Here is a 115,343-nt window from a genome sequence, read left to right as displayed (position 1 = left end):
ATATGGATCGGCCTTAAGAAGCTTTAACTCAAAAATAATTTTTTTAAGAATGCCCATAAATATTAAAGATTTTCAATAAAATTTCCTATCTCGGCAGCTACAGAAGCATAGTGAAACTTCTTTTGCCCTATATCGTACCCATTTTTACCTATAGTAGATAGATCGCGATTAGCCAAAGTCGATTTCATTTTTTGCTTGTAGCTTTCCACGGTGTATTCATCGGCCAAAATAGCGGAGTTATCATCAAAATAATGATCTAACTCGCCAAGTTTGGTACTAAGAATAGGCCTGCCTGAAGCAGTGTATTCACCAATTTTGTGAGGGAAACGTGCTATATCTTGTATAGTGCGGCGCAATGGAATAACCAACACGTCCGATTTTATGTAACGATCAACCAGTTCCGAATATTTAATATTGCTTAAAACCTCTATTGAAGAAGCATAAGGGTTTTGAGCGATACGTGCGCGAAACTGATCCCATACAGGCTTATTATCACCAGAGATAACCATCAAAAAATTGCCGTTGTATATCCCCTCATTTTTGAGCTCGATAAAAAGATCAAGCAAAAATTCAATTACTTCCAAATAATTGATGGTACCGCAATACATCAGATAAGGTTGATTTGAAACCGGAGTTCCACTGTACGAAAACTCATTAAAATCGCATATCACGGGCGCCTTTAATACTTTGGTTTTACTGCCTTTACTTTCAATGTGATCTTTCAAAAATTCGCTTATTGCTAAAACTCCATCACAAAATTTATGACAATATCCATCAAACAAACGATCATTCAGTATCTTAAAAAACGTTTGCCTGTTATCTATAGCAGACCGGTATTCAACGTATTGAATCACGAGCTTAAATCCCCATATTTTTGATAAAATACGATAGTAAAAAAGTTCAGAAAAAAGGGGAGTATAGAGGATTGCCGCTTTGATCTGTTTCCTTCTTTTAAACAAGAAAAAAAACTCATTAACATAGCCGGTAATTTTATTTAATGCCCTTATTGCAAAATTATTAGGCCTGGTAGCTATATACGAAAGTTCAACATAGGGTATGCCATCGTACTTTTGTAGCCTTACACCTTTTTTCACCGCGTTTAAGCTATGCTTATTAACTATCAACGGAAAAAAACCGGCTAACCACAAAGCTTTAAAGGTTAACCTGATCCTTTGCATAGGAGCGTTACCCTTTGGAAAACCAGAAATACCTAAATGAACTATATACATACAAACTAACTCAATTAACCCAGCTAATTATTTATTCGATAACTAATCTCAAAACTTTTAAGAAACAAAATTGATATATCCTTCGCACGCGTTTTCCCTGTGAGTTATTGTGCACGGATTGCCAATTACCATCGAATGATCAGGAACATCTACTGTAACAAATGAATTTGGTGCAATAAAAACATCCGATCCTATGTTTACGTTACCCACAATTACCGCATTGGTACCTATCCACACATTGTTACCTATAGTAGGATATCCTTTACGTTTGCCACGATTAGCTGCACCGATAGTTACACCGTGAGCAACATTGCAATTTTTTCCAATACGAGCCTTAGGATTGATTACCACAGCTCCATAATGCCCAATATAGAAACCCGGCCCAATCTCCGTTTTACTATCTATTTGAAAGCTATACTTAAAATCGTATTTGTGTTTGAGGATTGAAAAGAAAAGCCACTTTATCGAAAAACGCTTGCTACTTGCTACCTGTCTTAAAAGATACATGTATCTGCAGCCAGGGATACGGAGTCCTTTTATTAAACCCTTGGTTCCTGATAATCCGCCGTAACGGTATAAATCTGCTTTAATAATTTCGTTCATTGTGATAACGTTTAAACTCTTTGGCTTAAATCCCCAAGTGCCTTATTATTGAAACCACATGTTATCAATTGTACAGTTTATGACAAATACTATAGATAAAACAACGTGGCAGAAAATGCGCAGACTAAGGAAAATATATTTACAACAATTCCGGGTTTAACTCCTTGATAAACTTCGCGGGGTTTCCTCCATAAATCGTATTCTCCGGCACATCTTTAGTAACCAAAGAATTTGCTCCAATCACCGAATTTTTTCCTATTGTTACGCCTTTCCATATTATTGAATTTACGCCAATAAATACATTATCGCCTATAACTACAGGCTTTGAACCTCCGCTATCGTTTCTACGCTTTTGCGGATGAACGTTGTGCCAATCAAAATCAGTAATGATTACGTTAGCTCCTAAAAGTACGTTATCACCTATAGTTATTGAATTAAGACAACCAATGCTTACCCCGCTAAAACCACATGAATTACCTATTTTAACAATAGCATTGGCCGAATGGGTAGATATAATGCAACTTCTGTTAACGCCGATTAGGTTTGAAAATTTATCCGATCTGAAAGCACATTTTTCACCCACAGTTACAATCGAGCCCGGAAAACGGTAAAGCTTTGCAAATCCATAAAATTTTGCAGGACCGGCAAAATTAACTTTCTTTAATTTCCAGGTAATGTTGTTAAAAAAAGATTGAAAAACAGAATTGATATCTATTTTGAGATAGTGCAACTTCGAGAATATTTTTCCCGATAAATCAGGCTTTCCAATCGACTGCTGGCTCTCGTTTATATTCATAATTTTTGTAATAATAAATCAGAAAAATTAAAAAGTAAGCACCGGAGCCAATAGCATTTGCTATCATCGCACCAACAGCAGAGTACAACGGGATAAAAATAAATGCCGCGATTAACTGGATAACCCCCGTTATAATAGCTGCATTTTTTATAATCTTTCCTTTCCCTTTTGCTATTAAGAATTTATTTATAAAATCACCAAAACCATGTAGTACCGCGGTTATAGCACCAATTTTTACCAGTAATCCTACTATCACAAAGCTTTTATTCAGGAATAAACCAATCCAAAAGTCGATGGTAAAAACTAAAAACAATAATAATATCAATGATGACCCTATTGCCTGAGCTAAAACTTTACGTGGGAGCCTATCGGCGTTAATAAAATATTTAAAGTTGGCTGTTCCGAATATGGTTGGTAAAAATGTTAACAACGTTACAAATGTATAAGCCAGGCTATATCGTCCAACATCAACATTATTTACATTGAAGTAACCGATAAGTATGGTGAGCATGTAACCTGTACCAACTCCCCACAATGAGCCATAATACATTTGCAAACCAAACTCCTTATTGAGTTCTAATAATTCAGTTAAAACTGGGGTACGGCCCTTGTATTCGATTTTATCAGTAACAATAAAAACAATAAAGGTTAGCAAGAAACAAGAATAATAAGTGATAATGTTGTAAGATATCACCCCACTAAAAAAATTCCGCCCAGCCAGCAAACAAAGAATATATGCTATTGGAGGAATCATTTTATACATTGAATAGCTTACTAATTTCCTCTCTGCCTGAAATACCGACTCAAAATAATTCATTAAGGGGTGGGCAAGAAAAAGTGGAAAAAACAGCAGCATATAATGAAATATTCTGTCTGATAGCACCCTGGTGCCAAACAAGCGTGTAATAAGCGTGATTACAAACATGATAACCAAGCCCATCAAACATAAATATATTAAATATCCCTTTATTGTACGATTCTTCTTATCATCATCTGAAGCAGCGATCATACGGCTACCTGACTGAAAAAAACCGAAATTGATGATTGAATTTACTAATAATAGATAGCTCTGAATATATTTAAAATCTCCAAAAGACTCTTTAGACAGCATTTTTGAATTGATGATACTACCCAAAAAGCTAAATCCCAAACCTACAATAGTTGAAACGTACAATAGCAAAACACCCAAGTTATCCTTCTTCTTCATTGTGAAATCACCTTCTTAGGTTTTATATGACTTAAAGCTAGCATACCCATGATTAACGAAATAAAATAATAATATAACTCACTGCTCACAGTTACATAAATGGCCAGGCCCGCACAAGCTAACACCCACATGGTTATAATAATTTTTCCACCAACATGCACTTTAGTGTATGATTTTTTAAATAAGCTACAAGCCAGCAAGTACAAATAGATTAAGCAAGTTGGTAATCCAGCCCACCAGGTAATCAATATGTACTGATTATCAAGATAGCCGTATGGGCCTCTGGCACCTGACCAATTCCAGGTTTTGGTGGGGCCAACGCCTGTTAAAATACTTCCAACGTCGTACTGATTAAAAAATTCAATCAATTGTCCGGATCGGCTATCGTCACTAACCCGATCTGTGAAGATGTTTACAGCACTATCAATAGTTTGATAAAAATCAGAAGTAACTACAAAAATATAAACACCCACAATCAAGGCTATAATCCCGATAAACATCATTATGCCCGAACTTTTTGAAAACTTATTTTGCCTGTATATCTTGATTATAAATAGCAGAAAGTAAATTATAAGATACCCGCGTGAACCTGTAGATATGACCAAAAGCAGAAGAAGAAAGAACGCGATGTAGTTGACTGTATTAAGATAGCGTTTAGCAAAATTTTGGTAAAAGAAAAAAGGGAATACCCAAATTATGTAAATTGTAAATTCACGTATCGCATATAACAACTGCTCGCGGTTTGAGGCTACTCCAACGGCCGAAATATTAACAAAGGCAAGCAAGAGGAATATAAAGCATAAACTGTAAAACCACGTCAATATTTTTTTCAGATAAAACGAATCAGCTGTAAAAAACATTATGCCAATGTTTAAGTATGTACCTATACCCTTTGCTGAATATATGATACTTGGAAATCTTATCATTTTATCAAGATCTCCAAGAGAAGCAATTGTAACCAGTATTAATAGCGCCCAATATGAAAACCTGATATACTGGGGAAAATTTTTGCTATAGGTTGCTACCGATAAAACTGCAGCAACCGACATCAAAAGGTCGCCGTACAAGCCCAAAGATAAATACCATGCTGCGTTGGTATCTTCAGTCATGATCGACTCAAGATTTTGCTGATAAAAATAAGTACTTACAGCATTGAGTATAATGCCCAATACCATAAAAACATATATCACCCTACCTGTACCGCGCATTATAATAAATTAATTATTTGCAGTATCAACACCAATTTGATAATGCTCTTTATACCACTCAATAAAGCGTAATATTCCCTCATCAAGCTTTGTATGTGGTGTATACCCAACCGCATTCATTAAATCATCCACATCAGCCCATGTTGATAATACATCGCCGGGCTGCATATCCATAAATTCAATATTTGCTTTTCTTTCAAGCGCTTTCTCAAGGTTATTGATAAACGTCATCAATTCAACCGGCGCATTATTGCCAATGTTATACACATGGTAAGGTGCCGAAGAAGATGAAGGGTCGGGAGTTTCATTTTTCCAATCAGGATCAGGCATTGCCTTGTGATCAATTAAATTTACTATCCCCGATATCACATCATCTATATAAGTAAAATCACGCTTCATATTACCGTGATTAAACACCTTTATAGTTTTGTTATTCACAATATCATCTGCAAAGCTAAAATAGGCCATATCTGGTCTGCCCCAAGGTCCGTAAACCGTAAAAAACCTTAAACCGGTTGTAGGAATTTTGTATAAGTGACTATAAGAATGAGCCATTAGCTCATTAGCTTTTTTTGTTGCCGCGTATAAAGATACCGGATGGTTAACAGCATGCGACGCGGAAAATGGCTGCGCTGTATTAAGCCCATAAACACTTGACGAACTGGCGTAAATTAAATGCTGCACACCAAAGTTTCTGCATGCCTCCAAAACATTCAGAAACCCGGAAACATTAGACTGTATATATGCATACGGATTTACTATAGAATACCTAACTCCCGCCTGCGCTGCAAGATTTATAATTGTATTAAACTGATTGGTTTCGCATAAACTCATCAGTTCTGCATTATCATTCAAATCCATTCGGATAAATTGATAATTGTCAAATTTCACACTTCTTACAGGCTTCTGCCAATCTATTACTTCTTTAATTATTCCATTTTCGGCTAAGCGGGCGTATTTAAGGTTTACATCGTAATAATCATTGATATTGTCGATCCCCCATACCAAATGTCCCTCACCTATCAGTTTAGAAACCAGGTGATGTCCGATAAAACCAGCAGCGCCGGTTACTAAAATTTTTTGCATAGCTGTAGTGTAAAGTATTAAAAGGTGCAGAGCATAAAGCGAAGCAAAATAGGCCCGATCTATTTCTTAAATAGTCTGCTAAAAAAATTCCCGGTTTTTTCCGGCTCCTGACCGTACCCATAACCATAACCATAACCGTAGCCATAACCGTAGCCGTAACCGTAACCATATAAACCACCTTTACGCGATTTAATATCGTTAATAATAAGATAAGCTCGTTTAAACTTACCTTCCTGAACCAAATCGTTAATAATATTTAACTGCGATTTGTACGTATAATCCTGGCGCGTAACGTATAAACTAACGTCTGCAAGTCTATCCAAAACCTGCGCATCAGAAACAAGACCTACCGGAGCAGAGTCGATTAAAATATAATCAAACCTTTTCTTTAACTCTGATATTAACAACTCTAATCGATCGCTAAGCAATAACTCGGCAGGATTAGGAGGTATAGAACCTGACGAAACAATAAATAGATTTTCAGAAAATACGGTTGGCTTAATGATCGAATCCACATCGATAGAACGAGAAACGATGTAGTTAGAAAAACCATTGTTGTGATCGATACCTAAGTTTAACGATAGTTTAGGTTTACGTAAATCTAATTCTATCAAAACAACCTTTTTACCGCTTAAGGCAAAAACGTTACCTAAGTTAGCAGTAATGAATGATTTACCTTCACCACTCATACTGGAGGTTACCAATATAACATTGGGCTTTCCCCCATCAATAACAAATTGCAGGTTGGATCGTAATGATCTGAATTGTTCAGAAAGCAGAGATCTTGAGCTATTTTCAAATACCAATGATTTTCCATCTGCGTTGTTGCCAATTTCGCCTAAAACAGGGATCCTGGTATTTTCAACAACATCATTTTTGGTTACAATCCTGATATTTAAAAGGTCTTTAACATATACAAAACCCATCGGTATTAACAACCCCATTAAAATTCCGACGCCAAACGCCAAAACCTTATTCGGTTTGTAGGGTAATAACTCGCTTTTAGCCGTATCAATGATACGGGCGGCTGATATTGTTGACGTTCTGGAAATAGCTGTTTCTTCTCTTTTTTGTAAAAGGTAGAGATACAATTGTTGCTTCAAATCTTGCTGACGAGCGTAATCTAAAAAGATCCTTTCTTTTTTAGGAACACTTTTTACCTGACCTGTTATAGTGGAGTTTCTTGCTTTTAAGGCATCTATAGTAAGCGTCAGCATTTTCTTGTAAGCATTAAAGCTACCTACCAACCCTGTTCTCGCTTTATCCAGTTCCTCGTCAACATTTTTCATTACCGGATTATCATCCTTATACGACAGTGATAACTGATCGCGGTTGGCAACTAAAACATTATATTTACCTATTGCCTCAAGAAAAACCGGATCCTGCACAGACAATGAACTTGGGATAATCCTCTTTTTTGTAGGATCATCAAAATACTTTTCAATACTATTAGCAATATTAAGTTGTACTTCCTGCTCGTTTAGTTTATTGTAATAGTCAGAAGCGTTACCAACCAATGCTTTAGATTGCTCATCAACGTTGGCTAAGTTATTATCCTGCTTAAATTGAGCAAATTGAGTTTCAACTCCAGTAAGTTCTTTACTCACTATTCCAAGCCTTGCATCTATGAATCTTAAAGTACTATCTGCAATCTGAATTTTGTTTTGAAGATTCGAATTCATGTAGAGATCCATCAACTTCTCCAAAATAGCCTCACCTTTTTTAGGGTTAGGGTATTCAAACGAAAGCTCCATAGTTGTACTCAACTTATTGGTAAGCTGTACATCATATTTTTTTGCCAGCGATTCTACTTTACCATCTTCCGGCTCAATGCTTAATTTATATCCTCTTACCTCAATTGGCTTATCAGCCCTTCTTACAAAAACAACCTTATATTGAGGTAACGAAACCACCTGGTCAAATTTTGCATTAATGTTGATATCTTCGTAGCTATTGGTAATATTAATAACACCGTTATTAATAGATATATCGTAATCCCTTTGACGAATAGTATCTAACGAGTTTAACACTTTCACATCAAACGGAGCTTCGTCAAACAACTCAAGCGAACGAATCCGGCCTTTTTTGTAGATGACGATATTCAATTTCATTTCCTGCACAACTTTTAATAAAAGACTGCGGGATTTTAACATATCAATTTCGTTGTAGGCATTACTTGGAATATCTAACAAACTTGAAAAGTCCATCATTGCGCCACTTCCTCCTTTACCACCCAACAGCCCGTTTTGCTGATCGTCAATAGTAATCTCGCTGCTTATTTTATAGCTGGGAGTAGCGTAGCGGGTGTAAAAAAATGCAAGTCCGGCAAAAATTACTATGCCAAATACAAATAGGTACCAAAAGCTTATTAGCTTGCCTATAAATTTCTTGATATCAAAACCTTGTATCGAACCGGAATTAATCTCGTTGTTATCAAATTGCATACTTCGAATTGTATTATTTTCTGGTGAAAAGTATAATTAGAACAGATAATAGAGATCCCCCCAAAGCGTAGTAACGAGCCTGTGACGCATCCGTAGCAGCAGCTTTACCAGCGCCAGGTTCAACATAAATTATATCGTTTTGACGTAAATAATAGTACTGTGACGATAAAATATCACTTTTCTTTAAATTAATACGATAAGGCGTTTTTGTACCATCTGGATTTTCTCTTAGCAAAAGCACATTTTCACGCTTTGCGAAAACAGTCAGGTCACCAGCCATCGCTATAGCATCCAACACACTAACCCGCTCGTTAGGAACGATATATTGACCAGGTTTTGCAACTTCGCCTGTAACCGTAACTTTAAAATTAGCAAAACGTACTATCACCGTAGGGTCTTTATAATACTTACCTGCTAAAGTTGTAAGCGAATCTCTTAATTCGGTAGTTGTTTTGCCAGCTGCCTTATACTTACCCAAAACAGGAATAGTTATGTTTCCATCATGATCAACCAAAAAACCAGAGATAGCACCTTGCTGCCCGGGAATTGAGGGCATAGAAGCTTGGCTAAGAGATGCCAAGCCCGATGATCCTGTAGTAGTTGTTGGAATGTTTATCGAATTAATTAACTGTGTAGCCGTAGGATCTAAAGTTTGGATAAAAACTGACAAGATATCATCGTTCTTAATCAGTGGATCAGAATACTCTGCTTTTGCAATATTAACTAGTTTACCAGAATCTGGTATATCCTGAAAATATTTTACTTTTTTTGTTGTATTACAGGAAAACAAACTGAAAGAAACAAGAAATATTAAAAGGGAGTTTAGGAAGATTTTTCTCATAAATTATGATTTCATAGGAGATAGCACTATGTAACAAAAAACGATGCAATATATGCACACTATTTCACATTAACAATAAAAAATTATTACTTTTTTCAAAAAACGACTGATAAGATAACTTTTTTTTAATCAAAACACATTTTTAATATAATATTCAAAATTATGCTTGCCCCATAGTTCCCCCGAAATTCATCGGAAAGCCGGGATGGTCTGGCTGAACTTTAATGCGCCCGTTGCTTGCTTCGTACTTTTCTATGTTATCTTCCAAAGCCGAAAGAAGGCGCTTGGCGTGTTCAGGAGTTAGTATGATTCTTGACTTAACCCTGGCTTTTGGAGCACCTGGCATTACACGGATAAAATCCAACACAAACTCCGAACTTGAGTGGGTAATAATAGCCAGATTTGAATAAGTGCCTTCTGCAATTTCTTCTGAAAGCTCGATGCTGAGCTGATTTTCGTTTTGTTCTTCCATGCCACTAAAATAACAAAAAGACGCTCTTGATTAAGTAGCCTTTTTGAGAGGATATCATTTCGGATTGCACAACTTTTAAGAATAGCAGATCATTCTGCATTCAATCGCGCAAAGTTCTCGGTTAAAACAAAAGTACAACTATAATGTTTTAAGTTTTTTTAAAAAAATGGAACAAAAAAAGCCCCCCGATTTATCGAGGGGCTTTAAAAATATTAGGTAAGGCAAATTATGCTTCCTGCTCTTCTGCTTTTGAAGCCATTAAGCGGTCGAATTCTTCCTGTGAACCTACACGGATATTTTCGTATTCGCGTAAACCGGTACCTGAAGGAATCAGGTGACCTACGATCACGTTCTCTTTCAAACCAAGCATTAAATCTTTTTTACCTGCTATAGCTGCTTCGTTCAGTACTTTGGTAGTTTCCTGGAACGATGCTGCAGAGATAAATGATTTAGTACCTAACGAAGCCCTGGTGATACCTTGCAGTATCGGGCTTGATGTAGCCGGGATAGCGTCACGCACTTCAATCAATTTAAGATCTCGGCGTTTCAATATCGAGTTTTCATCGCGTAAACGACGTAATGAAACTATCTGACCAGATTTCAACGTAGTTGAATCACCTGGATCAGTTACAACTTTCTTGTCGTAAATTTCATCGTTCTCGGTCATGAAATCCCATCCGTCAACAGCCTCACGCTCTAAGAAACGGGTATCGCCCGCATCTTCGATAGCTACTTTCTGCATCATCTGGTGAACGATAACCTCAAAGTGTTTATCGTTAATTTTCACACCTTGTAAACGGTAAACTTCCTGGATACCATTAACCAAATATTCTTGTACCGCGGCAGGGCCTTTGATAGCAAGGATATCCGATGGAGAGATAGAACCGTCAGACAGTGGCATACCTGCTTTAACAAAGTCATTATCCTGTACAAGGATGTGTTTTGAAAGTGGTACCAGGTATTTTTTAACCTGTCCGTCTTTTGATTCGATGGTGATCTCGCGGTTACCACGTTTCACACCACCTAAAGTTACCACACCATCAATTTCAGTTACTACCGCAGGGTTTGATGGGTTACGTGCTTCAAATAACTCGGTTACACGTGGTAAACCACCTGTAATATCTCGCGTTTTACCGGTTGAACGAGGGATTTTAGCAATAACCTGTCCTGTTTGTAGTTTATCACCTTCATCAACAGCGATGTGGGCACCTACCGGAATGTTATAGCCTTTAATAATGTTACCTTTATTATCAGTGATCTGGATGGCAGGGTTTTTAGTTTTATCCCTGGTATCGATGATCACTTTTTCGCGGTGACCGGTTTGCTCGTCAGATTCCTCACGGAAAGTTACACCTTCCAATACAGCATCAAACTGGGTAATACCTGCAAACTCAGATATAATTACCGCGTTGTACGGATCCCATGAACAGATACGGTCGCCTTTAGTGATCTTAGCACCATCAGCAACATACAGGTATGAACCGTATGGAATGTTGTTGGTAACGATCACTTTATTGCTTCCCGGCTCAATGATACGGAACTCGCCCGAACGGCCTAATACCACATCAACAGCACCATCTTCAGGAGTTTCGTAAGTTACAGTACGTACGTTTTCAAATTCGATGATACCATCAAATTTAGCGTTGATCTGTGACTCGGCCGCGATGTTTGACGCGGTACCACCCACGTGGAATGTACGAAGTGTTAACTGTGTACCCGGCTCACCGATTGACTGTGCTGCAATTACACCCACAGCCTCGCCTTTTTGCACGCGTTTACCGCTTGCAAGGTTACGGCCGTAGCACAACGCACACACACCACGTTTGCTTTCGCATGTTAGTACCGAACGGATCTCGATACCTTCCAGTGGAGAGTTCTCGATCCTTTTACCTACTTCTTCAGTAATATCCTGACCGGCTGTTGCTAACAATTCGTTAGTTATAGGGTCATGAACATCATGTAAAGTGGTACGGCCTAAAATACGATCATATAATGGCTCAACAATATCTTCATTGTCTTTAAGCGCAGTTGTGTAGATACCACGTAAGGTACCGCAATCAACTTCACCAACAATCATATCCTGGGCAACGTCATGCAACCTACGTGTTAAGTAACCAGCATCCGCTGTTTTTAACGCCGTATCCGCCAAACCTTTACGGGCACCGTGGGTTGAGATAAAGTACTCCAATACAGACAAACCTTCTTTAAAGTTTGAAAGGATCGGGTTTTCGATGATCTCACCACCTGAACCTGATTTTTGAGGTTTCGCCATCAAACCACGCATACCTGCAAGCTGACGGATCTGCTCTTTAGAACCACGGGCACCTGAATCAAGCATCATGTAAACAGAGTTAAAGCCCTGGTTATCGTTGCTCAAAATGTCCATTACGTTCGCGGTTAAGCGGTTGTTGATACGTGTCCAGATATCGATGATCTGGTTGTAACGCTCGTTGTTGGTAATGAAACCCATGTTATAGTTGTTCATTACCTCATCAACCTGTTTAGAAGCAGTTTCTATCAAAGTAACTTTTTCTGCAGGGATATTGATATCCTTCAAGTTAAATGATAAACCACCCTGGAACGCCATCTTAAATCCTAATTCCTTAATATCATCAAGGAACTGGGCAGCGCGTGCCATACCGGTGATTTTTACTACTTCACCAATAATATCACGAAGTGATTTTTTGGTTAACAGCTCATTGATATAACCTACTTCAACCGGTACATGTTGGTTAAACAACACGCGGCCTACAGTAGTATCAATAATTTTGCTTACAATTTGGCCATCGCGCTCTTTAGCTAAAGCTTTCACTTTAATAAAGGCGTGCAGGTCGAGTTTTTTCTCGTTATAAGCGATAATTACTTCTTCGGCAGAATAGAACGTTAAGCCCTGGCCTTTAACAACACGTGTTTCATCAGTTTTACGGCCTTTGGTTATGTAGTACAAACCAAGTACCATGTCCTGAGATGGTACAGTGATAGGCGTACCGTTGGCAGGGTTAAGAATGTTATGCGAAGCAAGCATCAAAATTTGGGCTTCCAAAATTGCCGCGTTACCAAGTGGTACGTGAACGGCCATCTGGTCACCGTCAAAATCCGCGTTGAATGCCGTACAGGTTAATGGGTGCAATTGGATCGCTTTACCTTCAACCAGTTTTGGCTGGAACGACTGGATACCTAACCTGTGCAACGTAGGCGCACGGTTTAGTAATACAGGGTGTCCTTTCAATACGTTTTCCAAAATATCCCAAACTAATGGGTCTTTACGGTCAACAATTTTTTTGGCAGATTTTACTGTTTTAACCACACCACGCTCAATCATTTTGCGGATGATAAATGGTTTAAACAACTCGGCAGCCATATCTTTTGGTAAACCGCACTCGTGTAATTTAAGGTTAGGACCTACAACAATTACCGAACGGGCAGAGTAATCCACACGTTTACCTAATAAGTTTTGACGGAAACGGCCTTGTTTACCTTTCAGGATATCCGAAAGTGATTTCAAAGCACGGTTACCTTCAGTTTTTACCGCGTTAACTTTACGTGAGTTATCAAACAACGAATCCACAGCTTCCTGTAACATACGTTTTTCGTTACGTAAAATCACCTCTGGTGCTTTAATCTCGATCAAACGTTTTAAACGGTTGTTACGGATAATTACACGACGGTAAAGATCGTTCAAATCTGAAGTAGCGAAACGGCCACCTTCCAGTGGTACTAACGGACGCAGTTCAGGCGGGATAACCGGAACGATCTTAACGATCATCCACTCAGGGTTATTTTCGATCCTGGTTTTAGCATCGCGGAAAGCTTCAACAACCTGTAAGCGTTTTAAGGCTTCGTTTTTACGTTGCTGAGAAGTTTCGTTAGCGGCCTGGTGACGCAAGCTGAATGATAATTCATCAAGGTCAAGGCGTTTCAATAATTCTTCCAGAGCCTCGGCACCCATTTTGGCAACAAATTTCTGAGGATCTTTGTCGTCAAGGTACTGGTTCTCTTTTGGAAGGGTATCTAATACGTCAAGGTATTCTTCTTCAGTCAGGAAATCCATTTTGTTGATTCCGTCTGCTTCTTTAATACCTGGTTGTATAACTACGTAACGCTCGTAGTATATAATAAGGTCAAGCCTTTTTGTAGGCAGGCCTAATAAATAACCAATTTTGTTTGGTAATGAGCGGAAGTACCAGATGTGCGCAACAGGCACCACCAGGTTGATGTGACCCATACGCTCACGACGTACTTTCTTTTCGGTTACTTCAACACCGCAACGGTCGCAAACGATACCCTTGTAACGGATACGTTTGTATTTACCGCAATGGCACTCATAATCCTTTACCGGACCAAAAATACGCTCGCAAAACAAACCATCACGCTCAGGTTTGTAAGTACGGTAGTTAATGGTTTCCGGCTTTAAAACTTCACCACTTGAACGCTCCAGAATAGACTCCGGAGAGGCCAAACTGATGGTAATGGTGGTAAAGTTACTTTTGATTTTATTATCCTTTTTGTAAGACATAGTCTCCTCTGTTTTTAATTGTTGAATTAGCGATTTAGTGAATTAGTGATTTGAATAAATAGCCAAATCACATCTCGTAACCTATTGAATTAGTGAGTTAGTAAATTATATGACTAATTTTTCAATCAATCACTAATTCACTCACTCACTAAATCACTAATTATTCTAAAGTGATATCCAAACCTAAGCCGCGTAACTCATGAACCAATACGTTGAATGATTCTGGTACTGATGGCGTTGGCAGGTTTTCACCTTTAACAATAGCCTCATATGTTTTGGCACGGCCGATAACATCATCCGATTTAACGGTCAATATCTCCTGCAGAATGTTTGATGCACCAAATGCTTCCAGTGCCCAAACCTCCATCTCACCAAAACGCTGACCACCAAACTGTGCTTTACCACCCAATGGTTGTTGTGTGATAAGCGAGTACGGTCCGATTGAACGGGCGTGCATCTTATCATCAACCATGTGACCTAATTTCAGCATGTAGATAATACCTACAGTAGTTTGCTGATCAAAACGATCACCTGTTAAACCATTGTACAGGTAAGTACGGCCTGATTCTGGTAAGTTAGCTTTTTTAACCCACTCTTCTACTTCTTCGTGGCTTGCACCGTCAAAAATAGGAGTAGCGAATTTTATACCAAGCTCTTTACCGGCCCAGCCTAATACAGTTTCGTAGATCTGGCCTAAGTTCATACGTGAAGGTACACCCAGTGGGTTCAACACGATATCAACCGGTGTTCCGTCTTCAAGGAAAGGCATGTCTTCATCACGTACAATACGTGCAACAATACCTTTGTTACCGTGACGGCCTGCCATTTTATCACCCACTTTAAGCTTACGCTTTTTAGCGATGTAAACTTTAGCCATCTGTACGATACCTGATGGAAGCTCATCACCCACACTGATAGCGAACTTGTCACGACGGTAAGCACCTAACTCCTCGTTGTACTTGATGTTGTAATTGTGAAGAAGGATCTTAATTTGATCATTCTTATCATCATCAGTAGTCCATTTAGTTGGGTTGATGTTATCGTAGTTTAGTTCAACCAGTATTTTCTGGGTGAATTTAACACCTTTAGGAACATGTAACTCTTTATAAACGTTATAAACGCCTTGCGAAGTTTTACCGTTAACGATCTCAAATAACTTCTCAATCAAAGTATTTTTCAGATCTTTTACAGCTTTATCATGCTTGTTATCCAATTTCTCTAACTGTGCTTTTTCTTCAGCTTTTGAAGTTTTCTTAGCACGAGAGAACAATTTGGTATCGATAACAACACCGGCAATTGACGGTGGAGTTTTCAATGAAGCATCTTTTACGTCGCCGGCTTTATCACCGAAAATAGCACGTAACAGTTTTTCTTCCGGTGATGGGTCTGATTCACCTTTCGGGGTGATCTTACCGATCAGGATGTCGCCTTCTTTAACCTCGGCACCTACACGGATAATACCGTCTTCGTCAAGGTCTTTGGTAGCTTCTTCTGATACGTTAGGAATATCTGGTGTTAACTCTTCCTCACCACGTTTAGTGTCACGAACTTCAAGTTCAAACTCTTCAACGTGAAGTGAAGTAAAGATATCCTGTGAAACAACACGCTCAGAAATTACAATCGCATCCTCAAAGTTATATCCCTGCCAAGGCATGAACGCTACTTTAAGGTTACGGCCTAATGCAAGTTCACCTGCCTGTGTGGCATAACCTTCGCAAAGTACCTCACCTTTTTCAACCCTCTGGCCTTTTTTAACAATAGGCTTAAGGTTCATGGTAGTGCTTTGGTTGGTTTTCTTAAACTTGGTTAAGCGGTAGCTTTTGGTATCACCTTCAAACGAGATCAAACGATCAAGCTCGGTACGGTCATATTTAATTTTTATTTCGGTTGCATCAACATACTCAACCACACCATCGCCTTCGGCGTTGATTAGGGTACGAGAGTCTTTTGCTACACGGCCTTCCAAACCTGTACCTACAATTGGCGCTTCAGGGCGCAACAATGGTACGGCCTGGCGTTGCATGTTCGAACCCATCAAGGCACGGTTAGCATCATCATGCTCTAAGAACGGAATCAGCGAAGCCGCAATCGAAGTGATCTGGTTTGGCGCAATATCCATCAAATCCAAACGATCTGGCTCGATAACCGGGAAGTCACCCTCGAAACGTGCTTTTACACGTGGCAATTCAAACTCACCTTTGTCATCATATACCGCGTTGGCCTGACCGATAGTTTTACCATCCTCATCTTCGGCAGATAAGTAGATAACCGGCTCCTCAACCATTACTTTACCATCAACCACACGTTTGTATGGTGTTTCGATAAAGCCTAAGTTGTTGATTTTGGCGTGTACGCAAAGTGATGAGATCAAACCAATGTTCGGACCTTCGGGAGTTTCGATAGTACACAACCTACCGTAGTGGGTGTAGTGAACGTCACGAACCTCGAAACCTGCACGCTCACGCGACAGACCGCCGGGGCCTAAGGCTGACAGACGACGCTTGTGCGTGATCTCTGCCAGTGGATTGGTTTGGTCCATGAACTGTGATAACTGATTTGTTCCGAAGAACGAGTTTATCACAGATGATAATGTACGCGCGTTGATCAGATCGGTTGGTGTGAACACCTCGTTGTCACGAATGTTCATACGCTCGCGAATGGTACGTGCCATACGCGCTAAACCTACACCGAACTGAGCATATAATTGCTCGCCCACGGTACGTACACGACGGTTTGACAAGTGATCGATATCATCCACCTCAGCTTTTGAGTTGATGAGTTTGATCAAATATTTAACGATCGCGATAATATCCTGCTTGGTTAAAACCTTAGTTTCTTCCGAAGTGTTCAGTTTTAATTTACGGTTGATGCGGTAGCGGCCCACATCGCCCAAGTCATATCTTTTATCCGAGAAGAATAAACGATCGATGATACCACGTGCTGTTTCTTCATCAGGTGGTTCAGCGTTACGTAATTGACGGTAGATGTGCTCAACCGCTTCCTTCTCAGAGTTGGAAGTATCTTTTTGTAAAGTATTATATATAATGGTATAATCACCGCTGGTTGAAGCATCTTCCTTGTTCAGGATAATGGTTTTCACACCTGCATCAATGATCATGTCAATATGGTCGTCTTCCAGTATGGTTTCACGCTCAAGGATGATCTCGTTACGTGGGATAGAAACCACCTCACCGGTGTCTTCATCCACAAAGTCCTCGATCCAGGTTTTAAGAACCCTTGCTGCAAGCTTACGGCCGATATATTTTTTCAAGCCCGATTTGCTCACTTTAACCTCGTCGGCCAATTCGAACAACTCAAGGATGTCTTTATCCGAGTCGTAACCAATGGCACGAAGTAACGTAGTAACCGGGAATTTCTTCTTACGGTCAATGTAAGCATACATTACGTTGTTAACGTCTGTAGCGAACTCAATCCATGAACCTTTAAAAGGGATAACACGGGCCGAGTACAATTTAGTACCGTTGGTATGGCGGCTCTGGCCAAAGAACACACCTGGCGAACGGTGTAACTGTGATACAATTACACGCTCAGCACCATTAATAACAAATGTACCTTTAGGGGTCATGTACGGGATAGTACCCAAATACACGTCCTGTACAATTGTTTCAAAATCCTCGTGCTCCTCATCATTACATGACAGGCGCAGTTTGGCTTTCAATGGTACGCTGTAAGTTAATCCGCGTTCGATACACTCTTGTATATCATAACGTGGCGGATCAATAAAGTAATCAAGAAACTCCAGGACAAAGATGTTTCTTGAATCTGAGATAGGAAAGTTTTCGGCAAACACTTTGAACAGCCCTTCTTTATAACGGTTGTCAGAAGTAGTTTCCAATTGAAAAAATTCCTGGAAAGATTGTAACTGAACATCCAGGAAGTCAGGGTAATCAATTACCTTTCTGCTGGTTGCAAAGTTTACTCTTTGATTATTATTGTTTGCCAAGGTATTTAAATTTTAGTTTATTAATTTTTTAGACGTGAGAGCAGTGATGTGAGATTTGAGACTTATGATTTGAGACATGAGATTTAAAACGTGGATCTGAAAAATCTCATATCCCATATCTAATATCTAACACCTGTTTACAACCTCACATTTAATTCAAAACCTTATAAACAGCAATAGACCCCGACCGTTTAAGGTCGGAGTCTTTAGCTATATTTCCGTGGGTTAAATTATTTAACCTCAACTACTGCGCCAGCTTCTTCTAATTGTTTTTTCAAAGATTCAGCTTCTTCTTTAGTTACACCAGTTTTAAGTTCTTTTGGTGCACCGTCAACAAGATCTTTAGCTTCTTTCAAGCCAAGGCCAGTTAAGTCTTTTACTAATTTAACAACTGCTAATTTAGCGCCACCAGCTTCTTTCAGGATAACGTCAAATGCAGTTTGCTCAGCAGCAGCAGGAGCAGCATCGCCACCGTCACCAGCAGGAGCAGCAATAGCTACAGCTGCAGCAGCAGGCTCAATACCATACTCATCTTTCAAGATTTGAGCTAATTCGTTTACTTCTTTTACTGTTAAGTTTACCAACTGTTCAGCAAACGCTTTTAAATCCGCCATTTTATTTAAATTTTTACTTTTAATGCTTTTTGTTTGTTTTATCGAACTTTAATGAGGTGTTCGTTAACCTCTTTCCTGTAATGTTTTTACGAGGCCTGCAATAGTAGTTCCGCCTGATTGTAGAGCAGAAAGTACATTTTTTGCAGGAGATTGAAGTAAGCCAACTATCTCGCCGATCAGTTGTTCTTTTGATTTCAGTTTGGTTAAAGTATCTAACTGGTTATCACCAATAAATACTGCCGAATCAATATAAGCTGCTTTTAAGATTGGTTTATCACCACCTTTTCTTAATTGTTTAATCAACTTTGCCGGAGCAGTTGCTGATTTTGAGAAAAGGATTGATGACGAGCCTTTCAATACATCATATATCGGGCTGAAATCACCGCCTGCAGCTTCCATAGCTTTTTTGATCAAGCTATTTTTGGTTACCTGCATAATAATGTCACTCTCGAAACATTTGCGGCGAATATTGTTGATCTTGGCTACAGTCAGATCTGAAGTATCAGTGATATAAAAATTAACATACTCTTTGATCTGCTCAGTAAGGGCTACAACAAGGTCGTATTTTTCTTCTTTATTCATGATTAGATCCCCGCTACTGATTTAGTTTCAACTGTAATACCAGGCGACATAGTTGAAGAGATATGAATGCTCTTGAAATATGTTCCTTTTGCTGCAGAAGGTTTTAATTTAGAGATTGTTTGCAATACTTCTAATGCATTCTCATAAATTTTATCTGCAGAGAAAGATGCTTTTCCTATCGAAGTGTGGATGATACCGGTTTTGTCAACCTTGAAGTCAATTTTACCACCTTTTACCTCAGTTACAGCTTTACCAACCTCTGGGGTTACTGTACCTGATTTAGGGTTTGGCATTAGGTTACGTGGGCCTAAAATACGACCTAAACGACCAACCTTAGCCATAACACTTGGCATAGTGATGATAATATCAACATCAGTCCATCCGCCTTCAATCTTGGCGATATAATCATCCAAACCTACAAAATCTGCACCTGCGTCTTTAGCTTCTTGCTCCTTATCTGGAGTACAAAGTACTAATACACGTACAGTTTTACCGGTTCCATGAGGTAATGTTGCAATACCACGTACCATTTGATTGGCTTTACGCGGGTCAACACCTAAACGAACGTCTATATCAACTGATGAATCAAATTTAGTTAAGGTTAATTCCTTTACCAAAGCTGATGCAGCTTCTAATGTGTACGATTTGTTTGCCTCAATTTTGGAGAGTGCCACTTTTTGATTTTTTGTTAATCTTGCCACTGTCTTTAAACTGATTTGTATAAATTAATTAATTCCAGGGAGCTGTACCAGATACAGTAATTCCCATGCTGCGGGCAGTGCCTGCTACCATTTTCATGGCCGATTCAACTGTGAACGCGTTCAAGTCAACCATTTTATCTTTGGCGATAGTCTCAACCTGTTCCCAGTTTACGCTGGCAACTTTTTTACGGTTAGGCTCGGCCGAACCACTCTTTAAACCGGTAGCTTCCAACAACTGGATAGCAACGGGAGGGGTTTTGATGATAAATTCGAATGATTTGTCTACATAAACAGTAATCAAAACAGGCAATATTTTCCCAGGTTTGTCTTGGGTACGTGCATTAAATTGCTTGCAAAACTCCATGATGTTCACACCTTTTGCACCCAATGCAGGGCCAATTGGTGGTGATGGGTTTGCAGCGCCGCCTTTAACTTGCAGCTTAACCATTGCACCGATCTCTTTTGCCATTTTAATTTACTTTAATTATAAACTCAATGTTAGTACGTGGAAGCTTAGTAACATTTAAGATCTTTAATTTGGCAGCTGTTGTAAAGGCTAAGCCTTAAATTTTAACGCTTTCTTAATACTCAGCGCTGCCGTTTTTAATATTTTGTGTGTAAGTTTATCATGTGATAGTGCCCGCCTTCCATTTGGGTACTGATGATAAAAAAACTATTCTTTCTCTACTTGCATGTAATTCAATTCGAGCGGCGTACGACGACCGAATATCTTTACCATTACTTTCAACTTTTTCTTCTCTTCGTTTACCTCTTCGATAACACCGCTGAAGCCGTTGAAAGGACCATCCATAACTTTAACGTTTTCACCTACATAGTAAGGAACGTTCATAGTTTCGGCCTGGCTTGTCATCTCATCAACCTTACCTAAAATACGGTTAACTTCTGATTGACGCAGTGGGATAGCATTTCCGGCTTTATCACCAAGGAAACCTATAACGCTGTTAATGTTTTTGATGATGTGCTCAGTTTCGCCATCTAATACAGCTTCCATCAACACATAGCCCGGAAAGTAGTTACGCTCTTTAGCTATCTTCTTTCCATCGCGCATTTGGTAGTATTTTTCGGTAGGTATTAATACCTGTGGTACCAAATGACTGATGCCCAAACGGCTAATTTCGGCATCAATATACTGTTTAACTTTTTTTTCTTTACCGCTAATGGCCCTAACTACATACCATTTCAATTGATCACTCATTCTATTTTCCCTGATATTAAGTTAGCGATGTGTAAAACAGTTTAAGCAAATAATTAATGATCTGGTCCATACCTAAAATAACCAAAGCAATAATTATAGCGGCAACCAACACCAAAACAGCGCTGCTTTGAAGCTCGCGCCATGTAGGCCAGGTAACCTTCTCGGTTAACTCGATGTATGACTCTTTAATATATTCAGCTACGCCTGCCATCTTTATATTGTGCTTAAGCACGGGAACAAGGATTCGAACCCTGATCAAAGGTTTTGGAGACCTCTATTCTACCGTTGAACTATTCCCGTGTATTATGTTTATAATAAGAAAACATAAGTTTGCCGTTGAAGGCTAAACTTATGTTTTCAAATTAACCTTTATTGAAATGTTATTACTTAACGATTTCAGTTACCTGACCAGCACCTACAGTCCTGCCACCTTCACGGATAGCGAAACGTAAGCCTTTTTCCATTGCGATTGCGTTGATCAATTTTACGTTGATTGTAACGTTATCACCTGGCATAACCATTTCTACACCTGGTTCTAATGAAATCTCACCAGTAACGTCTGTAGTACGGAAATAGAATTGTGGACGGTATTTGTTGAAGAATGGAGTGTGACGGCCACCTTCTGCTTTTGATAATACGTAAACTTCTGCTTTGAAATCAGTGTGTGGAGTTACTGAACCTGGTTTACAGATAACCATACCCCTGCGGATATCAGTTTTCTCAATACCACGTAACAATAAACCTACGTTGTCACCAGCTTCACCGCGATCAAGGATCTTACGGAACATCTCAACACCAGTTACAGTTGATTTCAAGTTTTCAGCACCCATACCAAGGATGTCAACTTGCTCACCTGAGTTGATTACACCACGCTCAATACGACCGGTAGCAACAGTACCACGACCAGTGATTGAGAATACGTCTTCAACAGGCATTAAGAAAGGAAGATCTGTCAAACGTGGAGGGATAGGGATGTAGCTATCTACAGCATCCATCAACTCCATGATTTTACCAACCCAGGTAGGATCGCCGTTAAGACCACCTAATGCAGAACCCTGGATAACTGGGATATCATCACCTGGGAATTCGTAGAATGATAATAATTCACGAACTTCCATTTCTACCAACTCCAATAATTCCGGATCATCAACCATGTCAACTTTGTTCATGAAAACAACAAGTGCAGGTACACCTACCTGACGAGCTAACAGGATGTGCTCACGAGTTTGTGGCATCGGACCGTCAGTTGCAGCAACTACGATGATCGCGCCGTCCATTTGAGCAGCACCAGTAACCATGTTTTTCACGTAATCCGCGTGACCTGGACAGTCAACGTGAGCGTAGTGACGGTTAGCTGTTGAATATTCAACGTGGGCAGTGTTGATGGTAATACCACGTTCTTTTTCTTCAGGAGCCGAGTCAATTGAATCAAATGAACGAGCTTCTGATAAACCTGCATCAGCCAAAACCTTAGTGATAGCTGCGGTAAGGGTTGTTTTACCGTGGTCAACGTGACCGATTGTACCGATGTTTAAGTGCGGTTTACTGCGGTCAAACTTTTCTTTTGCCATGATCTATAAATTATTTTTGTAGGTTAATTTTAACTTTAATGTATGTTTTATAACACTGAGCCAACAATGGGATTTGAACCCATGACCTCTTCCTTACCAAGGAAGTGCTCTACCCCTGAGCTACGTCGGCTTATTTTTTGATTTCGGATTTCGGAAGTTCGATTTCGGATTTTCTTTCCTTTCTCTACTTATACCTTATCCGGCATCTGGTTTTGCTTGGTTCAAATCCGAAATCGAAAGTTCGAAATCCGATATCACCGAGCGGAAGACGAGGTTCGAACTCGCGACCTATAGCTTGGAAGGCTATCGCTCTACCAACTGAGCTACTTCCGCTTGTTCAGTTTGCAGTGTGTAGTTTTCAGTTTGCAGTTATCCTGCTTGCCGATTTTCATTACTGAAACCTCTTTAATCAAGTCAGCAGTTTATAATTCGGCTAACATTACTGCTAACTGCGAACTACAAACTGCCTACTCGATAAGTGGGGGGAGAAGGATTCGAACCTTCGTAGCCGAAGCAACGGATTTACAGTCCGTCCCATTTGACCGCTCTGGTATCCCCCCGGTAGTTATTTCCGGTTTGTGATGTCCAAAATTGAAGCTAAACACCTCAATCCGAAAAAAACTGAGCCTCCTATCGGGATCGAACCAATGACCTACTGATTACAAGTCAGTTGCTCTACCAGCTGAGCTAAGGAGGCTTATTTTTTTACTTTGCCTTTCCGTTACTTTCGAGGCTGTGTGCCTTTCGCTAACGGAGCGCAAAACTAATAAGCTTTTTGATATTTTAAAGAACTATTTTAACTTTTTTTTTCGGTGTTAAAATTTGCCAAATTGCGGCGTTGTACCTCCCCCGAAACGGGACTGCAAATCTACAAAAAATAGTATCACGTCAAAATTTTTTATCAAAAAAAATCGACAGGCGTTAAACCTGTCGATTTCTGAGCTAAAAAAGCCCTTTTTATGATTAAAAACCGTCTTCGGCCCCTGTTAGTATGGCTTTCTTGGCCGAGGCATCGGCTATTGCTTTCTTCTGTTTGTGCTTTTCTATCTGTTTACGAAGGCTTTCAACCGCCAAATCGGTAGCCTCTTCAAAAGTTTTGCATTTCTCTTTGGCAAATAGTTGGTTGCCCGGTAGCTGCAGTTTTATTTCGGATATTTTATTAGCCTCATCTTCCACATTTTCAAGCTTTAAGTAAACTTCGCCGCTAACAATATGGTCATAAAACGTATCAAGCTTATCAGCCTTTTTCTGAATAAAATCTAATAATTTTTTGTCTGCGGTGAAATGGATTGACTGCACTGTAATTTTCATGGTTCCTCCTTTTTAAGCCTTTGGATGGGCGAGTTTATAAATAGATTTTAGTCTTTCAACTGAATTGTGTGTATAGATCTGGGTTGCGCTGAGGTTGGCATGACCCAAAAGTTCTTTGATCGAATTTAAATCGGCTCCCTTATTTAGCAACGTTGTTGCAAACGTATGCCGCAGCACGTGCGGGCTGCGTTTGCTCTGAGTGGATATGTTGGATAGGTATTTCTGCACTATTAAATATATCATGGCCGGGTAAGCCTTGGTTCCTTTATTTGTAACGATTAATGTGAAGGAATTGTTATCATAATTTTGATTTTTCTTTAAGTCGATATATTCCTTAAGCAGGTTTTTCAACTCGGTATTGATAGGGATAATGCGTTCTTTATTGCGCTTGCCCAATACCTTCACCACTCCTTCGGGTAGGTTAACATCCTGTTCTTTAACACCTAACAGTTCGGCCAGGCGCATGCCGGTACCAAACAACATTTCGATGATCAGCTTATCGCGCCGGCCCTCAAAATCTGTCGAAAAAATTTCATCATTATCCAGCATTTGGGTAAGGCGGTCGCCTTCTACCACCACCGGCAGGCTTTTGGGTATCTTTTGCGATTGAATGCGCGAGGCCGGATTGGTTTCTATAACACCTTCCTGCAATAAAAATTTAAAGTATTTGCGCAGCGTGGCCATTTTGCGGTTAACCGATCGGGCCAGCATTTTTTGATCAATGAGCCGAACCATCCAGTTACGGATATGGCTGTAGCTTATTTGCGATGGATGGGTAATTTCCGGAACAGGCGCGGGATCTTCGCCTTCGGGATTGTTCAGAAAGAGCATGAACTGATCCAGATCAGCCTGATAAGCGGTTACAGTGTGTGCCGAGTACCGCTTTTCATACTTGATGTATTGGATAAAACGCTCTAAAAACATAAAAAACTATTTATACATCCGGGATGATGAATGTACAAATAGTTTTAATATAGTGTCAAGAAATTAATAAATTCTTTTCAACAAAAAAAAGAACTTAAACAGTTTCCTGGTTTAAACCTTGTTTATAGATTGCATGTTTAACAACATGACGACGGGTTACAGATTTCTTTTCGAAAGCCTGACGACTACGTAGTTCTCTTAAAACACCAGTTTTTTCGAATTTCTTTTTGAAGCGTTTCAATGCTTTGTCTAATGATTCGCCGTCTTTTACGTTAATAATGATCATAATTCCTAAAATACCTCCTTTCAAGGGAGGGCAAAGATAATCACAATGTTTTGAATATCAAATAGGCAGAGCGGAATTTATTTATTTTTCAGGATTACATCGATTAATGGGTTGATTACACCGATTGATAGGCGCATTGAATTATTTCATTGTGATCTCCGCTTTATTCCGGGGCGATGGTTGTTTTGTAATCGAGCATTAACCTTTCTCCACTCTTTTTATATACCTCCAACAGGAAAGATCCTTTTATTTTATGCAGCGAGTTGCCTGCTTCAATTTTGCTTTCCCATGTAGGTTCAATTCGATATATCGTTCTATCTTTTAAAATGGCTGTTCGCATATTATGATTAGGTTTATCATTATATACAGTATCCACAACGCCATTAACTGTTTCTAATGAATCCCGCTGAATAATGCTTTCTCTCACGGAAAGCCCAAAAACAGCATTGTAGCTAACAATCAATACAAGGCAAAGTGGTATAGAGCCGAAAATGCAATAGATAATTATTTTGTCAATCTTTCGCATGCTGTCTAATAGTTCTTGTTGTGCCTTGTTATTTTCCATCAATTTCAACTACTTTCTCGCATGTTAAAAAAATCACCTTATTACAACTTCATTGCTCCAGATAATATTAGCCGTTTTTGCTTTATGTGTTAAGGTGTAAATATCAACCGGTAATTGTTTTCTCTCTTGGTATTTATACAAACTCATGCCTATTTTAAAACTTTTGGTTGCAAATGGCTTGCTATCAACTCCATCTGTTAAATAGTAAACCGGTATATTAAATATCACCTGCTGATGAGGAGGAACCTGAAAAACCATCGGATTATTTTTATAGCATTCCAACATTAAGGCCGTAGGTAAAAAACTTATATTTTCTTTGTCTGTCCTGAATGCGTCGAGCCATGAACACGACATATTAACGTACTTAAGCGTATCGGCAGATAAATTGTTTAGCTGCATTGGTACAAGTGTGTAAATACACCGGTGCAGTTTCTTGTCGTGATAACAAACTGTATCTTTTGCCTGCTTAATGGCCTCTTGGTTTACGCTTATTATAAAATTCTGACGGTCGGTAACAGAAAGCTCTTCAAACCCTGCCGGGATAGCGCTGGCCAGGTCATGCCTGTAAAAATTGGGCGAGGTATTAAATATTCCATCACTCCAACCGGTACGGATCAGTTTGGCATTTGTAAAACTTGAATCAGGCCGGACATCTGCTAATGAAGTTGAGTTTATCTTTAGAGGATTATTATTCTTTGCAGATGCCAAAACGCTTTTTCCAGTATCCAATTTTATTGACAAGAATCTGCCGTAGCTTTTACTTACAATCGCAAGCAGAAATATGATGATAAGGTAAGGCTTTTTCATTTACAATAATTAAGGGATTGACACTTCATTACTCCAGAGCAAATTATGCTGATCGGCTAATTTGTTAAATAATAAATCATCCCAAACCTGCTCCGGCGATTTATACTTCACCATATTCATCCCAACCTTAAATTTCTTACCGCTAACATCCGTTGTTTTTCCAACATCTAATACAAACGTCATGTCCCGTGTTTGATGGGGAGGAATTTCGACGCCTTGAGGCACGTTCTTATCGCAACCAAGTGTAAGAAACCCTAAACTACTATCGCTGATATGATATATATCCCACCACGAGCATGACATACTTATGTACTTTAAAGTGTCGTTTGTGTTATTAGTAAGGCTTACACCAGATATGATAAAGCGCGTCTCATATTTGTATATCGATGTATCTTTAGGCTTTGTTATTGTAGACTGGTCAATATATAAAACGTATTTACCATCGCCATGCTTCGGTATTGACACATTTTTAACAGGAGAGCGGGGCCGAGCTAAAAAATAATAGCCCGAAATCCCCAATATTACAAGGAGTAAAATGCCCAACAGATAAGGTTTAGTCATATCTAAATATACCTGTATTTAAAGGTATAAACACATAGCAAAAGTTAAAGTTTGTTAAGTCAGCCTCCTTAACCACCCACCTAATAAACTTAATAAACCATTTACTATCCCCTCAACACCTCGCGGCTAATCACAATCTTCTGGATTTCGCTTGTCCCCTCGCCTATGGTACATAGTTTGGCATCGCGGTAAAACTTTTCTACCGGGAAATCTTTAGTATAGCCATACCCGCCGAAGATCTGCACAGCCTCAGTAGCCGTACGCACTGCTGTTTCAGAAGCATAATATTTAGCCATGGCCGATTGTTTGCTAACCGGCAGATGGCGGTTCTTCAAATCTGCAGCCTGCATGATCAGCAGTTCAGAAGCTTCGATCTCCGTAGCCATATCGGCCAGTTTAAATGCTATCCCCTGGAAGTTGCTGATAGGCTGGCCAAACTGATGTCGCTCTTTAGCATAAGCAACCGCGGCATCAAAAGCTCCTTTGGCAATACCTAATGATAGTGCTGCTATCGAGATCCGCCCACCGTCCAACACCGCCATGGCCTGCTTAAAACCTTCGCCTTCTACACCCAATAAGTTTTCTTTGGGTACGCGGCAATTATCAAAAATAAGTTCGGTAGTTTCAGATGCCCGCATGCCCAGCTTATTTTCCTTTTTACCATGCGTAAAGCCGGGCGTGCCTTTCTCTATCACCAAAGCCGAGATCCCATGCGAATCGCCTTTATTCCCCGTACGCACCATCACGACAGCCACATTGCCAGATTTACCGTGAGTGATCCAGTTTTTTGAACCGTTAACTATATAATGATCACCATCTAAAACAGCAGTTGTATTCATATGCAATGCGTCCGATCCGGTGTTAGCTTCTGTCAATCCCCAGGCGCCAAGCCACTCGGCAGTGGCCAGTTTGGGTAGCCATTTATGTTTTTGTTCATCGTTACCAAATTTGAGGATGTGCCCGGTGCAAAGCGAGTTATGTGCTGCTACCGATAAGCCTATCGCACCGCAAACTTTAGCTATCTCGCTAATCACGGCTACATATTCAAAATAACCGAAGCCCGAGCCACCGTATTGTTCGGGCACAAAAACGCCCATCATGCCAAGCTCGCCGAGTTGTTTAAATAAGTCGATAGGGAAATGTTGAGCCTCGTCCCATTCCATTACATGAGGCTTAATATAGCGTTCGGCAAAATCGCGGGCCATCTGGCCAACCATCTGCTGATTTTCGTTCATGGCAAAATCATACCCGCCGTAGTTTGGGGTATCGGTTAACGTAGCATCCATAATTTTATAACTGGTTATTGTTGGTTACTAACAAAATAACGTATAAAATATGGTAATGGTTTGTTACACTAAGCCTCCAAATAATGAACAGATTGGTATCTGGTATAGATTATAGGTTTAGTTTGAATAGGGTGGTTTTGGGGAAGGGAAAATTGGGCGAAAATATTTTTGTCTGAACTCGAATTTGAGGGAATTAAGTGAATTGACAGAATGCCGGGCAAGTTGTCTGAACCGGGATTTGGGGAGATTTTCAGGATTTATAGGATTTACTTAGCTCATGGTAATCTCTCAATCCCAGAAATAGAATCAACTGCTAACCTCCAACTGAACAAGGGCATTGCCGTTAGCCAACGGCCTGGCTATCCGTTCCAAGTCCTCGCCTTGCCAGCGCTTACTACTACCCACGCTGTGGGCTTTGCACTATTATCCCTAACGCAACCTACGCACAGACCTTTAGCGGCAATAAATTATATATAATAATCTACTACATCTACTCTCCCATCTTTGCGCCTTAGCAACCTTCGCGTACTTAAAACTCTACAAAAGCCCCGTCCAGCTTTGCGTCTCCGCGCCTTTGCGTGCTTAAAGCTCTGCAAGCGCCCCTCTAATCTTAGCGCACCTAAAAAAGTAGAAGCCTAATAATCAGCCAGCACAACTAACTTATCGCAAATAGGCGCTATCCGCTCCTTACCATTCAAAAACCCCAGCCCCACCACAAACGAAAAGCCCGATACCACGCCGCCCATTTCTTTTATCAACTCGCTGGCAGCGGCAACTGTACCACCGGTAGCCAACAGATCATCATGCAATAAAATATGCTGACCAGGTTCAAAAGCGTCGGTATGCATTTCTATAGTGGCAGTGCCATACTCCAATTTATAAGCTTTTTGTTTAATGGTAAAAGGAAGCTTACCTGCTTTACGTACAGGAACAAATGGCACACCCAACTTAGTAGCCAGGCTAAGCCCAAATAAAAACCCACGACTTTCCACACCAGCCACCGCATCAATGCGGATATCTTTCAATTGCTCAACAAAGGCATCCACAATTTTTTCGCACAGGGCGGGGTCTTTCAGTATCGGGGTAATATCTTTAAATACAATTCCGGGTTTCGGAAAATCAGGAATATCGCGTATAGAGGCTTTAATTTGCTCGGCTATCATTTGAAAACTAAATAAGGCTCAATTTTACGCAAAATTTGGGCATTTAAGATGGCTATATTTTCCAGATCTTTTATCGACCTATAACTACCATGCTCATCGCGATAAGCAATAATGGCATCCATCTGTTTAAAACTTAAATAAGGGAAACGCTTCAGATCATTAAACACGGCTGTATTGATATTTACCTTTATTATATGCCTGCCATCAACAGAAACTCCATTCTTTATCTGGTTATATTTTTCGGCATCAATGCCATAAACCTCTTTCAACTGTTCTTTATTGTAAAACCCTCCTACCCGCTCCCGGTAATGAACAATCCGGTGTGCAAAAGCTGGCCCTATCCCCCTGATCATGGTTAACCTTGCCGAATCGGCACTGTTAATTTCAATTACCTCGCCAGGTTTGGCCTTATTAATATGGTATGCGGGGCCATCGGGCAAATCAATGTATGGTTCAAGCCTTTTATAGGTTTCGGCGTTAATGCTGTACATTTTCTGCACATCGCCTTTGGTATAAAATTGGCCACCTTTGTCTTCATAATGTTTAATTATTTCGGCCTGGTGTTCGGTAAGGCCAAGTTTTACCCAATTAGCAACTGGAAGCTTATTAGGGTTGAAATGGAAAAGAGAGGCTTTTGCAGAGATAACTCTACTGCTAACTGCATCATTGGCTACATCAATACCGGCATTTTCGGTAGTTGTATTCGCCGCTTTATCAAAAGCCTTAAAGTTTATTGTATTATCTTTGTGGTTTGCCTGATAAATGTAGGGTGCCGCTAAAACCAATGCGATCAAAATAATCATTACCACCATCCCGTTCCATTCTTTTTTGCTGATGGACAGATAGTGTTTGATTCGCGGTATCATTATATAGGTTATCAGCTGTTAAATTAAATAAAAATTTAAGATATTTATTTGTTAAAACATACTGCCTATAAACAATATGAAAGTTATAACCACCGAAGAGTTTGCCAAAGCCACCAAACTGGATAAGTTGAAGATGCCCGGCCTGGCCGCTTTATTGATGGAGCTGATGAAGATAAACCAGGTTAACGACCTGTTTGCCCAGGCCCAACCCAAACAAGGTCCCGAATTTGTGGACGCCATTTTAGAAGGCTGCGGTATCGACATAGAATTTGACGAACGCGAACTGCGCAACATCCCTAAAGATGGTGCATTTATAGCCATTGCCAATCACCCTTACGGCGGTATTGAAGGCATGGTACTATTAAAAATATTATGCATGGCCCGCCCGGATTCAAAGCTGATGGCCAACTTCCTGCTTAAAAAGATCCCTAACCTGGCCGACTATTTTATAGCCGTAAACCCGTTCGAAAATGTTGAGCATTCATCAAGCATCAGCGGATTAAAAAATACTTTGGAGCTTTTGAACAATGGTACCCCAATCGGCATTTTCCCGGCCGGCGAGGTATCAACCTTTAAAGTAGAGCAAAAACAGGTTACCGACCGCATGTGGCACCCGGTTGTAGGTAAAATCATTGCCAAAGCTAAAGTGCCGGTTGTACCTATTTATTTCCATGGTAATAACGGGCTGCTATTTAATTTCCTGAGCTTGTTGCACCCGGCCTTACGTACAGCCAAGCTACCATCAGAACTGTTCAATAAACATGGTCACACTATTAAGTTGCGTATCGGTAAACCGATCAATGTAACCGAAATACCTGATTACACCAATAGCACCAAGTTGCTTAATTTTTTACGTGCCCGCACTTATGCGCTGGGTACCGGTTTGGAAGAAGAGAAAAAGATCTTCAGTCCGCGCAACCTGTTTAAAATTAAACGTGACGCAGAAGAGGTAGCACCGGAGATTGACAGCGCCGTTTTGGAAAAAGAGATCGAACCGCTGCGCGAAAACTATAAGGTGTGGACTGAGAAAAACTACGAGGTATTCATCGTACCAACCTCAACTATACCTAATGTGATCCGAGAGATAGGCAGGCTACGAGAGATCACCTTCCGCGAGGTTGGCGAGGGTACTAATAAAGCCATCGATCTGGATGAGTACGATATCTATTATAATCACCTGTTTATTTGGGATTTTGAAGCCAAACGCATTGTAGGTGCTTACCGCATTGGCCTGGGCGACGAGATATTTTATAGTGTAGGCAAAAAAGGTTTCTACATTAACGAGTTGTTTAAACTTAAAACTCAGTTTACCCCGGTACTGCGCCGCAGCCTTGAGTTGGGCCGCTCGTGGATCCGTAAGGAATATCAAACTAAACCGCTTCCACTATTTTTATTGTGGAAAGGTATTCTGAAATTCCTGATAGATAACCCAAGATACCGTTACCTTATAGGCCCGGTGAGTATCAGCAACTCGTTCTCTAAATTCTCCAAGTCGCTTATTGTTGATTATATCAACCGCAACCATTTTGATCACGAAATGGCGCAGTATGTTAAACCGCGTAAAAAGTTCAAGGTTGATTTTGCCAAAATTGATACCGATCTGCTGATGGCGGGCGAAGATACTTTTAAAGGCCTCGATAACCTGATATCCGAAGTGGAAACCCGTAATATGAAAGTGCCTGTGTTGCTCCGTCAGTACATTGCCCTCAACGCCAAGATCATCAGCTTTAACATCGACCCTAAATTTGCCGATTGCTTGGATGGTTTCCTGGTGCTTGATCTGGAAAATGTACCACAGGACACATTGGAAAAACTGGGAAGGAATTTGTAATCCGATCAATAAACAAAAAAGGCAAACCTGCAGGTTTGCCTTTTTTGTTTTATTTCCAGTCGAGGTAGTGAACACCATCAAATCCTGCGAGTAATTTGTTATTATCCGGCACATCATCTTTTAAATAAGTGGCGAATAGCACGTGTTTATCGTCCCTGTCAACTCCCCACAGCAGGTATTGAACTTTACTGTTATACACCGGAGTACTGTACCGGGAGCTGGAAGCATTTAATTTTAAGGCTGGGTAATCATTAAGATCTTCAAACAAATAAACTTTATCAAGGTCATCAGTTCCGGAATGAAGTTCCCTGAAGCCGAGCATCATATTGTTGGTATTGGCCGCGAAATTGATATAGGCCATCGGAAAATCATTATTATCATCCTTAAATATTTTCATTGTGCCACCGTTGGCCGGCTTGATCACCACCTCGTACTGGTCGAGCGCCGAGAAATTGTACTTTTTTAATATGTAGGCAAAATCCCCCTTATCAGATATAGCTGCCGATATAAATTCATAATATCCACCTTCGTAAGTTATTGAAGGCACTTTCAAAGCCGGGCCGTAAAAAGCGATACTTTCGCCGTTTACTATGTATAATGTTTTATCGTCGGCACTCCAATCAAAGTTTCGCACGTCATTATAATTGGTTAGCGTGGTTATCAACTTTCCGGTTTTATCAACTATCTCTATTATGTTACCGCTGCTTAAATAAGCGAATTTGGTGTGATCGTGCGAGCCTTTAACAAACTTTTTAGGAACGCCCGAATTGGTTATGCGCAGGGGCTTGGCAGCAAAATCGGCCATCAAATAAAGTTCACTATTGTACACAAACACCACATTCTCAATTGCGGGATGCCTTACGCTATCAATTTGTTTAACCTGATCTAAAGTGATGTAGGGATACGGATCTTTCTGGCAGCCACTGCTCATCCAAACTGCAAAAAATATAATGGTATAGTAAATCCTTTTCATAGTTAAAATTTAAAAACAATGCCCGAACCAATGTTGAATGACGAATAAATTGTACCAACCCTGTGGTTCCATTCCCGCTTTCCGGTGGGCGCGAAAATACTGTACGCTCCTTCAAAATTCAGCTGCAGGTTATCTCCGATATCAATTGAGGCACCCAGCTTGGGGGCAAAGTAAGCCTCCTGTTCACCATCTATCTGCTCATCGCTATTTACAAAAGCATCTGCCGAATGAAACCTGAATTTTGTGATATAACAGCCCAGGTTAAAACCGCCAAAGGCCTTAACTCCATCCGTTATATCAATATTATAAGCCGCACCCAGATAAGCGATGTAGCTTCTGAAATCAGAATAGCTGATAGTTCCATAATCATTATCTCCTACCGCGTAATAAAAAACATCTTGTTTGGGCTTATAGGTGCGATAACCAATACCAACGGTAGCGGTGGCATGATCAAAAAACCTGTAATAACTGAGGTTGTAATTAATTGCAGGTTTATAGGTGTATTGCAAATTGCCAACAGGCGCATCAAAAGCAAGGTTTAAACCTATTCCATCGGTAGGCGCTTCATCATAATCCCTAAAAAAGCGCTGCGCATTTGCGTAGGAACAATTAAACAACAAAAAGATAAGAGAGATAAATACACCACGGCATACCGCCCCGGTGATAGCATGCAGGAGATACCTGCCAGGATTAGCGTGCATTATATTGTGATAAAGTTTGGCGCAAAGAAACAATTTTTAGCTGTAATTGCATAACCATAAACAACTAAAAATCATTTCAAAACAAAAACGCCCCCGATATAAATCGGAGGCGTTTTGCGTTTAATCTTAAGTATATTTTGCTTACAATTACCAGCTGTAACGTAAACCAAACTGCATTTGCCAGCGTGAAGCAAACAAATCAACAGAGTATGGTAAACCTGGGTTGCTAAAGTTGTAAGTTGGATTAGTTGTAACATTACCATCTTTAACAAAAGTAGGGCCGCCGGCTGCACCAGGCAATTTGCTCACAGATGTTAAACCAAGACTCGCTGAAGAGTTGAAAGTATTTGGCGAGAAGTAATACTGACCCCAGCTTTTCTTTAACAGGTTGGTAAGGTTGATGATATCATAAGTAAATGTGATCATCTGTTTGTGTTTACCGTTACCAAATTTAAAGTCCTGAGTAAAGCGGAAATCTAATTGGTTGTTCCACGGAGTGAAAGCAGCGTTACGCTCGGTGAACTTACCACGACGTGAGCTCAAGTATTTGTCAGCATCAATGTAAGCATCAAATGCAGCTACTTGTTGCGCGGCAGTTTGTACTACTACGCCATTTTTTACCTGATCAACTATAAAGTTAGCTGTTTCGCCTCTTTTAGGAATATAAGCTAAACTCAATTGCTGACCTGTTCCATCAATCGCTTTTGGATAAGTATCCCAGGTATATGGGTTGCCGCTTTGCGCGCTAAAGAAGAATGAGAAGTTAGCTGTATAGTTGTGACCAGCATCCCAATCGTGTTTAAAGTTTACATTTGATACGATACGGTGACGGATATCAAAGTTTGAGTTTGCTAAACCTGGGTTGTTAGGGTTTAAAGCCTGGTTTAACTGCCAGTTAGACTCCATTGAGTTACGGATACCGTTGGTAACATCTTTAGAATGACCATACGTGTAAGCAACCGATGCATTTAAAGCACTTTGCGGATTGAACTGAGTAAATTTAGATACCTGTACAGTAGCGCTGTAACGATAACCTTCGCTTGTGTTTGATAACAGGTAAGCGTTGGTATATTTCGAATTTATTTTTTGATTAATAAAGATTGGCTGCTGGTGCTGAGTGTCATAAGGATAATAAGTTACGCTATCTTTGGTATTAACCTGTTGGAATTTCAAATCATGAATAACTTTGGTGTAAATACCTTCGGCAGTGAATTTCCACTGATCATCAGTTGTATAATCAACAGCTAAACTGCTCCTCCAAACCTGTGGCATTTTGAAGTTGTTGTCAATCATATCCACTTGGGTAGCACCGCTGGCAGAAGTGTTGAAGTTTTGTTGCTGATTAACATAATTTAATCCGCCGTTTGGTGCTGCTTGTACTGGATTAGTTCCAGCTTTTTGAACCGGAGGGTTTGCGTCGTAAGCACCGTAAGTAGCGCCATTGTTATAAAACGCGTAACCAAACCATGCAAAAGGAACACGACCGGTAAAGAAACCGCTACCACCGCGTAAAATAACGCTTTGATCGCCGTTAGCATCATAGTTAAATGACACACGTGGATTCCACTCTATGTTACTTAGGTAATTTTGTTTGATATCCCTTGGTTTGGTGTAAGTGTAGGTAGTACCGTAGTTTGGATCAACCGGAGCGTTAGTTGTTTTATCGCTCAATGGTTGTTTGTTTGGTACACCAGCATAATCAGCACGTAAGGCTACAGTCAATTTAAAGTTATCAGTTAACTGAATTTCGTCCTGGCCATATAAGCTCAACAGGTTAACTTTAAACTGAGCAGATGGATGAGCTAAGATATAATCACGTGTATTATCAGTATAGTTAAAGTTAGTACGTACACGTGCAGGGTTATTGTTAACGAAATCCTCAATGCTGTTATAAGCAATACGACCGTTCCATGCGTTAACGAAGTTATAAGTAATATTATAAAACTCGTTGTGCGTACCGAAAGTGAAAGTATGTTTGCCTTTAACCAAAGTTAAGTTATCGGTAAATTCGGTAGTTTTCTGGTGCATATCAAAAATAGCAGCCTCACGATCTGTACCCATAAAAATGGTAGTACCAGGAGCGCGACCGTTAATCTCGATTTGTGGTAAAGCTGGGTTTGAGTTAGGATCACGATAATCGTGAACTGATGAATAACCAAGAACAAGGCTATTGCTCAGACTATTGTTAAACCTTGATTTTAACTCGGCAACTGTTGAAGTTGAATTATTATGCGAAGTGTAGTCAATACCGCTGAAACGGAAGTTTTGCTGATCGCGCTCTAAGTTAGTTGCTTTTGAGCTGATGGTATTGTTACGGATGGTTAACTGGTTGTGATCATCAATATTCCAATCCAAACGGTTAAAGAATTTGTTTGAGTTAGAGAAGATGGTAGTGTTATTATAAGTGCCTGGATCAATACCGCCGGTAAATGCTTTGAAAGCGTTAACCAATTTATCACCATCGGCCTGGCTCAGAATATTGGCTGAACCATTGTGATCTAAACCACGAACAACCGGATCTTGCCTGCGGGCAATCTCTTCGTTAGTAAAGAAGAATAATTTGTTTTTGATGATAGGGAAACCTAAACGGATACCGGTTTGGTAATCATGAAAATCGTTAAGTTTTGAACCGTCGCCACCTAAAGCAGCTTTAGCGTTGTTAGCACCTACCATGAATGAACCACGACCGTAACCATAAACAGCACCGCTAAAATCATTTGTACCGCTACGGGTTACAGCGTTGATACTACCACCTAATACGTTACCAATTTTGATATCGTAAGGGGCAACATAAACCTGGATATCCTGGATAGCATCCAAAGAGATAGGGCTTGTACGGGTACTGCTACCTACCTGGCCTGAAGCGTTGTTCTGACCACCTAATGATGGGCTGAAACCGATAGCGTCGTTATTGATAGCACCGTCTAACGTTACGTTATTGTAACGGTAGTTAGTACCTTGAAACGAGTTGTTATTGCTTTGAGGAGTGTTACGGGTTAAATCCTGTAAGCTGCGGTTGATTGATGGCGCAGTACGGATCTGGTTTTGACCAATACGGGTGCTTGCACCTGTTTTAGTAGGACCTGCAGATGCCCTTACTTTTACTTCCTGCAGGGAAGTAGTTTCGTCCTGCAATACAAAGTTGAAAGTAGCGTTACCTAATTGTAAGGTGATATCGCTGCGTTCGTCTTTTTTGTAACCAACAAAAGATGCGCTGATGGTGTAAGGGCCACCGGCGTTGATGTTGTTAACCGAATAACGACCTTCGGCATTGGTTTGAGCACCATACCTGGTGCCAGTGCTGGTATTAACCACAGAAATGGTTACACCCGGAAGTGAAGCACCTTTCTGATCGGTTACTTTACCGGTAAGTACCGAGGTAGTTATCTGGGCATTTGCCACTCCGGCAACCCCGATAATCATCAGTGTTAAAATAATAAAGTAGAGCTTTCTCATTTGTGATTTTTTAATGCACAAAGTTGCCCAGACAATGTTAAGTTTATATTAACACCAGATTATTATATTAACAACTACTTAATGATTTCTTTTTTACTTAACATTAGCGCGCTTAATTAGTAATTAAATATACTGATTATCAATCAATTAAAAACACACATCAAACAACTGTGTTAATTTTTCATTTATTATCTCTTGCTCTTATCCCGCACAAAAATGACTCTCCGCTTAATAAATAGCATTATTTATTGCCGGTTTAAAACCCACTACAAATCCGGGTTTTAATAGATATTTAATATAAAAATGCTAATGTCAATTTTTGATTCTCAGTTTATTAAGTAATTGATTTAGAAGGTATGCCGGCGCTATGACCAACGATTTGATATTAAGCCCGTTTTGAGCATAAGTACTCTCGCGCGAGTTCCCTATCAACAAGGCCGATACTGAAGGGATAAATATCGATAAACATAACATCCACATAGCCGGCCCACTGGTTTGTTGCCAATTTACCAGTTCCATAATTCCGTAGCTAAAGCCTAATAATATAAATAGGATAAAGTACGATATGATGGGCGAAAGCTTCAGATAAAAATAAATGACGATGGCAATTACAAACGATGCCCAGTTAAAGTAACCGTTATATACACCTAAAAACGGAAGGTGCGGGAAAGGGATAGCCCAGATCAACCCAAATAAGCTGAATGCTAATAAGGGTATGCAAAAATAATGGATGCCGGTATTTACCGGATCCTGATGACTGGCTGCGTATTCACGGAAATGACGATCAACCGGGCGTTCATCGACATTAGCTGTTGCTTTAGCTACCGGTTTAGTTTTGGTATTGGATGTTTTTGTTGCCACGGTACAAAAGTAAAAACCCTTTCAACTTTTTAGGCTGAAAGGGTTTTATTTAATTTTTATGTTTGATTACTTGGCAAACGCTACCGAGCGGGTTTCCCTGATCACGGTAACTTTAATTTGGCCAGGATAAGTCATCTCAGTTTGGATGCGGTTTGAAATATCAGCAGCCAATACTTCTGATTGCGCGTCGCTGATCTTTTCGCTTTCAACTACCACGCGCAGCTCACGGCCGGCCTGAATAGCGAAGGTTTTTTCAACGCCCGGATATGACAATGCCAGTTCTTCCAATTCTTTCAAACGTTTAATGTAGCTTTCAACCACCTCACGACGTGCACCTGGGCGGGCACCTGAAATAGCATCACAAGCCTGGATTATCGGCGATAACATCGAGGTCATTTCGATCTCATCGTGGTGAGCGCCTATGGCGTTGCAAACTTCAGGATGCTCTTTATATTTTTCGGCCAGTTGCATACCTAAGATAGCGTGAGGTAACTCTGGGTTATCATCAGGCACTTTACCAATATCGTGTAGCAAACCGGCACGTTTAGCAAGCTTTACGTTAAGGCCCAACTCGGCAGCCATGGTGGCGCAAAAGTTGGCAACCTCGCGCGAGTGCTGTAACAGGTTTTGCCCGTATGATGAACGGTAACGCATACGGCCAACCATACGGATCAGCTCAGGGTGTAAACCATGAATACCGAGGTCGATCACGGTACGCTCACCTATTTCTACAATTTCTTCTTCAATTTGCTTTTTGGTTTTGGCAACCACCTCCTCAATACGGGCCGGGTGAATACGTCCGTCCGTAACCAGGCGGTGCATAGCCAAACGGGCAATTTCACGCCTTACAGGGTCGAAGCCTGAAAGAATGATAGCCTCTGGGGTATCATCAACAATGATCTCAATACCGGTAGCAGCCTCCAAAGCACGGATATTACGACCTTCACGACCAATGATCCTACCTTTGATCTCATCATTCTCTATATTAAATATAGAAACTGTGTTTTCGATAGCACTTTCAGTAGCGGTACGTTGAATGGTTTGGATAACTATTTTCTTAGCCTCCTTAGTAGCGGTAAGCTTAGCCTCATCCACAATATCCTTTATCTGGATCATGGCTTTAGTACGTGCTTCTTCACGCAAAGTATCAACCAACTGGGTTTTAGCTTCCTCGGCAGATAAACCTGCGATGGTTTCCAGTTGTTGTACGTGTTGGTTTTTCAGATGCTCAACCTCATCCTGTTTTTTAACAACAATTTCGGTTTGCTTCTCTAAATTTTTACGAGTGTTATCAAGCTCGTTCTCCTTACGGTTAACGTTTTCCATACGCTGGTTAAGCGATTGTTCTTTTTGCTTGATGGTGTTTTCGCGCTGATTGATGCCGTTGTTTTTGTTGTTTACTTCCTGCTCGTGCTCAGCCTTCATTTGTAAAAACTTCTCTTTTGCTTCGAGGAGTTTATTCTTTTTCAGGATCTCGGCATTATTTTCAGCGTCTTTAAGGATCTTTTTAACTTTATTTTGGGCAGAGGCCTCCTGGTCTTTGAAAAGCTTTCGCAGCAGGAAGCGGCCTATGAGCACGCCGACAATGGCGCCTACAAGCAGGCCGATGATAACGTATAGTAATATGTCCATTTTAGGTTTGAGTGGTGTTGTATATATGTATGTAGTTGTATGTAAGCAAATAAAAAAACCGCAACTAATTTCTAAGTGTTCATGTATTTAAAACCTCATTTCGGATATTGGGGACCATGGGTTGGTTAACGTTAATCGCAACTAACGCATGCCTCTTGATCCGCTTAATATTGAAGCGTTAAGTTTTTAATAGTGAAACCTAAAATTTAACTGCGGTTAAATCTTAAATGTGCTCTTGTATATTATATTAAAGAACGTTTATTACTTCGAAAAAAATTCGTTCAGCAAATGATCCAGTTGATAAACCTTTTCGGTTACCTCGGTATCTTCAACAGTAACTTTTTTTTCTGCCTTTAATGTTGATGTAGCATAATGCAATACACACATTGAAAGCAGATCCTGCTTATCCCTAACCGCGTAATTCTCCTGATATTCCTTTATCCGGTCGTTGATTAGTTTTGCCGCCCTGCGTATTATTTCTTCTTCCTCCATGTTCACCTTTAAGGGGTAAACGCGGTCAGCAATATTTATTTTTATTGAGATTTCTCCCATTTGAGCTTTTCACTTTTTGCGTTATTTTTTCAATAACACAATACACTTATCTATTTCCTGCACAAAGTCGTTAATTTTTTGCTTAATGTCAACAGTTTTTTCATTTGTTTCTGAAAAAGACTTAGCAACTTTAACAACTTTTAATTTTTCTTCCAGTTCTTTGGTCTTGCCTTTACTGGCATTCAGCGCCACTGTAAGGGCCTCGCTTTCCAGTTTTAAAAGGTCATTTTCCTCCTGCAAAGCAGCGCACAATTCAATCAGGCGCTCGGTTTTATCTACAATTTTATTTAACTGCTCTGCTAATGAGGCCATGTTTGGTTATTGGTTGATTAAGTTGATTGAGTGAATGGTTAAATTACCAGATCAACCACTCACCCAACCAACCATTCACTATTTTCTAATTTCCGCTCCCGCTTCTTTTCCTAAATTATAAATTAATTTCTGCATAATAGAATCGATAGCCTTGTCTGTTAAGGTTTTCTCGATGTCTTGAATGATGAAGCTTAATGCGTATGATTTTTTACCGGCAGGCAATTTATCACCCTGGTAAACGTCAAATACATCAACCTCTTTCAGCAACTTGCGCTCGGTACGTAGGGCAATTTGTTTCAACTGACCGAATGATACGCTTTGATCTATCAGCATAGAAAGGTCGCGCCTTACAGCAGGGAACTTTGATACGTCCTGGAACACGATCTTATTTTTACGGATGGCGTTCAACACCAGGTCGAAATTGAAATCGGCATAAAATACCTCTTTATCTACATCGGCCTTTTTCAATGAAGTAGCAGCTACCGCGCCAAATTTCACCAATTGCTTACCATTAAGCATGTACTGAATGCCAAACGACATTTTTTTGCAGGTAGCATCTTCAACTGTAAAGTTGCTGATGTTTAAACGTTGCAAAATACCATCAACTACCGCTTTAATATTGTAGAATGATACGGGTTTAGCTTTCTGGTTCCATTGCTCGGCAGTGTTGGCACCCGTAATGAAAATACTGAAACGTTGGGTTTCTACATATTTCTCATTTTCCAGTTTGTACACTTTACCGAATTCATAAAATTTCAAATCGGCAGCACGGCGGTTCTGGTTGTAGGCAATGGCTTCCAAGCCTGAATACAACAGGGTTTGGCGCATCACGTCCAGATCGCTGCTTAATGGGTTCAGGATCTTAACAGCAGTATCCAAATTATCTGAATAAGCCGATTTGGTAAGCGAGTTCGCCAAAACCTCATTAAAACCATTAGCGCTTAACAGATCAGAAAGCTGATTTTGAACAGTATCTTTTTCCGGGCGGATAGAGTTATTTAACGAGGCCCTGATCTGGGTAGGGATCTCAATATTGTTGTAACCGTAAATCCGCAGGATCTCTTCAACCACATCCACATCGCGGGTTACATCCACGCGGTATGGTGGCACTTGCAATGACAGTGAATCCGCAGTTTCATTCACTATCTTAATATCAAGCGCGGTGATGATACTTTTGATGGTATCATTGCCGATAGCTTTACCTATCAGTTTATCAATGGTGTTGTAAGTTATCTCCACATCAAACGGAGCAACAGGTGCAGGGTAATGATCAGAAATTTCTGACGAGATCACGCCACCAGCAACTTCCTGAATTAACAAAGCAGCACGCTTAAGCGCAAACACAGTCATATCCGGATCGGTACCACGCTCAAACCTGAACGAAGCATCAGTTTTTAAACCAAACCTTTTCGATGTCTTACGAACCGATACAGCGTTGAAATAAGCGCTCTCCAGGAAAATATTTTTGGTTGAATCTTTTACGCCCGATTTTGCGCCGCCAAATACACCGGCAATACACATCGGTTCTTCCGCGTTACCGATCATTAGGTCATCGGCAGAAAGTTTACGATCTACCTCATCCAAAGTTTTGAATACAGTACCTTCGGCATAGTTTTTTACGATCACTTTGCCACCGGTTATTTCATCGGCATCAAAAGCGTGTAATGGCTGGCCAAGCTCGTGCAATACGTAGTTGGTAACATCCACAATATTATTGATAGAACGGATGCCGATAACAGCTAAACGCTCCTTTAACCAGTTTGGCGATTCTTTAACTTCAACACCGCTGATGGTTACACCAGAGTAACGTGGCGAAGCCTGCTCGTTCTCAACAACAACCGGTATAGTTAAGCTGGTGTTATCAACTTTAAACGCGCTTACATCTGGTTTATTAATGCCGATTTTCAGGAACGCCGCAACATCCCTTGCTGTACCTAAATGCGAAGCCGCATCGGCACGGTTAGGGGTTAAGCCTATCTCGTACATGTAATCGTCGTTCAGCTTAAAGTATTCTTTGGCTGGAGTACCAACAGGAGCATCGGCCGGCAATACCATAATACCTTCGTGACTGGTACCTAAACCTATCTCATCCTCGGCACAGATCATACCGTGCGATTCCTCGCCCCTGATCTTTGATTTTTTTATAGCGAATGGCTCACCGGCAGTTGGGTAAACAGTTGAACCAACAACAGCTACAACTACTTTTTGTCCGGCCGCTACATTGGCAGCGCCGCAAACAATCTGCAGGTCTTCCGGGCCACCTACATCTACCTTAGTAACATGCAGGTGATCAGAATTGGCGTGGTCAACACATTCTTTTACATAACCAATCACCAGGCCTTCCAATCCGCCGGGGATGGGTTGTACCTTTTCCAGGCTTTCAACTTCCAAACCTGTACCGGTAAGGATAACCGAAATTTCCTGGGGTGTTTTATCAGTATCAATAAATTCTTTAAGCCAGTTATACGATATCTTCATTATTCTGAAATGATAATCGGCAAAGATATAAAGATTTCGGATGTCGGATTTGGGATTTCGGATTTATTTGGATTTAGAAATTAACAAACATGCGAAGAATGTAATCCTCAAAAATTGTCCGAACTCGAATTTGGGGGAATTATTAGAATTTTTCGAATTTGCTTTTGCATTCTATTAATTCAATAAATTCCATAAAATTCGAGTTCAGACGAAAAAATCAGCGTAATCAACGAAATCAAAAAAATCAACGGTTCAAAATCGGTGTAATCAAAAATCAATCGGTGTAATCCCCAAAAACAAATCCGAAATCGAACATCCGAAATCCCAAATCACATCAACCCTTCATCACCTAAACTGGTATAAGCAGTATCAGTAATAATTAAATGATCCAACACGCCTATCTCCAGCATCCGCCCGGCTGCTGCCATTTTTTTTGTAAGCTGGATATCTTCATGGCTTGGCTTGAGGTTGCCAGAAGGATGATTATGCACTAAGATGATTCCGCTGGCCTGGTATTGCAAAGCGGCATAAAAAATAATCTTAGGGTCGCATACAGTTGCCGAAAGGCCTCCTTTGCTAATGAGTTCTTTGCCCAGTACCTTGTTCGATCTTCCCAATAATATTATCCAGAACTCTTCGTGGTTCAGGTCCATCAAATGGCGGCGCATGATATTGTAACCGTCTTTACTTGCGGTTATAAATTCAACTACCGATGCTTCCGAATCGTTTCGCCTCCGGCCTATTTCTAATGCGGCTATGATAGATATGGCTTTAGCCTCCCCTATTCCTTTAAATTTAGATAGCTCGGTGATGGATGCTTTGCCTAATTTATTCAGGTCGTTATCGTAGTGGTGCAGGATGCGCTTGCTTAACTCAACAGCGGTTTCGGTGCGGCTGCCCGAGCCTATTAGTATGGCTATCAGTTCGGCATCGGTTAATGCCCTCCTGCCCTGACCGCTTAGCTTTTCGCGGGGACGGTCTTCTTCGGCCCAGGCTTTTATGCTGATCTTGTTTTCGTAGTTTTCCACGGCATTAAAGTATAAAAAAGCGTGAAACAAAAAAAGGGACAGTACTGATGTACTATCCCTTTAGTATATTTTTAAAGCTAAGATTAGCTTAAGCCATTAACAAATTTAGTAAGCTTTGATTTATTGTTCGAAGCTTTGTTTTTGTGAATAACGTTCTTTTTAGCTAAACGATCAAGCATAGAGATCACTTTGCTCAACAATGCTGAAGCATCAGCTTTAGTTGTAGTGTTTCTTAATTTTTTAATAGCGTTCCTGGTTGTTTTAGCCTGGTACCTGTTACGCAGACGCTTCGCAGCATTTGCCCTAATTCTTTTTAATGATGATTTATGATTTGCCATCTCGTATAGCTTGTTATTCTTTTTCTAACTTATTTTAAGGACTGCAAATATAGGGCGATTAAAACTAATATGCAAGTGCTTTTTTAATTTAGTTTTTAATCGCATAATGCTGATTTTCTGATTGGCAGCTTCGTTGCATAATATTCCGCTAAGTGGTTTATTTAATTTTCCTTTAACCAAAATTTCACAGGGTGTTCATATAACACAATCATTTTTGTAACGTTAAATTAAACTAACGCGATTATAACTATGGTAAACAACAGCACCACAAGGTTCAGCAACCGGGTTGAGGATTATGTAAAATATCGTCCCGATTATCCAACAGAGATCGTTAAGTTTTTACACGACACTTACAACCTCACCCAGGATAAACTGATAGCCGATATTGGCGCTGGCACAGGCATATCCACAGCCTTATTTTTAAACAAAGGTTACCGCGTAATTGCCGTTGAACCTAACTACGAAATGCGTGCAAAATCTGAGGAGTTATTAGGTACATTCCATGGCTTTATGGCCCATAACGGCACTGCCGAAAATACCGGCCTTACCGATGCAAGCATTGACGCCATTATTGCAGGGCAGGCTTTTCATTGGTTTGATGCTGTGCTTACCCGCGCCGAGTTTAAACGCATATTGAAACCCGGCGGCATAGTTGCTCTGATCTGGAATGAGCGTAAAACCAGCTCTGTATTTGAGCAGGAATATGATGAACTGATAGTTAAACATGCCCGCGATTATGTTAAGGTTGATCACCGCAACATCGATACAGAACGTATAGCAGCTTTCTTTAACCCTTCGCCTATGCACCTCGAAATTTTCGAAAACAAACAAATATTCGATTTCGAAGGATTGAAAGGCAGGTTAATGTCATCATCGTACATGCCAACTAAAGATGATGAAGGCTTTGATGATATGATAGCTGATCTGCAGGTGCTTTTTGATAAGTTTCAGCAAGGTGGGGTAATTACCATTAACTACGATACCAAAGTTTATTCAGGCAAGTTATAAAACTGATCTTCGGTCTATTTTAATACAGGTGAAACAATTGCATGCGGGTATTATCTAATAAGCAAATACATTAGCTTATTAATACTACTTTTAACCATGTTATACTGGATCATAGCTATACTCCTATTGCCTTTTGTTGTTATTTTAATAAGCCATTTAAAAAGCAAAGCCAAACAAAAAACAAAGCTGGCAGAAATAAAAGAGCGTTGGGGACAACCCATCATAGCAGGCAGAAACTTTAAGCTGATCAGTAACTATTTAACCGCTTATGGCGGTACCAGCCAAATTGCCACAAATACGGCTACCGATCTGAACCTCGACAATGTATTCGAATTTATCGACCGCACCAACTCCAAACCTGGTCAGCAGTATTTATATAAGCAACTGCATTCGCCCCAAATTTCGGAGGGGTATTTTGCCGCGCTTGAACAGCGAATAGATCATCTTGCCGCTAATACCGAACTAAGGGAAACTACCGAACTCAAACTCTCCCAATTAGGTAATAACGATGCCTATTATTTACCCGAACTATTTAAAAAGCCCCACCAATCTATTTTCCCTGCAATCGGGAATATGTATATCAGTATCGCGCCTTTTCTGATCATTGGGGTAGCGTTCAGCCTTTTTATTGTTCCCAATCAGTTTATGCTGATGTTATTGTTGGTTTTGATGATAGCCAATGTGGTTATCCATTACAGCAACAAAACGCAAATGATGAACTACACGCACTCGCTACCGCAACTGCTGGCTCTGCATAAGGTTGCCGCCTGGCTTAATGATCATAATTTATTAGATCAGGAGGAAAACACCCGTACCAGCCTAACCAACTTAGGCAGGCTTAAAAAATCGCTTAACTTCATCACCCTGCAAAACAAGGCTTCGGTTGATCCTACCGACATTGCCTATTTGGTGAGCGAGTGGCTTAAAATGTTTTTGCTTATTGAACCAATGGTGTTCATCAAATCTATCAGCAAAGTGAATAAATACCTTGCCGATATTAAGGTTATTTATGAAGCCGTTGCCCAGGTAGATGTTGCCATCTCCATACAATCAGTACGGGATGGGGCCAGACACTACTGCATACCGCAGCTTAACAGCGGCAACGCCAATATAGTTATTAAAGATCTTTACCATCCGCTTATCGAAAACTGCATACCTAACTCTATTTCGATTGATAACAGGCAAGGTATTTTGGTTACCGGCTCAAACATGTCGGGTAAAACAACTTTTATCAGGGCTATAGCTATTAATGCCTTACTTTCACAAACCATCAACACCAGTTTCGCTACAGCATACAAAGCACCTCCGCTTAAAATATTTACCAGTATTGACATGGCCGACGACCTTGGCGATAACAAAAGCTATTTCCAGGCCGAGGCATTGGCAGTTAAAAACATTGTTGATCAAACCATCGCCAGTAAACCGGTAAACAGCCTGGTAATTATTGATGAGATCTTCCGCGGCACCAACACCATCGAACGGATAGCCGCAGCCAAAGCAGTACTAAGCTATTTTATCCAAAACCAAAGCTTTGTGTTTGTTTCCACCCACGATCTGGAGTTAGCCGAGTTACTGGGCAGCGATTACAAAGTGTTCTCGTTTGAAGAGGTTATTGGCGATGACCGCCTGGTTTTTGATTATAAAATAAAAGAAGGCCTGCTTAAAAACCGGAATGGCATAGCGGTTTTGCAGGGCGTAGGCTTTCCGCAGGGAATTATTGACGAAGCTAATGAGGTTAGCGGGCAATTGAGGGAGAAGTATAATTTGTAGCGATTATTTGCAATCTCATTCCACGGGAACCGCTTTTAAACTAATTAACTATTAGGAGGCACCTACGGAGCCAAAAAACTTCTATTTTTCTACAAACATGGTACTCCTACGGAGTTTTTAGATATTCGCAATATAACTCCGTAGGAGTACCGTGTTTGTAGCTAAGATTGTTTTAGGATTTTTGGCTCCGTAGGTGCCCCCTTTTTTAAAGGCCATTTCCTTAAATCTCATTCACTACTCGAAAGCATATCGAATTGTATTCCCTTGATGCAACTGATCAATTGATTCTGCAAGCCACTTCCTATTTATCTCATTGGATAACAAATGTTCCGTTTCAATTAATGAATTATATTCTTTGATCGAAATAATTACAACTCCGGCATCTTCCTCACCTTCCCCCGGCACAACAATAATATCATTGCTATTACTAACCTGATTAAAATAATGTTCCATTTTATTTCGCAAACGGGCAATTGTTAGTGCTATCATCTTACAATCATCAAATAATAACCAATATACAAAATATAAAACTTATCGCTCCAATCTTCAAAACTTAAACCCATCTTTGCCCTAATGAAACGCCGGATAACCTTGATCACAACAGGCATATGTTTACTGATGCTCTGCTCGTCATGGGGTTTCTTTGCGCATTACCGCATCAACAGGTTGGCTGTTTTTACGCTACCTAAGCCCATGGCGGGATTTTACAGATCCAATATCGATTATATTACAGAACACGCCGTAAGCCCCGATAAACGCCGCTATGTAGATTCGACAGAGGCACCCCGACATTTCTTTGATGCTGATCATTATAGCAAAAAGCCTTTTGAGGTAATGCCTAAAAAATGGAAGGATGCCGTTGCCAAATACTCAAAAGATACCATCATTAAATACGGCACCGTGCCGTGGAGCATCCAATATCAATATTACCGACTGGTACGGGCCTTTAAAGCCCATGATACAACCGGTATTTTAAATGCATCTGTTTATTTAGGGCATTACGTTGCCGATGCGCATGTTCCGCTCCACCTTACCCAAAACTATGATGGGCAGCTAACAGGTCAAAAAGGGATTCATGCTTTATGGGAAAGCCGCTTGCCAGAGTTATTCAGCAATAAGTACAATTATTATGTTGGCAAGGCCCGGTATATTGATAATCCGCTTAAGGAGGCTTTCCGCATTTGCCAGTCATCATACAAAAGCGTTGACAGTGTTTTGCGCTTTGAGCGGATGCTGAACAAAACCTATCCGCAGGATAAAAAATACGAGTTGGTACAGCATGGCAAAAGACAAGTGCAGGATTACTCGGCAGCTTATTCGCAGGCTTACCATCAAATGCTGAAAGGGATGATCGCCAGAAAGATGCGTTCGTCCGTCCGTTCCGTGGGAAGCTACTGGTATTCGGCATGGGTGGACGCAGGTCAGCCTGATCTGGATAAACTCATTGCCCGGCCCTTAAGCGATAAACAAAAAGCTGATCTGCAAAAAGAAGAAGCTTTGTATCGTGCTGGCAAAGTACTTATACCTAAGCAGTAACAAGTAAAACCCGAACTCCAAACGGGTAGTAGCAACATTGTTAAAAGCTATTTTTCACCTCACTTTTATGGCGTTTCAATTCCACATCAATTTAAAACGCTATGAAAAAACTTATCATCATTTTATTGGCCTTATGGTGCAACAACAGTATTGCCCAAAATTGCAGCCAGTTCATTAACAATACCAACGGCAAAACGCTCACTTATATTAACCTGGATGCTAAAGGCAAACAACAGATCACTGCCATATACACTACCACTAAAAAAGATGCATCAACAGTTACGGTACATGCGCAGATAAATGATAAAAATGGTAAAGCAATAGGCAACGGCGATTCGGAAATGATCTGTACCGGTAATACTATTAAGGTTGATATGAAATCGTTTGTGCCGGCTGCCAACGTAAAAGGGAATATGCAGGTAAGCGGCGAAGCCAAATATCTCACCTACCCTACCGATATGAAAGCCGGGCAAACTCTTGATGATGGCTCGGTAACCATAGATATGAGCAGCAGCGGGGCAACAATGGCCAACCTGCAAATGGATATCAAAAACCGTAAAGTTGAACAGCCTGAATCGATAACCACCAATGCAGGAAGCTTTGATTGCTTTAAGTTAACCTACGATGCCACCACCAAAGTAAAAATGATGGGCATTGGCATTCCTTTCAACTTCCATGTTACCGAATGGTACTCACCCAAATTAGGGAGGTTTGTAAAATCGGAAACCTACAAAGGCGATAAACTAATGGGAACGATGTCGCTCGATTCGATTAAATAAAGCTTATTGCTCTACCGGGGCTTTCTTGCTAGTACGGCTTTTAATAGCTGCAATAATAGGAGGCAGTATCGATACCAAAATAATGATCACACCCACCAACGAGAAATTTTTGGCAATGATCTCTACCTGGCCCAATTTATATCCTGCAAAAAGGAATACGATGATCCACGATGCACCGCCGATGATATTGTAAAGGCTATACCTTAAAAAAGGCATCTTGCCCACACCGGCAACAAATGGGGCTATGGTACGGATGATAGGCATAAACCTGCTGAAGATAACAGCCTTGCCACCATGCTTATCAAAAAAAGCCTGGGTTTTGAGGTAGTATTCAAGCTTGAGGATCTTGTTTTCTTCTTTAAATACCTTTACGCCGAGGTAATTACCCACAAAGTAGTTTACGGTATTACCTATAAAGGCAGCGGCAATTAGTATGAGGCCTAATACCCAGATATCCAAACCCGAGTTACCGCCTGCAATGAGGGCACCGGCAGCAAACAGCAACGAATCGCCGGGTAAAATGGGGAAGATAACTAAACCTGTTTCGGCAAAAATGATCAGGAACAGGATCAGGTATGTCCATCCCTGGTAGGTGCTGGTTATCTGCACCAGGTGCTTATCAATATGCAGTACAAAGTCGATAATGCTTTTTATTACTTCCACAGGCTTTAATTTTGCCCAAAAATATAAATATTAAGCAAATAGCCTACTATTGAAGTGTTTTAGAAAGCAGATTATTAGTGAGCACCCCTGCACCAAAAGCCAATGAATCTGCCCTGCCTACAACCCCTTGTGTGTAAATGGTATAAGCCCTGCCATCCAATATGGTAATATTGGTAAGCGTTTTTTCAATTACTTTTGGCGTAGTTGTTTTGGTAATGGTAAAGTTATAGTTCCCGGCAGGCAGCTCCACATAGTCAGAAACTTTATTAAAGGTAAGCCCCTTTATCGCCAATGTATCATTAGCCCTTAAATCTAACGCTGGCGATGAAACCGAGGCGTGTACAAACCTCAATTTACCTTTGCCAATAGTGGGCAAGCTTGTATTATCAGAAACGATGAACGAGTTGGCTATGCTGCTATCCTTCCTTAAGCCGGTTACAAACAAGGTGTACTTGCTGTTAGCTTTAAGCGTACTATCAAACTGTAATAATATTACCGGCGATAATGTTGCTGTACGCAATTGCAGTGGTGGCGTTAAAGTTGATAAATAAAAATACCCGGAACTGTTTGGGTAGGTATAAGTAGTTGCGCTATACCTTATAAAATTCTGGTACAGGTAAAGCCCCTGAATATCCGAACTGAGATTAACAATCTGGATCCCGGTATTTAACCCAACCGAAGATGCATTGCCCCCCTTACCACATGATGATATGCCACAGGCAAACATGGCAAAAACTATCGCTATAAAAAACGAAACCAGTACACGGCTTTTATGCTTATCAGTCATCAAAATATTTTATTTATTAGTGAACACACCGGTTCCCAGCCGGGTAGTTTTATTGCCAAAACCATAATAGGTATAAACCCTGCCGCTGGCCAGCTCTACCGTATCACGGACTACATCTGTAAGGTCGCCATTGGCATATATAGCCATATTGTGCACACCGGGTTTTACCAATATAAAATCAGTTGATGCCTTAAACGCTACACTTGCAAATTTAGTAGTATCAGCAGTACCATAAAAATGCATGCTGAAATTCCCACCATCCGGCGATGCGTTTACCACCCTGATCTTGGCCATAGGGCTTGATCCCGTATCAGACACCAGCACATCGGTAGTTTTAAATACCTGGTTGGCAGCGGTACCGGCTACATAAAAGGAGTAAACCGAATCTTTACTCAGCGTCATCGGGATACTGAACAACTCGTTACTGGTTCCGTTTATTTTGGCCGAATAGTTTTGGATACCCGATTTTACCGAAAGATAACCCAGCGTACCACCGGGATAAAAAGTTGATGTTTGGTTAATGCGGTTACCGTTTACATAAACATTAACATCATTAAACGTAGCATTGATAACGTTTAAGCTCGATACATCAGATGCAGCATCGGGCTTATCGTTAGTATTTTTTTTGCAGGCTGCAAGGCAGCATGCAACAGAGGCGATCATCAATAAAGCTTTAACCTTTATATTCATATACAATTATAAGCTATAACTGCTTACTGTAATTTTTGGTATGGAGTGCTAAATAAAAAAAAGTCCGGTTTACGAGCCGGACTTAGTTTTTGGATTTATAATTTAAGTTTACACTTAAGCATAGCTATTAAGCATCACCGGCATAACCAGCATCAGCACGTCTTCGTTCTCATCTCCGCCTTGTGGCAGCAATAAGCCGGCACGGTTTGGAGTTGACATCTCCAAAGATACTTCTTCGCAGCTTAAGTTTTTCAACATTTCTATTAAAAATCTTGCATTGAAGCCAATTTCCATGTCGTCACCTTCGTATTGGCAGGTTAAACGCTCATGGGCCTCGTTAGCAAAGTCAATATCTTCTGATGAGATATTCAATTCGCTGCCGTTTATTTTAAGCCTTACCTGGTGGGTGGTTTTGTTGGCGTAGATAGCCACGCGGTTTAACGAACCCAGGAAGGTAAGCCTTTCGATACTTAATTTATTAGGATTATTTTGAGGAATAACCGCCTCATAATCAGGGTAACGCTCGTCAATTAAACGACAAACCAAGTTAATGTTGCCGAATTTGAAGAAGGCGCTGGTGTTATTATATTCAACCGATACGTTCACGTCATCACTTGGTAATGATGATTTCAACAACGTTAAAGCTTTTTTAGGTAATATGAATGATGCTGTGCTTGCGGCCTTCGCATCTTTACGGCGGTAGCGTACCAGTTTGTGCGCATCGGTAGCAACAAAAGTTAATGATGATGTGCTTAACTGGCAGTAAACACCTGTCATGGCTGGGCGCAGTTCGTCATTACTTACCGCGAAAATGGTTTTGTTTATCGCCTCGGCTAAAACTGAAGCTGGCAGGTTTACTGATGAAGCGTTTTCAACAACCGGGATCTTCGGGAAATCCTCGCCGTTTTCACCGCTCAGTTTATATTTACCGTCGCCGGCGTTGATCTCGATAGCGAAGGTTTGATCATCAACCGCGAAGGCAACAGGCTGCTCTGGTAATGATTTAAGGGTTTCCAGTAATATACGCGATGGGATAGCGATACGGCCATTCTCTTTAGCCTCAACAGGCAGGGAGGTGGTCATGCTGGTTTGCAGATCGGTTGCAGAAATGGTCAAGTTTCCATCCTTTATCTCGAACAAAAAGTTTTCCAAAATAGGCAATACAGTGCTGCTGCTTAACGCGCCGCTTACTGCCTGCAGTTGTTTGAGTAATGTTGATGTAGAAACAATAAATCTCATATGGTTATTATTAAGCAATCAAAAATATAAAATTTACCGGGCATACTTTTGCCTGCGCAAATAATGTTGAAAAATAGCACATATTAACACAATTGCCAACGGCACTATAGTATTAATTAATTGCCAGTACATTTTTTCGCCGCGGATCTGCGCGCGGTTCAGCAACCTCACCTTGATCTCTTTGGTACGCAGGGCTATCAGGCCCGAATCATCCGTCATGTAGTCGGCTATGTTTAGCAGCAGATTTTTGTTGCCGTAGGTTTGGTGGGTGTAATGATCGTATCCCAATGGGTATGGCGAACCATCGCTGCCTACCTGGTTTTTAAAAATATCACCATCACTAATCACAATCATTTTGGTGGGTACGCTTTGCTGCTGTATGGTAACCTGTTCTTTCAAACCTTCGGGCAGCGGGCGGTTTTGCCAATCGCTTACAAATTGACCTTCCAGCAATACACCGGTAACTTTGGGCTGACTTTGAAACTCTTTTGGGTTTGGCTCCTGCTCTAAGGCTTGTAGCGACAACAGGTGCGGGGCACTTATTTTTTTATTATAGGGCGATGAGTTAAGCAGCACCGTTTTGGTTACGTTTTTGGTATCGAGAATGTCGATAGTACTCACAAACTCACTGCTGATGCCATCCAAATTTTTAACTATAGGGTGTTTGCTTAGGGGGATAAACACCGGGTAAAACAACCATGGCAACATCTGTATCTGTGCCTGGCCTCCAACATTGCCGGTACTGATAGGGATTTGCGAACTGTTGATATCGGCAATCAGATCATAGTTGATACGAATTCCATAGCGGAAAAGCTGATCATCCAAATTAAGCTGTTTGGGAAATGCCAGTTGCTCGCCGCCATGCCCGCGCAGGCTATCCAGTTCGGCACTTACCTGGTCGATGGTCCACAATACGCGACCGCCGTGCATAATGTACTGGTCGAGTTTAAATTTCTCTACCTCGCTGAATTTTTGATCGGGTTTGGCTATTACCAGTAGTTTGATCTTTTGCAGATCGGCTGTAGAGATAGCATTCAAATCAACCCTGCCCACCTGAAAACCTTCGGCAAGCGATTTCATGGCATCATTCAGTTGCAGATCGCTTAGTTCGTGGTGACCTTCGGTAAAGCCTATCTGCGGTCTGCCGCCGTTAACTGCTTTTTTAATAGCTGACGAGAAAGCGTATTCGAGGTTTTGGATAGAGTTGTTCAGCACTTCATCGGGGCCGAGGCCTATCCTGCTTAATAATAGCTTTACAGGGATATCCTTACCATCTGCCGATACCAGCGCCGATGGGAAGATGAGTTTCTGGCTCACCCCATTATCCGTTTTAACGCTGAGGTTGGTTGGCTCAACACCCTCGGCAGCCATATTTTGGATCACCTCGTTTTGCTGATCGTTGTTAAGCCCCTTCAGCGGATCAACAAACTGAAACTGGATTTTTCCGTGACTGTAAGCTTGCAGATCGCTCAGCATATCTTTAGTGGCACTTTGCAGGCGTTTAAACCCGCCGGGCAGGTTATCGCCTTGCAGGTAAACAACTACTTTCACCTTTTTAGGCAGCTTATCCATTATCTCGCGGCTAATGGGCGATATGGTGAAACGCTTCTCGGCAGTAAAATCAAAACGGGTAAAGGTTAATGAGGATAATATCCCCAGAAAAAATAAAACACCCAATGTGCTTATCATTACCGTACCGGCTAAGCTTTTTTGGCGTTGCCTTGCCAGTACGAACAAAGTAAGCCAGATGAATACGCCTGCCGTGATGATGAAATAAGCCAGATCGCGGGTATCTAACACACCACGGCTTACTGAATCGTAATGTTGGGTAATACCCAGGTTTTGCAAACCCAGATCCTGCAAGGAAAGCAACTGACTGATAGAGTCAAATCCACTATAAAAAAAGAAACACAGGAAAACGGAAACCGTAAAGGCAATGATTTGATTTTTGGTGATAGATGAGGTGAACAGACCTATCGCCACAAAAACACCTCCCAATAAAAACAAGCCGATGTATGAGCCTATAACCGCGCCTGTATCGATATTACCTTGCGGCATGCCCAGCTTGCTTACCGAATAATAGTAAACCAGTGTAGGCAGCAAGGCGAAAAGTACGATCAATAAACAGGCAAGGTATTTACCTATCACAATCTCCCAATCTTTTAAAGGGCGGGTAAACAGGAGTTCAAAAGTTCCTTCTTTACGCTCCTCAGCCAATGATCGCATGGTGATAGCCGGGATCAGGAACATGAACAGGTATGGCGCAGTGCTAAAAAGGCTTTCTAACCCGGCGTAACCATACTCCAATATGCTCGACTCGGGGAATACCCACAAAAATAAACCCAGCACCAGTAAAAACACACCAATGGTTACATAAGCCACCAGCGAACTGAGGTATGATATTATTTCTTTTTTAAGGATGCTCAGCACGTTATAATATATTGTGTTAAGCGCCGAAATTACAACAATATTGCGCCAAAGCAAAGTGCAAACGGTGAGTTCCGTCCGTCCGTTGGGGGGAGTAAGGGTGATAGTGGGCAGGTGGCGGACAGGAAACGGTTAAACTAAAGGATGTCATTTCGACTGAGCCAGGGAGAGGCTGAGCAGCGGGGCGAAAGAGAAATCTTATACACCCAGCAAAACCGCTAAGCATGGCGTATAAGATTTCTCACCCTTGCCTCGCTATCCCCAACCCTCCAAGGGATTCGAAATGACAGTTATCATGTTGTTTTATTCGGCTCTCAAAACCTATACTTATAAGCCACATTCACCCCAACACTTTCTAACACATGATCGTAATCAACATTTTTATAACCACGTTCAAAGCGTAAATTAAAATCCAAACCGTGGTGAGGCCCTATCGGCACAACGGCACCTCCCCCGCCCGAGTAGATGAATGAAGTGCTGGTACGGCTGCTAATTTCAAAGGCGCTACCAACCTCTCCGCTTACATAAAAATATTTCGACACGTAATATTTAAGCCCGGCGGTTAATGGCAGGTAGGCATAAAGCGTATGATAATCATCTGTATAATAAAAACCCGTTGAGCTATCCGGGTTAACGCTTCTGAACAGATCATTAGGATTGGTTTGAAAAACCACAACGCCCAAACCGGCAGTAAAATGGAGCGATGTGCTTATCGGCTTTTCTACTTTAGCGTTAATGCCGTACCCTCCCCAGTAATGCACATCCACCCCTACCTGCGGGTATTTGTTCATATTAACAGGCAAATTGAGTTCGGTGCCAATAATTATAGCGGTTTGGTTTCCTTTTTGGGCATAGGCAGTAAAGGTAAAAGCAAGGCATAAAGCGGTCAGGATAATGTGAAAAGGTTTATTCATAATATTAAAATTGCAGGATTTTACAATAATACAATACGCAGCCGAAATCTTTATCGCTACAAGCAAAAAACTACCGCCCAAAGCGGTAAGCAAACCTGATAGCTGTTTGCTGCAAGGTATGGGCCGACCAGCTTTCGTACCGCAACCCCAACTCAAAATTGCGGTTATCGGCACCGGATGGGATCATGATAGCAGGCCCTACCGAAAAGGCGAACAACCTCCGTTTATCATAATTTAGTTCGATAGCGCTACCTGCCTCTGCCTCCAGAAACACGCCAGAGCCTACGTTGTACCTTACCCCACCTTTTAGCGGCACAAACAGGTTACCGCCGTTATTGCCATTATTAAAAGGTGAGTTTTTACGAAAAAAACTGCTGAAACCGGCAGTAAGTGTGAGGCTTACCGGGCTGACTATAGGCTGCTCTAACTTTGCAGATGCACCTACACCAATATTATATAAACCACGCGATGGGATGGCCAGCTCGCCACCGGCACTGAAAGCGGTTGATGGGTGAGGCAGATCCTGGGCGTAGGTTTTTAAAGCGGCAAAGAGAATAACAATAAGTAACAGTTTTTTCATAGCGGGGCAAAATACAATATTAACCAGGTAATAATTATGAAGAAAAACATAAAAAAGGCCCGGGATACATACCCCAGGCCTTTATTGTAATTAATTGATGTGTTGTTTAATTAAAACCTGAAGGCAACACGTAAAGCTACCTGGCTTGTAGTGCCATCTTTAGACCAACCTTCGTAGCGCACACCGGCTTCCAAACCGCCTGCAAAGCTATAGCCAATACCAGGAGCATAAGCAAAACCTGTACCGCCACCGCTTTCGGTGCTGAATACTGCACCTAACTGACCTTCGGCAAAAAAGGCATCGTCAAAGTAATATTTTAAGCCCGCTTTAACCGGGATAAAACCAGCACCCGATTTGCCGATAAAATCTTTGATCTCGCTTTTGTACAGAAAACGGGTATAACCTGCCGAACCCGTTAAAAACAACTGATCGGCAATTGGATGGTCATACTTCAATGAGCCACCAATGGCAAAGTTTGAAACCTTGTGCGAATCGCCAACAGGTAAGCCGGCATCAACACCGATACTAAATTTTCCACCATCTGATTTTGCTGATTGAGCGTTGGCCGCGATTGCGGTAAAGCCTAAAAAGGCTAAGCATAATAATAGTTTTTTCATAACAATAATGTAATAAAGTTGGCTTGGCGGGGTACCTCCGCTTTGCCGGGTTTGCTTATATAGATGCTACAAACCTGCACTTCGTTACAAAAAATGTTAAAAAAATATTAAATGGGTAATAGTTAGGGGCGTATTTAGCCTGTGGTTGGTATTTTCACGTACCACATGATCTGAAGAAGTTGCATTAATTGAAACGAAATAATCTGGCCCTGAAAGTGGTGCGATGAAAACACCGACCACAGGCTGAAGGGTGCATGAAAATCAAGGCCTATGAAGGAGAATACGACGTTAGGCGGGATGGGCTGTCACCCTTAGCTCGTCGAAGGGTCGCGCGCAAAGGCCTTGCCCACCATGCTTCGACAAGCTCAGCATGACACCCTTTTTTAAACATTTCTTGGGTTAATTATTTGTAAGGCTGATAAACACTTCCTCGAGCGATTTATCGCCGTTGTTTTTGCGGAGTTGCTGCAAGGTATCGTTGGCTACGATATTGCCTTTATTAATGATGATAACCTGGCTGCAAACGGCTTCAACCTCCTGCATAATATGGGTTGATAGCACAATGGTTTTGGTTTTACCCAAATCAAGGATCAACTGACGGATACCTATCAACTGGTTGGGATCAAGGCCTGAGGTTGGCTCATCCAGTATCAGCACTTCGGGATTGTGGAGCATGGCTTGTGCCAAACCTACCCTTTGACGGTAACCTTTTGATAGCTGACCAATTTTTTTATGCTGCTCAGGTCCGAGACCTGTTTGCTCAATAATATCGGCTATGCGTTTAGCAGGCTCGTGAATTTTATGGATGCCAGCAACAAAACCCAGCGATTCTTTCACGTACATGTCTGTATAAAGCGGGTTGCTTTCGGGCAGATAACCAATGCGGCGTTTAACCTCCAAAGGCTGCTTAACCACATCAAACCCGCAAACCGATGCAGTACCCGATGTTTGGGGAATAAAGCCGGTAAGTATTTTCATGGTAGTTGATTTACCCGCGCCATTAGGCCCTAAAAAACCCAATACGCCCGGCTCGGCAGTAAAACTGATGCCATCAACGGCTTTCTGTGTGCCGTAAACTTTTGTTAATGCCTCAACCCTGATACTCATGGCTGTAAAAATATGTTTTAGATTTGAGATGTGAGGTGTGGGATGTGAGATTTTGGGGTTGTACGTCCGTCCGTAACGGGGAGTTGGTTGTTTGGCGGAAGGGTATGGACGGGGAGTGATTTTTAAGTTTCTACGAACAAACACCTCCACCACGTCATTGCAAGGTACAGCCGGTCCCGCACTTGCTTCGGGAAAGCAATCGCGAACTGCACAGGGCACATTTGCATATCCGCTCTGCTTCTGTGCGATTGCTTCGTACCTCGCAATGACGTGATGGTAAGGAAAGGGTAAAATCAAACCGTCCATATCCATTTTTAAAGATTGGACTCCCCCCGACGGACGGACGGAACATTACCCCCTACTGCTCAAACACAACCGATTCCGTATCAGCTCCCAATTCTGCCAGTAACCCGCTTATTTCCTCAACCATAGCATCAGGCCCGCAAACGTAAAAGTGTTTGGAAAAATCTTTCACTTCTGCCTTCAGGAAATCAGCATCAATACGGCGCTGATCGTACTGGCTATCTTTTTGCCCTGTAACCGTAAACACGGCATTCTCGCCCAGGATGCTTTTCAGTTCATCGCTTAAAATAATATCCTTATCGGTTTTATTGCTGAAGAAAAGCTTGTTATTCCCTATCGCACCATCATTATTAAGCTGCCTTAGTATTGCGATAAATGGGGTTATACCAGCACCTCCTGCAATAAAATAACCTTCGCCTTTATACTCAATTGCACCCCATACATCGCGGATAATTACCTCATCGCCCACACTGAGCTTGCTTAACTGGTTGGTTACGCCATCATGATCGGTATAGGTTTTTATGGTGAACTCAAGGTAATCGTCGCTGTTAAGGCAAGTGAACGTGAATGGTCGTTTTTCATCTTTCCATTGCTCAAGGTTAATGGATAGTTCGGTTGCCTGCCCTGGTACAAAGCTGTAGCCTTGCGGTTTCTCTAACCTGAACTGCCTTACATTGTGGGTAACATATTTTGCGGAAATTATTTTTACTGCCTGTTCCATTGTTGTTTGGGTTTGATACAATAGTAAGCTCAAAAGCAGGGAGATGGTTTTGATTATTTAACATCACGTCATTGCGAGGTACGAAGCAATCGCGAACTTTACAGGGCGAATTTGCATAGCCGCTCTGCTTCCGTGCGATTGCTTCGTACCTCGCAATGACGTGGTGGAGGAAGGATTACTTGAAAGATTATTTATTGGAGATTACTTAGTTGCGAAATCACTCCTCTACCTAAAAAATAAAATGAGTTTTTTAGAAAATACCCCTCCAATAGCTAATTTATATATTAACCTTGAAGGGAAGCGGATGCAACCGATCTGTAAAAGATATGGAGATAAGCTATTGAGCTTGTTTTGTACTTCCGTCCGTAACGGGGAATCACTATTGAAGTGGAACGGAGATGGACAGGTGGTAAACTGATACCAAAGTTCATCAATACAAATATAAAGAAATTTCTTTACAAATAAAGAAGATATTTACAAACGGCTGTCGTCCGTCCGTCACCCCGTGCCCAACCCTAAAAAAGCAATTTGGACGGGTGTTAGTTTAAAGTGTCACAAAGCTTATATTAAATAACGGGGTCCTCCCGACGGACGGACGTACAACATCGCTCTGCAAATGCTTGCCAAACGGGTGGCGTAACTGTATTTCAAGGCTTTTTGCCTTTTGCTTTTTGCTTTGTGCCTAAATTGTATCTTTGCAGCTATTATGAGCAAATCAACCGACGAACTTTTTAAAAATGTTATTTCACATGCCAAAGAATATGGCTTTGTGTTTCCTTCCAGCGAGATATATGATGGTTTAAGTGCAGTGTATGATTACGGTCAGAATGGTGCCGAACTTAAAAACAACATCAAAGCCTACTGGTGGAAAGCCATGGTGCAAATGAACGATAACATTGTAGGTATCGATTCGGCCATATTTATGCACCCGAAGATCTGGAAAGCGAGCGGTCACGTTGATGGCTTCAGCGATCCGATGATCGATAATAAAGATTCAAAAAAACGTTACCGTGCCGATCAGTTATTGGAAGATAAGATAGATCGTTACAGTAAAGATGGTAAAACAGATAAAGCAGAAAAACTGCAAGCCGATATGGATGCGGCCCTTAACGCCGAAGATTTGCCACGCCTGCGCGAGCTGATCATTGAGCATGAAATTGCCTGCCCCGTTAGCGGTACCCGCAACTGGACCGAAGTGCGCCAGTTTAACCTGATGTTCAGCACCCAGATGGGCGCTGTTGCTGATGATGCCGATACAATCTATCTGCGCCCTGAAACTGCTCAAGGTATCTTTGTAAACTACCTTAACGTGCAAAAATCGGGCAGGATGAAAATCCCTTTCGGTATTGCGCAAATTGGTAAAGCTTTCCGTAACGAGGTTATAGCCCGCCAGTTCATTATCCGCATGCGCGAGTTTGAACAGATGGAGATGCAATTCTTTGTTCGCCCTGGCACACAGAAAGAATGGTTTGACCAGTGGAAAGCCGCCCGTTTAAAATGGCATCTTGCCTTGGGTACCGACGAGGCTAAATACCGCTACCACGAGCATACCAAACTGGCCCACTATGCCGATGCCGCTTATGATATCGAGTTTGAGTTTCCGTTTGGCTTTAAAGAGGTTGAAGGTATCCACAGCCGTACCAATTTCGATTTAAGCCAGCACGAAAAGTTCTCGGGCAAAAAAATGCAGTATTTTGATCCGGAGGTTGATCCTGAAACAGGTAAACCTTACGGCAACTACGTACCATACGTAATTGAAACTTCGATTGGTTTGGATAGGATGTTCCTCCTTACCATGATCAACGCTTACGAAGAGGAAGACCTGAGCACCGAAGAAAAGCAAGACAGCCGCACCGTATTACGCCTGCACCCCTGCCTTGCCCCGGTTAAAGCCGCTATTTTCCCGCTTACAAAGAAAGACGGTCTGCCAGAAAAAGCCCGCGAGATCATGGATAAACTGAAGCTTGATTTCAACATCCAGTACGAAGAGAAGGATGCTATCGGTAAACGCTACCGTCGTCAGGATGCTATCGGTACACCGTTCTGCATCACTGTAGATCACCAAACGTTAGAAGATAACACCGTAACCATCCGCCACCGCGACAGCATGGCACAAGAGCGCGTAGCTGCCGATCAACTGGATAAGATCATCGGTGATCTGGTTAGCTGGAGGAATGTGTTGAGTTAATCGAACTCGTTATAATAATTACAAAGCCTGCATTTAAAAGTGCGGGCTTTTTTTTGTTTTAAAAAGTGGGGGATTGTGCGATTCCCTCCCCTGGGAGGGTGTAGGGAGGGGTTTCGTCGCCATACATATCCGTTAGCATAGCGAATAAACCCCTCCCTGCCACCGCGCTATCCAGCCGCACCCCTCCCGAGGGAGGGAATTAAAAAAACACATGTCCTCCCCGTCCCCTAACCACTCCGGTTCCCCTAAACGGACGGACATACACCAATCCTTACACAAAATCCATCCAAATAAAACAATTACTTATCTTGTTCCTTTCGGTATAAAATCCTGTATCCATGCCTGCTGTTAAAGAGTACCCCTTTTATCTGAAAAGTACCGTTGTGCTTTTTGGGTTGATTTTGCTTATTTATGTTTTTGCCCAACTGGCAGATGTAATGATCCCGCTGGCTTTTGCCGCTTTTATTGCCATATTGCTTAACCCGGTGAGTAACTGGCTGCAACAGCATAAAGTACCCAAAATACTGGCGATAGGTTTAGCCATGGCGGCAGGTATAATTTTGGTTGCGGGTTTGTTTTATTTCCTCGCTACGCAGATGATCCAGTTTGGCGATTCGTTGCCTGCACTTAAAGTAAAGTTTGCGCAGATCTTTTCCAGCTTTAAAGAGTGGGTGGCTGCTACCTTCAACTACCCTATCCAAAAACAGGATAAACTGATAAGCGACGGTATGAACAACAGTCAGGCTTTGGTAGGTAGAACCCTGGGTAACGTATTAAGCACATTCGGATTAGTATTTGTACTGCCGGTGTATATATTTCTGATATTGTTTTATAAAACCCTCATCCTCAATTTCTTTTTCGAGGTATTCTCCGAAGAAAACTCCAAACAGGTAGCCGAGGTATTAAAAGAAACTAAAACTGCCATACAAAGCTATATACAGGGCTTATTGATTGAGATGCTGATAGTAGCCGTTATGAACTCGGCAGCGTTAGTATTACTGGGCGTTAAGTACGGCATACTGATAGGTGTAATAGGCGCTATCCTTAACCTGTTGCCTTACATTGGCGGCATCATAGCCATTGCTTTACCTGTGCTGATGGCAACTGTTACTAAAGATGGCTACAGCACACAGCTGGGCGTTATCATTGCCTATATTGTTATCCAGTTTATTGATAACAATATCCTGGTGCCGCGCATTGTATCATCAAAGGTGCAGATCAACGCGCTGATCTCGATAGTGGTGGTGCTGCTGGGTAATATGCTTTGGGGATTATCGGGTATGTTCCTTTCTATCCCATTCATTGCAGTGTTGAAGATCATATTCGACAGGATAGAAGACCTCAAACCATGGGGAAAACTATTAGGCGATACCGTACCCACCCGCCCCAAAGGCGCCGGCTGGAGTAGAACAAGAAAAAAGGCGGTTCTTCCGGAGGGATAGTCATTTGCATCATCCCAAAACGTCATTGCGAGGTACGAAGCAATCGCGAACCATACGGGGCGGATTTGCCTGTGTGCGATTGCTTCGTACCTCGCAATGACGTGGTTTATAAGCTTCGGCGGTTTAACCTAATGCTTAATGATTCACCGGGCTACCGCCTTGGTTAAGCGTACCGTTTATATAAAGGATCTGGTTTACTTTAGCCGGATCGCCCTGGTAAACCCATACTATGTTGTTGATGTACTTGCGGAAGGCGTTGCTTACGTCATCAACAGTAAGTTTCTTTACATCATCAACCATAGTTATGGAACGTTTCCAGTTATCGTGCAGTACCTCGTTTGATGCTATGGCCGATGCCTGGGCGCTGTTGGTTTCGTTTTTATAGTAGAAGCCGGTTAGATAAGTGATCTTCATATCGGCTACATCTTCTGGTTTAAAACCATCGCGTTTTATGCGGTCAACCAGCTTATCAAATACGGCAATGTATTTATTAGGTTCGGTTGTTGAAACTGCGAAACGGGCTGTTGAGGTTTGGCCTGCGCTAAACCAGGCTTGCGGGGCGTATGATAAACCGTTGTTGGTACGAACCTCTAAAAAGTGCATGTTGCTAAAAATGCGCATGGCTACGTTAAAGGCGTTAAAATCGGGTGTACCGGCAGCTGGTCCGCTGGCAATACCTTCAACATAGTTGGTAGCGAGGTCGCGTTTTTCAACATTGATACTGTTTTTCGGGGTGCTGAAGGTTGATTTTTTAAAGGCGAACGCCGAGCCTTGTTTAACTCCGGCAAGCATGGCTTTAACTTTAGCTTCGATAGTAGCCTGATCCAGATCGGCCACAACAACAATAACCAAACGCGATTTGGTTAGGATAGATTGATAGTAAGCCTTGGTTTCGGCAGGTGTTAAAGCGCTGATAATGGCTACCGTGCCGCTTGGATCTTTAGCATAGTTGGTACCGGCAAAAGCAATTTTATCGGCATATTTATCAATGGCGTTATCGGGCTGTGAATCTTCCTGTTTAAGGTTGCTGATGGCAACATCTTTAATCCGGCCAAACTCTTTCTCGTCAAATTTGGGCTGGGTTATAGCCTCCACATACAAAGGCCACACTATATCAAAATCGCCTTTAATACAGTTCATGCGCACTACCGAGTAGTTTTTATTGCTGCTACCATAAACAGTAGCGCTCACCTTATCCAGCTCATCCTTAAAACTATTTTTATCGTGTTTAATGGTACCGCACTCGGTGAGGGCACTCATCGCTAATGATTCGATACCCGCCTTGGTTGCCGGGTAGTTTTGTACGCCGCCTTTAATAATGGTTTGTACCTCAACAATATCGTTTCCGCTGGGCTGTACAATTACCTTTACGCCATCAACGGTGGTTTCGTAGGCTTTATTCTGGGCTCTGGCGGTATTTCCGATAGCCGCTGCAACCAGCAGGGCAATTATATATTTTTTCATGATGCTTACTGGTTTAAGTTATTTGGCAACAAAAAATGAAGCCGCGTTCACTGTTTTATTTAACTCGGGCGCTATGATCAGGCCTGCAACGTATGGTTTACCAATTACATAGTTAGCCAGGTATTTTTTGATATCGGCACGGGTAACCTTCTGGTAATTGCTGTCCAAATCGGTATAGTAATTAAGCGATGTGCTGCACCACTGGTAGCTAACCTGGCTTGGTAAAGATGATGGTTTTTCTTTAGCGTGAATATCGTTACGGTGCAGTATAGCTTTAGCGGTAGCCATTTGCTCGTCGGTAAAGTAATCATCCTTACCCCATTGGCTTACCTGGTTCATCAGTTCGGTGTAGCATTCTTTAAGCTTATCGGCAGTAGGTACCACAAAAATATCTACCGGGCCAACATACCTGCTGGTATTGTAGCTTACGTAAACGCCGCTGGCAAGGCCTTTATCAACCAAAGCCTGCTGTAATTTTGATGAGTTTAAGCCCACAATGGTCGAAAACACATCGGCAGCAACTGTAGCAGCCGAATCTGTTGGGTACGAAGGGCCTTGCCATGTAAAATCCATATAAGGGGTTTGGGCAATGGTAGCTTCTTTAACAAAGTATTCAGTTTTGGCTAAAGGCTTAAATGGCGGGATAGGGAATTTAGCTTGCGGATCGAAACCACTGTTGGCCCAATCGCCAAAAATGCTTTCGGCAAGGGCAAAGGCGTTATCATGCTTCACATCGCCGCAAATGGTAAGCAAGCTGTTATTAGGGAAATAGTATTTATCCTTAATGATCATCATTTTTTCGGGCGTAGCCGAGTTGATCACTTCGTGGATGCCGATAGGGTTTTTACGGGTGATAAGATCGCCCCAAAGCTTTTGCTGCATATTGTACCACAGCTGGAAGCTCGGGTCGCTCTCGGCACGCTGAAACTCGCCATCAACTACCGGGCGCTCCTTTTTCATATCCTCCTCGCGGTAAATAGGGAAACGGATGGCGGCATTCATAAAGTTGAGGCCTGCTTTAAGGCTGTCCCTATCAAAAGTGAAGAAGTAATTTACACGCTCGTTACCGGTGGTACCATTCCAGATGGCACCAAGCTCTTGCGTACGTTTCAGAAATTTTTCCTGATCGGGATATACCTTGTTGGCCTTGAAAAACATGTGCTCAAAAAGGTGCGAGAGGCCGCTGTATTCAGGGCCCTCGGTATAGGCACCGTTTTTAACAGCAATTTCGATGGTGGTTAAAGGCACTTTGGCGTTCTCAATAACCAGTACCTGCAACCCGTTGGGAAGCGTTTTAAGGAAGTAGCCCTCGGGCAACCTTACCTGTGCCGAAGCCACAAAGGCACTAAATGCCGCTATTACACACAGGGCAAAAGTTTTGATAAAATTTCGGTTCATATTCATAAATGTTTTAAACATTATAAATATATCGGTATAATATCAAACAAATGAATGATTTAACCCCGAAACCTCAATTTTTCAACCTAAAATTAAACCAATGGTGATTTCTGCATATCACCAGGCAGACAATTAAATACCTGCTTTAGTGCTATTGTAAGGTAAGCCCAGATCATCTATCGAGTACTGGGTAAGCACGCTATCTTTTATAGTGATGTAATCGCCACGCTCGGTAACATGCAGTTTCTCTACGCCATCGCTGCTATCAACCTTCGGGATGGTGCGCGATACTACATTGCCAAGGGTATCCAGTTCAATAATGTAAGTTTCCTTTTTGCCATCGGCAATATCGGTAAAGGGCACAATAAGGGTATGGTTATTATCGTCAATAAACCTGCCTATTATGTTTTTACCTTTCAAATCTTCGGGGTTGAGGCTTAACAAGTGTTTTACTTTTTCTGAGGATAAGCCAATGATATTCAGGCGTACGGTAGTGCCGTCTGCATCTTTAGTGGTATCCTGCATAGTTACCTGATCTGTTTTAGGGTAACGGGCAATGGCGTAAAAGTTATTGGCACCGGTGCTTTTATCGTTATGGCCAGGCAGCATAAAATCTAATTGCAGGTTGGGCAAATTGGCACTATCGGCTTTTATTTTTGAGGTGATGCTGAGCAGTTCGGCCCATTTTAACCTGCCGGTTATGTTAACCGTTAGTTTGGTAGCGGTATCTGTTTTGGTTACGCGCGATATGGTGTATGGAGGTACTTTTTTTGTACAGCCGAGGGCAAGCAGTACTATGATGAGGCAGGGAATGTAGTTCTTGATCATGCTGCAAAGGTAAACTTTTGGGGTGATTGGGAGAATGGTTGATTAAGTGAGTGGTTTATTTTTCTGAACCGTGATTTTTAGGATTAAGGGATTGATAGGATTTTTTTAACAAGTTAATGAATAGAATACCGGCCGGATTGTACCAGGAAAGATTGGGTTCAGGGTGACGGACGGACGGAATACCTTGAGCTACTAAAAAAAACACGTCATTGCGAGGTACGAAGCAATCGCGAACTGTACAGGGCGGATTTGCGCAGCCGCTATGCTTCCGTGCGATTGCTTCGTACCTCGCAATGACGTGGTGGTTTTCTTCGCTCTTTCCTTTCGCCTTTTACCTTTATCCTTTCGCCTCAAAAACACCTTAAAGAGATATCCCCAACCTAAACGCCGATTTTGCCTGTGTACCGCCGTTGTATGATATGCCGTACATAGCCCTTATATTGAGGTATTGCAAGCCGAAGCCCAGTTCGGTATAGTTTTTAAGCTGCGGGGTGTACAGGTAGTTTACATCCACTATCTCCTGCAATTTAAACTTGCGGATTAATGGGATTTTGTTGGTGATGAAGCCCGAGAAGTTATGTTCAAAATGTCCCTCAATATATTTATCTGGTGTGCTGAAATCGTAGTAATCCAACAGCAGGAAACGGTTTATCCTTGGTTTGTAGGATAGCACTTCGTTACCTGCAAAGTGGAAGTAATCGGGGTAGAAAACGCTTTTAGCGTTCAGAAACTTGCCTGCGCCTATAAAGAACGAGCTGCTGCCGTAAAAGCCCATGCTGATATCGGTTTTAGAAATATCGGCGCTGATTTTATCATAATCCACATCAGATCCTAAAGCGTTGCTGATGCCTTTGGTGTAGTTTACGCTGATGGTTGGATATTTTGATGGCAAATACCTGCGACCGGATGGATAGGTTTCGTACTTATTACTAAAATCATAGCTGGCCCGCAGGTTCAGGGTTAACGATTTATTTTCGGGGAACAGGGGCACATCCTGATCGGGCTGTAACGGGTTGTTGGAAGTGAACTGATGGGCATGCGGATCAAAAATACTGAAGGCCGTGGTATTTGGCAACCACTTACGGTTAGCCCATTCAACCAAGGCACTGCCCTTTAATCCGCCTGTAATCCTACCTGATAACGATGCCGAGGCAAATTGCTTTTGATACAGCTTTTTAAAGTTTTGCTGCGCTAAAAGGCTATGCAAAGTATTTACAAAGGTAGACATTGGGGCCAGGCTGTTCAGATCAACCACATCCGATCCGCCGTTTAATCCCAACGTAAAACGCTGCAACGGAATAGCCACCCCTGCCGAGCCGTTGAACAAATGATTAGAGAAACCATAACGCACCTTACCATTCACCACAAAATAGCGGTTATTGAGCGTATCAACCAGTTTACTATAGCTCGCGCCATAATCAATCGCGAAACCTTCAACGGTGTTGTAGAGCATGGAACCTATTAAAGGGTCGTAATGAAAATATTCTTTTTTGTAACGGTTGCGGGTATTGATGCCGGTAAACAACAGATTAACGGGCTTAAACTTGTTGTTGGCTTTATCCAGCGAATCAAGGTATTCTTTCGATTCGCGCTTTTTTGCCAGCTTATCTTTGGCTTTGTAATCAACAATTTCTTCGCCGGTTAAAGGGATAGGCCGGGCCTGCTCCCAGTAGGCCGAATCTTTAGCGGTGCCTTTGGTTATGCGCAGCTGTTCGTTAAAGTTGGCCTGGCTTAGGTCGGGGTTAAGGTCGTAGTTTTTGTATATCGATATAAAATAGCCGCCTATTTTAAAGCCAAACAAGCCGCCTGTAAACTCGAACTTGATAGATGAGGTCATCCAGTTTTTTTCGTTAACCGGGAAAAACTGCTGGTTAACTTTAAGGGTATCAACAAAATTGATATTGGCTTTTTTAGTGATGTAAAGCTGCAACCCGTAAATGCGCCAGCTATCATCCAAAATATAAATAACACCTTCAAAGCACGGATCATGCGCCCGTTTGGGTATCACCTCAATTTTGTTGATGGTTTCGCCGTTCTCTACCGAGGTACCTATGTATTTATAGTTGTAGTAAAACATGGCATTATCTGCCACGGGCGATACCAGTGGGCGGTTGCTCATCCCCTCCCACTTCTCATAATTTTCATAAAAATTAACCGCCATATCCGATGCCCGGTTAAAACTGAAAGCCCGGTTACGCCCCGATACTTTAGCGGACACCTGCTCCTCGTGTACCCTATCCGGACGGACAAAACTATACTTCGATTCCGACTCGGAAAGGTAAACTATACCACGGCGATTGGAATCAAGCCCGGCTTCGTTAGTTGCCTTCTGCACATCAAAACCCATAAAACTTTTAGGGGCGGCAAGCAGTTTTTGCAGGCCTTTTATGTAGATATCGCAGGTGTAGGCCTTTACCTCGTTTAAATAAGTTTTACGTTTTTTGATAGCCTTGCGCATAATGGCATAGGCAGGGTCTTCGCCACCGGCATGTACCGTAACATCTTTAAGCTGATAGGTTTCGATTTGCAGGCTGATGTTGATCGTTTGATCGGCATTGACAACAACGCTTTTGCTTTGCTGGGTATAGCCTACTGCTTTGTACTGGATATTATACGTCCCGGCATTAACACGTAACTGGTAGCTACCCTCGCTATTTGCCGAAACACCTTTGGTTGTATTTTTTACGTAGATGGATGCAAATGGGATGAGTTTACCGCCTTCATCAGTTATTTTACCACTGATATTAAATTGTTGAGCAAATACGGAAGTACTGAAGAGAGAAAGCAGGATAAGCAGGACTGGCTTCATTTAGCAGATGTTTTAAGCTAAGATGAAGTTTATTAGTTGATTGTTACAGCGCTAAATTGTTAAATAATGTAAAAAAGGCACCTTGATTAGGATGCCTGCTTATTTGAAGATGCTTTATTACCCAATGATGGGTGTGCTTTATTTTTTGTATTCCAGTCGTTAATATCAATTAAGCCTGGTTTAGTTTGATAATGCGATTTATCTTTAGGGCACCGCACTTTAAACTGGCCTTTTATCTGCTCAATAACAGGTCTGGCACCGCATTCTTTACAAGGCTCACAATGAATGTTTGCCTGAACTTGTATAAATTTTTCCATAGATATATTAGTTAAACATCGCGTTTAATTAATTAAGGGCAGTACAAATTAACACAAAATCCGATACACTAAGTAGAAAAAAAAGCCCAATGAATAAAATAAACAAACCAGGAATGCTTATTTTATCATGGCCAGTAATTCCTCATCGCTAATGATAGGAATATTGAGTTTATTGGCTTTTTCCAGCTTGCTTGGCCCCATATTATCGCCCGCTACCAGATAATTTAACTTAGCCGAAATGCTGCTTAATATTTTGCCGCCATTTTGCTCAATGATATCTTTCAACTCATCGCGAGAGGATTTCTCGAACGTACCCGAAATGATAAAAGTTTTACCAACCAGTGTATCACTTGCCAACACAACCTCTTTTTCTTCAGCAACAAATTGCAGGCCATGGGCGCGCAGTTTTTCTATTTCCTGGCGATGCACATCAGCCGCAAAATATTCTGTAATACTTTGGGCTATACGTTCGCCTATTTCTTCGGCAGCGGTCAATTCTTCGACGGTGGCAGCCATCAGCTTATCGATATTTTTAAAGTGGAAAGCCAGTTTACGGGCAACGGCTTCGCCAACATAGCGGATCCCTAAACCAAACAGCACTTTTTCGAAAGGCATTTTTTTAGATGCCTCAATACCATCAAGCATGTTGCTGATGGATTTTTCGCCAAAACGGCCCATCTGTTTCAACTCAGCGGCATGGGTGTGCAATTCATAAATATCACTGATGTGGCTAATGAAACCTTTACTGTACAAAGTATCGATAGTTTCATCGCCCAAACCGTCAATATCCATCGCTTTCCTACCAATGTAATGCTGCATTTTACCAACTATTTGTGGCGGGCAACCCTCATCATTAGGGCAGTAAAAGGCTGCTTCACCTTCTTTACGCTCCAAAGGGGTATCACAGGCCGGGCAGGTAGTACGGTAAATAACAGGCACGGCATCAGCTTTACGTTTCTCGGGGTTTACACTGATGATCTTCGGGATGATCTCGCCGCCTTTCTCAACGAAAACGGTATCGCCCTCATGCAGATCCAAACGGATAATTTCGTTAGCGTTATGCAGCGTAGCACGCTTCACGGTGGTACCGGCAAGTAAAACCGGCTTCAGGTTGGCAACCGGGGTAACGGCACCTGTACGGCCTACCTGGTAGCTAACTTCCAGTAGTTCGGTTTCAACACGCTCGGCTTTAAATTTATAGGAGATAGCCCAACGTGGAGATTTGGCAGTGAAGCCCAACTCCTGCTGCTGCGAATAGTTATTTACTTTAATAACAATACCATCAATATCATAGCTCAGGTTAAAGCGCTCGGTATCCCATTTATTAATAAAATCGAGTACGCATTTAATATCAGGGCAAAGTTCGCTATGATCGTTAGTGTGGAAGCCCCATTTTTTCACCTCCTGCAGGCTTTCCCAATGGGTTTTAAACAGCGGTTTTTCGGTATATAAAAAGTACAGGAAACAATCCAGCGGGCGCTTAGCAACCTCGGCCGAATCCTGCATTTTAACCGTACCCGATGCAAAGTTACGGGGGTTGGCATAAGCTACTTCGCCGGCTTCAATCCGTTCGTTATTCAACCTGTCGAAAGCTTTGCGGTGCATAAACACTTCTCCACGGATATCGAAATATGCAGGGTAGCCTTCGCCATGCAAACGTTTGGGTATGGTATGGATGGTTTTAATATTGGTGGTAACGTCATCGCCCTGTACACCATCGCCACGGGTTACGCCGCGTACCAGCTTACCATCCTGGTAGGTAAGGCTCATGCTCAAACCATCAAATTTAAGCTCGCATACGTACTCAAAGTTATCGCCAATGGCCTTGCGGATACGCTGATCAAAATCAAGCAGCTCCTGCTCGTTATAGGTATTACCTAACGAGAGCATTGGCCAGCGGTGGCGCACGGTCTCAAACTCTTTGGTAATATCGCCGCCTACCCTTTGCGTCGGCGAATCCGGGTCGGCAAATTCAGGGTATTCCTTTTCCAGCTTGTTAAGCTGCTCCAGTTTTTTATCAAAATCAAAGTCGGATATGGTAGGCATGGCCAGCACATAGTAGTTGTAATTGTGCTGTTTAAGTTCGGCGGTAATTGCCTCTATCTGTTTTTTTGCTTCAGCTGATGACATGGGTACGAAGGTAATAATTTAGTTTATTGGTTTGTTTTTTTGGGATTACACCGATTGATTTTTGATTACACCGAATAAGAAATAAAAAAAGCGGGGGGAAAGTGCGATTCCCTCACCTGGGAGGGTGTAGGGAGGGGTTTCTTCAACATACTTATCCGTTAACAAGGCGTAAAAACCCCTCCCTGCCAAACACAATCCACCACACCCCTCCCCAAGGAGGGAATGAAAAAATCCTCCGAACACTTATGGTGAAAACATCGACCACGGGCCTAATGCTGTCCCATCTTGTCATCAACTACCCTTACCCGGAAACGGACGGACAAACCGCCACTCAACCAGCAATATTTATTATAATATGAATAAAATAAATACTATAAAACCCTTTCATATTAACCCTACTCCTATTAGCTTTATCACACCAAAACTACATCAAAATGAAAACACTTAAATTGCTGCTATTAGCAGTGCTGTTGCCCTTTATAGCAACGGCTCAAACCAAATCTGTAAAAGCCGGTCCACACGCAGCAAAAAAACACCATCTTATTATCAGAGGCATTACCTATGCCGATTTTAAAGCCTCGGTAAGCGATTTTGCCGACACTGCCGCTAAAAAGGAATACGCGGATTCGGCATGGCGCTTATGGAAAACCGAGAAATGGACACAACTTGAACAGTTATTTAATGAGAAACAGCTTAACGGCGGCTGGCCACCAAACCGGGGCGCGGTTAACCTGATCATTGTAACACTTAGAAAAGGTTTCCTGATTGATCGTTATGGCGGCTATACCGATGCCAGCGGTGCTTTTCAAGATAAAGGCACCTTTGTTTCGGCAAAAGGCGTACCCTTCCCTCAGCGTGCCCTGCCCGATAATACTTTAACTAAACCTTATAAAATATATAAGATCTTAAAACCAATACCTAATACCCGCGAAGGCAAGATCATCCCTTGGTTTGGCAAACCCGGTTTAGGCATCCAGTACGAAGTGCCATACCCTATCAATGATCTTAAACAACAAGGTTATATAGAAGAAGAAAAAGAAGAAAAACAATAAAATAAATAATCGATTATAGCAATGTCGGTTTGATGGTATAGCTTTAGGCTGCCATTAAACCGGCATTTGTTTTTAATACATTTTCTATGATCAAAAAATACGAGATAGCAAAAGCACTGCTATTTGATAATACGGATGATACCCTGTACAACTCGACTTTTAATATTAAGCTTCCTCATGGCTCAATAAATTTTGATGATTTTGCCAATAACAACTTTGAAAAACTGGCTGATATTATCCGCATCGATGATTTTAAAAGTATTGTTGAAACCGCGGGCTTTAAAACTGATGGCGGCTTTTTGAACCTATACCAGGGCAGCGACAGGCTCAGGCTTTATTATGCTAAAAAGGATAATGATATTTTTGTTTTTGCCTTCGGCGAGTTTCAGCCACAACGGTATAAGGTTTACCTTGAAGGGGTTTGGGAGGTGAAGTAGCGTTTTAAACCCTAATTAAAATAAAAACGTCATTGCGAGGTACGAAGCAATCGCGAACTATACAGGGCGGATTAGCATAGCTGCTCTGCTTCCGTGCGATTGCTTCGTACCTCGCAATGACGTGATTTATTATTTTATCAGAATACTTGTCCCTTAATGATCACTGCTGGTAGTCTCGCTGGTTACCGTCATCGGGAAGGTAAGGCCACCTGGTATTTGTGGATTGTCTTTGATCTCTACAGTACCATCAATGGTTTGCTTAATTTTGGAGCTGCTTACCCATCCGGTAGTTTTATCAACCACAAAATCAGATAACATGGTGCCTTTCATGTTATATTTCATCGGCATATTGCTGATGGTTTTATAACCACCGGTATTATCTGTAACCAGCGTTGCCGAACCATGTATAGCGTAGCCTTGCGGCGTAATATCCATCAATTGGTAAACAGAAGTTATATTCGCTTTCATCGCGCCTTCCATAATTGTATTAACAGTCCATTTATCATTTTTGGCGATAGCCTTTTCGGGCAATACAGCCATAGACATTTGCAGGTTACTTTTCAAGGCAGCTGAACCGAATGATTCTGTTAGCTGGCTTTTAAGCTGATCTTTCTGAGCATCTGGCACACCCTTAACACCATCAATCATAGCCGAGATCATGTTTTCGGCATTCTCAACCGAGCGGATCCTGCCGCTTTTGGTAATAGAGGCGGTAAACGGCCTGTTGGTAATGCCTGACATGATACGCGCCATAATGTTTGTGGTATCCTTATTATCCGAATCGAAAGCTACGGTACCTGTAGGCAGTGTCATTTTCATGCCTACTTTGGTATAATTAACCTCCATATAGTAAAGGGAATCATCGGTATTTAATACCTTGAACGACATCTTGCCATCAATGGTCATATCGATATTATTGAGTTGCCCGTTTATAGTTTGCTTAATAACCGAGTGCGCCGACGATACCAGGTAATAAGTATTGCCTTTAATTAATTTGAGTGCCGGTTTTACCTTTTGCGCGTAACCTGCTACCGATACGATAAGCATAGCCGCTGCTAATAGCGTTTTTTTCATCATGTTAGATATATGGGGCTAAAGATATTATAATATTTTTATCAAAAAATCGCTTTGCAGTTAACAATTAATTAAAACATAATTCGTTAACTTTATAACAGTCAAGGCTCTTTTATTTTTTTAACCATTTAATAAACGGAAAGGGAGGTTTTATGTTAAGGCAGTTAGCATTTATACCACAGCACCAGTTTCATGTGCTGATTAATTTTTCTGGGCAGGATGAACGAATGTTGGCTGTATTACCCAATGAAGCAGGAAGGTTCCGCGTAGTTGATCAGGGTAAGTTTGTAGCCGAAATTAACTTTGAGCACAACAACTGTATTTGCTGCAAAGGCAAATTAAAACCCAGGGTGCTTTCGCAACTTGAGCACCAGATCAAAAACCATTACGCATAAAGATTTTGATAGTTCGTGGGATATGATCTCATGGTTCATAGTCCATGAGTTTTTAACTCATGGACTATCAATTCATTCTTTCTAATTACCGCTGCTTGTGGCTGCTGTTTTAGCAAGCATGGCTTCGCGTATAAATTTAACCGGGGCACTGCCGTAGCTTAAAAACTTTTCGTTAAACTCTTTAAGCTTGTATTTATCGCCCATTTTTAGTTTATAGGCATCGCGCAGATCAATAATTTCTTTATAGCCGGTATAGTAGCTGGTTAGCTGTACACTGGTAACACTTACACGTTTCCATTTGCCATCGGCTTCTGCTTGTTGTTGAAATGCCTCGTGGGTTAGCATTTTAATGGCATCTTCTTTGGTCATGTTACCGCTGTGCACGCTATAATCCAGTATGGTATTACATACCGAGCGCAGGTTCCATTTATACCACATCAGCATCATTTCGGGTTCGTTATTGCCAAAGCCGTTTTCAAGCATCATCTGCTCGGTGTAAACAGCCCAACCTTCGGCCATAGCACCATTGCCAAATACAGCTTTAATAATGCTTGGCGCTTTATTCGAGTACACACCCTGTACATAATGACCTGGTACGGCCTCGTGGATACTCAAGATCTGTAGTATGTAGTTGTTGTATTCGCGCAGATAACTCTCTGCTTTCTCTTTACTCCATCCTGATAAACTGCCAACATTGTAATACGAGTTACCGTTTTTATCATAAGGGCCAGGGCCGCTCATAGATGCTCCTGCAACACCAGCCATGTAGCCCGGTTCTTTACGGATGATGAGTGGTTTTGTAGGATCAAGCGTAAGCAGGTCTTTAGTTTTCACAAAAGCATTCAGCTTAGGGATGATCTGCTCAATAGATGATTGAAAATCTTCCGGCTTAACATGTTTGGTCGAGATGGTATCAATCAGCTGACTGATCATTTCCAAACTATCCTTAGGCATGGCGGCCTTACCCATATACTTTGGCCAAAGCTGCTTGCCTATTTTAGCCATTTCGCGGTGGGTATATTTTTTGCGCTCAACAGCGGCGTTGTAAGTTTTTTCGGCAGTGTTGCTTGCTACTATCTCGTACTTAAACTTATCCTCATACAAGTCTTTACCTAACCTGAAGCTGCGCGGATGGTCGTTTTTCAGGGCTTTCAACCAATCAGTGTAGGCTTTAATAGCGGTAACACTTTGGGCAGCCCTATCTGTCATTAATTTTTGTTCGGCTTTGGGGATATTTGTTTTTTTAAGCGAATCGGCAAAATCTTTTGATAGTACATCAAGCCCGCCAAGGTTTTGCTCAATAGCCAAATTGGTTAGTTCAACTACCGGATTTTTGATTTGCTTTTCGGCCTCTTTATAATATTGGGGAATAAAAGACATGCGCTGATAAAAGTGGCGCAGGCGTTTTGCCAAAGGCTCGTAATGCTCGTTCAGGATATAAGCGAAGGTGCCTATTACATTGTATGATGATGGGTCCCACTCAAACTGCCTTAAATGGGTGGTTTGCCATTGAATATAATCCAGCTGGTTTTGCAGAATTTTATAGTCTATTTTACTTCCTTCGGATAGGGTATTCACTTCAAAACGGCTCAACGAATCAACCTGGTATTTGGCAAAGTTCAACAGCTTTTCGCGGCTACCTTCATTAGGGATCACCATCAGGCTATCGTATTTATGATACCCTACCGATGTAGCCCAATCGGGGTTCAGCTTCCAGAAGTTATCTAAAAATGTGTTCTCATATTTTATAAAAGCGGCATCGTCTTTACCCAACAATGGCCCTGTGCCGCTGCCCCCCTCTTTTTTACAACCGGTTAAGGCTACTATAAATAAAATATTGGCGCAGGTTAGCTTAAAAAATATGTTTTTGATCACGACTGATTAAAGTTTTACAATGAACCATAAACTTAAAACATTTAAGCCGAATAAATCAAACCGGTTGTTAATTTGTTACTTTTAGCAACAATCAAACACCTATGAATAACGAACATCAAATAGTAATTAACGAGGTTTTACACCTGCTGCAAGGAGGTAATGCCCATGCCGACCTGAAAAAAGCACTCGACGGGCTACCAGCCAACCTGCGCGGTGTAAAGGTTGATAAACTCCCCTACACCATTTGGCAACTGGTTGAACACATTCGCATAGCGCAATGGGATATGCTGGAGTTTAGCAAAGATGGCAGCCATGAATCGCCCGAGTGGCCTGCTGCCTACTGGGTAAAAGAACTGGCTCCGGAAAGTGATGAGGCCTGGGAAAAATCCATTAAACAAATTGATGATGACCTGGAAGAACTGGCCGAACTTGTAAAATCAGGAGATATTTACAGCAAGATCCCTCACGGGGACGGACAGACAATTTTGCGTGAGGCCTTACAGGCTGCAGATCATAATGCTTACCATGTGGCCGAGATCATTGTGATCAGGAGGTTGTTGGGGGCGTGGTAATGTGCTTCGGAGTATCGCTCGCATAATTTACTCACCCGGTCTACGCTTCGCTGGACCTACCCTCTCTCCGGCAAGCCGCAAAGAGGGTAGGAAAAATAAAAAAATCCCCTCTTTACGCGCAGCGTAGAGAGGGGTGACAAGCGTAGCGATGTCGGGGTGAGTCCCTATTTCGCCGTTTTGGTTATAAAATTTATGATCGCCGTTACAAATTCCGGTTTTAGCGGCAAATCGGGCTGATTATAAGTTTCCTTGTTCTTCTCCTTATCGGCAGGGGCTTCCTTCAATACGTGGTTCATGTTGGGGATTATGGTAAGGATAGCATCCGATTTTGCTTTCTTCAACTTCTCAGCATCACCAACGGTAACCTGTAAATCGGTTGTTCCCTGAATGATCAGTATAGGTGCTTTTACCTTCCTGATCTCGCGCTGAGGATTGTACCTAAACCACGACATCAGGTATTTTTGAATGCTTGGTCGGGCGATGAAGTACAATGCAGGGTCGATATTATCAGTTGTTTTACCACGTTTCAAGCTATCCAGCATCCTGTTAAAACCATCCGAAATAAAAGATGGTTGCGATTTCATCTGCTCGGTAAGGATCTTATCTGCCGAATCACCAGCACCAGCTACCGAAATAAAGCCTTTTATCGGCTCATCAAAAGCAGCCATCATACCTACTAATGACCCTTCGCTATGGCCAAGGATGATCACTTTCGAAAAGCGTTCATCGGCAGTGAACATATTAAGTAACGCAGCGGCATCCTCAACATAATCTTCAAATCTTATTTCATTTTCTTTTATCGAGGTGGTGCTTTGGCCTACCAAACGCTTATCATAACGTAACGATGCAATTCCTTTTTTACCAAGTTCGTTGGCTATCATTTTGTAAACATTAGCATGCAGACCAAGCTTAGGGCTGTTACCATCCCTATCTGTAGGGCCCGATCCTGCAATGATCAATACCAACGGCACTTTACCGTTAGCATCTTTAGGCATGGCCAATGTACCAGATATCGAGCCTAATAAAGTTTTAACCGTAATTGGCGATTCTGTTAACGACGGATCAGTTGGAATTATATTACTTACCGGCGGAGCAGCAGTAGTTGCCGGAGCGGTATATGGCGTTAATGAAAGACCTGTAAATTTGTTATCAGCATTTAACGAAATATTTAACGAGAAAACACCTTTTTGAAAAGTTGCTTTATAATGGGCTATTGGCACTTCATAGTTTGCCAGTTCAGCGTCGCCCAGAGAACCTAACTGCGTTTTGAGTTGGGTAGTTGTATTCCTGAAATCAACCGGCGAAAGGGCCTTCATCATTTCGGGACCAAACATGGCATATATACTATCGGGCTTGTTATTGTTATACAATTGCCTAAATTTATTTAAAGCGGTAGCATAATTTGCAGGCGGCGTTTGGGCAAACAATTTACCAGCCAAACAGGTTATGAATATTAAAAGGAAAGCTTTTTTCATGTTATATTGGTTCAATCCACGATACCCGAAGTATCACGGCCGAAAATAGCGAAAAAATCAGCTTGTTGCGTTAAATATATTGTTAGCGCTTATTTGCAAACAATATTTATTTGCAACACATAAAAGCTTTTATCAAATGTTATTTATACAGATTTTGCAACATCTGGAAATAATATTTCGTTAAAATATCAATAAAGCACCTATAACTTTATATATATTGTTATATATTGGCGTTACATTTTATAATCTGAACACTATAGCACATCTCTACATCTAAATATTTAATGAACTTTTTAACCAGGGGCTTTTTATTCGCGTTCTTGATGGGATTGTGTTGTGCGGCTTTTTCACAAACCAAAGCTCCTGTAATACAAGGAAAAGTTTTTTTAGATAATAAACAGCCTGCCGAAGCAGCTACGGTGATCCTCTTTAAAATTAGCACCCCCGATACTTCAATACTACGTTCGGGCTTTGTTAGCCCAACGGGGCAGTTTGAATTTACAGATCTGAGGCCCGGCAGCTACCTGATCCAGGCCAGCCAGATAGGCTACACTAAAATTTATTCGGGTCCATATAACCTGGAGGCAAATAAAACAATAACCACTTCTGATATTATTTTGCAGCCATCCAACCATCAATTACAGGAGGTTAAAATAGTTGCCCGCAAACCCTTTATTGATGTTAAGCCTGGCAGAATAACTTTAAGCATACAAAACAGTGTATTGGCCGAGGGCAATTCGGCTTTTGATATTCTACGTCAATCGCCGGGGGTACGTGTAAACAGCAACGAAACCTTAAGTGTCACCGGGCGACAACCGGCTATGATCCTGATAGACGGACGGCCGACTAACCTAACCGGAGATGACCTTGCAAGCGTATTGAGAAGCATGCAAAGCAGCACTATTGATCAGATAGAAGTGATCAGCAGTCCATCGGCCAAGTACGATGCATCTGGGGGCGGTGTTATCAATATCATCCTAAAAAAAGGGAAGAACCTGGGTACCAACGGTACCGTTACCGCTATGGCCGGATATGGCAAATACTATAAAAGTACAGTGGGTATTGTTTTTAACCATCGCACCAAAAACCTCAACATATTTGGCAATTACACCTTTGATGCCAATAAAAGTGCCCGCACCATCGAAACCCGTCGCAGTATCCTTTTTGATGATGTGCTAAGCAATTATAATGTTGATTATAACAACATTCAAACAACCCGCAACCATAATTTTAAGTTAGGGGCAGATTACAATATCACCCCAAAACAAACACTGGGCTTTCAAATTTTTGGTATTGTACGGGAAGATGATTTTACCAAACACAATAACCTGGATATTTTAAACCGGGGCAAGCTTGATTCGATGGTGAATGCCCGTTCAAACCTTGACAGGGGCAGCAGTTACCTGAATTACAATGTTAACTACAATGCTAAATTAGATACTAACGGTCGTAGCCTATCTGTTGATGCTAATTACTCGAGCAACCACCGCCACTCTAACGAATATATCAATAACAGTTTCCTTTCCCCATCGGGAGATAGCTACCGAGACGATCTTGATCTGGAAAACCTTTCACCTGCTAAGATCCATATCTGGACATCTAAAATTGACTATGTTAACCCGCTTAATAAAACATCAAAACTGGAGATAGGTGCTAAGTACAGCCACGTAAACAGCGATAACGATCTCGTTTTCGGCCCCAAAGTAAATAACGTTTACCAGGCCGATCCTGAGCTTAGTAATCGTTTTTTATATAAAGAAACCATTACTGCGGGCTATATCAATTATCTGAATAAAATTGGGGCTTGGGATATCAATGCAGGGATCCGGGCCGAAGACACTCATACCAGTGGAAATTCATGGGCCATAGATCAAAGTACACCGTTTACCAATACCCGCAGCTATTTCAATATATTTCCGCAAGTACAGGTTAACTACGATCTGGACAAGAAGAACACTATAGGTTTGGGTTACAACAGGGGCATCCATAGGCCTATGTATGAGGATATCAACCCATTTTTATACTATACCGATCTGTACGATTACCGCGCAGGTAACCCCAACCTTAAACCCGAGTTTACCAATACCATACAGTTGTCGCACACGTACGATCAAAGTATATCAACCCAACTGTATTACAGCGTAACTAATGATGCTTATGACTTTCCGATATATCAGCAAAATGATACCACCAAGGTTAACATAACCATCCGTAAAAACTTTGGGCAGATATTTGTTTACGGCGCATCCTTTTATGCACCGGCGCAGTTTACCAAATGGTGGAACGCAGGCTTTAGCGTTGATGCCATGTATGTGCGTTATAAAGCCTATGCCGAAAACGGGGATTTTAACAGGGCAAAACAGGATATCATTTTAAGCACCACCCAAACGTTCAATATCACGGCAAAAACTACAGCCGAAATATTGGGCAGGTACGAAACGCCTACATTGTATGGCGTAAACAATTTAAAATCGAGCTATACGGTGAACGCAGGCATCAGCAGGCAAATTTTAAATAAGCTGGGTACGCTTAAGCTAACCGTAATGGACATTTTTAATACCGATAGGGTACGCAATTACGCCATATATCAAAACATAAACCTGAGTGAAAACAGCAAGCGCGATACCCGTATTGTAAGGTTAAACTTTAGCTACAGGTTTGGAAAAAGCACCGTAAAATCGGCTGCTAAGCGTAATACCGGCAATGACGACGAGCGTAGGCGTACAGGTAATTAACGGAAATGAACATACGCAACCTGAAGCTCGGGATATTTTCCCTTTATACGGGTTGTAAAGAAATGGCCCAATGATTCGGATTCGATAAAACGTTTATAGGTTACCGGCGCAACGCCAAAATATTCCCACACATCGCCGCTTTCTTTAAACTCTAACTCAAGGATGCGCGATTCGGGGTTGTACCCAACGCTACTTAAAGCCGATGATTGAACCTTTTGTCTTTGCATATATTTATAATATATGAAAGCTAAAAAAGTTTTAAAAAATATTATCCCGCGTGCCCGCTAAGCATACTGAACAAAATGATGAGTAAAACTATGATGGTGATACCCGTGTACAGGTAGTCTTTTTCCATAATAAAACCTATGGCCGAAAATATAACCCTAACAACCGGAGTGGCTATCAATAAAATAACGCCAGCCTGTATAATAGCCCGACCACGCCCTGTAATAATGCCATGAATAATACCAGCAGGATTGCTCACAAAATCGGGCACGCCAACAAACTTGCTGTAATCAACATAAGTTTGCCCGTGCCGGTAGATATAAATAACCCCGCCAATAAAAATAACGCTCATTGATACCAACACCCCAGCGCGCAGTATCCAGCCTATTACGGCCTGCATATCGGTATCTTTAAATTTTTTGGTCATTTTGTTCCAGTCATTGGGTCATTAAGTCATTTTTTTGCCGGCCATTAGCACATTTTTTTTGCTTAGCAAATTGGTGAGAATCCCATATCTCCACCATACAAAATGACCTAATGACGCAATGACCTAATGACAAATTAAATCGTCCCTGTAATTCCTTTATATATCATTTGCGATGCTAAAAACGTAACTACCACGGCAAACACCCAGCGTAACCAGCCGGACGACGAGGTGTGCACCAATATTTTCGAGCCGCTTAAGGCACCTAATAACACCCCTATGGCAACCGGCATCGAAAGGCCGGGATCAATATACCCCCTTTGCAGGTAAACCACCGCGCTGGCAGCTGCTGTTACCCCTATCATAAAATTACTGGTAGTGGTTGATACTTTAAAAGGGATGCGCATAATGCCATCCATGGCCAAAACCTTCAAAGCTCCCGAGCCTATGCCCAGCAAACCTGATATTACCCCGGCAAAAAGCATCATGAAAAAGCCGCCAACCACATTTCGCACGCTGTAGTTCACTACTCCTGCAGGCGTTGGGAAAGTTCCGTTTAGCTTTAACTTCTCGGCCAGTTCGCTTTTTTCCTGGTGAATTTGCTGCGCCTTTTTACGCAACGACATCACTGCTGATAGGATCAGTATCACGCCGAATATTATCGCGATAAAATTTGTAGGGATATAAACAGCTATCAATGCGCCAACCATAGCACCAGCTGTTGTAGCGATCTCCAAAAACATGCCCAACCTGATATTGGTAATACCTTCTTTTACATAAGCCGCCGCCGACCCGGAAGAGGTAGCGATAACCGAAATTAACGAAGCGCCAATAGCATACTGAATATCAACACCAAGCAATATAGTAAGCAAGGGAATTATAACCACGCCGCCGCCTAAACCGGTTAACGAGCCCAATAAGCCCGCCAAATACGACCCAATAAGTATGATAAGCGTTAGTACAGTTACCGACATGCCAGCCATTAATATTCGGCGGCTAAAGTAAGGATTTTATCATTAGGGGGATTGGGCTATTTGTTTGAACCATGATTTGTAGGATTAAAGGATTACCATGCGAAGACAGACTAATACACAAAATCCTGTTCATCTCTAAATCACTTCAAATCCCGGTTCAGAAAAGATCGGTGTAATCATCTAAAAATCGGTGTAATCCCAAAAACAAAAAACCTTAATTTCGCCACATGGGTTACTCAAGTTTACAAGCCTGCATTACCGATCTCGAAAAAAACGGCCACCTTGTACGGATCAAAGAGGAAGTTGATCCTTATCTGCAAATGGCAGCCATACATTTACGTGTTTTTGAAAATGAAGGCCCGGCCATTTTATTCGAAAATGTGAAGGGCAGTAAGTTCCCGGCGATATCAAACCTGTTCGGTACGCTTGATAGGTCGAAGTTTATTTTTAGGGATACGCTGGAGAAGATCAAAGTGCTGGTTGATATTAAGAACGACCCGATAAAGGCTTTTAAAAACCCCTTCAAATATGCAAACGTGGGCTTAACCGCGCTATCAGCTTTGCCAATGAAAAGCGGTAGCGGTGCGCCTATCAAATTCGGTAAGTGTAATATCAGTGATATTCCGCAGATCGTTAACTGGCCTATGGATGGTGGCCCCTTTGTTACCATGCCACAGGTTTATACTGAAGATGCCGATAAACCGGGCATTATGAATGCCAATCTGGGCATGTACCGCATCCAGCTGGCGGGGAACGATTATATTTTAAACGAAGAGATAGGCCTGCACTACCAGATCCACCGTGGTATTGGCGTACACCAAACCAAGGCTAACGCCAAAGGGCAACCATTAAAGGTGAGTATTTTTGTGGGTGGGCCTCCATCCCATCCGGTTGCCGCCGTGATGCCCCTGCCCGAGGGTTTATCAGAGATGACTTTTGCCGGTGCACTGGGCAATCGCCGCTTCCGTTACTTTTATGACAATGAGGGTTTCTGTATTTCTGCTGATGCTGATTTTGTGATCACGGGTATGGTAATGCCTCATGAAAATAAACCAGAAGGGCCATTTGGTGATCATTTGGGTTATTACAGTTTAGTGCATCCTTTTCCGCTGATGAAAGTGCATAATGTGTACCATCGGAAAGATCCGCTGTGGTCGTTTACCGTAGTTGGTCGCCCGCCGCAGGAGGATACAAGCTTTGGGGCATTGATCCATGAAATTACAGGCTCGGCTATTCCTAAAGAAATTCCCGGCTTGCACGCGGTGAACGCGGTTGATGCGGCCGGGGTACATCCATTGCTTTTTGCCATCGGCAGCGAGCGTTATACCCCATACCTTAAAGAGCGTAAGCCACAGGAAATTGTAACCATTGCCAACCATATTTTAGGCAAAGGGCAGCTGAGCCTGGCCAAATACCTGTTTATCGCTGCACAGGAAGATGATCCGAAATTGAATGTAAATGATATCGGCGGGTTCCTTAAACACATCCTGCAGAGGATCGATTTAACACGCGACCTGCATTTCCATACCAACACCACCATCGATACGCTCGATTACAGCGGCGAAGGCCTCAACTCGGGTAGTAAAGTAGCCTTCACTGTAGCTGGCTATATTAAACGTGAACTATGGAACGAACTACCCGATTGGTTCAACCTCCCTCGCCCTATCAGTGGATACAAAATGGCCATGGCCGGCGTACTGATGGTTGAAGTGCCAAAGCATGTTAACTATAAAGATATCCATAACATTATCAGCATTATAGAGTACGCGCTGCAAGATGAAAACCTTAACGGATTACCATTGATCGTTTTATGTGATGATTCTGAATTTGCCGCGGCGAGCATTAATAATTTTGTTTGGATAACTTTTACGAGAAGCAATCCATCGCACGATATTTATGGCGTGGGTAGTTTTACAGAGCATAAACATTGGGGCTGCACCGGTACGTTGATTATTGACGCGAGGATCAAGCCGCATCACGCCCCTGTTTTGGAGCGTGTGCCGGAGGTTGAAAGAATGGTGGATAAGCTGGGAGAAAAGGGAGGATCGTTGTTTGGGGTGATATAGCTTCGTGATTGATTTCTTATAACGACCTTTCAAAATCTATATTAGCAGTTATTAAATCAAAAGCATCCTTATTCATTCTTTGATTTTGATAGGCATATTGAGCGATCTTTTGAGGATAAAGTAAGCCTGTGGCTCTATAATAAGTGAGCACAGATTTTTCAAAACTCATAATTTTTGTATTCTTTCCGGTTACACCGGTATAGATAAAGTCAGTTCTATCAAAATAGAAAAAGTAAGTAGCAATATTTTTAAAACTCTCGTTAAAATTAATTCGAATATTGCCGTTACTGATCATTAATCCGCTTTGTTCAACGGTTCTAAAAGCCACTCTTTCTATGGAATGTTGAGGATTATCTAAAAATAGCGCGATCAGCGATGAGACATATCCCTCATTATGTGCATGATCAACCAAGTCTTTAAAACTACTATCATTAAATACAGTTTCAAGGATAATATTCCGTCTATTCTTTACCGCATTCTTAAAAACCTCTTTTACTCGCCATTTATAAACGTCAGTCATGATGATTTCAAAGTCATTAAGTCCGCTAATTCTGGTACGAATAAAACTTGATTTTCCTGCTGCATTGCATCCGGCAATAAATATCAGTTGAGGTTTATTCATTTGCCTAAGAAAGACGCTCTATTATTGTATCCTTAATTTCGATAGGAAACTCGTCTTGATCTGTCACTATCTCCACTTTAACCAGATATCGCTCTCCCGAAGGCAATTCTTTGGTGTAATAATCACCATTACCCTCATATTTCGCATAAAAAGGATTACCTAATTCAAATGCACGTTGACGACCCAATTCATGAATATTGTCGATACCTACTAACAGTTGATCAACAATAGATAATTTTTTCATAGTGCAAGTTATGCAATTTTTAGTGCACTTAAAATAATCAGCATTCGTTAGCTTCTCAACAGAACACAGCCCATTCTACCCCAAAATCTAACTTTAAACCCAACCAAGGCACTTTTTCAAAAAATAAACAACTGCCTAACCACCAATCTGTAATCTCTAATCACTATATTAGCATCCTTTTAATTTTACTCATGAATATATTTTACGGAACAGGGGTAGCTATGGTAACCCCTTTTCATGCGGATGGTCAGGTTGACTACGACGGGTTGCAAAACCTGATTGAACATTTAATTGATGGCGGGGTGGAATACCTCGTATCATTAGGTACAACCGGCGAAAGTGCCACATTGAGCGAGGCTGAACGAAAGCAGGTTTTTACTTTCACTGCCGAGGTGGTAAATAAGCGCGTTGGCCTGGTAGCTGGTATTGGCGGTAATAATACTCATGAAGTTGTTGAGCAGGTAAAAGCTTTTAATATTGATGGCTATGATGCCATACTTTCGGCAAGTCCTCATTATAACAAACCTACCCAGGAAGGTATTTATCAGCACTATAAAGCAATAGCGCAAAACGCTAAGCTGCCTATTATTTTATATAACGTACCAAGCCGTACCGGCAGCACTGTGAGTGCGGAGACTACTGTACGCCTAGCTAAAGAGTTTAAAAACATAATAGGTATTAAAGAAGCTTCGGGCAATTTCGATCTGTTTAACCAGTTGATGCGCGACAAGCCAGAGGATTTTCTGTTTATCTCGGGCGATGATCCGGTTACTTTACCGATGATGGCTTTAGGCGGTGTTGGCGTGATCTCGGTTATTGGCAACGCTTTGCCGCGCCAGTTATCTGATATGGTGAGGTTGCTTTTAAATGGAGACTATAAAGCTGCGCACGCGGCCCATTTCGACCTGATAGAGTTTACCCGTTTAATGTTTGCCGAAGGCAGCCCGGCCGGTGTTAAAACCGCCTTGAAGCAATTAGGCGTTTGCGGTGATACTGTTAGATTGCCATTGGTACAGGTTAGTGAAAAAACTGTTAATGCTATTGCTGAGGAGTTGAAGCATTTGGCTCCGGTTGCAGTGAAGGCATAAATTATACCCCACTCGTCATTACGAGGCACGAAGCAATCGCGAACTATACAGGGCGAACCTGCTAATCGGGGATTGCTTCGTACCTCGCAATAACGTGATGGTAAAAAGCAGTTAAGACTTCGATATAAATAAAAAACCCGATCCATGGATCGGGTTTTTTATTTGGAATAAGATGATAAAAAATCTTACTAAGCTTCTTTATTCTTAGCTTCCTGAACTTCAAGGCGGATAGCCTGAGCAAGGTTTTTAAGATCCTGCATGCCTTTACGTACACGTGTACCGGCAGCGCTGTTTCCTTTGTTGTAGAATTTATCCGCGTCGGCTTCTAAAGATGCTACAAGCTCTTTTACTTCAGTAAATTTTTTCATTGAATTACTCCTTTTAAAATTTGAGGTTTATTGTTTTAATTTAAGCTAATCTAAAATGTTTTTTGCGAATTAAAAATTTTTGAACGCTAAAAATACGGCCTCAGCGATGGTTTTTTTCCACATTTTCAGCGTTTTGAGATTATTAACCGTTGCTTATTTTTTATTAAAAAGTTTAAAACAAACACATATTTCACAATAAGCTTTATTCATAATTTCAATATCAAAAATAAGGCCTATATAAATAATATTTATATAGGCCTTAAGGCTATTATGCCCCTATTTTAAATACTTACAGATATTGTTATATCTGGTAGGTTTAAAAAGTTTGTTGCAGGATATCCGGGTAGTGTTCGTGCACTTTCAGGATCAATTCGCCAAATAAAGTGTTAGCCCAGGCAAACCATTTACGGGTAAAGTCCTTTGCATCGTCTTTATTGAACGATTCGTGCATAAAACCTGTGCCAGCGTGAGTCCCTTTCAACCATTTTAAGCACTGAACAATCTCTGCTTTATCTGTAGATGTGATACCGCGCATAATGATAGCCATTGGCCAGATGTAGCCAATACCCACGTGCGGACCGCCAATACCCTCGGCAGCTGTGCCTTTAAAGTAGTATGGATTGCTATCGCTCAATACAAATTTACGAGTGCTTTGATACAGCGGATCATCAACTTTTACCGAATCAAGGTAAGGCAATGCCAACAAGCTCGGCACGTTCGAATCGTCCATAAATAACTGGTTACCATAGCCATCAACTTCAAAGGGGATCACATTGCCAAATTGCGGATGATTACCTACCGCGTATTGCCTAAGTGCAGCCTGAACCTCGGTGGCTAAAGCTTTGCAAGCATCGGCAGTGGCATTATCATGACCGATGGTGCTGTACATTTCGGCCATTTGGTTTAAGCTGGCTACCGCGAAATAGTTTGACGGGATCAGGAACGGATAAATAGTAGCATCATCCGACGGACGGAAAATAGAGCAGATCAAACCAACTGGTTTTACCGGGTTGCCATAACCTTTGTTAGGTGCAGTATCGCTGGCAGTTTCTGTTTTGCGTTGGAAAAAGTATAGGCCTTTACCCTCTTTACGTTGTTGCTCTTTAAATGTAGCCAGGATGATCTTACCGGCTTTTTGCCAGTTATCATCAAAGAAACTGCTATCACCGCTTATTTTCCAGTAGTTGTAAGCCAACCTTACCGGGTAGCAAAGCGAATCAATCTCCCATTTGCGTTCGTGAAGCTCAGGCTTCATATTGGTACGGTCGCTATCCCATTCGCTGCCTGTTGGGCCTGCGTTGAAGGCATTGGCATAAGGATCAATGATCACGCATTTGGCCTGGCGACTCAATACACCCTGGATCAGTTTTTTCAATGCCGGATCGTTTTTGATCAATGGCAAGTACGGCCAAACCTGTGCCGATGAATCGCGCATCCACATGGCGTTGATATCGCCGGTGATCACGAAGGTATCTGGTTTACCATCCTTTTCAGAATAGTTTACCGTGGTATCTAAAGTATTGGGATAGCAGTTTTCAAAAAGCCAGGCCAATTCAGGATCTTTAATATCGGCTTTAACTTTTTTGATAATAGCTTCAACAGCTTTGCTGGTAAACTTACGGTCGGCCAGTTTTGGGCGCTGACTTTCGAAAGCCGGAGCCGCTAAAGAAGCAAATGCAGGTGTGATACCCAAACCAATGCCGGCTGCTGCCACGCTGTTCATTTTTATAAAATTTCGTCTGGTTAGTTTCATGGTTTTGTAATGGTAGCCGTAAAAATAGAAAAGGGTTTCAGTTATACAAAAAAGCTTGCTAAAATAATTTAGAAAACGATTTATCAAGATTTTGGTATCTATCCTTTAGCTGTTGTTGGTGTTGTCACCAACAACTCTACGCCATGCTTTTGAATATCGCATCATGAAATACGCGAGGGTTCTAACAGTTGTTGGTGACAACACCAACAACGGCGGGAATCTGCCGCGGGTTTAGCGATAGCGTAACCCGTGGTGTAAAAGTACTTAAGTCTCCGACTTAAGCCACAAAAGCAACACCAGATTAGATGAGTTATCCGTCATAACTAAGCTATGGCTAACTCGGTGGCATGTTGGTTCATTGGGGTTAAGTCAGAGACTTAACCGGTTATTCCCACGGATTACGCTATCGCTAAACCCGCGGTAGTAAGATAATTGGAGGAGGGGCAAAAAAAAGCCCCAAATTTCTTTGAGGCTTTAGATATTTTAAAACGGTCTACAATTAAGCGATCTCCAGTTTATTCTCTTTATAATAACCGGCTTTCAGCTTCTCGCCTATCGCGCTGTAAGCGTCAAGCGTGCGCTGTACATCTTCCAGGCTGTGTGATGCTGTTGGGATCAACCTTAATACAATTAATCCTTTAGGGATTACCGGATAAACCACTATCGAGCAGAATACACCGTAATTTTCACGAAGATCGCGGGTTAAGGCAGTTGCTTCAAACAGGTCGCCTTTTAAAAATACCGGGGTAACCATGGTGTTAGATGCTCCGAGGTCAAAACCACGCTCTCTCAAACCTGATTGTAGCGCATTAGCTATCAACCATAGTTTTTCGCGAAGCTCGGGCTGGGTTTTCAGCATTTCGAAACGCTTTTTCAAACCTAATACCATTGGCATAGGCAATGCTTTGGCAAATGTTTGCGAACGCATATTATAGCGCAGGTAATTGATGATATCCTGATCGGCAGCTACGAAAGCGCCAATGCCAGCCATCGATTTGGCGAAGGTTGCGAAGTACACATCTACCTCATTCAAACAATCCTGTTCTTCGTGCGTACCGGCACCGGTTTTACCCATGGTACCAAAACCATGCGCGTCATCAACTAATAAACGGAAGTTGAATTTCTTTTTAAGTTCGGCAACTTCTTTCAGTTTGCCTTGTGCGCCCGACATACCGAAAACACCTTCGGTAATTAACAGGATTCCGCCACCGGTTTGCTCGGTTAAGCGGGTTGCACGTTCGAGCTGTTTTTCGCAGCTTTCAATATCATTATGTTGGTAAACAAAGCGTTTACCCATATGTAAACGTACGCCATCTATAATACAGGCGTGCGATTCGGCATCATATACGATAACATCGTTCCTGTCAACCAGTGCATCGATGATAGATACCATGCCCTGGTAACCATAGTTAAGCAAAAAGGCCGATTGCTTGCCAACAAAATTGGCCAGGCCGTTTTCTAATTCTTCGTGATGGATCGAATTTCCCGACATCATCCTTGCACCCATTGGGTAAGCCATACCATAATCGGCAGCGGCTTTAGCGTCAGCCTCCCTCACTTCGGGATGGTTAGCCAAACCAAGATAGTTGTTCAGGCTCCAAACCAAATGCTCTTTACCATTAAACTGCATATGAGGACCAATTTCGCCCTCCAGCTTAGGGAAAGAAAAATAACCATGCGACCACTTCTGATGCTGCCCTATCGGCCCACCCAGACTTTTCGTTATTTTATCAAATAAATCCAAAACGAGTTGCTTTTATAAATTAAATGCAAATATAGCCGTTAAAACAGGTTTAAACAATAGCTATAACTTTTTAGAATAGGTTATAACTTAAGGAGAATAGAGGCAGGAAATCAAGAGGAAAGAAGCAAGAAAAAAATGCTCTATGCCTGTAAATATAAAACGACTGTCATTTCGACGAACTGGGTGGGAATGTGAGTGGGTGTGAGGAGAAATCTTGTACGCCATGCTTAACGGCCTTGCAAATATGCTTTTCGCTCGTACAAGATTTCTCTTTCGCCCCAGCGCTCCATCCTACCCTTTGCTCTATCGAAATGACATCTTTCTTTATTTCAACTACCATCACCGCAATAACAAAAAAGGGAGATCAACTTTTAGATTTAACTCCATGTTGATCCCCCATTCAATTGTTGTGGTTTTTATCTTATTTCTTGACTCTTAAAGTCCTGATTCTCTCCTTAATCTGCGTTTCCGTGTAGGTATGAGTTGTTATTCCTGATCTCTACGTTACCTTCGTTATCCTGGATCAGTGAAAAACGTGAGATCTGGCTTTCGTCGGATGCCGGGGTATCCTGCAGCGCTATCTCTTTACGTTTGTAGGCCGGTACGTTTTCCAATTCCTGGATGTTGCCGGTGCGGAGCTTCATGCTTAGGTCTTTTAACCTCATGATGCGCTCACGCGATTTTTTCAACTGCTCTTCTATCGATTCATTGGTTTTGTTATCGTCAGCGCCAACAATGGCTTGCGGTGCAGGGGCAGGAACCGGTGTTGGTTCAGGCTCTGGCATGCGCGGTTGTTCCCTTACAGGCGGCTGCTCGTAGCTAACAGGCTCGCTCATTTTAAAGGTAAAACCTGCTGTGTCCGGTTCGTTATCCAGTTCAGGCTCCTCCTCGTTCATCAGGCTATGCCTAACTACAGCAGGTTCTTCCTGGCGGCTTCCGGCAAACATATCAAACAAACCACCTTGCTTGGCATCTTCTTTAGGTGCTTTGGCATAAGGCTCGGCAACGGCATTAGCTTTAACCGGCTTGATGAACTCGTTAACAGGTTTTGCCTGTTGCGGCTCTTCCGGTACCAGCATCGAAACAATTTTTTTGTTGCTGTTTTCTTTTTCGCGCTCGTCTTTAGTTTGGAAGCCTGTAGCGATAATCGTTACAGATAATTGCTCGCCAAGGTTCTCGTCGATACAGTTACCCCAGATCAGGTCGGCAGCTAAGCCGGCTTCTTCCTGGATGTAATCAGTAATTACGCTGATCTCATCCATGGTAACCTCTTTAAGGCCCGAGCTGATGTTCAATAATATATAACGTGCACCTTCAATCTCGTTATCTTTCAACAATGGTGATGCTAAGGCACCTTCCACGGCCTTCAAGGCGCGGGTTTCACCATCGGCGCTGAAGCTGCCCATGATAGATACACCGCTATCTTTCATTACGGTGCGCACATCTTTAAAATCCACGTTGATATAGCCCGGTAACGTAATGATCTCGGCAATGCCTTTGGCAGCCGTGGTCAAAATATTATCGGCCTGTGCAAATGCCGAACTCATGGTAAGGTTACCGAAGATCTGGCGTAGCCTGTCGTTCGAGATCACCAGGAATGAATCCACGTATTTGCGTAGTTCTTCCAAACCGGCATCGGCCTGCATTTTACGACGCTTACCCTCAAAAGAGAAAGGCGTGGTAATGATACCTACCGTTAATATATCCATTTCGCGGGCCGCTTTGGCAATGATAGGGCTTGCGCCTGTACCCGTACCACCGCCCATACCAGCTGTAATGAACAGCATTTTGGTATTAACGCCCAGCATTTGTTTTATATCGTCAATGTTTTCAATAGCCGAATTTTTACCAACTTCGGGTATCGAGCCTGCGCCCATTCCTTCGGTTAAACTTGCGCCTAATTGCACCTTGTTAGGTATAGGGCTAAGCTCCAATGCCTGGGCATCGGTGTTGCAAATTATAAAATCAACACCGGTAATTCCTTGCCTATACATATGGTTTACCGCGTTGCCACCACCACCGCCAACACCAATTACTTTGATGATAGACGATTTTTCTTTTAACATTTCAAAATGCATAATCTTCGTTTTCAGCTATATGTAAATCAACCAACATTAGATTTTACCATCGTAATAATAATACTTTTTCAACAGTGTTTTTCCACACTTGTGAATAATGTGCAAAAGTTTATCTGTTGTGAATAATTATTACTTCAGAAAGTCCTCATCATTAATGTCATCCTTAATAAATGTGATGCTTTTTTTCAGCAGCCTGTCTAACAAACCGCCTTCTTTGCTTTTAGCATCGTATTTTGGCTTAGCCGTTTTCACTTCGGCCGGGATCGCTTCGTTCATGTATTCCATTTTCTGGATACCTTTTATCAGCAAACCAATACCGGTAGCAAAAGTTGGGCTTTGTAATTCTTCGTATGTTCCTTTTGGCAGTACTTCGTTTTTGGCCAAATGCTCGGTAGGGTAACCTACGCGGCAATCTAAACCGGTAACAAACTCAACCAACTGGCGCAGGTGTTTCAACTGTGCACCACCGCCTGTTATCACAATACCTGCTATCAGTTTTTTCTCGTAGCCTGATGATTTGATCTCGTAGTAAACATGCTCTACAATTTCTTCCATACGGGCCTGAATAACATAAGCCAGGTTTTTAACCGAGATCTCTTTCGGTTCGCGACCACGTAATCCCGGTACGCAAACAATCTCGTTCTCTTTGTTCTCATCAGCCAAGGCCGATCCAAACCTTACTTTCAATTGCTCGGCAATGTTGCGCATTACAGAACAACCTTCGCGGATATCTTCGGTTACGCTGTTACCACCGAATGGGATAACCGCTGTATGACGGATAATACCTTCGTGGAAGATGGCCACATCGGTAGTACCACCACCAATATCCACCAAAACCACACCGGCTTCTTTTTCTTCTTCGCTCAATACCGATTCTGAAGATGCTAATGGCTCCAATATCAGTTCTTGGCTTTCCAGACTGGCTTTGTTAACACATTTTACAATGTTTTTGATAGCCGTTACCTGGCCCGATATGATATGGAAGTTAGCTTCCAACCTAACACCGGCCATACCTATAGGGTCTTTAATACCGGGCTCGTTATCCACAGTAAATTCTTGCGGCAATACGTGAATAATCTCCTCGCCCGGAGGCATCACCAGGTTGTACATATCCTCAATCAGCTTATCGATATCCTTACGGCTGATCTCCGATTGCAAATCCCTGCGGGTTATTAAACCGCGGTGCTGCAGGCTTTTAATATGCTGACCTGCAATACCAACGTTAACCACCCTCACCTCTACATTTGATTGCGAACCCGCGATATCAACCGACTGTAAAATGCCCTGTACTGTTTTATCTATATTTGAAACCACACCGCGCGTTACACCCGCAGATTCGGCTTTGCCAATTCCTAATACCTCAATTTTCCCGTTCCTGCTCCTACGCCCTACAATGGCGCATATCTTGGTAGTCCCGATGTCCAATCCTACTACAATTGGCGAACTTTTTTCCTGAGTCGAGCTTTTGTCCATATTACAATTTAATTTGAGATGAATCCCTTTTCGTTTTAAGCGAATCCTGTTTGGCGGCATTTGCAGCCTTTACCGAATCTGCTTTTATATTTTCATTTTTTATACCAATTACCTGGTTGGTATATTTTACATTTATTATCCTGTAGGTATCCCAGCCAACTCGTGGCAATACCTGTTTGTAAAAGGCTTGCAGGTTATTCAGCTTTGTGCCGAGCGAATCCGCGTTACCAATCAAGATCCTTTGGTTACCTACCCTTGGGATCAATTCGATCTCGCGGTTGGCGTTTACATACATCTGCGCTATCTGCGCGTCCCATAGCGAATCCTTACGGATATAATCTGCCGTTTTAAACAGATCTTTCGCCAACCTTGTATGCAACGAATCAACCCGGTTGGTAAACAACTCTTCGATAAATCCATTGGCCACCAATACCCTTGCGGTAAAGTTTTGCGATAGCGGAATTTTTAACCCATGCTGATCAACATAAAAATCCATATCATAATGGTTCATGATGCGCAGGATGGGCTGGCGCTGACTAACCTCTACCTGTAAAACACCATCCATTTCGGCATAAACCTTGGCAAACTCAATGAACGGGTTAGCTTTAAGTTTATCTTCCAATCCCTGGATATCAATATTCTCTATCCGCCTGCCCACTAATGATCTGCCTTCGGCTTCAATAATGTGATCTACCTCCTGCTTATCAATAAAATACTGACCGCCGGGAATACTCACATTTACAGCCGTACAAACTACAGCCGCTTTTTTTGTTTCAATAAAACCCATCAGCACCACAAGGCCACCCAGGCATATTACCCAGGCACAACCTATCAGCAGGCGCTTCCAAATGAGTTTTTTATTCATTGATCAGTACTTGTTTTAATGGGCTAACCAGTGTATCAATATCACCGGCACCTACAGTTAATAACAGTTCTGGCTTTTCGGAAGCTATTGCAGCTACCGCGGCCTCTTTGCTTAATATTTTTTTGTTCGATAAATGCATGCGGTTAAGCAGCATTTGCGAGTTAACACCTTCAATAGGCAGTTCGCGCGCCGGGTAAATGTCCAGCAGTATCAGTTCATCAACCATGTCCAACACTTCGGCAAAGCCATCGGCAAAATCGCGGGTGCGGGTGTACAGATGCGGCTGAAATATGGCTGTTAATTTTTTAGCCGGATACAACCTTTTTATAGACGATATGCAAGCCCTTAATTCTTCAGGGTGATGCGCGTAATCATCTATATAAATATGCTTCGGCGTCTTAACTATATACTCAAACCTGCGTTTAACCCCTTTAAATGATGCCAGTGCCACTCTAATATCTGCCGGGGCGATATCCAGTTTCAGCACAGCCTCGATAGCTGCAACCGCGTTTTCGATATTATGCGTACCGGCAATACCCATCCTGATATCAGTAATGTTTACCGCGGCGCTGTTATAATCAAAGTAAAAGTCGCCGTCAATAATGCGAACATTCGATGCATGTGCATCGGCGGTTTCATCTTCAAAAGCGTAGGTATAACCAGCATCCAAAGGCAAGCCATTTTTATGCACCAGTGTACCGCCCGGTTTTATCTGCGAAGCGAACAATTTGAACGATTCGGTTAAGTGCGCGTGATCACCATAAATATCCAAATGGTCGGCATCCATCGATGTGATAATAGCCACATCAGGATACAGCGTTAAAAACGACCGATCATACTCATCGGCCTCAACCACCATTACATTGTTGCTGCCATACAGCACATTGGTTTGGTAGTTTGATGAAATGCCACCCAAAAACGCCGAGCAATCATTACCCGATGCTTTCAGTAAATGCGCCACCATTGTTGAGGTAGTGGTTTTACCATGCGTACCGGCAACGGCGATAGTATAAGAGCTTTTACTGATCAACCCTAAAACCTGCGAACGTTTGAACAATTCAAACCCGTGATTTTTAAAGTAGTTAACAATGTGCGAATCTTTAGGAACCGCCGGAGTATAAATGATCAGCGTATCGTTACATGGTTTCTGGAAGCTCATGGGGATATATTCCGCCTGATCTTCAAAAACTATCTGGATACCCTCGTTGTGCAACTGGTTTGTTAACTCAGTTTCTGTTTTATCATATCCGCAAACAATGCAACCCAAATGATGGAAATAGCGTGCCAGGCCGCTCATACCGATGCCGCCTATGCCAATGAGGTAAACCCTTTTTATATCGTGCAGTTCCATTTTCCCTTTGTTTAAAAAAGGCCCTCCTCCCTTGCAAGAGGAGGACCATCATTTTAATTGTTACTTATAATTTGGATAAGTTCCTTTGCTATAGTTTCATCGGCATTTGGCATAGCCATCTGCGCGATGTTATTGCTCAATTTTTTTTGCAGTTCACGGTCTTCCAATAATTCCAGCGCCCTGTCAACCAGTTTTGCCTCAGCTTCGCTATCAGCCACAAAAACGGCGGCATTCTCTTCTACTAAAGCCATCGCGTTTTTTGTTTGATGATCTTCGGCCACATTTGGCGAAGGCACCAATATCACCGGCTTTTTGATCACACATAACTCGGCTATTGTTCCTGCACCAGCACGTGATATAATGATATCGGCAGCTGCGTAAGCCAGGTCCATTCGTGTTAAAAACTCCCTGATCTGTAAGTTGGGGTGATAATCCGCACCAAACTTTTCAATGATCCCTTTATAGTAAAACTTACCGGTTTGCCATATCACCTGTACATCGGCAGCCAGCAGCTTATCAATCCCATTCATGATACTGTTGTTTAGCGTGCGCGCACCAAGGCTTCCACCTGTAATCAGTATAGTTTTTTTAAAGGCCGAGAGACTAAATAACTCCAAAGCCTGATTGTGTTTACCATTAACATTCACCGCATCCTTACGGATTGGGTTACCGGTTTTAATGATCTTATCGGCAGGAAAAAACTTATCCATACCATCAAAGGCTACACAGATCTTTTTGGCATGCTTGCCCAACCATTTATTAGTAATACCCGCATACGAGTTTTGCTCCTGTATGAGGTATGGTATATTTTTTAACGACGCCGCATACAACAACGGCCCAGAGGCATAGCCTCCTACACCCACCGCAGCATCGGGCTTAAAATCTTTAATAATCTGGATAGCCTTAAGCACGCTTTTAACCAGCTTAACCGGGAACATCAGGTTTTTCACAATAGAACCACGCTGAATGCCCTGGATATCCAGACCGATAATTTTGTAACCCGCCGTCGGTACTTTTTCCATTTCCATGCGGCCATTGGCCCCCACAAAAAGAATCTCGGTGTTGGGGTCGATAGCTTTCAAAGCATTGGCAATAGAGATAGCCGGGAAGATGTGTCCTCCTGTTCCGCCACCGCTTATGATGATACGCGGCGACGCCCCCCCCGCCCCCTGAAGGGGGTGCTTTTGAGTTGCATCTTTCATATTGCTTTTATCTTCCATTTGTTAATTACTCTTTATTCAATCTCCGCTATTGTTCCCCCTTCAGGGGGTTAGGGGGCGGGGCTTACGCCGTCCTGATCTCTCCCACTATAATTTTATTCGGTCCAGTGTTATCTTTCTTCGGCTCGCTTTTTTCCTTTTTGCCTTCTTCAATGTCCTTACTTACCGATAGGATGATCCCGAACGCGATGCTGGTGAACAATATCGATGTACCACCCATACTCACCAACGGCAGCGGCACACCAGTCACCGGACCTAAACCAACCGCCACGGCCATATTGGCAAATGCCTGTATAGTTAAGCTGAAACTTAAGCCACAAGCCAGCAAAGCGCCGAAGGCTTTTGGAGCTTTCGTCACTATTTTTATACAACGATACAGCAGGAATAAATAGATCCCCACTACAGCTAAACCGCCTACCAAACCGTACTCTTCGATGATGATGGCGTAGATCTCATCCGAATATGATTCTGGCAGATAATTTCTTTCTGTACTATTACCTGGCCCTTTGCCAAAAATGCCGCCGCTGGCTATAGCTATTTTAGCATGATCACCCTGGAACGATTTATCTGCTTTGGCAAGTTCAGGATGCAAAAACACTTTCACACGAGACACATAGGTATCACGTCGCGGACCAAGGAATATTACACCTAACAACAATATAAAACCCGCGCCGCAGGTAATGGCAATTTGCCTGATACTAATACGGCCGATGATCAATAACAATATACTAACCCCAAACAGCATCAAAGCTGTTGAAAGGTTAGCCAGCGCGATCAGGATAAACACCAAACATACCGCGCCCATCACCGGCAGGAACGATTCTTTCACGTCCTTAATATTTTCCTGCTTACGCGATAATGTGCGGGCCAGGTAAGTGATGAGGGCCAGTTTAGCCAAATCGGATGTTTGGAAGCTTAATCCTGTTCCGGGAATGGCTATCCACCTGCTGGCGTTGTTAATGTGGCTACCAAAAACCAGTGTGTATACCAACAGTGGGATGGTAACGATCATCATCACTTTAGAGATACCGGCGTAATAACGGTAATCCAGCTTGTGCGAAATATACATCAGCACAATGCCTCCCAATATCATCAACACGTGTTTCATGAGCAGTATCTCTACACCCTTGCCTTGTTTAAAGGCCAGCGTAGCCACCGAACTATATACCGCCAACAAGGATATAACAGAAAGCAATATGACAATAAGCCATATCCAGCGATCTCCTTTTGTGTTATCTAATATCCTATGCATAACTCTCTGAACCTCGATTTTTAGGATTTTGGGATTAGCCTGATCCTGTATTTTATGTTACTTATTCATTTATCATCTGCACATCTGAAATCTGCACATCTACAGCTCTTTTACAGCATCTTTAAACTGCCTGCCGCGATCTTCGTAGTTTTTAAACAAGTCGAAGCTTGCGCAGGCTGGTGATAACAATACAGTATCGCCTTTGGATGCCAGGTGATAGGCTACTTGTGCCGCTTCCTGAGCTGATGACGTGTTTACTATTAGTTCTACCATATCGTCAAAAGCATCATGGATTCGTTTATTGTCTTTACCGAGGCATACTATCGCTTTCACTTTCTGTTTAACCAGGTCGTTCAGCATGCTGTAATCGTTTCCTTTGTCAACGCCGCCTAATATCAGCACTACCTCGCTGCCCATACTTTCTAAAGCGTACCAGGTTGAGTTAACGTTGGTAGCTTTCGAATCGTTGATGAAGCGGATGCCGGATATGTTGGCAACAAACTCCAAACGGTGCTCAATGGCTTTGAAATTGCCCATGCTCTCTCTCATCGTCTCGTTGCGCAGTTCCAACACTTTTGCTACAATACCCGATGCCATTGAGTTGTAAATGTTGTGTTTGCCTTGCAGGGCCAGTTCTTGAATTGACATTGTAAAATGTGCTTGTTTGGTGTTTATAACAATATTTTCGTTCTCGTCCAGGTATGCCCCCGGTTCAAATTTTTGCTGTATGGAAAACGGCAACAGCTGTGCCCCGAACGTTCGTTCCTTCATTCCGGTTACTGTTTCCGGGTCATCGGCACAGTAAATGAAATAGTCGGCGGCGGTTTGGTTCTGTGCTATCCTGAACTTGGATGCCACGTAGTTTTCCATTTTATAATCGTAACGGTCCAGGTGGTCGGGCGTTATGTTCAGCAATACGGCTACATCAACCTTAAACTTGAACATATCATCCAGCATAAAACTGCTTAGTTCCAGCACATACCACTCAAACTTTTCGGTAGCTACCTGGTAGGCGAAGCTTTTGCCTATGTTACCTGCCAAACCAACGTTCACGCCTGCCTCATGCAAAATGTGGTAAGTAAGACTGCTGGTGGTAGTTTTACCGTTTGATCCTGTTATACCGATGATCTTAGCATCAGTGTACCTCCCGGCAAACTCAATTTCGGATATAACAGCGATCCCTTTTTCTTTCAGCTTCTTGATGATCGGTGCCTTATCCGGAATCCCGGGACTTTTGATCACTTCGGCCGCGTTCAATATCAGTTCTTCAGTATGTTGTTTCTCTTCAAACGGGATTCCCCATTCTTCAAGCTGTTTTTTATAGTTATCAGCAATAGCCCCAAAATCCGACACAAAAACATCAAAGCCCTGCTGTTTAGCAAGGTAAGCTGCACCAGCACCGCTCTCTCCCGCACCAAGGATCACTACTCGCGCAGCCCCCCCCGCCCCCTGAAGGGGGTGCTTTTGATTTGCTTGTTCACTTTGCGTATTCACCGGATTCTTCTTTTTATAGTTTAATCTTTTATTCTATTACTCTCTCTTTTGCTCCCCCTTTAGGGGGCCAGGGGGCTTTACCGCAACTTCAACGTTATCACCGTCACTATCGCCAGCATGATACAAATGATCCAGAAGCGGGTAACGATCTTTGCTTCGTGGAAACCTTTTTTCTGATAGTGATGGTGCAGCGGAGCCATTAAAAACACCCTGCGGCCTTCGCCGAATTTCTTTTTAGTGTACTTGAACCATGATACCTGGATGATCACCGAGAAATTCTCTATCAGGAATACGCCGCACAATAAAGGCAACATCAGTTCCTTACGGATCATGATCGCAAATACCGCTATAATACCACCTATGGCCAAACTACCGGTATCGCCCATAAACACCTGCGCCGGGTACGAATTGTACCACAAAAACCCTACGCATGCACCAACAAAGGCACCGGCAAAAATTACCAGCTCGCCCGAGTTGGGGATATACATGATGTTCAGGTAATCGGCAATTACCGTGTTACCCGATACGTAGGCCAGTATGGCCAGTGTAATCCCAATAATGGCCGAAGTGCCCGTTGCCAGGCCATCAATACCATCTGTTATGTTTGCTCCATTGGATATGAACGTAATAATGAGGATCACAAAAAACAGGAACACTACCAGTGCATATTGCTCATAACCTCCGCCTAAAAACTTCAATACCTTGGCATAGTCAAACTCATTGTTTTTATAAAAAGGCATGGTTGTTTTGGTGGAGTGCACATCTTGCGTATAGATCTGCTTACCGGCTTTGATATGATACTCAACCGGTGCATCCGACTTAACCGGCAAAACCACCTCCTGACGGATAATGATACTGCTGTTAAAGTACATTGTCCAGCCTACAATCAGCGATAAACCAACCTGACCAATAATTTTAAATCTGCCTGCTAAACCCTCTTTATTCTTTTTAAATACTTTAATGTAATCATCCAAGAAACCGATAGCACCTAACCAAATGGTGGTAATGATCATCAGGATCACATATATATTTTCCAACTTGGCAAAAAGCAGCGTTGGCACCAGGATACCAAGCAAAATGATGACACCACCCATAGTTGGTGTACCCGATTTTTGCATCTGGCCTTCCAGCCCTAAATTCCTAACAGTTTCACCCACTTGTTTAAAACGCAGGTAGTCAATCAACCTTCTGCCGTAAACAGTAGTGATCAGCAATGACGTAATTACAGCCATCGCCATGCGGAAGGTGATGTATTGAAACACCCCCAACCCAGGGATACTGTAATTTTTGTATAAGTAGCTAAATAAATAGTATAACATCTTTTACTGATTACACTGATTTTATTGATTTCACCGATTGCACGGGCAAGCAGCTTTATTTCTTTGTTTATATCAAGTCTTTAAATTGACTTTCCAACTCTTCCATATCATCGAAGTGGTTTTTCACTCCGTTTATTTCCTGGTAATTTTCGTGGCCTTTACCAGCTACCAAAATGATATCACCTGGATTGGCCAGCATGCAGGCAGTTTTAATAGCCTCATGCCTGTCGATGATGCTTACCGTATGGCGTTTAAATGCAGGGTCAACACCTTCTTCCATTTCTTTGATGATCTGCGCCGGGTCTTCCGTACGCGGATTATCTGAAGTAAGGATCACCTTATCGCTCCACTCGCAGGCTGTTTTAGCCATGATGGGGCGTTTGGTTTTATCCCTGTCGCCACCGCAGCCAATAACGGTTATCACCTTTTCGTTTCCTTTACGGATATCATGAATAGTGCTTAACACATTTTGTACAGCATCGGGCGTGTGGGCGTAATCAACAATACCTACAACCTTATTTGGCGCGGTGATATACTCAAAGCGGCCTTCGGCTCCGGTTAGCTTGCTTAAGCTGGTTAGCACTTTGGCTTTATCCTGCTCCAGCAACATCGCGGTAGCGTAAACACCTAATAAATTATAGGCGTTGAATGTGCCAACCATTTTAAACCATACTTCCTCACCATCAATTTGCAGCAACAAACCGCTGAATTGGTTTTCGAGGATACGGGCTTTATAATCGGCCATGGTTTTAAGGCCATAGCTTTTTTTGTGGGCTGATGTATTTTGCAACATTACATTGCCGTTCTTATCATCGCTATTGGTAAGCGCGAAAGCATTTTTAGGCAAGCCATCAAAAAACTCTTTCTTGGCATTTAAATACCTTAAAAAGGTTTTATGATAATCGAGGTGATCGTGCGTTAGGTTAGTGAACACACCGCCTGCAAATACCAAATGCTCAATGCGCTTTTGCGAAATAGCGTGCGAGCTAACTTCCATAAAGCAATAATCGCAACCGCTATCCACCATATCAGCCAGCAAGCTATTCAGTTCAATAGGATCAGGCGTGGTATGGGTTGATGGGATAATTTTGCCGTTGATCTGATTTTCAACAGTTGATAGCAATCCGCATTTATAACCCAAATCCCTAAACAACTGATAAAGCAGCGTAGCAATAGTGGTTTTACCATTGGTACCGGTTACGCCAACCAATTTTAATTGATGCGATGGGTTATCGTAAAAATTAGCGGATACAATACCTAAGGCCACTGCCGAATCGGCTACCATCAAAAAGTCAACCTCGCCAGTTGTGTGGGCTGGCAGGTCTTCGCAGATTACTGCAACCGCGCCTTTTTTAATCGCCTGTTCAATATAATCGTGCCCATCAACAACAGTCCCTTTCACGGCAACGAACATTGCTCCCGGAATTACCTTCCTCGAATCGAACGCTATCGCGGTGATCTCCACATCGGCACTTCCCTGCAATTCAGTGAAGGCCAGTCCGTCAATTATATCGCTTAAATACCTCATTGCAGTTCTATTAAAATTTTTGATCCCTTTGGTATTACACTTCCACCGGTAACCGACTGGGTGGTAACAATACCGCTTCCGCGTACCGTTACTTTATAGCCCGCATTACCCATAGCATATAGCGCATCGCTCAATCCCATACCTGTTACTGCTGGTACGGTACCGCTTTTATATTTTACACCTTCATAAGGGATACCATCGCTGGTATCAACACTGCTATTAGCAGATGCATACAAAGGTTTAACACCCAATTTACTGTACACCTTTTTTAATGCCTTCAGGTTGCCCTGTTTTATCTGCGGCATAATGGTGTTGCCTACAAAACGGGTTTGCGGCGTTTGGTTAATATCCAGATCGTTCGCGTAAACCCTATCAGCCACTTCCCTAAACACCGGACCGGCAACTTTAGCCGCCAAATAATCGCCCTGTGTAGGGTTATTGATTACTACGATCATCGAATATTTAGGCTTATCTGCAGGGAAATAACCGCAAAACGATGCCTGATATTTTTTATCCTTGTAACCTTTAGTGCCGTTAGCCACCTGCGCCGTACCGGTTTTACCGGCAACACTGTACAGTTTATTTTTAATTACGTTTTTGCCGGTACCGTTCATCACTACGCCTTCCAGCATGCCGCGAACTTTACCCAATGTTTGCTCCGAACAAATCTGCTCGTTAATTACCCTGGCCTGAAACTGCTCGATAGGGTTACCTAAACGGCGAATTTCACGAACCAGCAGCGGCGCTATCATTTTACCGTTATTGGCAACCGCGTTGTAATAGGTTAACATCTGCAACGGCGTAATATTCATTTCATACCCGTAAGCCATCTCCGGCAAGCTGTAGTTTTTGTTCCAGCTACGGTTTGACGGATTTTTGATTACCGGCTGGCCTTCACCTTTTATCTGTAAGCCCAGCTTTTGGTTCAAGTGGTACTCGTACAGTTTATTGATGTACTGCCATGGGTTATTATGATAAAACTTATCAACCAGTTTTGCCGCGGCCACGTTTGATGATTCTTCGAACGCGCGTTTTACCGACATTTCATAATTATCGTGCTCGGTATCGGTAATGGTTGGCCCTTTCGGGAATTTGTATTTACCGCCCTCGGCATTGATAATGGTACTGGTATCAATTTTATGCTGATCGAGCAAGGTCATGTACGATGCCAGTTTGAAGGTCGAACCCGGATCGATAGCGTTGCTGATGGCATAATTCATCAACTCGGCATAGTCACCATCTTTAGTACGGGTATAATTGGCAATAGCCCGGATCTCGCCGGTTGCCACTTCCATCAATACCACACAACCATGATCGGCAGCGCTTTTAGTCAGTTGTTTCCTTAATGCATCCTGCGCAACATCCTGAAAATTTACGTTGATGGTTGAAATGATATCAGCACCATCTTTAGGCGCTATTTCATCATCGTCATCAACCGGCATCCATGTACCACCCGGAATGCGCTGCATTAAACGCCTGCCGCTTTCACCATCAATGTAGGTTGAAAAAGCACCTTCCAAACCCACCGGGTTGTTCACGTTTTCGTTTTTATAACCGATAGTACGTGCAGCCAACGATTGAAACGGACGGATCCTTTTATTTTTCTGGATCACGATCAAGCCGCCTTTGTATTTCCCCATATTAAAAATGGGGAACTGGCGGATTTTCTTCAGATCCTGGTATGACACTTTCCTCCTGATCAACTGGTAACGTGAACTATCAGCACGGGCATCGCGCAAAATGCGTGCGTATTCCCTTGCCGAACGGTCTTTAAACATGCCCGAAAGCTTGGAAGCCAACTCGTCGATATGGTTATTGAAAGCTGTATCGGCAGCAATACCCCCAGCCAGCATATCCATGTGTAATTCGTACTCCGGTACAGAAGTAGCCAGCAGGCTTCCATCTACAGAAAAAATATTTCCACGCGCTGCTTCAACAGTTTGATATTGGGCGGACAGGTCGGCAGCCATGGCTTTCCACTTGTCGCCCTGTACAAATTGCACGCGGCAAAGTTGCACCACAACGGCAAGCGCAAAAAACAAAATAAGCCCGAAGGCTATATAAACCCTGAGCAGTATGTTAGTCCTAATTCCCATTGGCCACCTCCTTTACTGTTATCTTGGTGGGCGGGTCGACTGTTTGGCTCAACCCCAGTGTATCGGCCCGTTTCCCTACTTCGGTGAGCGTACTCTTAAAGGCCAGATCGGCTTTGGATGATTTATAATCCCAGCCCAGCTCTTTCACTTCCTTATTAAGCGCATCAATTTCCCGCACCGATTTTTCGGCCAGGTGCATGTTACCAATATATACCATACCCAAAAAGGCGAGGAACAACACAAAAGGCAAAGCGCTGGTAGCCCTCTCGGTAGTGAGAAAGCCTTTTTTGAGAACTTGTGTAAACAGATTATCGGGCAGGTCCCTTACAGGCCGCTCATCAACAATCTCCTCCACTTCTTCCTCTTCCTGAATTTCTGTACGTAAACGGTTACTCATTTTTTTACAGCTATCCTTAACTTAGCGCTCCGTGCCCTGTTATTATTGGTTATCTCATCTGCCGATGCAGTTATCGCCCCGCGACTTACAGCATCAAGCGGTTTATTATCATTTCCGTAGAAGTCTTTCTCCACCTCGCCGCTGAACTTACCTTTGGCGATGAAGTTTTTTACCAGCCTGTCTTCCAGCGAGTGGTACGACATTACCACCAACCTGCCGCCAGGTGCTAAAACATCGGCCGATTGCATCAAAAAATCCTTCAGCGCTTCCAACTCCTGGTTAACCTCTATCCTCAGCGCCTGGAAAACCTGCGCCAGGTATTTATTTTCTTTCCCTTTCGGGATCCGGTTACTGATCGCGTTTTTCAAATCGGCAATAGTTACTACCGCCGCGTTCAACCTTGCAGTAGCAATGGTTTCGGCCAGCGATTTCGCGTTCTGTATCTCGCCATAAATCCCAAAAATCCGGTGCAGATCGGCTACCGAATAAGTATTCACTACCTCTTTAGCAGTTAAATCGCTTAACTGATTCATGCGCATATCCAGCTCGGCATCAAACCGGATGGAAAACCCCCTCTCAGCCTCATCAAACTGGTGCGATGAAACACCCAGATCGGCCAGGATGCCGTTTACCGGGAGCGCATCGTGCAGGCGGCAAAAGTTTTTCAGGTACCTGAAATTCTGATCAACAAAAACAAAACGCTCATCATCAATCAAATTCCGCTGCGCGTCCGCGTCCTGGTCAAAAGCAATCAGTCTACCTTTTGGCCCTAAATGCTTCATGATCTCGCGCGAATGGCCACCTCCCCCAAAAGTCACATCTACATAAGTACCATCCGGATCAATATTTAACCCTTCTATGCACTCCGCCAGCATTACCGGTACATGGTACTCACTCATTCCTGCTCCTTACTTTTATTGCCCATTACCCTTTTTGCCAGCGCGCCAAAACTTGCCGGTTCATCGTCCATCAGTTTGCGGTGCGTATCGGCATCCCAAACCTCAATTTTATTCAACTGGCAAGCCAGCACTACTTCACCTTTTATACCTGCATACTCCAATAAAAACTTAGGCAGCAGTATTCTCCCGGCAGCATCGGGCGCAAGCTCGGTGGCACCGCGGGTAAAATATCGTATAAAGGCTATATTATCCTCTTCGTATTCGTTAAGTTTGCTTAGTTCCTCAAGTCGTTTATCCCATTCCGCTTTAGTGTATATGACAAGGTATTTTTCAAACCCGCGATTGATCACCAGGCCTTCAGTTTCAAGCTCAGGGAGCTTTTTCTTTAGGCCAGCCGGTATCATCATCCTAAATTTAGGATCAAGCTTACACTCAAATTCACCGGTTAAAAACGACATTGTATGACTTGGGCAATTTTTTAACTGTAAAAGTAAATACTTTTACCACTTCTTACCACTTTACCCCACTAAAAGTTTTCAACAATTTTTAGTGCGCTTGGTTTTGGATTTTTGAAAGATTTATCATTTTTCACAGCATACTTAAAAACGCTCATAAACAGTTACTTATGATTGATTATAGCTATATAATAAAAGAGTGTTTTAAAGTGGGAGAAAATCCCAGATTTGTAGCGAAATACAAGACTTATTTGCTAATTTGAGCGTAAGCGAGGGAACGTTTTGTATATTATGCCCTCCAAATTAGCAAACATGTACACCTATAAATATAAAGAACTTGCTTTGGCACTTTACGAAGCCTTAATTCCAGATCCATTTTATATAGAATTACTTCGCGGCATTCCAGGAGAGCAGGAAAAACAGGACGCGTTGATGGAGTACATGGATTATTCAATGACTGAAGGCAAAACTTACGGCGAGCTTACCGTAACACCGTACGGCGCGGCCATCTGGAGCAAGCCATTATCTGTTGATTTGGATAATAAAAAAAGCAGGTTAAAGAAGGATTTTATTAAAACCCACATGGGCGAGGCCGCGCTTGATGCTTATTCAAGCATTGTATCCTTTATGGCAGATCAAGCGGGTTCTGTTCCTCCAGAGGCATGGTATTTATCTATTGCCGGTATTGCCCCTGCTTACCAGGGTAAAGGATTGGGCGTTGACTTATTATCGGATGTACTTAACCAAACAGATAAAAATGGTTTGCCAACTTATTTGGAAACTTTTACGCCGCGGAATATTAAGTTTTATGAGCGGATGGGGTATAATATAGTGAAAAAGGTTGCCGAACCTGTAACGGGTTGTGATTATTGGATTATGGTTAGAGAGGCGAAAGCTTAGCTATCAGTTTACATGCGGCATCCCGTTATTCTCGTTTTAACGGGCTTTGGTTCAATACTAAGAACATTGGCCGCTCATTTGCCGCGGAGGCTGTTACTTTTGGCTTGGCCCAAAAGTAACCCAAAACCCAAGACAGAAAAAAGCTTCAGCCCGCAAGGCCATACGCCCGGCCCGCTTTTCTGTCAGGCCACCGCTCTTTAGGATATCGTTTTTAATCTTTTAATATTTAGGCAACTTCCGGCTGGGCTACTTTTACCCTGCTCCGTACTGGCTTCTTTTTTTTCTTATCTACACCAATCCTGTTCAACCACATCATTACCCCGGTTACCGGGAAAATAAGGGATACTAAAGAAATAACAAAAGCCAGGATTTTGGTAGGCCAACCATAAATGGATCCCGTATGGATAGGCTTGATCACTCCCCTAATGCGTTGCCCCAGGCTTTTATCAGCATAAATTACCAAACCGGCAACTTTACCGCTGTATTGATCTATGTAATAAACATCGGTAGCCAATTCGACAGAGCCTTTTTTTAGCACGCTGAAATTATAAGTGGCTACAGTATCTTTTGGAAACTTTACCGAATACGATTCGGCCTTGGCTATTTTATCGCTTAGTGAGGCTGCGGCAAGTTCTGGAGATAAGGCTTTGATACCTGGCTGATAAACAGATAGAGGCGCTTTAACATCTTCTTTGGCAACCACTTTTGAACCTGTTAAGAAAAACAAGGTATTATTAGCCCACTTAAAGGTCATCACCAAACCCGAGGCCGAAATAATGATCAGGAAAATTGACGTATAAAAACCGGTGACGATATGCAGGTCGTTAGTGAGGCGCTTGCCGCTTCCATCCCATTTTATTTTAAGCCTTTGTTTCATGATGGCTTTGGTTTTAGGCCACCATAATATTACGCCGGTTATCAAAATCACCAGAAAAAACAGGGTTGAAATGCTTATTACCCAATCGCCAACACTATCTCTTTTACCCAACAAAAAGCGGTGAAACATCTCTACCGAATACAAAAAAGTTTCCCGACGATTAAACTGTTCAATGATTTGCCCGGTGTAAGGGTTTATCATTACGGTGAGGTTTGCTTTTTCTGCTTCTTTGGCTTTATCGTCTTTTCCACCTCTTTTTACTCCGGCTTTCTTCTCACCTACAGGGGCACCCTTTTTTTTTTCCTTCTTTTCAGGAAGAAATACACCTGCTTCTATCGATCGTTCCGGATCGGTATAAACCGTTAAGGTTAGAAGTTTGGCCTTGGGAAGTTCTTTTTTAAATGCAGCTTTAATAGCTGATAGCGGCAACCTTGTTTGTTCGGGCTTTACAAAATAACGATCGTGATGCAAGGCTTGCTGAATATCTTTCTCAAACACCAGCATGGTGCCGGTTAAGCAGGAGCAAAATATGATTACCCCGGCGGCGAGGCTTAAATAAAGGTGAATGTTACGGAAAAATACTTTCATCGGGGTCGGCGCTCAACTTATTTTAATTAGATTAAATCTAATTAAGTGCAAAAATAGAAAAACGAGGCCGTTTAGCAAATGCTATTTATCGGGAAAAGGAAATGTTACAAAGGGGAAGCATGAATATCCAACGCTCTTCAATCATTCAAGCACAATCTTATCCGGTCCGGATATTTTAGCGATATGACAATTACAACCACCAGAAATCTTGAACAAGGTTGTTTTGGCATTATTGGTTGTGACATTGGTAGCTGTGACTTCAACATCATCGCCATCGGTAGAAAATTCGCTTTTATTATTATCTGTAGCGATGGTAAAAAAGTTAGGGCCAAGACCAGGAACAGCCGGACCGTTGCTTGTAGCGATAACCTGCTTACCTGTGCGTTTATTAACCGCTTTAACATCTTTAGCAGGCACAGCTTTCCCATCTTTATCAACAAAATTTACCGAGATGGAAACAAACTCATAGGTACAGGCTTTAGTTGGGCAGCCATTTTCCTGGCGGTGTTTTTTACAGGCAGCGATCATAGCTATCAGCAATAGGAAGAGCAAATATTTACGCATGTTAATTGGTTTATAATATTTTACGCACAAAGGCTTATAAACGTAACAGGCCCCATGAAAATTCATGAGGCCTGTTATGTTGATATAAAATATGTTTACTCGGTTACTCTTACTTTCAAATAGCTCGGACTTCCCTTCGAGGTATAAACCCTATGCGTAGCCTTCTTAAAATCGGTATCCTTCGCTTTCATAATATCCTGAAACTGCTGCGTGTTCCTGTCAATAAGCGGGAACCAGGTGCTTTGTACCTGCACCATAATGCGGTGACCTTTTTTAAAGGTGTGCAGTACATCCTGCAGTTCGAAATTTACCGGAGTTACTTTACCGGGCACAAAAGCTTCCGGCTTATCAAAGCCATTACGGAATTTACCGCGCATGGCCTCGCTGCGCACCATTTGCTGATAACCACTCAGGTAAACATCTTTACCTGCCCATTTGGTGTTTTTTGTAGAATCGGGATAAACGTCGATCACTTTTACAACCCAATCGGCATCTGTACCCGTGGTTGATACTTTTAGGTTGGCCCAGATGTTTCCGGCTAAGGTTACATCATTATCCAGTATTTCGGTCTGGTAAGTCAATACATCCGGGCGTTGCGAAGCGAAACGCTGATCGGCCGTCATATATTCGCGTTTCATATCCATATCAATGCTGTTGATGAATGGTACCGGTTTGTTAGGATCGGATATAAACTCATCAAAAGTATTAGCAACCGCGGCAGGCGCAGTAAACGACAATTTGCCACCCGGTAAAAAATAAAGATTTTTCTCTGTCGCTTCTTTTGGAGGCCAGGTGTTGTAGTTTTTCCACTGGTTAACACCGGTTTCGAAAGTTGATACTGGTTTAAGATCCAAATCAGTTCCTTTTAAATAGTGACTGAAGAAGTTGAACTCGATCTTCTCACGATAAAACGGACCGGTTGAACCACCGAAACCTACATCGCCCAAATGGTCGCCTTCACCCCTTGCCCAGCCACCGTGTACCCAAGGCCCCATGGCAAAGTATACCGGTGTTTTAGGGTTTTCTTTTACCAGGGTTTTATAGGTATTGATAGCGCCGTAAAGGTCTTCGGCATCGTACCAGCCACCGGTAACCAGCACAGCGGTTTTAATATCGTGCAGGTGGTAAAGCACATTGCGGTCTTTCCAATGCTGATCATAATTAGGGTGATCAAGCATTTCGTTCCACAGGCGGATAGTATCTTTATAGTATTTGGTATTGGTATTTTTTACCGAACCCATTTTCAGGAAAAAGTCGTAACCATCTTCGGTACCGGCATCAAAGCCTTTGCCGCGACGTTGGGTTGGCTTATCATCCTGCCTGTTGGTAAAACCCGGATAAAAACCAAAGTTGGCTACCAGCATAAACGCGCCGTTGTGAAAAGCATCGTCGCGGTATAAGTCGGCAATGGGTGCCTGCGGTGACGCGGCTACTAATGCCGGATGACGGCTCAACAAAGCGGTTGTAGTATAGAAACCTGGATAAGAAATACCCCATACCCCTACTTTACCATTATTGTTAGGGATATTTTTCAGGAGCCAATCGATGGTATCGTAGGTATCCGTTCCCTCATCCACATCTTTATTGGTTTTATGATCTTCCTTTTCGGGGGTCATTTCTTCGTAAATGCCCTCGCTCATCCAACGGCCTCGTACGTCCTGGTAAACGAAGATATATCCATCGTGCGAGAATAATGATGATGGGCCGAGGCTGCCTTTATACAATTCAGTTCCATAAGGGGCAACGCTGTACGGCGTGCGGTCCATCATGAACGGATATTTTTTGGTTTGATCTTTCGGGACATAAACCGAGGTGAACAGTTTTTTACCATCCCTCATCGGGATCTGGTACTCGTATTTTTGGTAGTTGGCTTTGATGTATTCCGCGTCAGGCGATTTTGGCTGAGCGAACGCGCCTAAAGCAGTAAGCAAAAGGCAGAAAGCGAAAAGTAAGTTTTTGTTCATATGATTTTGTCAGTCAGCATCAAATGTAAATCAATAAAGTAAAAAGGGCAAAAAGCTGATCGGATATTTAGAAAATATACTCTCCCAGACGTCGTTGCGAGGTACGAAGCAATCCCAAACTATACAGAGAGACTTGCATAGGCGTTCTGCTAATCGGGGATTGCTTCGAACCTCGCAATGACAACGTCTTATGGTTGACAGCGACAATAAATCAAGTGTTAAAAGCACAATTATTAACCATGAAATAATTTTTATAAAATAAAATTAAAACCTTGTAAGCAATTACATTGTTTTTATGGTCTATTACCTTGAAACCAATTTACCGCTGCGCGCGGCTACCTAACGCTAAGCGGCAACCTAAAATTTAAACCAGTTTTTAAAAATGATGTGATATCCCTGGCTATGCTATGGATCAATGTTACGTGCAACTTAAGTGCTAAAACAATTTATCAATTATAATCACTTACCAAACACAACAATTTATGAGAACAACTTTTAATCAATCCTTCACCAAAACCCTTACTGCCTTATTTGGCGTTGTTATGCTGATCACTTCCGCCTGTAAAAAAGACCACGCGCCCCTACCTGCTGATACCGGCAAGAGCGCATCAAACAACCTTAGCACCAATGCTATTGGTGTATCAGGCCCCAAAGGTGTTTGTTATGTAGAAGTGAACAATAATGATATCCGCAATGTGGGCAACTATACCCTATCAACCGGGCAGCAGCTATTTGATATCGCCATTATTTTCGCCGCCAATATCAATTACAACACTACTACCCAAAAGGCCGAGTTATTTTTCAACCCACAGGTAACTAATGTGCTTAACAATAAGGTTACCTATATCCAAAGCCTACAGGCCAAAGGCATCAAGGTACTCTTATCTATTTTAGGAAACCACCAGGGTGCGGGGATCAGCAACTTCCCTACCCAGCAGGCTGCTAATGATTTTGCTCAACTACTAAGCAATGCCGTAACCACATATGGCCTGGATGGTATCGATTTTGATGATGAATATGCCGACTATGGCACAAACGGAACCGGGCAACCAAACTCAAGCTCATTCGTTTACCTTGTTACCGCCTTACGTAACCTAATGCCGAGCAAAATCATTTCCTTTTACTATTACGGCCCAGCAGCCTCTCGCCTAAGTTTCAACGGCGTAACCGTAGGTTCGAAAGTAAATTATAGCTGGAATGCCATTTATGGTACTTACTCTGTTCCAAACGTACCAGGATTAACTGCTGCAAACCTTGGCCCGGCGGCTATCGATATCCAAAGCACCAGCTCGTCAACTGCGGCATCATTGGCTACACAAACGGTAAATAACAGCTACGGCATCTATTTATACTACAATCTGCCAAATGCCGATTCGCATACTTATTTATCAAGCGTATCGAACGCGCTTTATGGCAAGCCAACGGTATTTAATTCGGGAACAAGTACTACAGGGGTTAATTTTTACCAGGATATCAACTACACAGGCACAGCTACCAGTGCTATCCCTAAAGGAACTTATACCCTTGCACAATTACAGGCTTATGGCTTTGTGAACGATTGGGCTTCGAGCGTAAAAATTCCGGCAGGATGGACAGTTACTATGTATACCAATGATAATTCTACGGGTACTTCCTGGACGTTAACATCCAATACAGCTAATTTCACTACGTTATCGCCTAACGCTAATGATGTAGTTACTTCGGTTAAAATTCAATAAAACAACACGGCGGCGTTCCAATCCCAAAAACGCCGCCGTATTTTTTTTCAAATACTGAACCTCTTATTTCCACTTCCAATCAGGTTCTCTATTTATTATGATAGAGGGGTTGTTGAATATTAATTCCAGTTTCTGTACAAAATGGTCGTCGTTAATAGTAGACTTGGGCAAAATCAACGATTCCCCCGTTTTTGCTTTTATAAAATAATGAGTCCCAATCTCATTAATCTCACAAACCTCACTCGTATATATTTTCCCTTCACCCGTTGTATCGTTGCTAAATATGTAGTCGGGCTGAAAATCAATCATGGCTTCTTTTCCAATCTTATTTTTGTAACTATCCAGAATAAACTTATTATAGTGCTTTTTATAATGATAACGTTGGTAAAAAGGATAAAACATCAAACTGATAACACCGGCACCTAAAAAATAAAATGAATAAAATTTAATGCTATTGTAAAACATTAAACCAAGTATTAAAAAG

At 42.1% G+C, this 115,343-nt stretch carries 100 protein-coding genes and 5 tRNA genes (2 of these 105 cut by a window edge); 17 read left to right on the top strand and 88 right to left on the bottom strand.

All coding sequences use genetic code 11. The features are described 5' to 3' along the window. The 33 genes from AAFN85_RS11095 to AAFN85_RS10935 all read right to left on the bottom strand — a co-directional run. Positions 1–57, bottom strand: the start of a protein-coding gene (locus tag AAFN85_RS11095; protein WP_347527309.1) for an acyltransferase. Its footprint begins 471 nt before the window's first position; the window shows 57 of its 528 coding nt (coding positions 1–57); it begins with the start codon at positions 55–57; the stop codon falls past the left edge of the window. 5 nt (positions 58–62) lie between these two features. Further along, positions 63–1,178, bottom strand: coding sequence for a glycosyltransferase (locus AAFN85_RS11090; RefSeq protein WP_347527307.1), 1,116 nt, complete (start codon positions 1,176–1,178; stop codon positions 63–65). Between the two features lie 108 nt (positions 1,179–1,286). Continuing rightward, the gene (locus tag AAFN85_RS11085) at positions 1,287–1,832 is read right to left on the bottom strand and encodes a serine acetyltransferase (RefSeq protein ID WP_347527306.1); all 546 of its coding nucleotides are present in this window, start codon (positions 1,830–1,832) and stop codon (positions 1,287–1,289) included. A 139-nt stretch (positions 1,833–1,971) separates the two neighbouring features. After that, the gene (locus AAFN85_RS11080) at positions 1,972–2,628 is read right to left on the bottom strand and encodes an acyltransferase (protein WP_347527305.1); all 657 of its coding nucleotides are present in this window, start codon (positions 2,626–2,628) and stop codon (positions 1,972–1,974) included. Next, positions 2,588–3,835, bottom strand: coding sequence for an oligosaccharide flippase family protein (locus AAFN85_RS11075; protein WP_347527303.1), 1,248 nt, complete (start codon positions 3,833–3,835; stop codon positions 2,588–2,590). The genes AAFN85_RS11080 and AAFN85_RS11075 overlap by 41 nt, the downstream gene beginning before the upstream one ends. After that, positions 3,832–5,043 (bottom strand): hypothetical protein, encoded by a 1,212-nt coding sequence (locus tag AAFN85_RS11070; RefSeq protein ID WP_347527301.1) that lies wholly within the window; start codon positions 5,041–5,043, stop codon positions 3,832–3,834. The genes AAFN85_RS11075 and AAFN85_RS11070 overlap by 4 nt, the downstream gene beginning before the upstream one ends. A gap of 9 nt (positions 5,044–5,052) precedes the next feature. Then, entirely contained in the window at positions 5,053–6,129 is a 1,077-nt protein-coding gene (locus AAFN85_RS11065; RefSeq protein ID WP_347527300.1) for an NAD-dependent epimerase, read from the bottom strand. 59 nt (positions 6,130–6,188) lie between these two features. After that, a complete protein-coding gene (locus AAFN85_RS11060) occupies positions 6,189–8,573 on the bottom strand; it encodes a polysaccharide biosynthesis tyrosine autokinase (protein ID WP_347527299.1) in 2,385 nt (794 codons plus the stop codon). Between the two features lie 13 nt (positions 8,574–8,586). Next, positions 8,587–9,414, bottom strand: coding sequence for a polysaccharide biosynthesis/export family protein (locus tag AAFN85_RS11055; RefSeq protein ID WP_347527298.1), 828 nt, complete (start codon positions 9,412–9,414; stop codon positions 8,587–8,589). A 160-nt stretch (positions 9,415–9,574) separates the two neighbouring features. Next, positions 9,575–9,886, bottom strand: a complete 312-nt coding sequence (locus tag AAFN85_RS11050) for a DUF3467 domain-containing protein (protein WP_347527297.1) — start codon at positions 9,884–9,886, stop codon at positions 9,575–9,577. A 226-nt stretch (positions 9,887–10,112) separates the two neighbouring features. Beyond that, positions 10,113–14,402, bottom strand: coding sequence for a DNA-directed RNA polymerase subunit beta' (gene rpoC / locus AAFN85_RS11045; RefSeq protein WP_347527296.1), 4,290 nt, complete (start codon positions 14,400–14,402; stop codon positions 10,113–10,115). 160 nt (positions 14,403–14,562) lie between these two features. Next, positions 14,563–18,366: a DNA-directed RNA polymerase subunit beta gene (gene rpoB, locus AAFN85_RS11040; protein ID WP_347527295.1), complete on the bottom strand. Its 3,804-nt coding sequence runs from the start codon at positions 18,364–18,366 to the stop codon at positions 14,563–14,565. Between the two features lie 230 nt (positions 18,367–18,596). Further along, positions 18,597–18,980, bottom strand: a complete 384-nt coding sequence (gene rplL / locus AAFN85_RS11035) for a 50S ribosomal protein L7/L12 (protein ID WP_347527294.1) — start codon at positions 18,978–18,980, stop codon at positions 18,597–18,599. Between the two features lie 63 nt (positions 18,981–19,043). Next, on the bottom strand, positions 19,044–19,562 hold the full coding sequence (gene rplJ / locus AAFN85_RS11030; RefSeq protein ID WP_347527293.1) for a 50S ribosomal protein L10: 519 nt from the start codon (positions 19,560–19,562) through the stop codon (positions 19,044–19,046). Positions 19,563–19,564: 2 nt separating this feature from the next. Further along, positions 19,565–20,263: a 50S ribosomal protein L1 gene (rplA, locus tag AAFN85_RS11025; RefSeq protein ID WP_347527292.1), complete on the bottom strand. Its 699-nt coding sequence runs from the start codon at positions 20,261–20,263 to the stop codon at positions 19,565–19,567. Between the two features lie 28 nt (positions 20,264–20,291). Beyond that, positions 20,292–20,732 carry a 50S ribosomal protein L11 gene (gene rplK, locus AAFN85_RS11020; RefSeq protein ID WP_347527291.1) on the bottom strand — a complete coding sequence of 147 codons (441 nt, stop codon included), beginning with the start codon at positions 20,730–20,732 and terminating at the stop codon, positions 20,292–20,294. A 204-nt stretch (positions 20,733–20,936) separates the two neighbouring features. Next, positions 20,937–21,479, bottom strand: a complete 543-nt coding sequence (nusG, locus tag AAFN85_RS11015; protein WP_109608241.1) for a transcription termination/antitermination protein NusG — start codon at positions 21,477–21,479, stop codon at positions 20,937–20,939. Between the two features lie 16 nt (positions 21,480–21,495). After that, entirely contained in the window at positions 21,496–21,690 is a 195-nt protein-coding gene (gene secE / locus AAFN85_RS11010; protein ID WP_090529653.1) for a preprotein translocase subunit SecE, read from the bottom strand. A gap of 18 nt (positions 21,691–21,708) precedes the next feature. Beyond that, a tRNA-Trp gene (locus tag AAFN85_RS11005) sits at positions 21,709–21,779 on the bottom strand. An 83-nt stretch (positions 21,780–21,862) separates the two neighbouring features. Next, complete coding sequence (tuf, locus tag AAFN85_RS11000; RefSeq protein ID WP_110585433.1) at positions 21,863–23,050, bottom strand: elongation factor Tu; 1,188 nt, start codon at positions 23,048–23,050, stop codon at positions 21,863–21,865. Between the two features lie 58 nt (positions 23,051–23,108). Next, positions 23,109–23,180, bottom strand: a tRNA-Thr gene (locus tag AAFN85_RS10995). Between the two features lie 130 nt (positions 23,181–23,310). After that, a tRNA-Gly gene (locus AAFN85_RS10990) sits at positions 23,311–23,383 on the bottom strand. Positions 23,384–23,529: 146 nt separating this feature from the next. Then, positions 23,530–23,610: transfer RNA gene (locus AAFN85_RS10985), tRNA-Tyr, on the bottom strand. Positions 23,611–23,674: 64 nt separating this feature from the next. Then, a tRNA-Thr gene (locus AAFN85_RS10980) sits at positions 23,675–23,747 on the bottom strand. Between the two features lie 266 nt (positions 23,748–24,013). Beyond that, positions 24,014–24,361, bottom strand: a complete 348-nt coding sequence (raiA, locus tag AAFN85_RS10975; RefSeq protein ID WP_347527289.1) for a ribosome-associated translation inhibitor RaiA — start codon at positions 24,359–24,361, stop codon at positions 24,014–24,016. 12 nt (positions 24,362–24,373) lie between these two features. Beyond that, positions 24,374–25,285 carry a tyrosine-type recombinase/integrase gene (locus AAFN85_RS10970; protein WP_347527288.1) on the bottom strand — a complete coding sequence of 304 codons (912 nt, stop codon included), beginning with the start codon at positions 25,283–25,285 and terminating at the stop codon, positions 24,374–24,376. 94 nt (positions 25,286–25,379) lie between these two features. After that, positions 25,380–25,571, bottom strand: coding sequence for a 30S ribosomal protein S21 (gene rpsU / locus AAFN85_RS10965; RefSeq protein WP_022833144.1), 192 nt, complete (start codon positions 25,569–25,571; stop codon positions 25,380–25,382). 163 nt (positions 25,572–25,734) lie between these two features. After that, positions 25,735–26,136: a hypothetical protein gene (locus tag AAFN85_RS10960; RefSeq protein ID WP_347527287.1), complete on the bottom strand. Its 402-nt coding sequence runs from the start codon at positions 26,134–26,136 to the stop codon at positions 25,735–25,737. 33 nt (positions 26,137–26,169) lie between these two features. Then, on the bottom strand, positions 26,170–26,943 hold the full coding sequence (locus AAFN85_RS10955; RefSeq protein ID WP_347527286.1) for a hypothetical protein: 774 nt from the start codon (positions 26,941–26,943) through the stop codon (positions 26,170–26,172). Between the two features lie 9 nt (positions 26,944–26,952). After that, positions 26,953–27,504: a hypothetical protein gene (locus tag AAFN85_RS10950; protein WP_347527285.1), complete on the bottom strand. Its 552-nt coding sequence runs from the start codon at positions 27,502–27,504 to the stop codon at positions 26,953–26,955. Positions 27,505–27,608: 104 nt separating this feature from the next. Next, positions 27,609–28,790 (bottom strand): acyl-CoA dehydrogenase, encoded by a 1,182-nt coding sequence (locus AAFN85_RS10945; protein ID WP_347527284.1) that lies wholly within the window; start codon positions 28,788–28,790, stop codon positions 27,609–27,611. Positions 28,791–29,425: 635 nt separating this feature from the next. Then, positions 29,426–29,953, bottom strand: coding sequence for an adenine phosphoribosyltransferase (locus AAFN85_RS10940; RefSeq protein ID WP_347527283.1), 528 nt, complete (start codon positions 29,951–29,953; stop codon positions 29,426–29,428). Further along, complete coding sequence (locus AAFN85_RS10935; protein ID WP_347527282.1) at positions 29,950–30,819, bottom strand: helix-hairpin-helix domain-containing protein; 870 nt, start codon at positions 30,817–30,819, stop codon at positions 29,950–29,952. The genes AAFN85_RS10940 and AAFN85_RS10935 overlap by 4 nt, the downstream gene beginning before the upstream one ends. A 76-nt stretch (positions 30,820–30,895) precedes the next feature. Between AAFN85_RS10935 and AAFN85_RS10930 the strand changes: the two genes are divergently transcribed. Then, positions 30,896–32,650: a lysophospholipid acyltransferase family protein gene (locus AAFN85_RS10930; protein WP_347527281.1), complete on the top strand. Its 1,755-nt coding sequence runs from the start codon at positions 30,896–30,898 to the stop codon at positions 32,648–32,650. A 49-nt stretch (positions 32,651–32,699) separates the two neighbouring features. Here the strand turns inward: AAFN85_RS10930 and AAFN85_RS10925 are convergent, their stop codons facing one another. From AAFN85_RS10925 to rpsT, 10 genes are all read right to left on the bottom strand, one after another. Continuing rightward, positions 32,700–33,623 carry a hypothetical protein gene (locus AAFN85_RS10925; RefSeq protein WP_347527279.1) on the bottom strand — a complete coding sequence of 308 codons (924 nt, stop codon included), beginning with the start codon at positions 33,621–33,623 and terminating at the stop codon, positions 32,700–32,702. Between the two features lie 2 nt (positions 33,624–33,625). Beyond that, positions 33,626–34,324 carry a hypothetical protein gene (locus tag AAFN85_RS10920; protein WP_347527278.1) on the bottom strand — a complete coding sequence of 233 codons (699 nt, stop codon included), beginning with the start codon at positions 34,322–34,324 and terminating at the stop codon, positions 33,626–33,628. Positions 34,325–34,471: 147 nt separating this feature from the next. Then, the gene (locus AAFN85_RS10915) at positions 34,472–37,780 is read right to left on the bottom strand and encodes a carboxypeptidase regulatory-like domain-containing protein (protein ID WP_347527277.1); all 3,309 of its coding nucleotides are present in this window, start codon (positions 37,778–37,780) and stop codon (positions 34,472–34,474) included. 312 nt (positions 37,781–38,092) lie between these two features. Next, positions 38,093–38,641, bottom strand: coding sequence for an Mpo1-like protein (locus tag AAFN85_RS10910; RefSeq protein ID WP_347527276.1), 549 nt, complete (start codon positions 38,639–38,641; stop codon positions 38,093–38,095). Positions 38,642–38,707: 66 nt separating this feature from the next. Continuing rightward, positions 38,708–40,273, bottom strand: a complete 1,566-nt coding sequence (rny, locus tag AAFN85_RS10905) for a ribonuclease Y (RefSeq protein ID WP_347527275.1) — start codon at positions 40,271–40,273, stop codon at positions 38,708–38,710. A 261-nt stretch (positions 40,274–40,534) separates the two neighbouring features. Further along, entirely contained in the window at positions 40,535–40,825 is a 291-nt protein-coding gene (locus AAFN85_RS10900; protein ID WP_119410732.1) for a cell division protein ZapA, read from the bottom strand. 21 nt (positions 40,826–40,846) lie between these two features. Beyond that, the gene (locus tag AAFN85_RS10895; RefSeq protein WP_119410733.1) at positions 40,847–41,137 is read right to left on the bottom strand and encodes a hypothetical protein; all 291 of its coding nucleotides are present in this window, start codon (positions 41,135–41,137) and stop codon (positions 40,847–40,849) included. A gap of 78 nt (positions 41,138–41,215) precedes the next feature. Next, entirely contained in the window at positions 41,216–43,615 is a 2,400-nt protein-coding gene (gene pheT, locus AAFN85_RS10890) for a phenylalanine--tRNA ligase subunit beta (protein ID WP_347527274.1), read from the bottom strand. Between the two features lie 329 nt (positions 43,616–43,944). After that, positions 43,945–44,643, bottom strand: coding sequence for a DNA repair protein RadC (gene radC / locus AAFN85_RS10885; protein WP_347527273.1), 699 nt, complete (start codon positions 44,641–44,643; stop codon positions 43,945–43,947). 83 nt (positions 44,644–44,726) lie between these two features. After that, positions 44,727–44,981: a 30S ribosomal protein S20 gene (gene rpsT / locus AAFN85_RS10880; RefSeq protein WP_347527272.1), complete on the bottom strand. Its 255-nt coding sequence runs from the start codon at positions 44,979–44,981 to the stop codon at positions 44,727–44,729. Positions 44,982–45,230: 249 nt separating this feature from the next. On the opposite strand from rpsT, the gene AAFN85_RS10875 reads away from it, so the two are divergent. Next, a complete protein-coding gene (locus AAFN85_RS10875) occupies positions 45,231–45,989 on the top strand; it encodes a class I SAM-dependent methyltransferase (RefSeq protein WP_347527270.1) in 759 nt (252 codons plus the stop codon). A 96-nt stretch (positions 45,990–46,085) separates the two neighbouring features. Beyond that, entirely contained in the window at positions 46,086–47,759 is a 1,674-nt protein-coding gene (locus AAFN85_RS10870) for a hypothetical protein (RefSeq protein WP_347527269.1), read from the top strand. Between the two features lie 234 nt (positions 47,760–47,993). Here the strand turns inward: AAFN85_RS10870 and AAFN85_RS10865 are convergent, their stop codons facing one another. After that, positions 47,994–48,248, bottom strand: coding sequence for a type II toxin-antitoxin system Phd/YefM family antitoxin (locus tag AAFN85_RS10865; RefSeq protein WP_347527267.1), 255 nt, complete (start codon positions 48,246–48,248; stop codon positions 47,994–47,996). An 84-nt stretch (positions 48,249–48,332) separates the two neighbouring features. On the opposite strand from AAFN85_RS10865, the gene AAFN85_RS10860 reads away from it, so the two are divergent. Both AAFN85_RS10860 and AAFN85_RS10855 read left to right on the top strand, forming a co-directional pair. Further along, positions 48,333–49,295, top strand: coding sequence for a zinc dependent phospholipase C family protein (locus AAFN85_RS10860; protein WP_347527265.1), 963 nt, complete (start codon positions 48,333–48,335; stop codon positions 49,293–49,295). A gap of 101 nt (positions 49,296–49,396) precedes the next feature. Then, the gene (locus AAFN85_RS10855; RefSeq protein WP_347527264.1) at positions 49,397–50,074 is read left to right on the top strand and encodes a hypothetical protein; all 678 of its coding nucleotides are present in this window, start codon (positions 49,397–49,399) and stop codon (positions 50,072–50,074) included. 3 nt (positions 50,075–50,077) lie between these two features. On the opposite strand, the gene AAFN85_RS10850 is transcribed toward AAFN85_RS10855, so the two are convergent. The 10 genes from AAFN85_RS10850 to AAFN85_RS10805 form a co-directional block, all read right to left on the bottom strand. After that, entirely contained in the window at positions 50,078–50,737 is a 660-nt protein-coding gene (locus tag AAFN85_RS10850; RefSeq protein ID WP_347527262.1) for a VTT domain-containing protein, read from the bottom strand. A 46-nt stretch (positions 50,738–50,783) separates the two neighbouring features. Then, entirely contained in the window at positions 50,784–51,524 is a 741-nt protein-coding gene (locus AAFN85_RS10845) for a DUF4397 domain-containing protein (RefSeq protein ID WP_347527261.1), read from the bottom strand. Between the two features lie 9 nt (positions 51,525–51,533). Continuing rightward, a complete protein-coding gene (locus AAFN85_RS10840; RefSeq protein WP_347527260.1) occupies positions 51,534–52,214 on the bottom strand; it encodes a DUF4397 domain-containing protein in 681 nt (226 codons plus the stop codon). Positions 52,215–52,328: 114 nt separating this feature from the next. After that, complete coding sequence (dnaN, locus tag AAFN85_RS10835) at positions 52,329–53,453, bottom strand: DNA polymerase III subunit beta (RefSeq protein ID WP_347527259.1); 1,125 nt, start codon at positions 53,451–53,453, stop codon at positions 52,329–52,331. 33 nt (positions 53,454–53,486) lie between these two features. Then, positions 53,487–55,883 (bottom strand): gliding motility-associated ABC transporter substrate-binding protein GldG, encoded by a 2,397-nt coding sequence (gene gldG / locus AAFN85_RS10830; RefSeq protein WP_347527258.1) that lies wholly within the window; start codon positions 55,881–55,883, stop codon positions 53,487–53,489. A gap of 311 nt (positions 55,884–56,194) precedes the next feature. After that, the gene (locus AAFN85_RS10825) at positions 56,195–56,794 is read right to left on the bottom strand and encodes a hypothetical protein (protein ID WP_347527257.1); all 600 of its coding nucleotides are present in this window, start codon (positions 56,792–56,794) and stop codon (positions 56,195–56,197) included. A 70-nt stretch (positions 56,795–56,864) separates the two neighbouring features. After that, on the bottom strand, positions 56,865–57,374 hold the full coding sequence (locus AAFN85_RS10820; RefSeq protein WP_347527255.1) for a hypothetical protein: 510 nt from the start codon (positions 57,372–57,374) through the stop codon (positions 56,865–56,867). A 110-nt stretch (positions 57,375–57,484) separates the two neighbouring features. After that, positions 57,485–57,991 (bottom strand): outer membrane beta-barrel protein, encoded by a 507-nt coding sequence (locus AAFN85_RS10815; RefSeq protein ID WP_347527253.1) that lies wholly within the window; start codon positions 57,989–57,991, stop codon positions 57,485–57,487. 399 nt (positions 57,992–58,390) lie between these two features. Next, on the bottom strand, positions 58,391–59,098 hold the full coding sequence (locus AAFN85_RS10810; RefSeq protein WP_347527252.1) for an ATP-binding cassette domain-containing protein: 708 nt from the start codon (positions 59,096–59,098) through the stop codon (positions 58,391–58,393). A 358-nt stretch (positions 59,099–59,456) separates the two neighbouring features. Next, the gene (locus AAFN85_RS10805; protein ID WP_347527251.1) at positions 59,457–60,122 is read right to left on the bottom strand and encodes an FAD-binding oxidoreductase; all 666 of its coding nucleotides are present in this window, start codon (positions 60,120–60,122) and stop codon (positions 59,457–59,459) included. A gap of 241 nt (positions 60,123–60,363) precedes the next feature. Here AAFN85_RS10805 and AAFN85_RS10800 point away from each other — a divergent pair, with 241 nt between their 5' ends. The 3 genes from AAFN85_RS10800 (at position 60,364) to AAFN85_RS10790 (ending at position 63,752) form a co-directional block, all read left to right on the top strand. Next, positions 60,364–60,540, top strand: coding sequence for a hypothetical protein (locus AAFN85_RS10800; RefSeq protein ID WP_347527249.1), 177 nt, complete (start codon positions 60,364–60,366; stop codon positions 60,538–60,540). A 288-nt stretch (positions 60,541–60,828) separates the two neighbouring features. Continuing rightward, on the top strand, positions 60,829–62,310 hold the full coding sequence (locus AAFN85_RS10795) for a glycine--tRNA ligase (RefSeq protein WP_347527248.1): 1,482 nt from the start codon (positions 60,829–60,831) through the stop codon (positions 62,308–62,310). A 338-nt stretch (positions 62,311–62,648) separates the two neighbouring features. Next, a complete protein-coding gene (locus AAFN85_RS10790; protein ID WP_347527247.1) occupies positions 62,649–63,752 on the top strand; it encodes an AI-2E family transporter in 1,104 nt (367 codons plus the stop codon). 135 nt (positions 63,753–63,887) lie between these two features. Here AAFN85_RS10790 and AAFN85_RS10785 read toward each other — a convergent pair whose 3' ends face one another. The 6 genes from AAFN85_RS10785 to ligA form a co-directional block, all read right to left on the bottom strand. Next, entirely contained in the window at positions 63,888–65,216 is a 1,329-nt protein-coding gene (locus AAFN85_RS10785; RefSeq protein WP_347527246.1) for a pitrilysin family protein, read from the bottom strand. A gap of 18 nt (positions 65,217–65,234) precedes the next feature. Beyond that, the gene (locus tag AAFN85_RS10780; protein WP_347527245.1) at positions 65,235–66,614 is read right to left on the bottom strand and encodes a pitrilysin family protein; all 1,380 of its coding nucleotides are present in this window, start codon (positions 66,612–66,614) and stop codon (positions 65,235–65,237) included. A 132-nt stretch (positions 66,615–66,746) separates the two neighbouring features. Continuing rightward, positions 66,747–67,442, bottom strand: a complete 696-nt coding sequence (locus AAFN85_RS10775; RefSeq protein ID WP_347527244.1) for a hypothetical protein — start codon at positions 67,440–67,442, stop codon at positions 66,747–66,749. A gap of 361 nt (positions 67,443–67,803) precedes the next feature. Beyond that, positions 67,804–70,251 carry a DUF5686 and carboxypeptidase regulatory-like domain-containing protein gene (locus tag AAFN85_RS10770; RefSeq protein WP_347527242.1) on the bottom strand — a complete coding sequence of 816 codons (2,448 nt, stop codon included), beginning with the start codon at positions 70,249–70,251 and terminating at the stop codon, positions 67,804–67,806. An 86-nt stretch (positions 70,252–70,337) separates the two neighbouring features. Continuing rightward, positions 70,338–70,568 (bottom strand): hypothetical protein, encoded by a 231-nt coding sequence (locus tag AAFN85_RS10765; protein WP_347527241.1) that lies wholly within the window; start codon positions 70,566–70,568, stop codon positions 70,338–70,340. Between the two features lie 117 nt (positions 70,569–70,685). Further along, the gene (gene ligA, locus AAFN85_RS10760) at positions 70,686–72,698 is read right to left on the bottom strand and encodes an NAD-dependent DNA ligase LigA (RefSeq protein WP_347527240.1); all 2,013 of its coding nucleotides are present in this window, start codon (positions 72,696–72,698) and stop codon (positions 70,686–70,688) included. A 434-nt stretch (positions 72,699–73,132) separates the two neighbouring features. Here ligA and AAFN85_RS10755 point away from each other — a divergent pair, with 434 nt between their 5' ends. Both AAFN85_RS10755 and AAFN85_RS10750 read left to right on the top strand, forming a co-directional pair. Continuing rightward, positions 73,133–73,750 carry a TNT domain-containing protein gene (locus AAFN85_RS10755; RefSeq protein ID WP_347527238.1) on the top strand — a complete coding sequence of 206 codons (618 nt, stop codon included), beginning with the start codon at positions 73,133–73,135 and terminating at the stop codon, positions 73,748–73,750. Between the two features lie 86 nt (positions 73,751–73,836). Further along, a complete protein-coding gene (locus AAFN85_RS10750) occupies positions 73,837–74,187 on the top strand; it encodes a hypothetical protein (protein WP_347527236.1) in 351 nt (116 codons plus the stop codon). A 153-nt stretch (positions 74,188–74,340) separates the two neighbouring features. On the opposite strand, the gene AAFN85_RS10745 is transcribed toward AAFN85_RS10750, so the two are convergent. Next, positions 74,341–75,264, bottom strand: coding sequence for a DUF6263 family protein (locus AAFN85_RS10745; RefSeq protein ID WP_347527234.1), 924 nt, complete (start codon positions 75,262–75,264; stop codon positions 74,341–74,343). A 149-nt stretch (positions 75,265–75,413) separates the two neighbouring features. Between AAFN85_RS10745 and AAFN85_RS10740 the strand changes: the two genes are divergently transcribed. Continuing rightward, the gene (locus AAFN85_RS10740) at positions 75,414–75,656 is read left to right on the top strand and encodes a hypothetical protein (protein WP_347527233.1); all 243 of its coding nucleotides are present in this window, start codon (positions 75,414–75,416) and stop codon (positions 75,654–75,656) included. 81 nt (positions 75,657–75,737) lie between these two features. On the opposite strand, the gene AAFN85_RS10735 is transcribed toward AAFN85_RS10740, so the two are convergent. After that, a complete protein-coding gene (locus tag AAFN85_RS10735) occupies positions 75,738–77,531 on the bottom strand; it encodes a DUF885 domain-containing protein (RefSeq protein WP_347527231.1) in 1,794 nt (597 codons plus the stop codon). A gap of 101 nt (positions 77,532–77,632) precedes the next feature. On the opposite strand from AAFN85_RS10735, the gene AAFN85_RS10730 reads away from it, so the two are divergent. Next, a complete protein-coding gene (locus tag AAFN85_RS10730) occupies positions 77,633–78,103 on the top strand; it encodes a DinB family protein (protein WP_347527230.1) in 471 nt (156 codons plus the stop codon). Between the two features lie 164 nt (positions 78,104–78,267). Here AAFN85_RS10730 and AAFN85_RS10725 read toward each other — a convergent pair whose 3' ends face one another. After that, entirely contained in the window at positions 78,268–79,578 is a 1,311-nt protein-coding gene (locus AAFN85_RS10725; protein WP_347527228.1) for an alpha/beta fold hydrolase, read from the bottom strand. Positions 79,579–79,862: 284 nt separating this feature from the next. On the opposite strand from AAFN85_RS10725, the gene AAFN85_RS10720 reads away from it, so the two are divergent. Further along, positions 79,863–82,313: a TonB dependent receptor gene (locus AAFN85_RS10720; protein WP_347527227.1), complete on the top strand. Its 2,451-nt coding sequence runs from the start codon at positions 79,863–79,865 to the stop codon at positions 82,311–82,313. Here AAFN85_RS10720 and AAFN85_RS10715 read toward each other — a convergent pair. The 3 genes from AAFN85_RS10715 to AAFN85_RS10705 all read right to left on the bottom strand — a co-directional run bounded on the left by AAFN85_RS10715 (position 82,310) and on the right by AAFN85_RS10705 (position 83,936). Further along, complete coding sequence (locus AAFN85_RS10715) at positions 82,310–82,540, bottom strand: KTSC domain-containing protein (RefSeq protein WP_347527226.1); 231 nt, start codon at positions 82,538–82,540, stop codon at positions 82,310–82,312. The genes AAFN85_RS10720 and AAFN85_RS10715 overlap by 4 nt on opposite strands. Before the next feature lie 41 nt (positions 82,541–82,581). Beyond that, positions 82,582–82,965 carry a DUF1634 domain-containing protein gene (locus AAFN85_RS10710; RefSeq protein ID WP_347527224.1) on the bottom strand — a complete coding sequence of 128 codons (384 nt, stop codon included), beginning with the start codon at positions 82,963–82,965 and terminating at the stop codon, positions 82,582–82,584. A 134-nt stretch (positions 82,966–83,099) separates the two neighbouring features. After that, positions 83,100–83,936: a sulfite exporter TauE/SafE family protein gene (locus tag AAFN85_RS10705; RefSeq protein WP_347527222.1), complete on the bottom strand. Its 837-nt coding sequence runs from the start codon at positions 83,934–83,936 to the stop codon at positions 83,100–83,102. Positions 83,937–84,163: 227 nt separating this feature from the next. Here AAFN85_RS10705 and AAFN85_RS10700 point away from each other — a divergent pair, with 227 nt between their 5' ends. Next, positions 84,164–86,002 carry a UbiD family decarboxylase gene (locus AAFN85_RS10700; RefSeq protein ID WP_347527221.1) on the top strand — a complete coding sequence of 613 codons (1,839 nt, stop codon included), beginning with the start codon at positions 84,164–84,166 and terminating at the stop codon, positions 86,000–86,002. Positions 86,003–86,018: 16 nt separating this feature from the next. Here the strand turns inward: AAFN85_RS10700 and AAFN85_RS10695 are convergent, their stop codons facing one another. Both AAFN85_RS10695 and AAFN85_RS10690 read right to left on the bottom strand, forming a co-directional pair. Then, on the bottom strand, positions 86,019–86,624 hold the full coding sequence (locus AAFN85_RS10695; RefSeq protein ID WP_347527219.1) for a zeta toxin family protein: 606 nt from the start codon (positions 86,622–86,624) through the stop codon (positions 86,019–86,021). A 4-nt stretch (positions 86,625–86,628) separates the two neighbouring features. After that, positions 86,629–86,868 (bottom strand): hypothetical protein, encoded by a 240-nt coding sequence (locus tag AAFN85_RS10690; protein WP_347527218.1) that lies wholly within the window; start codon positions 86,866–86,868, stop codon positions 86,629–86,631. Between the two features lie 191 nt (positions 86,869–87,059). Between AAFN85_RS10690 and dapA the strand changes: the two genes are divergently transcribed. Further along, positions 87,060–87,956 carry a 4-hydroxy-tetrahydrodipicolinate synthase gene (gene dapA / locus AAFN85_RS10685; RefSeq protein WP_347527217.1) on the top strand — a complete coding sequence of 299 codons (897 nt, stop codon included), beginning with the start codon at positions 87,060–87,062 and terminating at the stop codon, positions 87,954–87,956. 188 nt (positions 87,957–88,144) lie between these two features. On the opposite strand, the gene AAFN85_RS10680 is transcribed toward dapA, so the two are convergent. From AAFN85_RS10680 to AAFN85_RS10605, 16 genes are all read right to left on the bottom strand, one after another. Beyond that, positions 88,145–88,324, bottom strand: coding sequence for a histone H1-like protein (locus AAFN85_RS10680; RefSeq protein ID WP_022830046.1), 180 nt, complete (start codon positions 88,322–88,324; stop codon positions 88,145–88,147). Between the two features lie 316 nt (positions 88,325–88,640). Beyond that, the gene (locus AAFN85_RS10675; protein WP_347527215.1) at positions 88,641–90,077 is read right to left on the bottom strand and encodes a glycoside hydrolase family 125 protein; all 1,437 of its coding nucleotides are present in this window, start codon (positions 90,075–90,077) and stop codon (positions 88,641–88,643) included. Positions 90,078–90,576: 499 nt separating this feature from the next. Next, on the bottom strand, positions 90,577–91,821 hold the full coding sequence (locus AAFN85_RS10670) for an aminotransferase class I/II-fold pyridoxal phosphate-dependent enzyme (RefSeq protein WP_347527214.1): 1,245 nt from the start codon (positions 91,819–91,821) through the stop codon (positions 90,577–90,579). Between the two features lie 455 nt (positions 91,822–92,276). Then, positions 92,277–93,899, bottom strand: a complete 1,623-nt coding sequence (gene ftsZ / locus AAFN85_RS10665; protein WP_347527213.1) for a cell division protein FtsZ — start codon at positions 93,897–93,899, stop codon at positions 92,277–92,279. A gap of 129 nt (positions 93,900–94,028) precedes the next feature. Further along, complete coding sequence (ftsA, locus tag AAFN85_RS10660) at positions 94,029–95,372, bottom strand: cell division protein FtsA (RefSeq protein WP_347527211.1); 1,344 nt, start codon at positions 95,370–95,372, stop codon at positions 94,029–94,031. A gap of 1 nt (position 95,373) precedes the next feature. After that, complete coding sequence (locus tag AAFN85_RS10655; protein ID WP_347527210.1) at positions 95,374–96,237, bottom strand: cell division protein FtsQ; 864 nt, start codon at positions 96,235–96,237, stop codon at positions 95,374–95,376. Next, a complete protein-coding gene (gene murC / locus AAFN85_RS10650) occupies positions 96,230–97,588 on the bottom strand; it encodes a UDP-N-acetylmuramate--L-alanine ligase (RefSeq protein ID WP_347527209.1) in 1,359 nt (452 codons plus the stop codon). The genes AAFN85_RS10655 and murC overlap by 8 nt, the downstream gene beginning before the upstream one ends. 53 nt (positions 97,589–97,641) lie before the next feature. Then, a complete protein-coding gene (gene murG, locus AAFN85_RS10645) occupies positions 97,642–98,790 on the bottom strand; it encodes an undecaprenyldiphospho-muramoylpentapeptide beta-N-acetylglucosaminyltransferase (RefSeq protein WP_347527640.1) in 1,149 nt (382 codons plus the stop codon). Positions 98,791–98,872: 82 nt separating this feature from the next. Continuing rightward, a complete protein-coding gene (locus tag AAFN85_RS10640; RefSeq protein WP_347527207.1) occupies positions 98,873–100,060 on the bottom strand; it encodes a putative peptidoglycan glycosyltransferase FtsW in 1,188 nt (395 codons plus the stop codon). 99 nt (positions 100,061–100,159) lie between these two features. Next, positions 100,160–101,485, bottom strand: coding sequence for a UDP-N-acetylmuramoyl-L-alanine--D-glutamate ligase (gene murD / locus AAFN85_RS10635; RefSeq protein WP_347527639.1), 1,326 nt, complete (start codon positions 101,483–101,485; stop codon positions 100,160–100,162). A gap of 146 nt (positions 101,486–101,631) precedes the next feature. Beyond that, complete coding sequence (gene mraY, locus AAFN85_RS10630; RefSeq protein WP_347527206.1) at positions 101,632–102,873, bottom strand: phospho-N-acetylmuramoyl-pentapeptide-transferase; 1,242 nt, start codon at positions 102,871–102,873, stop codon at positions 101,632–101,634. Positions 102,874–102,940: 67 nt separating this feature from the next. Continuing rightward, a complete protein-coding gene (locus AAFN85_RS10625; RefSeq protein ID WP_347527205.1) occupies positions 102,941–104,401 on the bottom strand; it encodes a UDP-N-acetylmuramoyl-L-alanyl-D-glutamate--2,6-diaminopimelate ligase in 1,461 nt (486 codons plus the stop codon). After that, positions 104,398–106,497 (bottom strand): penicillin-binding protein, encoded by a 2,100-nt coding sequence (locus AAFN85_RS10620; RefSeq protein ID WP_347527204.1) that lies wholly within the window; start codon positions 106,495–106,497, stop codon positions 104,398–104,400. The genes AAFN85_RS10625 and AAFN85_RS10620 overlap by 4 nt, the downstream gene beginning before the upstream one ends. Beyond that, on the bottom strand, positions 106,487–106,894 hold the full coding sequence (locus AAFN85_RS10615) for an FtsL-like putative cell division protein (RefSeq protein WP_347527202.1): 408 nt from the start codon (positions 106,892–106,894) through the stop codon (positions 106,487–106,489). The genes AAFN85_RS10620 and AAFN85_RS10615 overlap by 11 nt, the downstream gene beginning before the upstream one ends. Continuing rightward, positions 106,891–107,793, bottom strand: a complete 903-nt coding sequence (gene rsmH, locus AAFN85_RS10610) for a 16S rRNA (cytosine(1402)-N(4))-methyltransferase RsmH (RefSeq protein WP_347527200.1) — start codon at positions 107,791–107,793, stop codon at positions 106,891–106,893. Before rsmH ends, AAFN85_RS10615 begins: the two co-directional genes overlap by 4 nt. Then, on the bottom strand, positions 107,790–108,251 hold the full coding sequence (locus AAFN85_RS10605; protein ID WP_347527199.1) for a division/cell wall cluster transcriptional repressor MraZ: 462 nt from the start codon (positions 108,249–108,251) through the stop codon (positions 107,790–107,792). Before AAFN85_RS10605 ends, rsmH begins: the two co-directional genes overlap by 4 nt. A gap of 309 nt (positions 108,252–108,560) precedes the next feature. Between AAFN85_RS10605 and AAFN85_RS10600 the strand changes: the two genes are divergently transcribed. Then, a complete protein-coding gene (locus AAFN85_RS10600; protein WP_347527197.1) occupies positions 108,561–109,148 on the top strand; it encodes a GNAT family N-acetyltransferase in 588 nt (195 codons plus the stop codon). 226 nt (positions 109,149–109,374) lie between these two features. On the opposite strand, the gene AAFN85_RS10595 is transcribed toward AAFN85_RS10600, so the two are convergent. The 3 genes from AAFN85_RS10595 to AAFN85_RS10585 form a co-directional block, all read right to left on the bottom strand. Continuing rightward, entirely contained in the window at positions 109,375–110,613 is a 1,239-nt protein-coding gene (locus AAFN85_RS10595; protein ID WP_347527195.1) for a PepSY-associated TM helix domain-containing protein, read from the bottom strand. A gap of 141 nt (positions 110,614–110,754) precedes the next feature. Then, positions 110,755–111,177 (bottom strand): hypothetical protein, encoded by a 423-nt coding sequence (locus AAFN85_RS10590; RefSeq protein WP_347527194.1) that lies wholly within the window; start codon positions 111,175–111,177, stop codon positions 110,755–110,757. 95 nt (positions 111,178–111,272) lie between these two features. After that, the gene (locus tag AAFN85_RS10585; protein WP_347527193.1) at positions 111,273–113,141 is read right to left on the bottom strand and encodes a CocE/NonD family hydrolase; all 1,869 of its coding nucleotides are present in this window, start codon (positions 113,139–113,141) and stop codon (positions 111,273–111,275) included. Positions 113,142–113,623: 482 nt separating this feature from the next. Here AAFN85_RS10585 and AAFN85_RS10580 point away from each other — a divergent pair, with 482 nt between their 5' ends. Next, the gene (locus tag AAFN85_RS10580) at positions 113,624–114,859 is read left to right on the top strand and encodes an endo-beta-N-acetylglucosaminidase H (protein ID WP_347527192.1); all 1,236 of its coding nucleotides are present in this window, start codon (positions 113,624–113,626) and stop codon (positions 114,857–114,859) included. A 63-nt stretch (positions 114,860–114,922) separates the two neighbouring features. Here the strand turns inward: AAFN85_RS10580 and AAFN85_RS10575 are convergent, their stop codons facing one another. Beyond that, positions 114,923–115,343 carry the 3' portion of a hypothetical protein gene (locus AAFN85_RS10575; RefSeq protein WP_347527191.1) on the bottom strand. The gene runs 119 nt beyond the window's last position, so the window shows 421 of its 540 coding nt (coding positions 120–540); its start codon lies off the right edge, out of view — the gene reads right to left on this strand; it ends in the stop codon at positions 114,923–114,925.

Origin of the sequence: Mucilaginibacter sp. CAU 1740, from assembly GCF_039839285.1 — a bacterium.
GTDB lineage: Bacteria > Bacteroidota > Bacteroidia > Sphingobacteriales > Sphingobacteriaceae > Mucilaginibacter.
This window is presented reverse-complemented; position numbering and strand designations above follow the sequence as displayed.

Excerpts from the sequence above, each read along its gene's own strand:
- AAFN85_RS11050 (WP_347527297.1), bottom strand. The coding sequence starts at position 9,886 with ATGGAAGAACAAAACGAAAATCAGCTCAGCATCGAGCTTTCAGAAGAA.
- AAFN85_RS10930 (WP_347527281.1), top strand. The coding sequence starts at position 30,896 with ATGAAAGTTATAACCACCGAAGAGTTTGCCAAAGCCACCAAACTGGAT.
- AAFN85_RS10655 (WP_347527210.1), bottom strand. The coding sequence starts at position 96,237 with ATGAATAAAAAACTCATTTGGAAGCGCCTGCTGATAGGTTGTGCCTGG.
- AAFN85_RS10595 (WP_347527195.1), bottom strand. The coding sequence starts at position 110,613 with ATGAAAGTATTTTTCCGTAACATTCACCTTTATTTAAGCCTCGCCGCC.
- AAFN85_RS10900 (WP_119410732.1), bottom strand. The coding sequence starts at position 40,825 with ATGGGAGAAATCTCAATAAAAATAAATATTGCTGACCGCGTTTACCCC.
- AAFN85_RS10640 (WP_347527207.1), bottom strand. The coding sequence starts at position 100,060 with ATGCATAGGATATTAGATAACACAAAAGGAGATCGCTGGATATGGCTT.
- AAFN85_RS10585 (WP_347527193.1), bottom strand. The coding sequence starts at position 113,141 with ATGAACAAAAACTTACTTTTCGCTTTCTGCCTTTTGCTTACTGCTTTA.
- murC (WP_347527209.1), bottom strand. The coding sequence starts at position 97,588 with ATGGAACTGCACGATATAAAAAGGGTTTACCTCATTGGCATAGGCGGC.
- AAFN85_RS10725 (WP_347527228.1), bottom strand. The coding sequence starts at position 79,578 with ATGAAAAAAGCTTTCCTTTTAATATTCATAACCTGTTTGGCTGGTAAA.
- AAFN85_RS10940 (WP_347527283.1), bottom strand. The coding sequence starts at position 29,953 with ATGATAGCCGAGCAAATTAAAGCCTCTATACGCGATATTCCTGATTTT.
- AAFN85_RS11055 (WP_347527298.1), bottom strand. The coding sequence starts at position 9,414 with ATGAGAAAAATCTTCCTAAACTCCCTTTTAATATTTCTTGTTTCTTTC.
- AAFN85_RS10605 (WP_347527199.1), bottom strand. The coding sequence starts at position 108,251 with ATGTCGTTTTTAACCGGTGAATTTGAGTGTAAGCTTGATCCTAAATTT.
- AAFN85_RS10690 (WP_347527218.1), bottom strand. The coding sequence starts at position 86,868 with ATGAAAAAATTATCTATTGTTGATCAACTGTTAGTAGGTATCGACAAT.
- AAFN85_RS10615 (WP_347527202.1), bottom strand. The coding sequence starts at position 106,894 with ATGAGTAACCGTTTACGTACAGAAATTCAGGAAGAGGAAGAAGTGGAG.
- AAFN85_RS10580 (WP_347527192.1), top strand. The coding sequence starts at position 113,624 with ATGAGAACAACTTTTAATCAATCCTTCACCAAAACCCTTACTGCCTTA.
- AAFN85_RS10970 (WP_347527288.1), bottom strand. The coding sequence starts at position 25,285 with ATGTTTTTAGAGCGTTTTATCCAATACATCAAGTATGAAAAGCGGTAC.
- AAFN85_RS10870 (WP_347527269.1), top strand. The coding sequence starts at position 46,086 with ATGTTATACTGGATCATAGCTATACTCCTATTGCCTTTTGTTGTTATT.
- AAFN85_RS10815 (WP_347527253.1), bottom strand. The coding sequence starts at position 57,991 with ATGAAAAAACTATTATTATGCTTAGCCTTTTTAGGCTTTACCGCAATC.
- dapA (WP_347527217.1), top strand. The coding sequence starts at position 87,060 with ATGAATATATTTTACGGAACAGGGGTAGCTATGGTAACCCCTTTTCAT.
- AAFN85_RS10755 (WP_347527238.1), top strand. The coding sequence starts at position 73,133 with ATGAAAACACTTAAATTGCTGCTATTAGCAGTGCTGTTGCCCTTTATA.
- AAFN85_RS11065 (WP_347527300.1), bottom strand. The coding sequence starts at position 6,129 with ATGCAAAAAATTTTAGTAACCGGCGCTGCTGGTTTTATCGGACATCAC.
- AAFN85_RS10705 (WP_347527222.1), bottom strand. The coding sequence starts at position 83,936 with ATGTCGGTAACTGTACTAACGCTTATCATACTTATTGGGTCGTATTTG.
- AAFN85_RS10590 (WP_347527194.1), bottom strand. The coding sequence starts at position 111,177 with ATGCGTAAATATTTGCTCTTCCTATTGCTGATAGCTATGATCGCTGCC.
- AAFN85_RS11080 (WP_347527305.1), bottom strand. The coding sequence starts at position 2,628 with ATGAATATAAACGAGAGCCAGCAGTCGATTGGAAAGCCTGATTTATCG.
- AAFN85_RS10695 (WP_347527219.1), bottom strand. The coding sequence starts at position 86,624 with ATGAATAAACCTCAACTGATATTTATTGCCGGATGCAATGCAGCAGGA.
- AAFN85_RS10780 (WP_347527245.1), bottom strand. The coding sequence starts at position 66,614 with ATGAACCGAAATTTTATCAAAACTTTTGCCCTGTGTGTAATAGCGGCA.
- AAFN85_RS10745 (WP_347527234.1), bottom strand. The coding sequence starts at position 75,264 with ATGATGAAAAAAACGCTATTAGCAGCGGCTATGCTTATCGTATCGGTA.
- AAFN85_RS10805 (WP_347527251.1), bottom strand. The coding sequence starts at position 60,122 with ATGGAACAGGCAGTAAAAATAATTTCCGCAAAATATGTTACCCACAAT.
- ftsA (WP_347527211.1), bottom strand. The coding sequence starts at position 95,372 with ATGGACAAAAGCTCGACTCAGGAAAAAAGTTCGCCAATTGTAGTAGGA.
- murG (WP_347527640.1), bottom strand. The coding sequence starts at position 98,790 with ATGAAAGATGCAACTCAAAAGCACCCCCTTCAGGGGGCGGGGGGGGCG.
- AAFN85_RS10720 (WP_347527227.1), top strand. The coding sequence starts at position 79,863 with ATGAACTTTTTAACCAGGGGCTTTTTATTCGCGTTCTTGATGGGATTG.
- AAFN85_RS10925 (WP_347527279.1), bottom strand. The coding sequence starts at position 33,623 with ATGAAAAGGATTTACTATACCATTATATTTTTTGCAGTTTGGATGAGC.
- AAFN85_RS10895 (WP_119410733.1), bottom strand. The coding sequence starts at position 41,137 with ATGGCCTCATTAGCAGAGCAGTTAAATAAAATTGTAGATAAAACCGAG.
- AAFN85_RS10770 (WP_347527242.1), bottom strand. The coding sequence starts at position 70,251 with ATGAAGCCAGTCCTGCTTATCCTGCTTTCTCTCTTCAGTACTTCCGTA.
- AAFN85_RS10785 (WP_347527246.1), bottom strand. The coding sequence starts at position 65,216 with ATGAAAAAATATATAATTGCCCTGCTGGTTGCAGCGGCTATCGGAAAT.
- AAFN85_RS10945 (WP_347527284.1), bottom strand. The coding sequence starts at position 28,790 with ATGGATGCTACGTTAACCGATACCCCAAACTACGGCGGGTATGATTTT.
- AAFN85_RS11075 (WP_347527303.1), bottom strand. The coding sequence starts at position 3,835 with ATGAAGAAGAAGGATAACTTGGGTGTTTTGCTATTGTACGTTTCAACT.
- AAFN85_RS10875 (WP_347527270.1), top strand. The coding sequence starts at position 45,231 with ATGGTAAACAACAGCACCACAAGGTTCAGCAACCGGGTTGAGGATTAT.
- AAFN85_RS10675 (WP_347527215.1), bottom strand. The coding sequence starts at position 90,077 with ATGAAACTAACCAGACGAAATTTTATAAAAATGAACAGCGTGGCAGCA.
- rpsU (WP_022833144.1), bottom strand. The coding sequence starts at position 25,571 with ATGATCATTATTAACGTAAAAGACGGCGAATCATTAGACAAAGCATTG.
- AAFN85_RS10795 (WP_347527248.1), top strand. The coding sequence starts at position 60,829 with ATGAGCAAATCAACCGACGAACTTTTTAAAAATGTTATTTCACATGCC.
- AAFN85_RS10790 (WP_347527247.1), top strand. The coding sequence starts at position 62,649 with ATGCCTGCTGTTAAAGAGTACCCCTTTTATCTGAAAAGTACCGTTGTG.
- AAFN85_RS11070 (WP_347527301.1), bottom strand. The coding sequence starts at position 5,043 with ATGCGCGGTACAGGTAGGGTGATATATGTTTTTATGGTATTGGGCATT.
- rplL (WP_347527294.1), bottom strand. The coding sequence starts at position 18,980 with ATGGCGGATTTAAAAGCGTTTGCTGAACAGTTGGTAAACTTAACAGTA.
- AAFN85_RS10680 (WP_022830046.1), bottom strand. The coding sequence starts at position 88,324 with ATGAAAAAATTTACTGAAGTAAAAGAGCTTGTAGCATCTTTAGAAGCC.
- rpsT (WP_347527272.1), bottom strand. The coding sequence starts at position 44,981 with ATGGCAAATCATAAATCATCATTAAAAAGAATTAGGGCAAATGCTGCG.
- dnaN (WP_347527259.1), bottom strand. The coding sequence starts at position 53,453 with ATGAGATTTATTGTTTCTACATCAACATTACTCAAACAACTGCAGGCA.
- AAFN85_RS10960 (WP_347527287.1), bottom strand. The coding sequence starts at position 26,136 with ATGGAAAATAACAAGGCACAACAAGAACTATTAGACAGCATGCGAAAG.
- rplK (WP_347527291.1), bottom strand. The coding sequence starts at position 20,732 with ATGGCAAAAGAGATCGGTGCAATGGTTAAGCTGCAAGTTAAAGGCGGC.
- AAFN85_RS10740 (WP_347527233.1), top strand. The coding sequence starts at position 75,414 with ATGTTAAGGCAGTTAGCATTTATACCACAGCACCAGTTTCATGTGCTG.
- AAFN85_RS11090 (WP_347527307.1), bottom strand. The coding sequence starts at position 1,178 with ATGCAAAGGATCAGGTTAACCTTTAAAGCTTTGTGGTTAGCCGGTTTT.
- pheT (WP_347527274.1), bottom strand. The coding sequence starts at position 43,615 with ATGAAGATATCGTATAACTGGCTTAAAGAATTTATTGATACTGATAAA.
- AAFN85_RS10825 (WP_347527257.1), bottom strand. The coding sequence starts at position 56,794 with ATGAATAAACCTTTTCACATTATCCTGACCGCTTTATGCCTTGCTTTT.
- AAFN85_RS10730 (WP_347527230.1), top strand. The coding sequence starts at position 77,633 with ATGAATAACGAACATCAAATAGTAATTAACGAGGTTTTACACCTGCTG.
- AAFN85_RS10915 (WP_347527277.1), bottom strand. The coding sequence starts at position 37,780 with ATGAGAAAGCTCTACTTTATTATTTTAACACTGATGATTATCGGGGTT.
- mraY (WP_347527206.1), bottom strand. The coding sequence starts at position 102,873 with ATGTTATACTATTTATTTAGCTACTTATACAAAAATTACAGTATCCCT.
- AAFN85_RS10800 (WP_347527249.1), top strand. The coding sequence starts at position 60,364 with ATGAGTTTTTTAGAAAATACCCCTCCAATAGCTAATTTATATATTAAC.
- AAFN85_RS11060 (WP_347527299.1), bottom strand. The coding sequence starts at position 8,573 with ATGCAATTTGATAACAACGAGATTAATTCCGGTTCGATACAAGGTTTT.
- AAFN85_RS10845 (WP_347527261.1), bottom strand. The coding sequence starts at position 51,524 with ATGACTGATAAGCATAAAAGCCGTGTACTGGTTTCGTTTTTTATAGCG.
- AAFN85_RS10600 (WP_347527197.1), top strand. The coding sequence starts at position 108,561 with ATGTACACCTATAAATATAAAGAACTTGCTTTGGCACTTTACGAAGCC.
- secE (WP_090529653.1), bottom strand. The coding sequence starts at position 21,690 with ATGGCAGGCGTAGCTGAATATATTAAAGAGTCATACATCGAGTTAACC.
- AAFN85_RS10715 (WP_347527226.1), bottom strand. The coding sequence starts at position 82,540 with ATGCAAAGACAAAAGGTTCAATCATCGGCTTTAAGTAGCGTTGGGTAC.
- ligA (WP_347527240.1), bottom strand. The coding sequence starts at position 72,698 with ATGTCATCAGCTGAAGCAAAAAAACAGATAGAGGCAATTACCGCCGAA.
- AAFN85_RS10840 (WP_347527260.1), bottom strand. The coding sequence starts at position 52,214 with ATGAATATAAAGGTTAAAGCTTTATTGATGATCGCCTCTGTTGCATGC.
- AAFN85_RS10955 (WP_347527286.1), bottom strand. The coding sequence starts at position 26,943 with ATGAAAAAGCCTTACCTTATCATCATATTTCTGCTTGCGATTGTAAGT.
- AAFN85_RS10950 (WP_347527285.1), bottom strand. The coding sequence starts at position 27,504 with ATGACTAAACCTTATCTGTTGGGCATTTTACTCCTTGTAATATTGGGG.
- AAFN85_RS10865 (WP_347527267.1), bottom strand. The coding sequence starts at position 48,248 with ATGATAGCACTAACAATTGCCCGTTTGCGAAATAAAATGGAACATTAT.
- rny (WP_347527275.1), bottom strand. The coding sequence starts at position 40,273 with ATGGACATATTACTATACGTTATCATCGGCCTGCTTGTAGGCGCCATT.
- nusG (WP_109608241.1), bottom strand. The coding sequence starts at position 21,479 with ATGAGTGATCAATTGAAATGGTATGTAGTTAGGGCCATTAGCGGTAAA.
- rplJ (WP_347527293.1), bottom strand. The coding sequence starts at position 19,562 with ATGAATAAAGAAGAAAAATACGACCTTGTTGTAGCCCTTACTGAGCAG.
- AAFN85_RS10920 (WP_347527278.1), bottom strand. The coding sequence starts at position 34,324 with ATGCACGCTAATCCTGGCAGGTATCTCCTGCATGCTATCACCGGGGCG.
- raiA (WP_347527289.1), bottom strand. The coding sequence starts at position 24,361 with ATGAAAATTACAGTGCAGTCAATCCATTTCACCGCAGACAAAAAATTA.
- AAFN85_RS10750 (WP_347527236.1), top strand. The coding sequence starts at position 73,837 with ATGATCAAAAAATACGAGATAGCAAAAGCACTGCTATTTGATAATACG.
- AAFN85_RS10710 (WP_347527224.1), bottom strand. The coding sequence starts at position 82,965 with ATGACCAAAAAATTTAAAGATACCGATATGCAGGCCGTAATAGGCTGG.
- tuf (WP_110585433.1), bottom strand. The coding sequence starts at position 23,050 with ATGGCAAAAGAAAAGTTTGACCGCAGTAAACCGCACTTAAACATCGGT.
- AAFN85_RS10855 (WP_347527264.1), top strand. The coding sequence starts at position 49,397 with ATGAAAAAACTTATCATCATTTTATTGGCCTTATGGTGCAACAACAGT.
- AAFN85_RS10765 (WP_347527241.1), bottom strand. The coding sequence starts at position 70,568 with ATGGAAAAATTTATACAAGTTCAGGCAAACATTCATTGTGAGCCTTGT.
- AAFN85_RS10935 (WP_347527282.1), bottom strand. The coding sequence starts at position 30,819 with ATGATACCGCGAATCAAACACTATCTGTCCATCAGCAAAAAAGAATGG.
- AAFN85_RS10775 (WP_347527244.1), bottom strand. The coding sequence starts at position 67,442 with ATGATCAAGAACTACATTCCCTGCCTCATCATAGTACTGCTTGCCCTC.
- AAFN85_RS10810 (WP_347527252.1), bottom strand. The coding sequence starts at position 59,098 with ATGAGTATCAGGGTTGAGGCATTAACAAAAGTTTACGGCACACAGAAA.
- rpoC (WP_347527296.1), bottom strand. The coding sequence starts at position 14,402 with ATGTCTTACAAAAAGGATAATAAAATCAAAAGTAACTTTACCACCATT.
- AAFN85_RS11085 (WP_347527306.1), bottom strand. The coding sequence starts at position 1,832 with ATGAACGAAATTATTAAAGCAGATTTATACCGTTACGGCGGATTATCA.
- AAFN85_RS10700 (WP_347527221.1), top strand. The coding sequence starts at position 84,164 with ATGGGTTACTCAAGTTTACAAGCCTGCATTACCGATCTCGAAAAAAAC.
- AAFN85_RS10820 (WP_347527255.1), bottom strand. The coding sequence starts at position 57,374 with ATGAAAAAACTGTTACTTATTGTTATTCTCTTTGCCGCTTTAAAAACC.
- ftsZ (WP_347527213.1), bottom strand. The coding sequence starts at position 93,899 with ATGCATTTTGAAATGTTAAAAGAAAAATCGTCTATCATCAAAGTAATT.
- AAFN85_RS10860 (WP_347527265.1), top strand. The coding sequence starts at position 48,333 with ATGAAACGCCGGATAACCTTGATCACAACAGGCATATGTTTACTGATG.
- rsmH (WP_347527200.1), bottom strand. The coding sequence starts at position 107,793 with ATGAGTGAGTACCATGTACCGGTAATGCTGGCGGAGTGCATAGAAGGG.
- AAFN85_RS10620 (WP_347527204.1), bottom strand. The coding sequence starts at position 106,497 with ATGGGAATTAGGACTAACATACTGCTCAGGGTTTATATAGCCTTCGGG.
- AAFN85_RS10625 (WP_347527205.1), bottom strand. The coding sequence starts at position 104,401 with ATGAGGTATTTAAGCGATATAATTGACGGACTGGCCTTCACTGAATTG.